We start from the raw sequence: 115,343 nt of genomic DNA on the forward strand, positions 1-115,343 counted from the left end.
CTCGCGGCACTCGTCGGCACGACGATGAACACCATTCGGCACTACCGTCTCGGTCTGCTCGAAGAGCCGGAGCGCCGGTACAACGGATACAAGCAGTACGGGGCGGGGGATCTCGTACGCCTTCGGTGCATCGGACGGCTCGCCGATCCGGGGGTGCCGCTCTTCCGGATCGGCGAGGTGGGCGGGAACATCGCCGCGGACGCGTTGAGCCAGGTCGACACCGATCCCGTCGGCCACGACATCGACGTCGTGCAACCCGACGCGGACGAGGCGACTCGGCGGGGGAACCTCGCCGAGAGGCTCGCGCCGATCCTGGCGCGGCATCTCGTCGACCACCCCAGGCTCAGCGACCCGGCAGCTGACCTGTCCAAGAGTGGTGCCGAGAAACCGGCCGTGCGTCCGGGTGCGAACCGACCGAGCCGGATCGTGTGCGGCGCCATGCGCGGCTACGCGCTGATGTAGTCGTCGAGCTGCCTGGTCATGGAGGAGCCTCGGCGGCCTTCTGTACCGAATTCGCGACGGGAAGTTCCTGCACATGTCGGCCCTCCACGACGCCGAGGCCCTGCAGAAGCAGCTCGCAGGCTGACCCAGCCAGGCTCGACGCCCGACGCGAGCGGGTGCCCCCGGCCAGGATGGCCCGGGGCACCCCCGCTCTGTTGGCGTGCCTCGCAACTACGTTGCCAGCGTGGACGGTTCGGACGGCTGGGCCCAGGCTTCACCTAGCCAACCCACATAGGAAACCCTCAACTAGCACACCACCCAGTCGCGTCGCCGCCAGGCGGGGGCGTGATGCACGCCAGTCAGGGGTGGCGCGAGGGGTCGGCCGTCCCCTCACCGCGAGCCACGCCCTTGCAGCAAAGGGCGGAACGTACGGCGTCCAACTCCCGGTGGATGCCTGTCTCGCCGAGCTCTCGCAGTCTCAAACGGGCCTCGACAGGGTCAGTAAGGAGATCCTGCGGCTCGCCGTCGATCAGGCGGGTGCTGTAGGGCATGAACAGGTTTTGGAGGTTAGAAATGCGAGTGTTTCACCGGCACGTCACCGTCGAGGGGAAGCGGCTCTTCTACCGCGAGGCAGGGGAACCCGACACCCCTGCCGTGGTACTGCTGCACGGCTACCCCACAAGTTCGTTCATGTTCCGTGACCTGATCCCGAGGCTGGCCGACCGGTATCACGTGATCGCACCCGATCACCTCGGCTTCGGCCAGTCGGACAGCCCCACGGTCGACGAGTTCGACTACAGCTTCGACTCGCTCGCCCGACTCACCGCCGGACTGCTCGGGCAACTCGGCCTGAAGCGGTACGCCATCTACGTCCAGGACTACGGCGCGCCGATCGGGTGGCGGCTCGCCCTCCAGCCGGGCGCCCCGGTCACCGCCGTCATCACCCAGAACGGCAACGGCTACGAGGCTGGCTTCGTCCCTGACTTCTGGGAACCGGTCTGGGCGTACGGCGAGAACCCGAACGCCCAGACCGAGGCGGCCATGCGTACCGCCCTGGATCGCGACGCGATCGTCTGGCAGTACACCCACGGCGTACCGGATCCCAGCGTGGTCAGCCCCGACACCTGGACCCTGGACCACGCACTGCTCCAACGGCCGGGCAACGCCGAGGTGCAACTGGGCCTGTTCCGCGACTACTCGACGAACCGCGCGCTCTACCCCCGGCTCCAGGAGCACCTGCGGGCCAGTCGAGTTCCCGTGCTGGCGGTCTGGGGCCGCAACGACCAGATCTTCTCGCCGGAAGGCGCGAAGGCCTTTGGCGAAGACCTGCCGGACGCCGAAGTCCACCTTCTGGACGGTGGGCACTTTCTGTTGGAGAGCGACCTCGAAGGAGTCACCGAGCTCACCCGAGACTTCCTCGGCCGATTTCTCGGGACTACCTGACCACATGCGGCCGACGCCAACGTCGGTGAGAGGCGGGAAGCCTGGTCGTCGCCGGGCGGGCGTTCCATGTCGCCGCCGAGTTGCCAACCAGTCGACACGGAGGCATCCGGTTTCGCCGCGCCGAAGCGGCCTGAACAAACGCCGACACGAAAGGCACCATCAGATGCTTCAGCACATCACGATCCCGCGCGGACCGATCGATCTCGCGGCCCACCTCTACCTGCCCGACAGCATCGACGATGCGGCGCCGCTGCGCGCCGTGGTGCTCTCCACGCCCGGCAGCAGCGTGAAGGAGCAGATCGGCGCGAACTACGCATCCCGTCTCGCCGCCCGCGGCGTCCCGGCACTCAGTTTCGACCCCGCCCATCAAGGTCAGAGCGGCGGAGAGCCCCGCGACCTCGAAGACCCCTACCGCCGCGGTGAGGACATCTCCTACGCGATCGACGCGCTCAGCACGATCCCCGGCATCGACCCGGAGCGCATCGGCGTCCTCGGTATCTGCGCCGGCGGAGGCTACGCAGTGCACACCGCCCGCACGGACCATCGCATCAAGGCGGTCGGCGCGGTCGTCCCAGGCAACATGGGCACGTCGTTCCGCAGCTTCCAGCCAGATGGCGCGGCGGCCGCACTCGACACCATGGCCGACGCGCGCATCAAAGAGACCCGCTCCGGCGAGCTGACCCGCGTGAACTGGCTGCCCGACACCTTGGAGGAAGCCACAGCAGTCGGGCTGACCGATATTGACACGACCCAGGCAATCACCTATTACCGCACCGAGCGGGGCAGGAACGAACACTCCACGAACCGCCGCCTCTCGCTCGGCGACTCGCTGCTGCTGGGCTACGACGCATATCACCTGGTCGACCAGCTCATGACCCAGCCGCTGCAGGTCATCCTCGCCGGACGCATCGGCAACACCGGCTCCTACGAGTCCGGCATGCAGTTGTGGAAGCTGGCACCCAACCCGGTCGACCTCATGGTGATCGACGGCGCCGGACACTACGAGATGTACGACGAGCCCGAGTACGTCGACACCGCAGTCGATCGGCTCGTCAACTTTTACTTGAACAACCTGTAGATCATCCAATCCGGTGAACCTATGCGGCCACAGCACTAGTAGTGCTTTGTCAGGGTCTGTGGATCTAACGGTGTTTCCGGCCTGACCTACCGGGCGTTGTGCCTGGTGAGGAGGGTGCCGTGATGACCGCGACGCGGAACGATGTGAACGCGAGGAAGATCAAGGCCGAACCGTCGGCGGAGGCGAAGGCCGCCGCCGAGTTGGTGCGGCTGGCCAAGGAACAGGGGCTGTCGCTGACCGGCCCGGACGGGTTACTCAAACAGCTGACGAAGACGGTTCTGGAGACTGCGCTCAACGAGGAGATGACCGGGCACCTCGGCTACGAGAAACACGAACCGAGCGGCGCGGGGTCGGGCAATGTCCGTAACGGCTCCCGGTCGAAGACGGTGCTGACCGATACCACCGGACCGGTCGAGATCGACGTGCCACGCGATCGGGCGGGAACGTTCGATCCGCAGATCGTGCGTAAGCGTCAGCGGCGGTTGTCCGGGGTCGACGAGGTCGTGCTGTCGTTGTATGCCAAGGGACTGACGACCGGGGAGATCTGCGCGCACTTCGCCGAGATCTACGGGGCGTCGGTGTCGAAGGAGACTATTTCCCGGATCACCGACAAGGTGATCGAGGAGATGACCGACTGGTCTCACCGGCCCTTGGACGAGGTCTACGCGGCGGTGTTCATCGACGCGATCGTGGTCAAGGTGCGGGATGGGCAGGTGAGCAACCGGCCGTTCTACGCCGCGATCGGGGTCACCCTCGACGGGGAGAAGGACATTCTCGGCCTGTGGGCCGGCACCGGTGGTGAGGGCGCGAAGTTCTGGATGAGCGTGCTGACCGACCTGCGCAACCGGGGGGTCAAGGACGTGTTCTTCCTGGTCTGCGATGGGTTGAAGGGCCTACCGGAGGTGGTCACGAACGTCTGGCCCCGCGCCATCGTGCAGACATGCATCATCCACTTGATCCGCAACACGTTCCGGTTGACGTCCCGCAGGTACTGGGACGAACTGAAACGAGACGTCAAACCGATCTACACCGCGGTGAACGCCACCGCGGCCCGGGCCGCGTTCGACGACCTGGCCGAGAAGTGGGGCGGCCGCTACCCAGCCGTAATCCGCCTCTGGGACAACGCCTGGTCCGAGTTCATCCCGTTCCTCGACTACGACCTCGAGATCCGGAAGGTCATCTGCTCGACGAACGCGATCGAGTCACTGAACGCCCGCTACCGGCGCGCGATCAAGGCCCGTGGCCACTTCCCGAACGAACAGGCCGCGTTGAAGTGTCTGTACCTGGTCACCCGGTCCCTGGACCCGACCGGGACCGGCCGAACCCGGTGGGCGATGCGGTGGAAACCCGCGTTGAACGCCTTCGCCATCACCTTCAACGACCGCTTCCCGACCACTGAAACCTACTAACTAAGATCGCCGGAAACACCGTTGGCGAGACAGCCCCCTTTGTCATGATCGGAGTTGGTCTCGTGGTTTTCGTGTGGCGAAGTGGGTTTTACAGGCTGGGCAGGCGCCGGCGAGGCGGATGAGTAGGTGTTGCAGTTCGCGGAGTACCGCGTACAGGGTCAGGCCGGCGCTGTCGCTTTTGGCCGGGCGAGGCGGTGCGGGGTGAGGAAGGCGTGGGCGGCGGAGACGAGGGTGACGTGATGGTGCCAGCCTTGCCAGGTGCGGCCTTCGTAGTGGTCCAGGCCGAGGCTGGTTTTCAGTTCGCGGTAGTCGTGTTCGATCCGCCAGCGTAGTTTCGCCCATCGCACGAGGGCGCGTCGTGCTGTGGCGGCGGGCAGGTTCGACGGCCAGTACTTGATGGGCTCGGCCTGCTCGGGCGGCCAGGGCGCTCTGGTGAGATGCGTTGTCCTGCAAATGAAGACCCTGTTGTCAGGACAGGGTCAAACGCCTTTCGTGACCATCCTCATGCGACGGTCGCCGCGGTGCTACCGTCGGGCGGGTGACCGAAACCGTCTCCCTCGCGTACGACATCGACGGGTCCGGGCCGCTTCTCGTGGCCATCCACGGGATGACCGAGAACCGCCACTTCTGGGACCGGGTGCCGCTCGCCGAGCACTTCCGCACCCTGCGCGTCGACCTGCGCGGCCACGGCGATTCGCCGCATGCGACGCCGTACGACCCGCTGACCATGGCCGGTGATGTGCATGCGGTTCTGATGTCATTGGGCATCGAGCAGCGTCCCCTGGTCATGGGTCACTCGTACGGCGGGATGGTGGCCACGGCCTACGCCTCCCGCTTCCCGGTGCGAGGCGTGGTCAACATCGACCAGACGCTCAACGTGACACCCCTGCCCGGCGAGGCGGCCGCAGCCGTGCGCGGCCCGGGATACCAGGACTTTCTCACGGCGGGCTTCGCCCGGATGTACGGGCAGCTGGACCCGGCGCTCACCGAGGAGCTCGGCCGGAATCGCCGGGTGCGCCAGGATGTCCTGGTCGAGGTGTGGGCTCCGCTGCTCGACCTCGGCTCAGAGGAGCTGACGGCGTACATCGCGAACTTGACGCCGACCGGGCGGCCGACGCCGTACCTGGCGTTGCACGGCTCGCCCGTCGACGACGCTTACCGGGAGTGGCTGCATGCCCGCATCCCCGGCGCGGCCGTGGAGGCCGCGCCGGCCACCACCCACTACCCCCACCTGGCCGATCCCGGCTGGTTCGTCCGGCGGCTGACCGCGTTCGCCGAGGATGCGCGCTGACGGCTCAGGACACGACTATTTAAGTACTCCTCGGTACGGAAGAATTCTGTACCGAGGAGTACACTCGTGCCATGAGTGGCTCCCGCAGCACAGTGATGGGCCGGCCTCGGGGGTTCGACACCGACGAGGCGCTGGAGCGCGCGATGCGGGTGTTCTGGCAGCAGGGGTACGAGGGTTCCAGCCTGGCCGATCTGACCGGTGCCATGGGCATCACCAGGACCAGCATGTACGCGGCCTTCGGTAACAAGGAACAGCTGTTCCGCAAGGTGCTGCAGCGGTACGCGGACGGCCCGGCCGGCTACTTCGACGATGCCCTGGAGCAGCCAACCGCACGGGCGGCCACCGAGGCCCTGTTGCGCGGTTCGGTCCGCACGTCCACCCTTCCCGAGGGCTTCGCCGGGTGCCTGACCATCCAGGGTGCGCTGCCGGTGTGTGACGAGAACCGTCCCGCGCACGACGTGCTCGTCCAGTACCGCACCGAAGCCGGTGAAAGCCTCGAGCAGCGGTTCCGCCGCGCCGTCGACGAGGGTGACCTGCCGGGTGAAGTGGACCCGGGGCGGTTGGCCCGTTACGTCGTGGCGCTGGCGTTCGGCATTCCGGTGCACGCCGCCAACGGTCTCGGTCGCGCCGAGCTCGACGAGATCGTCGACCGGGCGATGCTCTGCTGGCCGGGAGCCCGCTGACCGGCCCGCGGTCACACATTGCTCAGTCGACCTCGACGACGGCCTTGCCGTGCAGGGTTCCGTCGCGCAGTGCGGTGATCGCCTCGTCGGCCCGCCGCCACGACCCCCGCCAGGTGATCGACGGCCGCAAGGTACCGCGCCAGCCGCTTCACTCTGCCCAGCCCTCGCCGTCGCGCGCCGGAACTCCTCCACCCGGCCCGGCTCGATGGTCAGGCGTTTCCCCCCGAGCCGACACCGTGTTGCCGGAACAGAGTCAACATCCTTGGGTACGCCGAGATCCTTGGGTACGCCGAGCCGGCAGCGCCGGCCCGGCGATCTCCTTGCCGACGTCAGTACCGAACGCCGGGCAACTCCTGCCGCGCCGCGTGCACGCCGTCACCGACCGGCCACAGGCGCCACTCGGCCATCTGCAGGCCGGTGAGCCGTTGTTCGCGGTGACGGTGAGGCGGTAGAAGCGGTACGCGGCCGGGGCGGCGGTTGCCATGAACCCGCGGGTGGCTGCCCGTCCGGTGAAGGTCTCGCCGGAGCGGGTGTCGAGCGTGGCCCAGTTCACGCCGTCCACGGAGCCGGTGAGCGTCCAGTCCCGCGGGTCCCGGTCGGGTGCGTCGTTGCCCCGAGGTGAGGCTGTGGTCGACGGCGGTGGCGGTATTCGCCTCGTACTGCCCCCAGCCGGTCGGCAGACCCCGACCAGTCGCCGAGACGGTCACCCCATACCTGTTGGGCGAACCGACACCGTGGTGCTCCGGCCGCTGGGCTGAGACCTGACGGGCGACGTTATTTGACCGTGTCCCGGCCACATGGTTTCCACTGACGCGATCGGAACGGAGGAAAAATGCGGAAAATATTGTCCGGTGTTCTCGTCATCGCCGTCTCCGCGGTTACATTGGGCTCGGTCCGCGGGGTGTCGGAGGCGGGAACGTCAAGCGCGTTGCGGTGGGAGGCGTGTCCGGCGGACGTCGCCTCGCCCGACCTGGAGTGCACGACGGTCCGTGTCCCGCTGGACTACCGGAGCCCGGAGGGGCGGCAGATCGACATCGCCGTCTCCCGCCTGCCGAGCAAGGATCCGTCGCAGCGCCGCGGTGTGCTGCTGACCAATCCCGGCGGCCCCGGCGGCGGGGGCCTGAGTTACCCGGGCCTCCTCGTGAACCCCGTGTTCCCCGAGCCGCTGCCCCAGAGCGTCCGCGATCGGTACGACGTGATCGGGTTCGATCCCCGCGGCGTGGGCCACAGCGCGCCGGTGACCTGTGACTACACGCCGGAGCAGATCGCGCGGCTCAACCTGCCGTACCCGGGCAACCCGGCCGACGTGCTGAAGGACGCCGAGATCGCGGAGACGATCGCCCGGCAGTGCGCGTCGTCGGAGACGGCCGGAATGCTGCCGTACATCACCACCGCGAACACCGCCCGGGACATGGACCGGATTCGGGAGGCGCTGGGCGAGCCGAAGATTTCCTACCTCGGCGCCTCGTACGGCACCTACCTCGGCGCCGTCTACACGACGTTGTTCCCGAGCCGCAGCGACCGGATCGTGCTCGACAGCAACCTGGGTCCGGGCGGATACGACCACACGGCCTTCCAGCGGCTGGCCCTCGGCATGGAGCAACGGTTCCCGGACTTCGCGAAGTTCGCCGCGGCCAACCCGCAGTACGGGCTGGGGGTCACTCCGGAGCAGGTGCGCGCGAAGTACTTCGAACTCGCCGCTCGGCTGGAGAAGACGCCGGTGCAGGGCATCGACGGCTCGCTGTTCCGCGGGGCCACGTTCGACCTGCTCTACACCGACGTGGGCTTCACCACGCTGGCCGCGATCTGGCAGGCGCTCGACACCGGCCGGCCGGTGCCACCCGCGCCGCCGCCCGGCAACCCGGACAACTCGTTGTCCAGTCGCCTCCACGTGCTCTGCGGTGACTCGAGCTGGCCTCGGTCGGTCCGGGGCTACCAGCGTGACGTCGCGCTCTACCGGATGAAGTACCCGTTGATCGGTGCGGCCGCGGCCAACATCGGGCCGTGTGCCTTCTGGCCGGCGCCGATCGAGCGCCCGGTTCGGATCGGCGACCGGGGCCCGTCGAACGTTCTCATGGTGCAGAACCTCCGCGACCCCGGAACCCCGCTGGCCGGCGCCCGCGAGCTTCGAAAGGCGTTCGGTGACCGGGCACGGATGGTCACGGCCGACCAGGGTGGCCACGGCGCCTACGGGCTCTTCGCCCGGAACACGTGCGTGAACGACACGGTGACGACCTTCCTGACCACCGGGCAGCGCCCGCACCGCGACGTCGCCTGCGCGGCCGCGCCGGGGAAGTGATTCGTCTCAGCCGATCGGGGTGAGGCGTGGCTCAGCGGTCCGGGGCGGCCATGTTCGCTTCGTCGTGGCGATCGCCGGAGGCGGGCGTCAGGTCGTTCAGGCGGGCGATGTGGCCGGGGGGTGAGCTCGACGCCGTCGGCGGCCGTGTTCTCCTTCAGCCGGTCGATGCGGGTGGTGCCGGGGATCGGGGCCATGTCGTCGCCCTGGGCGAGCAGTCAGGCGAGGGCGACCTGGGCGGGCGTGGCCCCGATCTCGGCGGGCGATGGCGTGGACCTCGTCGACGATGTGCAGGTTGCGTTCGAGGTTGCCGCCGGTGACGCGCGGGTTGGTGCGCCGCCAGTCGTCGGCGTCGAGGCCGTCCAGGGTTCGGATGGCGCCGGTGAGGAAGCCGTGGCCGAGCGGGGACTTGGTGGCCAGCACCACCTCGTCCCGGCGTCCCTCGATGGCCCGGCCGACCAGCTCCTCGTCGGTGGGCCCGTACAGGTCGGAGGTGTCGATGTGCGTGACACCGAGATCAAGGGCGCGGTGGATCGTGCGGATCGACTGGTCGCCGAGGCGACGGCGCTGGTGTAGAAGGCGGATTCCCATGGCGCCCAGGCCGATGCGCGGGACCTCGAGGCCGCCGAGTGAAGTGGTTCTCATCGTGGATCCCTCTCGATAGGGCCGCTTCATGCTCCCCGCGGCAGAGAACTGCGGTGCATCAAGACCGATCGGTACCGAAGTGGGACCTGTGACACCGGCGTCGAGAGGCACGGACCCGGGGCGGTCAGCCCGTCAGGTCGTGGCGCTGGCGTTGGTATCCCCGTGCATGCCGCCAACGACCGGGTGGGGATCGTCCTCTGCCGCACGCGTGAGGCGCAGTTGCTGCTGGGCGAGGACGCTGGCCCGGCCGAGCACATCGAGCTGTGCGGTGTTGTAGAGGGCGACCACGGCGTCGACGAAGGTCTGCTGGGTGACGTGCTCGCTCTTGGACAGATGCCCGGCGGGGTCGCTCAGCCACGGGTAGTCGATGAGGTGCTGCGCGAGGATCGGTGCGAGTTTTTCGGCGAGGTTCTGCCGGGTGGCCTCGTCCGCGTCGGCCGGCAGGGCGTCGATGTCCGCGTTGATGGGGTCGGTGTCGGCCTCGACCATGCGCTGGAGGTCCTTCATCGCGTCGTCGTCGTACAGCCGGGTGAAGACGTGGATGAGCGAGCTGTCGGACGCGGACAGGCGTTGTGCGACGGACTCGAAGCCCGCCGGGGCGTTGGCCGGGGCGCCGTCGCGCAGGATGAGGGCGATGTCGGAGCGGGCCCGCCGCAGGCGCTGCACCTCGGCCGAGAGATCGGCGTCGACCTGGCGCAACACTTCCGGGGCGATGTCGCCGTCCGATCCGACGGCACCGATCTGGGACAGGGGCACCCCGAGCTCCACGAGCCGCCGGATACGCAGCAGGCCCACGAGATCCTGTACGCCGTACTGCTTGTACCCGTTGTACCGGCGTTCCGGCTCCTCGAGCAGGCCGAGCCGGTGGTAGTGCCGGACGGTGTTCACCGTGGTGCCGGCAAGCTCGGCGAGCTCCCGGGTGCTCCAGGCCACCTCGGCTCCTTCCAGGATCGCGGTCGGAGGTCTAGGAGACGATCTTCAATCCCGGGTCACCCGGGACTGAACACTGTGTCCCCACCACCGAGTCAAGACCATGGGAGAGTCGAAAGACTTCTGTCCTGACCGGTCTCCCCGCAGACGTTAGCACATCAGATCCAACCGGTACGGAAGTCAACTGCCGCGCTTCCGGTTGACCGTGTTCTGGGAACAGGGTTTCCCATGGTCGTGACGGCGTGATCCGGTCGGGGAGCATCAGATGTTCAAGCAGTGGCGGAGGCGCCGGGCGATCCAGCGGGTCAGGCCCGGCGACGGGCTTCCCCTGAAGCGCTTCCGCTGGTGGCAACCGTTGATCCGGTCCTTGTTCTACCTTCCGTCCGACGAGGGCGCGGGCCGGTCGGCGGTCTACGCCGTCGACGTGCATCATCTGCGTTCCGAGACCGAGAACGGCAACATCGGGGCGCACCTCTATCGCGACGGCCGCCGGCAGGCCCGAGCGGAGCTGCCCACCATCTTCACCGTCGAAGGCGGCACGATCGAGGTGATCGCCACCACCTTCGGCCTCCGGCGCTGCCACTACGTCACCGACGAGGGGGCCGAGCAGCAACTCGTTCCGGACCCCCGCTCGGGCGAGGGCCGCCGCGCCCGCCTCGACCGAGAGCATCCCGTGCTCAGCCGCTGGATCAGCGCGTTCTCGCTGATCGTGCTGCTGGGCGCGCTGCTGCTCACCCTCCCGCAGCTGGCCGAGTCGCTGTCCCGCATCCCGCCGGTGGCCGAGCGCTGGGGCACCTTCACCTCGCCTCTCGACCTGCCGTTGTGGTCCACCATCGTGCTGGCGGTCAGCGCGGGAATCGCCAGCACGGAGCGGGCAATGCGCCTGCGCTACCGCGCGTGGCTCGACGAGGGCTGACTCAGACCCCGGATCGAACGACGGGTCACCGTGCCGCAGCATCAGCATTCGAGCACCGCGGCTTGCGGGCCGGTCACCTGCTGTCTCGCGTTCGGAGTGGCGGCCGTCCAATCGTGGTACATGGCCGCCGACTGCGTCCTCGGCACCGGTCAGCATTGACTGTGTCGTGACGGCATGGCCGCCAATTGGGCGCCGTGCCGGTGGTATTTGTGCATGGTGTCCGAGATCCCGGCGATCTGGGACGGCGTGGCGCCGAGGTGTTGCAGGAGTTCTGGGCCGGTCTCGCGAACTGAGCCCCACTTCTCCAGATCAGTAATTTGACCGATTCAACAGCGGCGGGAACGGGACAGCCTCAGGGGACAGCTCATCGGACCTGGGAGAGTCATGAGACCGACGGTCGTCCTCGTGCACGGTGCGTTCGCCGATGCGGCCGGCTGGGGCGGGGTCATCCGGGGCCTGCGCGCCGACGGCTTTCCCGCCGTTGCCCTGGCCAACCCCTTGCGAGGCGTACGCTTCGACGCCGGCTACCTGCGCGCCGCGCTCGCCTCCATCGAGGGTGACGTCGTTCTGGTCGGCCACTCGTACGGCGGCATGGTGATCTCGAACGGCGCCGTCGGCAATCCGGCGGTGAAGGCGCTGGTCTATGCCGGCGCTTTCGCCCCGGAGGCGGGGGAGAGCGCCGCCCGGCTCTCCGCCCGGTTCCCCGGTAGCTCGCTGGACGAGACGCTCGTCCCGGTGCGGCTGCCCGATGGCCGCTTCGACCTCTACATCCGGCAGGCCCGCTACCACGAGCAGTTCGCCGCCGATTCCTCCGCGGACTCCGCAGCGGTGATGGCGGTGACCCAGCGGCCGATCACCGACGCCGCGCTCAATGAGGCGTCCGGCGAGCCGGCCTGGAGGTCGATACCGTCCTGGTTCCTGTTCGGCAGCGAGGACCGCACCATCCCGGTCGCCGCGCACCGGTTCATGGCCGAACGGGCCGGCTCGCGCCGTACGGTCGAGCTGAAGGGTGGCTCCCACACGGTGGCCGTCCCGGAGGCCGCCGCCCTCGTCGAGCTGATCCGTGAGGCGTCCGGCACCGGCTCGTCGCTGGTGTCCCAAGACGTCGCCCGCGCCGACCGGCCGAGCACCCGAACCGGGTGTGGCACCGCCGAGGTCGCCGTCGGCAGAGGGGCGTACGAGGTCGGCGTCCGAGGAGCCGGCGGCCGGCCCCGGCGGGTCGGCGCCGCTGTCCTCGCGTACCTTGCCGCCGAAGTCATTCGGCAGCGCCACGTGGGACGATCGGGCTGAGGCGGGATTCACACTGGCTGTTTCGTGATCGTTTGCGCAGTTAGGCCGGTTGCGCTGTTTCCGATCATGGCGGAGAGTGCGGTGGTGTACCCGGCTCGTCGGCGTCCTCGAGTGCCTGGCCGTGGTCACGGCCGAGATCGGAGACATCCCGACGCGAGGTGAGCTGCAGTGAACGCCGGCCCGGACGCCGGCTCGCCCGTTCTGGTGGGGCGGGCGGGTGAGCTGGCCGGGCTGGCGGAGTTTCTGGCCGAGGCCGCCCGAGACGGTGCCGCGCTGCTGCTCACGGGTGATCCGGGTGCCGGCAAGACGGCTCTTCTGGCGGCGACGGCCGAGCCCGCCGCCGCCCGGGGAGTGCGGGTGATCCGCGGAAGCGGCGTCGAATACGAGACGGAGATCAGCTTCGCGGGGCTGCACCAGCTGGTCGGCGCGCTCTCGGCCGAACTTGCCCGGCTGCCGGACTCTTCACGTTCCGCGCTCGAGGTCGCGCTCGGCTTCGGAACGGGGCCCGCGCCGGCCGAGATGGCTGTCCTGCACGCCGCCTATGCGCTGTTCGTCGAGGCCGCCCGCGAGAGGCCGCTGCTGCTGGTCGTCGACGACCTGCACGCGCTGGACCGGGCCAGCCGGTCCGTGATCAGCTTCGTCGCCCGGCGCACGGCCGGCCGTCGCATCGGCGTGCTGGCCGCGGTCCGGACCGGAGTCGTGGATTCGCCGGAGCCCCTCCGTCTGCCGGAGATGCCGGTCGGGCCGCTGCTCGACGCGGACGCGATCCGGCTGCTGTCGTCCCGGTTCGCGGGTCTCCCTCGGCGGCTGATCGTGGACGTCGCGCACCAGGCGCAGGGGAATCCGTTGGCCCTGCTGGAGTTCGGAGCCCTCGCCGACGGGCCCGGGACCCGCCTGCGCGGGCACACCTCGATCGGTACGGGCCCGGCCGAGGAGGTCCGTGCGCTCTATGCCGCCCGGGTCGCCCGGCTGCCGGGCGGGACCCGTGAGTTGCTGCTGCTCGCTGCCTTGGAAGGCACCGGGGACATCGGCGTCCTGGAGGCAGCCGCCGGCGACGTGGCCATCGGCGCTCTCGACGCGGCGGAGCGGGACCAGATGATCCACGTCACGCCGGACGGACGTACGGTGCGGTTCCGGCATCCCTTGACCAGATCGGCCGTGGTCGGAGAGGCAACCCTCGAACAGCGCCGGAGCGCTCACCGCCGGCTGGCCGAGGCGCTGACCGGACAGCCGGAACGCCGCGCGGACCACCTGTCGATGGCCACTGCGGCCCCCGACGAGCCGGTCGCTCAGATCGTCGAGGCAGGCGCATGGCAGAGCCTGCGCCGCGGCGACGTCCTGGGAGCCCTGACCAGACTGAGGCGGGCCGCCGAACTCAGCCCCGACCGTGAGAAGGGCCGCCGCCGGCTCGCCGACGCCGCCTACGTCGGAGCCTCGGTGGCCGGCCACCTCGACCTGTCGCATGAACTCATGCGTGAGCTGGACGATCACACGGCAACGAGCCGATCCCTGCCGGCGGTCGCCGCGGCCGGATATCTGGCCCTGATGACCGACGGCGATGCCGCAACCGCCCACCGGGTGCTGGTCGAGGCGCTCGATCAACACACCCACACGGCCGGCGTCGGCCTGGAGGATCTCACGCCGGCCCTGTTCACCCTCATGGTCACCTGTCAGTACTCCGGCCGGCCGGAACGATGGGCGCCGTTGCGGGAACTGGTCGGGAAACTGCCCACCGTCCCGGTCAGCTCGCCGATCTCCCTCATACGCATCCTGGAGGATCCTGGCGCCGTGCCCGGCGAGCTGCTTCACGACCTCGATGAGCAGCTGGCCAGACTGGACCAGGTGACCGACGCCGGCATCATCATCCGGACGGCGCTGGCGGCCTCGTACCTCGATCGCCTCTCCGGCTGCCGCCGGCAGGTGGCCCTGACCCTTCGCCACGCTCGTGACAGTGGCACGGTCAGTGGACATCCCCTGCTGATCGTGAGCGCTCTGGACGACCTGTACACCGGTCGGTGGGGCCGGGCCGATGCGGCCGCCCGCGAGATCATCGACAGCGGCCGGTACACGAGGTACCGCCTCTTCAGCCAGATCGGCCGCTACATCGCCGCACTGGTCGCCGCCCACCGTGGCGACGTGGACACTTGCATGACCCACTGCCAGGTGCTCCTCGACTGGGCGGCCGGCCGCGACCTCGGCCGACTGGCGAACTGGGCTCATCAGGCGCAGGCCCGGGCGGCCCTCGGCTCGTCGGACTTCGACACGGCCTTTCGCCACGCCTCGGCGATCACCGCGCCGGGCGAGCTGCCGCCCTTCACCATCGAGGCGCTGTGGACGGCCCTGGACCTGGTGGAGGCCGCAGTCCACTCCGGGCGCACCAGCGAGGCGCAGAAGCACGCGGCGGCGCTCCGGGCCGCCCGAGTCGGCCGTGTCTCGCCGCGTTACGCGCTGATGACCGCCACGGCGACCGCCATGACATCGGCTCCGTCGTGGATGGCGCGGCAGTTCGACGAAGCCTTGGCTCTCCCGGGCATCGAGCAGTGGCCGTTCGAGGTCGCGCGGACCCACCTGGCCTACGGTGAACAGCTTCGCCGGCGGTCGCTCAGAGCCGAGGCGCGGGTGCACCTCTTCGCGGCGCACGAGCGTTTCGAGTGGCTCGGAGCTGCCCCCTGGGTGGCGCGGGCGGCCTCCGAACTGCGTGCCACCGGGATGACCCGATCGGCGGGAGCGCTCGCCGGGGATGCCCTGACACCGCAGGAGCGCGAGGTCGCGGAACTCGCCGCCACCGGTCTCTCGACGAAGGAGGTGGCGGCCCGCCTGATGATCTCGCCCCGCACCGTCTCCGCACATCTGTACCGGGTCTTTCCCAAGCTCGGCATCAGCTCCCGGGCCGCCCTGCGTGATGCTCTCACCGATCGAGACGCCGATCCCGAGGCCTAGCACGTCATGGAGCTCGGTGCCAACGTCGCGTTCGTGCCACGGCCACGAGCGGCGGCTGTCGACTTCTGGATGGACTATCAAGGACTGGTCTACTGACCGCTCACGATGAGGCGGTTCCCCGCAGCGCGAGCGACCCGGACAGGGCCGAGCGCAGACCCGGCAGATCGCGGTCGACCCGCCCGGTCAGAGCACGCACGGCAGGTCTCCGTCCTCTCAGATCACGCCAGCGGAATACGGTGCTCACATTCCCGTCGATCGCGAGCGCGGCCAGCACGGCCTCTCCGATCGGCGTCGGCGCGGAACCGGGATCTCGCTGCACCGCATCGCGTACCCGGGCGCGCAGGGTTTCCACCGCCCCAGGGTCCGCGACGTGAATCCGCTTTGTCCCGATGGGGCCCAGGATCCGGCGATGCTCGATCGCGATGGCTCCCGCCTCGACGAGCTGGTCGCGGACGGTCTCCTCGGCCTCGAGCCATCCGCTCTCCAGCACGTCGAACCAGCGTCGGGGACGGTCCGCCGGGACGGCGCCGAGCATCTGGGCGAGGAACGGGTCGAGCGTCGCCGTCGTCGCGTTCGTCCGCTCGGCCTTGCCGTCACGGTCGCGCAGCCAGCCGGTGATGCACAGCTCGGCGACCGCGGCGGCGGACAGCAGCGACCCGCGGACGGCGGCGCTGTCGTCCTCGAGCTTGGCCTTCTCGAGCCGCAGACTCAGGAGGAAGAGCCGCTGCGGCAACGGCAGGGTCGCCATCGCCGCGCTTGACGAGGTTTCTTGGGACATCGACATACCTCAAGTAGAAACGTAGTGGTCACCACACGGTCCAGTCGTGGAGTCCTCGAGTCCGACAGGCCGCCGGCCCGGCCGTGGCAGGTCGAGCACCACCATGTCGAAACGCGGTGGGCTGCTGATGCAGCTCCTCCACCGTGGCGACGCCGACACGACCCCGCATCCGCGCGTCGTCGGCGGCCAGCTTCTCCAAGCCGGCTCGCGAGATCGGCTGATCTGAGACGATCGCAACTTGGTACACGGCTTCCTCCAGGCGGCAACCCGCAGTCGCGGGGGCTTGGCCTTGGAACGACCCGGACGAGAAACCGGTTCATGACCGGCAGGGGGAGTCGGCAAGAGGCGGGCTCGGTTTGACTGTGTCGTCGGCACACGGTTTCTACTGATCGCATGCTTAACCTGCCCGGAAGAGGTTTCCGGCAAGCACACTGTCGCGAGTGCCGCCGGCAGGTGCTCGCCGCGTCTGCCGTAGAGGGCGCGGACAAGTCCCACCCGGTCGCCGACGTGGCGAAACAGTGCCCTTGCCCCACTCCGGCGGCGGCTACCTCGTCCCTGGGAATCTACTCATGGGTGACCATCCGCACGCGACGAGTGTCCGGTAACGGGACGAGCTCATCAGCGCCACCGCGACGCCCGCATCGGGTTCGCCGACCGGCCGAAATCGCCGAGGTGGCGGCCCGCGCACTCACCGGACCCGGCGCCCCACAACACCGAGCATGTCATCACCGGCCCGAGCGGCTGAGTTACGACGACGTCTCCGACACCCGTACCGACATCGGCGGCCGGCCGGTCCGACACTGTGGTGGTCGCCCAGCTGTGACCGGACTGGTGGCCTGGGGTCCGGCGATGCCGCCCGCAGGCCGGTACCGACCGGTGCCTCGGCAACAACTTCATCGGCCGCGCGAACGGGTACCTCGGTCGAGTTCTGTACCGACCGGAATAGAAGTGGTGAGCCCGAGGTTGTGCCCTTCAGCGACGGCCACCACGGCGAGATCGGGCGTCGCACGTCATCACCATCCCAGTACAAGACACCAACCCAGGAAAGGGAGACCAACATGTCTGAGTCTGCAGTGCGCGAGGTCTTCGAGCGCTACATCGACGCACTCAACGCCCATGACTTCGACCGCATGACCGAGTTCGTTCACGACGAGCTCATCGAGAACGGCAAGCCGGTCACCCGGGACGACATCATCGCGGAACTGAAGGCGCACGGCGATGCCGTGCCGGACTTCACCTGGCGGGTCCAGGACATCGCCATCGACGGTGACCGCGTGGCAGCCCGTCTGTTCAACAAGGGCACGCACACGAAGGAGTGGCTCGGCGTGGCCCCCACCGGCGCCATCTTGGAGTTTGCCGAATACTCCTTCCACAAGGTCCGTGACGGGCGCTTCTACGAGATGAACTACCTGATCGACGCCCAGGCAGTGCAGCGACAGCTCGGCAGCTGACAGCGCCGTTCGCGTTCGACTTCCCGAGCTGCGCCGACAGCACCGGCTCGGGAAGTCGAACGCGAGGCACAGCCAGGACCACGTCAGACTCACCCGGAGATCGGCTGGACGCCACCGGCGCGCCCGGCCACTTCATCGGGTTCGGCGATTTCCGAACTCGGACACGAAGCGCCACTGGCGCTCCGCGTCGCCTCAGCGTTCACCGAGCTCGCCCGAGCGATCTGAATCTCGACCGGCCTCCGAGGTTCGACATGTCTTGCCAACTCGAGAAACCAACAGTCCCCGAGGGACCATCCCCGGATGCGCGGGGAGCGCGAGGCGATGCGGATGGCACAGCACGGGCGCCGGGGACCACCCCCGCCTGCGCGGGGAGCACACTTCGTGACCTGCGGTGCTAAAGATTAAGGGCCGGCGCTGCCAGCGTGCTGACACCAGCACTCATTCCGCCGAACAACCGGTCAGTCCCAGTTGTCGTGCCGGATGCTGAAGGCGTCTCGCTCGGAATCGGTAATTTCCAGCGAACCGTTGCGCAGCTTGAGGAGGGTTTCGAAGTACTCCTCTCGGGGCGCACCCGGCGCGAACAGCAACAGCATCGACGCTGGCTCACCGGACTCGTTGCGGAACCCGTGCATCCCGCCAGGTGGTACGTGCAGGAAGTCTCCGGCGCTGGCGTCGACCCATCGGTCGCCGGAGTACAGCCGGATGTTTCCGTCAAGGACGAAGAACGACTCGGAAAGGCCGCGATGGAAGTGCGGGCCGGGTCCGCTTGGCTCCGGGCTGAAGTCCCACCGGTAGAGGCCGAAGTCGCCGTACGTCTCCGTCCCGCGCGCGAGGTAGGTGACCTTCACCCCGTTTGGGTAGGTGATGTCCGGCAGCTGGTCCGCTCTTCTGAGATGCGTGCGGCTGTGACCGTGTTCCCCGTCGTAGCGCGAAGGTGGGTAGGTGGGTAGCGACAACGCGGTCCCTTTCCGTTGTTTAGCCAGAGTCCCGTGACGGGTCCCGTCGCCGAGGCTAGAACCTAGACGAGTCGGCAACCGGCCGGCCGGGAGGGGGCGGGCACTGAACGTTGTAGCCGGGGTGACCCGGGCGAGGCGTGGACGATAGTGGGTGCATGGCTGCGCGAGTTTGAACGAGCGGGCGAGGGGAGGGAGTACACGTCATGAGTGAGACACGCGGCTGCCGGATTGTTCACAGTTCGCAGAGGTGGCCACCCGCCAGCAGAGCTGACGGGTGGCCACGGAAGGGTGGAGGCTAGCAGGGGGTGCCCTGCGCGCTGCTAGCCAGGTAGTACTCAGGGACATAACCGTAGTGGCCGGTTGCACGGTCGTAGACATAGTCCCAGTAGGACGACGTGCCGACGTACCTGCCGACCACATAGCAGAAGTCATCCAACGGCTGCCAGGCACGTAGCCTGATCCGAGGCGTGCAGCCGGAGTCCGCGCAGTTGTACATGTCGACGTCCGCCCACGTGTAGTTGACGAAGGTGGAACTGGCCGATGACCTTGCTGGTTGGTCGGTCGCGGCGTCCGCGGTGGTCGCGCCGGTTACGAGCAGAAGTGTCGCCACCGCGAAGGCGGCTGGCAAGAGTTTCCTCATAATCTGTTCCCCTGTTCGGCAGTTGATGTTCGATGGATGGAACTGTCGTCAACCGCAGCGGTTTACCGGACCGCACCTCGTTACGCCATGCTCCAATTGGCGCCAGGTTGACGAGCGTGGATCATCAATGGGATCCGAAGGACGAGACCCGGTCGTTCCAACCGAAGATGCCCAGGTCGTCCCAGTTTCCGCCCGGCAGCCAAAGGGACGAGCCGCTGAACCAGATGTCATCCCAGATCGTCAAGCCGCCGGCGCTACCCAGGGCCGAAGACGCCTCGTCGTTCCAGGACGTGCAGAACCACAGCACGCAGCGCAAGTCGATCTGGGTTAGGTCCGGCCATCCGTAACCGGACTCGACCCAGATCCAGGCACCGAATCCCCCCGCGTCCTCCCAGAGCGAGGCACCAGAGCTGTTCGCCGCGGCCGAGCGATTGGCAGATCCCGCCGAGAACCTCCCGGCCCCGGGCTGGGCCGGGCCGATGGCCGCGGTTCGGTCCGGGGTGGACACTGGCGGCGGTGTCAGCGCGTTCGTCGGGCCGCCGTTCTGGCTCACGAAGCGCTCGAAATCGGCGCGCCGAGTGAAGGTGACGAGTCGGCCGTGTGGCCCTTCCGGAAGCACCGCCGAGTAGAGCGGTTGTCCGTTGTACCTGGTAATCGTCTCCGGGCTCACGGACTTGCCGTCGATCGTGAGCGGTACTGAGGGCACGCCGTGTTGGATCACCTCATTGAGCGACGAGGTCCGCTGCCCACCGTCGGGTGCCGCGTGAGCGCCAGGCGGAACGGCCGCGATAGCAATTCCCGTGAGGCTCGCCGCAGCCATCAGGGCTCGGGCGAAATGACCTCTCATGATTCACTCCCATCTCTGCTAATTGAGCAGTGGCGCCCAACATCGGTAGCAGGTATTAACCGTCGCCCCTTCGCCTGCTCGCGCACCTTGCGCCAACCTTGAGAACGGGACAGCATTGACCGGGATAGCTGTCAGTGGCTGATCGATTACGGGGGCGGGCCGTGGAGTTCCGGCTGTTGGGCGAGGTCGAGCTACGGGCGGCTGGTCAGGTGTTGGACGTCGGGGCGCCGCGGCTACAGGCGGTGCTGGCAGCGCTGGTCGTGGACGCGGGTCGCCCGGTTGCCATCGAGACACTCATCGATCGGGTCTGGGGCGACAGCCCGCCGGCCGAGGTCCGCAATGTGCTGTACTCGTACCTGAGCCGGACCCGTCGGCTACTGAGGCAGGCTGCCACTCTCACGCCCGGAACGGCAGCGCGAATCGAGCGCCGGCACGCCGGCTACGTGCTGAACGTCGATGCGAATCTGGTGGATCTGTACAGATTCCGACGCCTGGTCGAGCAGGGCGGCGATCGGCAACGCGGCGACGACGTGCGGGCCAATGCGCTCGCCGAGGCTCTGGATCTGTGGCGGGGGCCAGCCCTGGCCGGTCTTCCGGGCAAATGGGCCGGGCAGGTTCGGGACAGTTGGGATCGGCGACGGCTCGACACGGTGGTGCAGTGGGCACAGCTCGAGCTTCGACTCGGCCGTCCCGCCGCGGTGATCGCCGTGTTGCCTGATCTTGCCTCCGAGAATCCGCTGGTCGAGCCCCTCGAGACTCTGCTCATGCGGGCGCTGTACGACGTTGGACGAGGAGCGGAAGCCCTCGACCGCTACTCGATCATCCGGCAAAGGCTCGCCAGTGAGCTGGGCACCGACCCTGGTCCCGAGCTACGTGCCCTGCATCAGGCCGTCCTACACGGCGCCTTGCCGCCACCACGACCGGACACTGTGGTCGCCTCGGTCCGGACAGTTCAGCCGACACCCCCACAACCGCAACCCGCAACCTCGGCTGCCGAGGTGCCCCGACATGGGCCCGTTCTCGCGGCTGAGGGGGGCAGTCAGGCACCGACCCTGGCGGCCGACGAGGGCCCCGCCATCCCGGATCAGGCCACCCCGGATCGCGCTGCCCTTGATCCCGATCGCACCGACGATCCGCAGCCTTTCGAAGCGTCGTCCGTACGCATCGACGTGGTCACGACCGACCCACCACCGAGACCGAGCCGGGTGAGGCTGACCCGGTCACACGCCGCGCTGGCAGCCCTGTTCGCGGTCATCCTGCTCGTGACGATCGGGTCGATGGTCATCTTCCATCGCGACGAGGAGAGCGATCCACCATCGGTCTCGTCGTCGGTCGAACGCGCGCAAGCGCTCTTCGCCTCCGCCCAGGAGCTCGACCAGGACGGCAGAGCAACAGACGCGCAGGCAACAGTCGTTGATGCGGTACGACTCTACGACGAACTTCTCGAGCGGAACGCAGATCAGAACGCGCCGCTTCTCGCCCCCTCGATCATCCGGGCGCTGGGCAGAGCCAGCATCGACTTCAGCGTCGCCGAGGAGGCGTTGCGCACCTGGCTCGCCAACCCGGTCTTCACGCCCTACCCCGCGATTTCGCAAGTGCTTCTGCTTCAGGGCTGGCATTTCAAGTCGCCGGTCTTCCTCGATGTCATCGTCTCGAACTACGAGGAAACACCCGGCATCACATCGCCACGTAAGGTCGCCGACGTGAAACTGCATGTCCTCAAGGCGGCCGTTCTGGAAGGCTCGAACGGACGTCACGGGACAGCGGTGACAGATTTCGAGCAGCTACTGGAGCCTTAGAGGACATCTAACGTTGACTAATCCTTACGGCCGTCGTCCACGTTGGATGACGCGGTGGTCGGCACAACGATCTCTGGGTCGACTTCCCGGCGGCCTGCCGACCTGTTGGTCCCGGAGTCGACCTCCCGCCGGTCCGGGATATCCCGGACCGGCGGGAGGCGCGGTTGTTGCGGGTCAGGTGCCGATGATGCGGATCCCGTTCCAGCCGTTCCCGACCTGGACAGCGGAGTTCACCCGGCCGTTCGCGGTGCCGGTGTAAAGGTGCAGGGTGCCGTCGGTACGGGCGGCGAGGAGGTCACCTCGGCCGTCGCCGGTGTAATCGGTGGCGGTGATGAGCCGCATCGCGCCCCAGGAGACTCCGATAGAGACCCCGGCGGCGAAGCTGCCGGTTGCTGTACCCAACCGGATGTAGAGGTTCCCGTCGTTGTTGACCATGAGGAGATCGGACGCCCCGTCCCCGTTCACGTCGGTCGCCGACATCAGCCGCGTCGCGGACAGCCCCGTGGCGACGACACCGGCGCTGGCGACGGTGCCGTCGGCCTGGCCGCGGTAGAGGTAGAGGCTGTGGTTGTTGTTGAGGGCGAGCAGGTCCGTCCGGCCGTCCCGGTTGACGTCGGCGGAGGTGATCAATCGGAAGTTGCCCCAGCCGCCCGACCAGATCTTCGCCCCTACCGCGAAGCCGCCGCCGCTGCCGCGGTACCAGTAGAGGCTGCCGTCACTGCGGACGGTCAGCAGATCTCCGCTGCCGTCTCCGTTGACATCGCCGACCGTGATCATGCGGGTGCTCGACCAGCCTGCCCCCAGTCGTACGGAGGCGCCGAAGGTCCCGTTCCCGCGGCCGTCGTACCGGAGGAGGGACTGGTCCGCGACGGTGACCCCGACCAGGTCCGAGTGTCGGTCGCCGTTGAGTTCCCGCTGGGCGTTGCTGACGTTGGGCGGCCGGACGTAACCGGAGATGGAGTGCCCGCTGCCGGTGGCGGTGGCCGGGTTCAGGTTCGTCCGGCGGGTCACCTTGTTGTCGTAGTTGCCCTCGATGGTGGTGAGGTAGCCGTTGCTGGCGACCGACTCCACGATGCCGACGTGTCCGCCGGTGAAGTTGCCCGGAGGACCGTAGACGACGATGTCCCCGGGCGAGGGCCTCGTACCGGAGGACCGGTAGGTGAAGAGGCCGCGTTCGACACCCCACTGACCGACGCCGCGGGCGACCCCGGTGGTGAAGACCGGGGAGACGCCGGCGCGGCGCCAGACCCAGGCGGCGAAGTACGCGCACCAGGGCGTGGCACTGCAGTCGATGTCGTACTTGTCGCAGCCGGTCGGCTCGGCGACGCCGACCTCGGCGCGGGCGACGGCGACGATCCCGGCGCGGGTGGCAGCCGCGGCCGGCGCGGCGGGCAGGACGACGAGCGACACGGTGATCGTGGCGAGCAGCGCCAGCAGGACGGCGAACGACCGGTGGGCCGTTTGCCGGCCGGATGGGGTGGTGACGACATGGGACATCGCGGGTCTCTTCTCTCCTCGCGGTGACTGATGGCCGATCCGGTACCGGTGGGTAGTTTCTTCATCACCAGTAGTGAGGATCTGCTGTCGACGGTAGGAGTGCGGGCCGGCGGTGGTTGTCGGGTGAACACCCCACATCACCGCCCCCGCCGTCCGCCCCCGTCCCGCAGCTCAGTCAGCGAGATGACACCGTCATCGAGGGCGCGGGCCACCAGTTCGCTCTTGGTGCGCGCCGGTCGCCCGACATCGGCGTACTTGGCGCGTACCCGTTCGATGTGTGTCTCCACCGTCTTGACGGTGATGTGCAGGCGCGCCGCGACCAGGTCCTTGGAGGCACTGGCGAACCAGGCACGGAGGACCTCTGCCTCGCGTGGGCTGATCCGCGGGCGTCCCGGATCGCGGTCGGCGACGATCGCCCCGCCCAGCGAAGGCGGTGTGTAGCCGCGTCCCGACGCCACGGCGCGGATGGCGGGCACGAGGTGTTCCTCCCCCTCGTACTTGGTGAGGTAGGCGAGCGCGCCGATGTGCACGCATTTGAGGACCGTGGCCTGGTCGGCGTGCTGCGAGTAGACGACGACCCGGCGGCCGGCGTCGACCAGGCGTCGGAGGTCGCCGAAGGCTGGGTTTCCGGGCTGCAGTTCCAGGTCGAAGATGATGACGTCCGCAGTGGCCCCCGGGCCGGTCCACACGTCCGCGAGCCGGGCATGGGCGTCGATGCACCGGATGGGCGGGTCGGCCCGGGCGCACCAGGCCTGCACCCCGGCGACCGTCGCTACGTGGTCGTCGATGATGACGGCACTCAGTTCGGTGTGGGGGTCCATCTCACCTCGACCCAGGTTCGTCCGGAGCCGTGGAACAGCTCGACCGCCACCTGCGGGGTGGCCGGGGGCGGGATCTCCACGTCGGTCGAATCGGCGACGACGCTGACCGAGACGAGGTGTGGCTCACCGACGACGGTGACCCGGGCCCAGCTCTTCGCCGTGGCGAGGACCCGCAGCGGCGCCTCGGTGATGTCCCGGCGCACCGCCAGTGGCAGGACCGGCAGCCGGCCGTAGGCGTCCAGCTCGACCAGCACCCCGCGTCGGTCGGCGATCCCCGCGCAGTGCCGCAGTTCGTGCAGGAGTTGCTGGTCGACGGTGTCGCTCTCGGCGAAGAGCCGGCGCAACCGGCCGGCCGCGATCGCGCACGCCCGGCGGACACCGACCTCGTCCGGGGAGAGCCACCGGGTCCGCAGCCCTTCCAGCAGCGGGATGATGGTCTCGTCGAGGTCGGCGAAGCGCTGGCGACGTAGGTTGCGGAGTTCCGCGGCGGTGATGTCGGCGACCGCCACCCGTTCCATCTCCCGCCGGGCGGTCGCGGCCATCCGGCAGATCCGGCGGAGGGCGACCGTGGTGATCGCCAGGCAGAGCGGATAGCCCACCGTTCCCACCGAGCCGGTGGCGAAGCGGAGCATTCCGGTGTCGACCAGCGGTCCACTCAGCAGGTTGGCGGCGGCGATCGACCAGTGCACGGCGAGGAAGCTGCCCTGGACCCGGAGCGGGGTGCCGAAGAGAACCATCAGGCCCAGCCAGTTGCCGGTGCCGAAGACCCAGTCGGTCTGGGTCGCGATCCTGTGGTCCGGAAGTCCCGTCAGCGAGATCAGCTGGGCCAGCACGATCGCCGCCACGGCGGCCACCCGTGCCGGGTGTGTCCACGGGTGGCGGCGGGTCAGGAGCGCCACCTCGGCTGCGAGCACCGCGGCGAGGATGCCGAGGGCGACCAGTTGCCGGGCGGGCCGGTCGTAGGAGTGCCACCCGCTCCGCACGTACTCCCCGGCCAGCAGGAGCGAGCCGGCGGCGATGCCACAGAGACAGATTCGCAGTCGGGCCGTCATCCGTTGGTAGGTGTCGTCGTCTGTGATGGTCCGGTCGCCGGTCGACGGCGCCGTCACCGTCGGGCCCAACTCAGCCGGACGACGGTGCCGTGGCCGGGTGCGGTGACGATGGTGGCCTCTCCCTGGATGCCGACCATCCGTGCCTCGATCGACTCGCGCACCCCGCGCGCGGTCGCGGGGATCGCGGAGGGAGTGAACCCGACGCCGTCGTCCGCCACCTCAAGGACGAGCCCGCTCCGGTCCCCGATCAGTCGGACGGAGGCGGTGTCCGCCGTCGCGTGCAGGGTGATGTTGTTCAGCGCCTCCCGTACCGCGCCGACCAGCCCGTGCGCGACGCGATGCGGCAGGGTGAGCCGGGTGGGCAGGTACAGCGTCACGGGTACGTCGCACCGGGCGGCCTCCGCGTCGAGGAGGTGCACCAGGTCGACGTCCTCGGCGGGGACGCTTCCGCACGGCCGCAGGATGTCGAGATCGCGCTGGGCCCGGTCCGGGAGCCAGGTTGCGTCGGGGCGGACCTGCCCGCTGGCGACCATGAGCAGGGTCGCGGCGGCGGTGTCGTGCAGCGAGTTCACCAGCGCGCGTTCCTCCTGTCCGACGGCGACCGCGACGAGGTACGCCCGTCGGCGGGCGCCCGCCTCCGCAGCGAGCCGGTCGGCGGTCCGGGCCGCGCGGCGGACCATCTCCCAGGCGGCCCGGGAAGCCGCCGTGTACGCGACGATCACGCTCGCGGCGTTGACCGCGCTGTCCGCGAGGCCGGTGGCGAGGACCACCGCGGTCAGCGTGCCAACTGTGGCGAGGGTGGCCACGGTCCCCGTCGGCAGGTCGGTGTACCACTGGTAGGCGATGCACGAGAAGCTGGCGAAGAGTCGGATCCAGCCGGAGTTGGCCTGTTCGACGGCGCCGATAGCGGGGATCGCCAGACAGAGCCCGCAGATCACCAGGATGTCGAGAACGATGAGTCGGCGCGTGGGCGCCCGCAGGATCCGCCAGCAGTAGAGGGCGTTCCACGCGTTGGCGATCAGGACGGCCACGCAGGTCTGCGGGAGGTACTCGGCGGCCCGGACCAACGCGATGACACTCACCAGAATCAGCACTGCGGACCGGACGGCCGTCGCGTAACGGGGGCCGAACTCCCGAAGCAGCTCTTCGGGCCCCTCACCACGTTCCGCGCGCGGCGTCCCGACATCGGCCGGCGCCCCGTGGTCAAGCTGACGACCTGCGGGCGGCGGCATCCGACTCACCTCCCGTCACCGTCCTGCCAACCATTCCCCCGACCGTCCGACGCACTGTCCGCATCGGAGGAATTCCACTCTTACGTCAGCTCGGCTGGCGGCAGCCCATAGGTCGGATATATGCCACTTCTGTCCTGGCAATCGCGGCCAGGTGAAGTGATCGACGTCGACCTTGCGGGAGATTTACGGCAGGTGATCTCGACGATCGTTCAGTGCAACAGCGCCCTGCACCGGAACGCGTCGGGGACGGCCGCCTGGGCGGCCGTCCCCGAGGGGTCTTGCGGATGCGGAGGGATTGTCCCGGGGGTTCAGCGGTTCGCCACCCCGCCGCCAGAGGCTGGCTGGACCCGCTCGAACCGTACCCGGCTCAGCCATCCCGGGAGGTCACTGAGCACGTACAGCTCGCCGTGCACGTCGGTGTCGATCGCGGTCGGCTGGGTGGGGAAGTTGCCGATCGTGGCGGTCTCGTAGCCGCCCGTGGGTTTGGGACGCACGGCGAAGGCGAGGGTCGAGCAGTAGTCGCTCGCGATGTAGGTCCCCCAGGCCTCCGGAGTGGCGGACCCTCGGTACACCACGCCACCGGTCACCGAGCAGTTCTCCGTAAGGAAATGTTCGTACTCGAAGACCGGGTCGGTGTACCGCCCACCCGGCCGGCATTGCTCCGGGTCGAACACCGGGGTGCCCTCCCGGCAGGACCAGCCGAGGTTCGCCCCACGCTGCCACGGGCGGATGTGGTTGATCTCCTCGACCAGGCCCTGGCCGACGTCACCGATCCACAGCGAGCCGTCCACCGGGTCGACGGAGAACCGCCACGCGTTGCGCAGCCCGTAGAGCCAGATCTCCGGCCGCGCGCCGCTCATCCGGACGAACGGGTTGTCGGAGGGCACGCAGTAGGCCTTCGCCCCGCAGGTGCGGTTGACGTCGATCCGCACGATCTTGCCGAGCAGGGTGCCGAGGTTCTGACCGGACTTGAACGGGTCGTTCGCGTGGCCGCCGTCGCCGAGGGACCAGTAGAGGTACCCGTCGCGGCCGAACGCCACCTGTCCGCCGTTGTGGTTGCCGTACTCGGCGTGCTCCTGGGTGAGCAGCACCTGCACCCGCTCGGGAGCGCCGATGGGCACCCGCGCCAGGGTCAGCGCGCCGGCCGGCAGACTCGTGTACGCCACGTAGAGGATCCCGGTCCGCGCGAAGTTCGGCGCGGGCGTGATGCCGAGGAGGCCGCGCTCGTTGTCCGACGTGTCGATCCGGGCGGTCAGGTCGAGCACCGGCTCAGCCGCCAAGCCGGTGTCGGGGTGGTAGGCGCGGACGGTGCCGTTCTTCTCCGCGATCAGCATCCGGCCATCCGGCAGACCGGTGATCGCGATCGGACGCTGCAGACCGGAAGCCACCTGTTCGGTTACCACGGTCAGCTCCGTGAGTGGCACCGCGCGGCTGTGGGATGTGCCGGCCGCGGCGGTGCCGGCGGCGGCGGTGCTGGCCACCGACCCCGGTGGTAACAGGAGTGCAGACAGGGCCAGAACGAGCAACCCGGCCAGCGTGGTGGCCGGGCGACGACGCCGTCGCGACATGTTTGAGCTCCTCGAGCAGGTGGAGTGGGGGAGGCGATCTGGGAGCGTTCCCACAATACATCGACTCTCGGCAATGCCGCTAGGCGGCCACAGCCGGCCGCGAACACCTGGGTACACCTGGGCTGGTCTATCTCCGCTCTTCCCCGACCAGGCCGCAGCGGCGCGCGACGTCCACCGCGTCGGACAACTCGCCGTGCCGGGCCACCATCATCGCGGCGCGGCCGGCCACCCGGCGCGTACTCTCGGCGTCCGGCGCCAGATCGAGCATGGCGGCGAGCAGCGCGGGGTCGCCGATCCGCTCGGCGAAGCGCGCGATGACGACGACCTGGCGGCGGCTGTCTGCGGGCACCGCCGCCACCGCTTCCGGCAGGACCGGGCGAGCCTCGGCGTCTAGGGTCGGCAGCAGCTCCTCGGCGAACCACCAGTAACCCTCCGACAACGCGCCGGTCACCAGCCGGGTGAACAGCTCGCGGTCCCGTGCCAACAGTCCGGTGCCGCTGGCCAGCCGGGCCAGCACCAGGCTCAGCCGCGCGTCGGTTCGCCCGCCGGCAGCCTGCGTGAACACCGGATCGAGCGCGGTGGCGTCGCCCGTTCCGACAAGCGCGGCACCGAGGCCGGCATCGACCAGCAGCCCGGACCGCGTGTTCCGCAGGCGCGCCCGCAGCCGAGGCACGTGCACGTCGACGATCTCGGTGCGCAACCGCTCGTCGGCCAGGCCGTGCGCGAGCGGTACGACGTCCGCGACCACGGCGGCGAGCTCCTGGGGGATGAGCCCCGGGCCGGCCAGTACGTCCAGCACGGCGCCCAGCCGCTCCGGGGTCGCCGCCTCGCGCCGGCCGTCGAGCCAACGCAACACCTCGAGCACGAGCGGGCCCGGCCCGTACCCCGACACGCGGCAGTCCCGCATCCGGCCCAGGACGGCAAGCGCGTCGTCGACCCGGCCCAGCGCCAGGAACAGCCGGGCGAAACGGTGCTGGTAGATCATCTGGACGTCGCGTTCGCGGCCCCCCTTCGGGCACTTACGGAACGCGGCCACGAGCACCTTTGCCCGCGCCAGTGCGAGTCCGGGTGTCGCCAGCGTCAGCAGTGCGCGCTGTTGCTGACGCGGCTCGAGCCGGGTCGCCAGCGTGAGCGCGTCGTCGAACCGGTCCGCCGCGACGAACGCGGCGACGAGCCGCGCACCGTCGATCTCCCTGACGGTTCCGCAGCGCCGGTCAACCTCGGCGAGGCCGAGCGGCCCCCACAGGGCGGCTGCCGCGGCGAGACAGGGCTGGTCGTCCCCGTCCAGCAGCGCCGACCAGCGGTCGAGCTGCTCGGGCTCACCGACGTACGCCTCGGCCAGTGCCGCGAACACCGCCGAGATACGCGCGCTCCGGAAGTAGGCCCACATCCGGTCCTCGTTCGGCCGGATCACCAGCACGGCCCGGAGCAGAGCCGCCTCCGCGTCGGGGTTGCCGGCCACCAGACGGGCGAGCGTACCGGCGACCGCGTCCTCGGGGTCGGTACACCCACTCTTGAACGGACGGTACGGATGCTCGCCCCCGAGCGCGGTGACCGCGACCCGCGTGGCCTGCTCGTCGGTAAGGATCCGAGGCGCCGCCTCGGCGAACTCCCTCGGTAGCCAGCCGTCCAAACAGGCCGTCAGATCCTCGGCCGCACCGACGTGGTCGCCGCCGTCGAACCGGGCCACCGCCCACCCGATCCGATCGGCCGGGTCCACCCTGCACTCGGACGACACCGCGCCGAGGCGTGCGAGCGCGGATCGGGCCCGATCGGCGAAATCGGCGAGATCGGCGCGGTGGGCAGCGGTGCTCAGGTCGACTGACACGCGCCGACCCTATCCGGGCCCGGACACCGACGCGGGTCGGGACCACTGCCCCGGAACGAGCACCGAATGAGCGGGAGCCGCGACCGTGCTCGGCGAGTTGGAGACCGACGATGGCGGTCCGAGCAGGCCGCTGAGGAGGTACAGGAGTTCTTCCGGAACTCGCCCCTGCCGGACGTGTACTGACGTCGATGCCGCGCCGGTACTCGTCGAGCAGGATGCGCTCGTCGGCGGAATGGTCCAGACTGCTGTCCCCGGCGCCGTACGTCGCCATCGGGACAGACCACACCTCCGCGAGGGTGTTCATGTCGGACGTCGCCGTCTTCCACGGTCGGGTCGAGTCCTGACCGGATTCATGGCTACGGCACCGCGGGGACGCGGTGCCGTAGCCATGGCCGGGCCGGGTCACCGCTAGGAGCGGCGCCGGAGCCAGAAGAAGCCGAAGCCGGTCAGCAGCAGCGAGAGTCCCAGGAACATGGACAGTTCGATCCACTGGAACGTCCAGTACCGGTTGCCCGGCTGGTTCACGTACTCGAAGTGCAGGTTCTGCGCGACGGTGCAGGCGTCGCTGGCCGCCCTGTCATCCAGGACGCTGCAGGCCTTCGAATCCTCGCTGCGGTACGGCGAGCCGTCCGCCTTGTACAGCGGGGCCGAGAACGCCAGCGACCAGCTGCCGACGGCGTTGTACCCCTGGATGTCGAAGGTGTTGTCCTGCTTCAGGTGGAGACCGACGCCACTGTTCAGGACGGCGGCGTCCACGGCGACGGTGTCGGTGACCGGGGGCATCAGGTTCTGCCGTATGACCGTCGGAATCAGCAGCTGTAGGGCCGCGAAGGCGGCGAGGGTGATCGCCATGGCCGGTAGGGTGCGCCGTACGACCATGCCGACGATGGTGCCGAGGACGAAGGCGAACAGCGCGTAGCCGATCGGGACGATGTTGCGCGAGTCGAAGCTCAGGGCCGCGAAGCGCTCGCCGACCACCTCGTCGTACCGGCTCACGCTCCACGTCAGCAGCAGGCTGAACAGACCGGCCACTGCGGCGCTGAACAGACCGAGGATGGCGAGCTTGACCGCCAGCCAGCGGGTGCGGGTGACGCTCTGGTTCCACACCAGCCGGTCGGTGCGCTGCTCCAGCTCCTGGCTCACCAGCGGGGCGCCCCAGAAGACCCCGATCAGCCCGGGTACGGCGATGAGCAGCACCGTCATGAGCTGCACCGTGTCGTCGAAGCTGGCCCGGAGGTCCATGCGCGCGAGGTAGCACGCCTGGGCCGTACAGTTGGCGATCCTCTCGTCGTAGAAGGAGCGGATCTCACTGCCCAGGTAGATGAGGTAGATCGCGAGCGACGCTAGTGCCCCCGCGGTCACCAGCGTCTGGACCCGGAACTGCCGCCAGGTCAGCCAGGTCATCGGTTCGCTCCCGTCATAGCCGCGGACGGCCCGATCGGCTCCGCGGTCGTGGCCCGGGTCAGGTAGGCCAGGGTCATGTCCTCGAGGTCGACGGCCTCCGCCCCGGGAACCGGCTGGGCGGAACGCACGATCGTGGACGACCCGCCGCGGCCGTGTTCGGCGTGGATCACCTCGGCCCCGGCCGGCAGCCGGTTCCCCTCGCCCGGGCGGCCCGTGATCCGGTAGTGGACGGCGAGCAGGTCGGAGACGTCCCCGGCGATCTGCACCCGGCCGTTGGCGAGCACGATCAGGTGATCGCAGACCTGCTCCAGGTCGCCGAGCAGGTGCGAGGAGAGGACGACGCTGACCTCGAGCTCGTCGACGAAGTCGAGCAGGTCTCGCATGAACCCGCGCCGGGCCAGCGGGTCCAGCGCGGCCACCGGCTCGTCGAGGACGAGCAGGTCACCTCGCTTGGCCGCGGCCACCGTCAGCGCGAGCTGAGCGCGCTGGCCACCGGAAAGCGAGCCGGCCTTCTGCTTGAAGTCCAGCCCGCGCTGGCGGATCGGGAAGGCGTGGGATGCGGGTACTCGTGGTCGAAGATCAGCCGGACCTTGCCGATTCGGTGGCACGGGTGCTGCGGCGGGAGGGCATGGCCGTGGACGTCGCCTACGACGGTGGATCGGCGCTGGAGCGGGCCACGGTGGTCGAGTACGACGTCATCGTCCTCGACCGGGATCTGCCCGTCGTGCACGGTGACGAGGTCTGCCGCACGCTCGTGAGCAGCGGATCTACGAGCCGGGTGCTGATGCTGACCGCCTCGGGTACGGTCGCGAGCCGGGTCGAGGGGTTGGGTCTGGGCGCCGACGACTACCTTCCCAAACCCTTCGCCTACGCCGAGCTGATCGCGCGGATCAGGGCGGTGGCCCGGCGCTCGCAGCCGGCCGCGCCGCCCGTGCTCGCGCACGGTGACCTGCGCCTCGACCCGGCACAGCGGACCGCCACCCGGGCCGGAGCCTCCCGCTGAGCCCGAAGGAGTTTGCCGTGCTGGAGTATCTGATGACTTGTGGCAGCCGGGTGGTGTCGGCCGAGGAGCTGCTCGAGCGGGTCTGGGACGAGGCGACCGACCCGTTCACCACCACGGTGAAGGCCACGGTGAACCGGCTGCGGACCAAGCTCGGCGACCCGCCGATCATCGAGACGGTGCCCCGCGCCGGATACCGGATCTGACCATGTGACTCGGACAGCATCCTCTCCGGCTCCGGCTGACGCTGCCCGCCGCACGGTCAGAACCAGCGGGTCGGAGCAAGGTGATGAACAGCCCGAACTCGTCCGCACCGATTCGCCAGCCCCGGCAGGTCAGCGCCGCGTGCTACTGCCCGGGAGTGTGCCCCTGATCCAGCACTTCTGCGCCGAAGCGCAGGGGTTGCGGAAGTCCGGCAGGCGGCTGCCGAACCGTCAGATAATGCGGGGGTTGACCTGTGGTTCATCCGCCGGGAGCGGCCGGCGGGCTAATCGGATGCGGTCGGAAGGAGCAGTCGTCGGATGAGCACGATGCGCGCCGTGAGAGCTCACACCAGGGGCGGGCCTGAGCAACTTGTGTACGAGGAAGAGGCGCCGCGGCCGGAGCCGGGGCCTGGTGAGGTGTTGGTGGCCGTGAAGGCCGCCTCTATGACACCCCACGAGCTCACCTGGCCGGCAACCTGGACGCACAGCTCGGACGGGACTGGACCTGAGCGCACGCCGATCATTCCGTCGCACGAGTTCTCTGGAGTCGTCGCGGCGTCCGGGGCGGGGGTGGAAAGGCCCGCTGAGGGGGAGGCGGTCTATGGCTTGATCCCTTTCACCCGCGATGGCGCGGCGGCCGAGTACGTCGTCCTGCCCGCAGCCGTCCTGGCGGCCAAACCCGCCGTCGTTGATCACGACCACGCCGCAGCGCTCCCGTTGGCTGCGTTGAGTGCCTGGCAGGCCCTGGTGGATCACGCCGACCTGCAGGCCGGGCAGCACGTGCTGGTGCAGGGCGGTGCCGGCGGTGTGGGGATCTTCGTGGTGCAGCTCGCGGCCGGTCTCGGTGCTCGTGTGAGCGCCACGGCGGCGGCGGCCGACCTGGGGTTCGTCAAGGGGTTGGGTGCCGAGCAGGTCATCGACTACGCGCACGACCGCTTCGAGGACCACGTTCGCGACGTGGACGTGGTCGTTGATCTTGTCGGAGGGGCCACGCAGTCGCGGTCCTGGTCGGTCCTGAGGCCGGGTGGGGTCCTGGTCTCCCTCGTCACCCCACCCGACCAGCAGGAAGCAGAACGGTATGGCGTTCGTGGGGTGTACTTCGTCGTCGAGCCCAACCAGAACGCGTTGCGTTCCATCGCCGAGTTCGTCGATAACGGCCGGTTGAGGCCAGTGCTGGACCGCGTGCTGCCCCTCAGCGAGACGCGCTCAGGTTACGAGGCGCTGGAGATGGCCAAACGTCACGGTAAGATCGTCATCCACGTCGCTGACTAGTGCGCGTCATGCAACCTTGACCAAGTAATCCGGGTGACGGATCTTGGAGTTGATAGCGAATCCGGACTTGGGTCGGGCTCGGCGGCTGCGCCATCGGATGTAGTCGCCGATCGCGGTGTCCTGCTCGGCATGGCTGCGGGGGTCGGTGCCGTTGAGGGCAAAGTACCGCCCGGCGGCGAACTCGGCCTCGCTTGGCCGAGGCGGCGGGTCGGCGGCGTCCGATCCCGGCGATCGGTGCGACGGCGTGGAACCCGTCGTGGCCCAGCACTGTCAGCGCCGGCCGGGGGCAGCGCCGGGCCGTGATGAACCCGCCGCGCCGTGAAGCCACGGCCTTCGCGACGTAGGCTTCCTCGCGGGGGAAGGGCAGCTCCGCCGGGGACGTCCTCGAACGCCTCCACCGCCACGGCGCAGGCCGGCAGCAGCTTTTCGATCATGCGGGACCGCCGGGGAGCCGGGCGCGTTCATCGGAGCGGGCCGCGACTATGACCGGGCCCTGACATGCCTCGGGCAGAGACCTGAGCGACAATGGGCCAGTCTTGACTCTGCTCAACCCTGGAAGGACCATGCCTTGGCCGGTGGACTCGTAGCCCTGCTGGATGACGTGGCGGTGCTGGCTCGCGCCGCTGCCGCGTCGGTCGATGACATCGGGGCGGCCGCGGCGAAGGCCGGTGCCAAGGCCGCGGGCGTCGTCATCGACGATGCCGCCGTCACGCCGCAGTACGTGCGGAGCCTGGCGTCCGACCGCGAGTTGCCGATCATCAAGCGCATTGCCCTGGGGTCGTTACGCAACAAGTTCTTCATCATCCTGCCGGCGGTGCTGCTGCTCAGTCAGTTCGTGCCCTGGCTGCTCACTCCGATCCTGATGCTCGGCGGCGCCTACCTGTGTTACGAGGGCGCGGAGAAGGTGTGGGCCAGGATCGCCCATCACGATGCCCACGGCGCGGGCGAGGAGAAGCTGCAGGACGAGAAGACGCTGGTGTCCGGAGCCGTACGAACCGACCTGATCCTCTCGGCGGAGATCATGGTCATCACCCTCAACGAAGTGATCAACGAGGCGTTCTGGTCCCGGTTGGCGATCCTGGCTCTCGTCGCCGTCGTCATAACCGTCTTGGTGTACGGCGTCGTGGCCCTGATTGTGCGGATGGACGATGCCGGACTGCGCCTGTCGCAACTCTCCGGCGCGGCCGCCGCGTTCGGCCGCGGTCTGGTGCGGGCGATGCCGGTGGTTCTCACTGTGCTGACGGTGGTCGGCACCGCCGCGATGCTGTGGGTCGGCGGACACATCCTGCTGATCGGCACGGACGAGCTGGGCCTGCACTTCCTGTACGAGGCCGTGCACCACGTGGAGGAAGCCGCACACGATGCTGCCGGTGTTCTCGGCGGGCTCGTCGGCTGGCTCGTCAACACGGTGGCCAGCGCGATCCTCGGGCTGATCGTCGGCGCGCTGGTTGTGTTGGTCATGACACTCACGATCCACCGTCGAAAGCCCGAGGCTGAGGCTGGCACGACTGGCACTGACGGCGTCATGTCCGCGACGCCGAACCCTGCGGCTCCGCGTGGCGACGCTCCTGCGGAGGGGACGCCGCGCGGCTGACCGTTGGATCATCGGCGACTCGACCACGCGGTCAGGGGCACCGTGGCGCTTCTGGGTCGTTGGCTGGTGCCCGGTGAGGTCACCGTCTCGTTCCCGGTCCTGGTCCCCGGCCCTCGCGTGATTGCTGGTCGAAGGGCTGGCCGGACCAGATGTCCTTCGTGGACGTCCTGCTGCTCAACGCCGCCGGCGCCGGGCTGGCGTCGCGCCGCTGGTGGGGCGCTACAGCCAGCGCCTTGCCAGACCGACCTCGAACGGCCTCGTTGCCCTGATGCCGGGCCGCCAACGGTAGGCCGGGTCAGCGGCCCCGGGCGACTCCGCGCAATTCGAAGGGACGGATGCAGCGCGGACCGCACGGGATGACCCGCGGCGTCCGCCCCGCCGGCCGACGCGTCCGGGCCGGCCCGGCTCTGTCGGATATCAGTGTTGACAGCGTGATTCCGCTCTGGATCAAGGTGCCGGGTGCGCCTCCGGAACGTCGGCGTCGACCGGTCCGGGACACCGACGGCACGCCGTCCGAGCAGGATATCGGTCGGTCCGGCGGTCGGTCGGGGACGAATTCCGTCGCCACCGGACAATGCCGGCGCCGGACCGGAGACACCGGATCGATCGGCGGTACGACTGTCGAATCGTATCGACCCTCTTGTCCGGGCGGGAACGATCGGGAGATGCTGTGGCCCGTCGCCGTACGCACCCGTCCGGCCCCACTCCGTCAACGTGTGTCTGGTCGGACCTCGGTTCGGCGGCTTCGCCATGCCCGCATCCCGTCGATCCGACCTTGGGAGGTCGAATGCTCCAGGATGGCTCGCTGCCGAGTTACGACGAACTCTTCGGAGATCTGCCGTACCGCCCCGGCGACGAGGCGCGGACCGTCCACTCACCGGCCGCGTACCTTGCCGACCTGCTTCAGCTGCTGGGGAACGGCCAGGGCGGCGCACCAGCGGAGATCGTCACCCGCCGCCCGGACATCCTGAAGGTCCCGCTCGACGCGGAGCACACCCAGACCGAGCTGCCCTACCTGGACATCGTCAACGAGGTCCTGGAACGGGCGGTCCTGAAAGGGGCGGTCCGGAACGGGCAGGCTGCCGGCGAGAGCGGTGCCGGAAGCGAGGTGGCCGGCGAGAACGAGGACTGCGGCGACGACCAGGACGAAAGCGGGGCCGGGGACGGCGGTACGGACGCGTACGGGATCCTCGCCGAGCTGCGGTACCCGTTCACGATGCCGTTCTCCCTCCCCCACGAGCGGGTACGGCGGCACCTGGCGCACCTCGACGTCGACCCGGCGGAGCTGTACCGGCAGTTCGCCATCGACGTCGACCCGGACACGGTGGTCCGGGAATACCTCGGGTTGACTCCGGCCGAGGTCACGCTGCTGACCACCGAGCTGGCGGACGGGCCCGAGCTGCGCGGCTGCTGGCAGCTCGACGCCGAGGAGCCGTTCGATGTGCTGGAGGCGGTCGACCGGTTCCGTCAGACCACCGCACTGACCGACGCGGAGGTGCTGGAACTGCTGCACCAGAATCTTTCCGCGACCCCGGTCGGCGACCGGCCGGCGGAGCAGGAGGCGGCCTCGGCGTTCTTCGTGCACCAGGCCGGCCTGGTGACCCTGGACGATGAGACGCAATGCCTCCGGCACGATGCCGAGGGTCCGGTGCCGGTCGAGTGGTTCGACCGGGTCAACCGCTTCGTCAGGCTGGCCCGTCGGACCGGACTGGCTCTGTCCGAACTGGACCTCGTGCTCCGGACCTGCTGCGGCAACCGGATCAACCTCGCCGCGCTCCGGACGATCGCGGTGCTCCAGCATCTCCGGCGCGGCTTCGACCTGCCGGTGGACGTCGCCGTCAGCCTGGTCGCGCCGATCGACACCCTCGGGTTCGGGGACGGGCCGATTCCGCAGGACCTGTTCAACCGGATCTTCAACGTACCCTTCGTCGGCGCGGAGCGGTCCGTCCTGCGCGCCTCGGCGTACCTGCCGGCGAGCTACGTGGGGCTCGCTGAGCTGTCCTGCACGGGCGACATCCTGGCTCCGCGCAACGCCGACTACCGCCGCCGGGTCGCTGCCGCACTGTCCCTGACGGAGGCGGACCTGACCGCGGTCGTCAACCGGTTCCGGCGCACCGACGCGTCCGGCCCGTTCGACGGGGAGATCGGCCTGTCCGCGCTCTCCCTGCTGCACCGGGTCGGCCGGCTGGCGACCGCTCTCGGCGTACCGGTCGGCGAACTGCTCGACGTACTCGACGCCCTGGACGCCGACCCCTCGGCCCGGCGGTACCCGGCGTTCCCGGTGCTGCTCGATTCGGGCGCGTCGATCGGGCGGCTCGACGCGGTGCTGGCCGGCGGCGACGTGGCGGCCGGGCTGTGGCTGGTGCAGACGTTGCGCGGCGCCGTGAAGTGGCTGCGCGAGACCGGGCTCTCCGGCCGCGAGCTGATCGGTGTGCTGGGCGGAAGCGTCGGCGCTCCGGCCGGGCCGACCCGGGTTCCGGACGAGCTGCCCGTGCTCTTCGAGCGGCTCCGGCAGGAGTTCGAGGCGGTCGCGTTCGGTCCCGACCTGTTCCGCTCCGACCGGTTCGGGGAGCGGGGTGCCCAGGTGGTGCACGCCGCGCTGGCCGGCGAGGCAGGCGCGGTGGTCTCGGCCCGGGACAACCGGCTGCTCCGGGTCGAGCCCGACGCCGTGGCGTCGGTCGCCTACCGGGCCGTCACCGCGCTGCCGGTGATCGTCGAGGCCGACTTCGTGGGACTCGGGCTCGACGAACGCGGCGCGGCCAAGATCTTCGCCAACCTCCGCGCCTCCGGCTACCTCGAACCGGATGGCGGGCTGGTGCCGGAGCGGCTTCCGGCGACCCCGGACGAGCTGGTTCTCTCCGCCGACTTCTCGGAGTACCGGGAACCGGTGTTCGAACTGATCGCCGCCGCCACCGCCGGTGCCGGCGGCGCGGACGGGGAGCTGCCGGCGGCGCCGGCCGCGTTCTTCCCCTCCGACCTGGTCACCCTCGACGAGCTGACCACCGGGGAGCGCACCGAGCTCTACGACAACCTGGTCTTCAACGGCTATCTCGACCCGGACGGCAACGTGGCGCGGCCGGAGTTCTTCGCCGAGCCCGGCAACGTCGAGACGTTCGGCCTCAACGCCCACCTCGGCGGGGTCACGGAGGATCTCTTCGCCCTGCTGCGGGACCGGGCCGACCGGTTCGGCCGGGAGCGGCTGTCGCTCGACCCGGCGGTCTTCGCGGGGCTCCGGCTGACCGGGCCGCAGCAGGGCGCGCTGCTGCACAGCCTGCGGTTCAACGGCTACCTCGACGCCGGCGACGGCTACCTCGACCCGGTGGCGCTGCTCGACCTCGCGATCAGCGATTTCCACCTGGCCCTGGAACTCCATCCGCACCGGCGGCGCGTCCTCGCCGCCATGCAGGAGCAGGTGCGGCGGGCCCGGGCGGCGGCGTACCGGATGACCGAGGAGGACTTCCGGAACGTCGCGGACGCCGGAGTGGCCCGCCGGGTGATGGCAGAGCTGGTGGGGAACTACCTGGTCGAGAGCCGGGTACCGGTCGAGCGGCTGGCGGACTTCGCCGGCCCCGGAAACAGCCTGGACCTGGCCGGGTTCACCGGGAGCGAGAACGCCACGATCTTCGACCGGATCGCCGCGATCGTCGCCGAGCAGCAGCCGTACCACCTCGACCCCGCCGCCCTCACCGACCTCGGGTTCGGCCCCGAACAGCAGGATCAGCTCGTCGGGTACCTGGTCGGCGCCGGACACCTCACCGAGTCGCTGACGGTTCCGGAGGACCGGCTCGAGTACTTCGGCACCGTGCAGCACGGGCTCGACTTCGTCATCCCCGGGTTGGAGGACTTCAGCCGGGACATCTTCTTCCTGCTCTACGCGATCGCCACCGAGCTGACCGGCGCGACCGCCGAGATCACCGACGCGCTGTCGGCCGGTGAGACCGCGCAGCGGGCGGTGCTCGGCACGGTCGGGCAGGACGTGCTCGGCGTACCCGCGCCGACCGTCGAGGCGATCTGCGTCGCGGTGACCGGCAGCATCGCCGACGCCCTGGAGCTGCTGGTCGTACCCGCGCTCGCCGGTGCCGACCCGGCCGCGCCGGACGCCGGGCTGCACGGTGCGTTCCGCCGGATTCTGGGCTTCGCCCGGCTGGCTGGAAAGCTCGGCCTGGCCGCCGCCGAGGTGACGTGCGCGTTCCGGGACCAGAACCTGGTCGACAAGTTCCCGGAGCCGCTGGTGCTGCCGGCCGAGGTGGACCGGATCGACGCCCTGCTGGAGAGCGCCGACGGACACGTCTACCTGTTCCGGAACCGGTCCTACTGGACCTACTCGGCCGCCACGTACGTCCCGGTGGAGCCGAATCCGAAGCCGCTGGAGGCGCTCTCGTCCCGGTTCGCCGACCTGGCCGGCGTCGACGCCGCCTTCGTCGACGGCACCGGTGCGGAGTGGATCGTCGGGCGGAACGACGGCGGAACGGCGCTGGCCTTCGTCCGGGAGCGCGGCGGCACCCGCTGGGCACCCCGGGCGCAGACCTGGGGGACGGTGGGGAACAACTTCACCGACCCGGCCCGGATCGACGCGGGGTACGTCGACGACGAGGGGCGGATCTACCTGTTCTGCGGGGACCAGTACGTCCGCTACTCCGGATCCGATCACAGCCACGCGGACCAGGGTTACCCCCGCCGGATCGGGCAGTGGTGGGAGAGCGAGCAGCACCGGGTCGGGCTGCCCGCGCCGTTCCGGCGGTCGCTGGACGCGGCGTTCCAGGGTCGGGACGGCCGGACGTACCTGTTCGCCGGCGACCGGTTCGTGGCGGTCGGCGCGGGCGGGGCGAGCGACGGCGACCAGCCGATCGCCGAGAGCTGGGGCAGGGTGCGGAACAACCTGGCCGCGAGGGGCCGGGTCGACGCCGGTTACGTCGCCGGGGCGGCCCAGTACCTCGTCGCCGGCGACCAGGTCGTCCGCTACAGCGACGGTCTGGAGAACGACGGCGTACGGGTGGACCCCGGTTACCCGCTGCGGCTCGGGGCGCAGCTGCCCGGCGTACCGGCGGAGTTCGAAGGTGGCCTGGAGGCGGCCTTCGCCGACCCCACCGGCGCGCTGCACCTGTTCCGGAACGGCCGGACGGTGACGGTCCGCGACGGGTCGGCCGGCGAGGTCGTGCCGACCGCCCGGCGGTGGGGTGTGCTCGGGCCGGTGCTGTCCAGCGGCACCGTGGACGCGGCGATGGTCGGGCTGGACGGCCGGACCTACCTGTTCAGCGGGGACCAGTACCTGCGCTATTCCGGCGCGGACTACTCGGCGGTCGACCTCGGGTACCCGCGCGGCATCGCCGGGAACTGGGGCGGCCTGCGGACGGTCGGCGCCGCGTTCGTGCTGGACGGCGCGACGCACCTGTTCGGCGCGGCCGGGCTGATCTTCGAGGTCGGGCTCGCCCACGCAACCGAGTTGGACGCCGGCCGGCTGCCCCGGTCGGTACGCCAGCGGCTCGCCGAGCACGGCGTGCCGGTCGCCGACGACGCGGCGGTGAGCGGCGCGGCCCCCCAGTGGCGGCTCACCGCCGGGCACCGGATCGACCTGACGCTGCGCCGGACCGGGACCGCGATCGAGGTGCACTGCGATCCGGCGACCGGGACGCCGTTCCACCTGCGCTACTCGACCCCGAACTACGCCACCCCGGACGCCGGCTACCCCCGACCGCTGGCGGACAACTTCTGGAACCTGCCGGAGGAGCTGGTCGGCACAGAGGCGGCGTTCGCTCGGATCGACGCGGTCCTCACCGCCCGGGACAACCGCAGCTACCTCTTCTCCGGCGACCGCTTCGTGGTCTTCGACAACAAGCGGCGCTGGTGGTCCGCGCCGAAGTCGCTGCGGACGGAGTGGGACAGCCTGCCGTTCGACCGGGTCGACGCGGCGTTCGTCGGCGCGGACGGACACACGTACGTCTTCGCCGGGGACCGCTACGTCCGGTACACCGACGGCAACCTGAACCGGGTCGACGACCGGTACCCGGCCCGGATCACGCCGTACTGGGGCAACGTCGTCAACGACATCGCCCGGACCGGCCGGGTCGACGCCGCGCTGGTGGTGGACTCCGCGGCGCTCTTCCCGCCGGGCACGAAGCCCGTTCCGGAGGACGTCGGCCCGACGTACACCTATCTCTTCTCCGGTGAGCAGTTCGTCCGCTACACCGGCACCGGGTACGGGACCGTCGACGACGGGTACCCGAGGAGCCTGGCCGAGCTCTCCGACGAGCCGGTGCTGCGGAACCTCGTCGTGCCGCCGGACCGGGTGGACGCGGCCTTCGCCGACCGGCGCAACGTCTACCTGTTCAGCGGCCCGGAGCTGGCGGTCGTCTCGGCGACCGCATACCGCCGCTACGCCGAGCTGCCCGGATCCGAGCTGCCCGGATCCGAGTCGTCCCGGGCCGAGCTGGCCGGGGTGCGCTGCGCGTACCTGGAAGACGGCGCCGCCCTGGTGGAGCGGGCCGACGGCTGGCACCGGTACGGCGCCCTGGAGGGTACGGCGGTCGACACGACGCCGGTCCGGCCGCGCGGACTGCGGACGGTGCCGGCGGAGTTCCGCACCGGTCTGGACGCCGTGCTGTCCGGGGCGGACGGGAACACCTACCTGTTCAAGGGGACGTCCTGCTTCAACGTCCGGCTCGGTCGCGGCTACCCGCTCGCCCAGGAGTGGGGCCGACCCCGGAACAACATCTACCACCACAACCGGGTGGACGCCGCGTTCGTCGGCCGGGACGGGAAGACCTACCTGTTCAGCGGCGACCAGTTCGTGGCGTACCCGGGGACGGCGTACCTGGACGCGCCGGTCGAGGCCGAACCGCAGCCGGTCGCCGAACACTGGGCAGGGCTGCCCGCCGTGGCCCTCGCCTTCGTGCACGACGAGGTCACGTACCTCTTCGCGCCGCCGGAGGAGGATGGCACCGTCCACTACCTCGCCTACTCCGGCGAGACCTACGGCCAGCCCGACGACGGGTACCCGGCCGTGCTCGACGGGGACTTCTGGGGTATCCCCGAGCCGTACCGCCCGGCCGGCTTCGTGCTGCCGGACGCGGTGCTGGTCGAGGGGGACGGCATGCTGCTCCTGGCCGGGGCGGTGTGCCTGCAACGCGACGGGACCAGCGGCACCTGGTCGTACCCCCGGCCGCTGGAGCGGATCTGGCCGGGTATCGGCTCCGCCGACGGGTTGACCGCCGCGTTCACCGGTCGGGACGGGGCGACCTACTTCTTCTTCGCCGACACGTTCACCCGGTACCACGACCGGACGTTCACCACCCGGGAGCCGATCCGGGAGCGGTGGGGCCGGTCGAGGAACAACTTCCTGACCGACGGCGGCCGGGTCGACGCGGCGGTGGTCATCGACGGGGTCAGCTACCTCTTCTCCGGCGACCAGTACGCCCGTTACTCCGGCACTGACTACCGGTACGCCGACACCGGTTACCCACGCCCGATCGTCGGGAACCTGCGTACGGAGGAACCGTTCGGCAACCTGCCGTCCGGCTTCGACGACGAGCTCGCCGAGCGGGCGCTCGACGGGGCCCGCCCGCTGGTCGACGCGGTGCTCGCCAACGAGCGGAACTGCTACCTCTTCGCCGGTGGCGCGCTGCACGTGGTCTCCCGGAAGCTGGTCGCCAGCTACGAAACGGCCCGACTCGGCCAGGTCCGCAACACCGTCGCCGAGCGGCAGCGGGTCGACGCCGCCCTCGTCACCGACCTGCACACCTTCGTCTTCTCCGGCGACCAGTACGTCCGGTACTCCGGGCGTGACCATGCCGAGGTGGACGACGGGTACCCCCGGACGATCGCCGCCGGGCTTCCCGCCGAACTCGGCATCGCCGACCTGCCGGCCGAGTTCTGCGACGGCATCGACGCGGCGTTCCGGGACGCGGCGGGCCGGACGTACCTCTTCGCCGGTCGGCAGTACCTGCGCGTCGAGGGGACGGCGGCGGTGGCCGCGCCGGTCGCCGGGGCCTGGGGCGCGGTCCGCACCGGGTTCGGCGCCGCGACCCCGGTCGACGCCGCGTTCGTCGGGCCGGCGGGCGAGCTGTACGTCTTCGCCGACGACCAGTACGTCCGCTACCAGCCGGGAAAGCTCGACGCGGTGCAGGAGGGGCATCCCCGGCCGATCCGGGACAACTGGGGCGACCTGCCAGCCGCCTTCGAGCAGGGGGTGGACGGCGCGTTCGTGCTCGCCGGCCGCACCTACCTGTGCCGGGGCGAGGACTACGTCCGGTACTCCGACGACCGCTTCGAGGCGGTGGACCGTACGCTGCCGCAGCCGTTCCGGCACCGCTGGACCGGCGCCGTCGACTACCAGCTGGCCGACCTTCGGACGATCACCCGGTTCGCCGGACTGGCCCGGGCGTACCCCGGCGACGGCGGGCTCGCCACCTTCCTGCTGCCCGGTCCGGAGACCGTCGCCGATCCGTACCGCCACCTCGGCGAGGTGTTCGGCTGGGACGTCGAGGAGCTGAAGTGGTGCCGGCGGCACAGCCGGTTCCTCACCGGCGCCCCGGCCGACGAGGACCGGTTCGAGATCGAGTTCCTGGTCGGGTTGGCCGACCTGTTCGCCTTCGCCGACCGCCTCGGGACCGGGCCGTCCCGGATCCGCGCCGACGTCTGGGCCCGGCTCTACGAGGACGGGACCGACACCGCGGTGGACGGCGCCGCGACCGCGCTGTACGGCCTGCTCGCCCGCCGGCACGGCGCCGCGGAGTGGGCCGTGCTCGCCCCGCGGATCCACGACGAGCTGAACGTGCGGCGGCGGGACGCACTGGTGCCGGTGGTGATCGCGCAGAGCATCGATCGCACCCCGGACGAGGAGAGCACCGATCGCACCCCGGACGCGGAGAGCACCGATCGCACACCGGACGGGCAGAGCACGGGTCGTACCCCGGACGCGCAGAGCAGCGATCGCACCCCGGAGTTTCGCACTTCCCGGGACCTCTACGAGTATTTCCTGCTCGACGTCGAGATGGGCGGGCAGGGCCGGACCTCGCGGGTCCGGGAGGCGATCGCCGCCACCCAGCTCTACGTGCACCGCTACCTGCTGGGCCTGGAGACCGGCCGCGCGAACGACCCGGGCGCCGCGCTGACCCGGCAGCGGCTGAAGGGCTGGTGGGCCTGGATGCGCAGCTACCGGGTCTGGGAGGCGAACCGGAAGGTCTTCCTGCACCCGGAGAACTACCTCCGTCCGGAGCTGCGGGCGAGCAAGACACCGGCGTTCCGGGCGCTTGAGAACGACCTGCTCTCCGGCGAGATCACGGCCGCGTCGGTCGAGCGGGCGTACAAGCGTTACCTGGACGAGTACAGCGAGGTCTCCCGGCTCACCATCGCCGGCGGCTACGTCTACAACCAGGACCGGGATCCGGACGGACGGCGCCGGCTGGTCCTGTTCGGCCGCACCAAGACCGACCCCCGGCGCTACTACTACCGGCGGGCGGAGTTCGGCAGCCGGGAGACGCTCTCCGCGAACTGGGAGCCCTGGCAGCGGGTGGAGGTGCAGATCGACGCCGACCAGGTGCATCCGGTGCACGCGTTCGGCCGGGTCTTCGTCTTCTGGGCCAGCACCGAGAGGGTGTCGCCCGACACCGACCTGGGCAGCACCACGGTGGTGGTCACCGAGAAGGACGAGGAGCAGCGGGTCTCCGGCCAGGCGGCCACCCAACAGGTCAAGATCTACTACTCGTTCTACAACCTGACCGGGGAGTGGGTGCCGGCGCAGACCCTCGGCGCCGGGCGGCGGGAGGAGGGCGTTCTCACCGACGTCACCCTGCTGGTCCGGCCCCGGGTCAAGGAGGGGAGCGGCCGTACCTCGATCGTGGTCTCGGGCTCGTACTTCGTGGTCGATCCGGGCAAGGGCGAGGAGCCGGTCGACAGCGCGGATCCCGCCGACGGCGAGAAGCCGGCCAAGGGCCGGCGGGGCGCCCTGCTCTTCGAGCTCAACCCCGAGCTGTACGCCGACGACCTGCTCGGCACCGAGTGGTGGACCCCGGAGGCCTCCGCCGCACTCGGCGACATCGGGTCGACCTCGGCCGTCACCGTCGCCGCCCGGGTGGCGCAGATCTTCGTCGACCCGGTCGATCCGGCCGGTGTGATCCCGTTCGACTACCCCACCGGATCCGACGCGCTCTCCTGGTTCAGCGTCGACCACAAGGGCGGCAGCTTCCTCTGCCGACCGACCGTGGTCAGCGGAACCGAGGGGACCCGGGGATCGCTGGCCGACAACGAGATCCGGCTGCCGGACTGGTCCCGGGTCGACGCCGCGGTCGAGCTGCCGAACGGCACCCGGTACTTCTTCGACAACGCCGCGCAGGCCTTCGCCACCGCCACCTCGGGCAACCCGCCCGGCCCCGTCGAGTCGACCGGGGCCGGGTGGGGGCGCCTGCGGAGCGTACTGACCGAGGCCGGCGACGTGAACGCGGTGCTGTCTCGCGGCGAGCACACCTTCGTCTTCTCCGGCGAGCGGTACCTCCGGTTCACCGGCACCCCGTTCGTGCTGGCCGACACCGGCTACCCGCGCGGCATCGCCGACAACGACGAGGGATTTCCGCGCTGGTCCTCGGTGGACGCCACGTTCACCGACCGGGACGGGGTCGAGTACTTCTTCTCGCACGACCGCAACGAGTACGTCAGTTCGGACGCGCTGGACGAGCCCCACCCGACGGCGCACTTCTGGACCAGCCGGGGCGGCACGGATCTCGGCAAGCCCGGCGCGTTCCTGGTCACCGAGAACGCCGTCTTCGTGATCTTCGGCGACCGCTACGCCCGGCACACGTTCCCGCCCGCACCCGCGCGCCGGGCCACCCGGGCGAGCCGGTCCCGCAAACCCCCGGTACGGCCGCAGCCGGAGCCAGCGACCGGCCCCTGGCAGGACTCCGGGTACCCGCGACCGCTCTATCTCAATCCGGACGAACTGCCGAGCGGCCTGGTGATCGATGCGGCGCTGCGGCACGGGGGTGTCAACTACTGGTTCGAGAACCGCTACGGGATATACCACGAGCAGGTCGGCGACCAGTGGCTGAACCGTTCGACCTACGCGGCACCCAGCGCGGTGAGCGCCGACGGCCAGGTGGACGCGGCCTGGGTGACGGACGGGCGGCTCTTCCTCACCCGTGGCACGGAGTACCTCCGGTACACCCTCGACGGGAACGGCTCGGCCGCCGAGCTGGCGGACGACTCGTACCCGAGGACGATGCCCCGGCCGATCGAGGCCGCCTTCACCCGCGACGACGACGTCTACCTGTTCAGCGGCGACCAGTACGTGCGGATCGGGGCGGGCCATGAGCCCGGCGCGGCGACCAGGTGGCGGCCGATCGCCGGGAACTGGGGTGAACTGCCCCGGGCCGCGTCCCCGCCGTTCGACGCCGCCCTGGACAGCGGCTCCGGGCTGTACCTCTTCATTGACGGGCACTACGTGGTGCACTCGAAGACGGTGAAGGTGCCGCGCCCGTACGAGCAGGCGGAACTGCCGTTCGAGCTGATCCGGCTCACCACCGGCACCGCCTCGGACCTGAACCGCAAGCTGCTCTCCGGCGGGGTGCCGGCACTGCTCGACCTCAGCACCCAGGAGACCGACGAACTGGCCCTGAGCGTCGATCTGGAGGCGGTCGGAGCGGTCCGGGTACACCGTGACCACGTCGACACCGACCGGCTGCCCACCGGTTCGCACCTGGACTTCGGCAGCGCGAACGGCCTCTACTACGCCGAGATCTTCTTCCACGCACCGTTGCTGATCGCGCAGACGCTCAACGGCGCCCAGCGATTCGCCGATGCCCGCCAGTGGTACGAGTACATCTTCGACCCCACCAACCCGGACTCGTACTGGCGTTTCCTGCCCTTCCTCGCCGCCGACCTGGCGGTGCTCGCCGACAGCATCGCCGGCGACCTGGCCGAGCTACGCGCGCTGCGCCTGGACCCGGCCGACCTGGCGAAGGTCCTGAGCCCGGTGCTGGCCGCGCTGCACACGCTGGCCCCGTCGGTGACGGAGAACCGCAAACCCGCCAGCGAGCAGGAGGAGAAGGCCCTGTTGAGGATCACCTCGACCGTGGACGCCGTCGCCACCGCCCTGCGCGATCTGCCCGGCGGGGATCTGCCCGGCAGGGAACTGACCGACGCGCAGCAGGCTGTGCTGGCGAGCCTGGGCGAGCGGGTCGCCGTCCTCGCCGGGCTGAAGAAGCAGTTCGACGTGCTCGGCGACCGGGAGGGGCTGCTGAAGGCGTACCGGGACAACCCGTTCGACCCGCACGCCATCGCCGACCTGCGCCCGGTCGCGCACCGCCGGGCGGTCGTGCTCGGCTACATCGACAACCTGCTCGACTGGGGCGACCTGCTGTTCGGGCAGTACACCCCGGAGAGCGTCGACGAGGCGCGGATGCTCTACGTGCTCGCGTACGACCTGCTGGGCGAGCCATCCGTACGGCTCGGCACCCGGTTGCCGTCGGAGACGCAGAGCTTCGGCGAGCTGGACGCCGATTGCGGAGCGCTCGACCTGATCGGCTATCTGACCAGCGATGGCGCGTTGCTGGAGGGCAGCGGGGCCATGCACGCCAGCGTGACGAGCGGGTACTTCCACATCCCGGCCAACACCGTTTTCGCCGAGTACCGGACCCGGGTCCAGGACCGGCTGCGGAAGATCCGGGACTCGCTGAACATGCTCGGCATCGCCCAGCCGCTTCCGCTGTTCGCCCCGCCGATCGACCCGATGGCACTGGTCCGCAGCGTCGCCTCCGGCGCCGGCCTGGACACCGTGGCGGCCGGCGCGTCGGTGGCACCGCCGCCGTACCGGTTCGCCGTGATGTTCCGCAGGGCGCAGGACCTGGTGGACAGACTCCGGCAGTTCGGCGGCGAGCTGCTGGCCGCCCTGGACCGGCGGGACACCGAGGAACTCGGCATGCTGCGCGCCCGGCAGGAGGGAGCCATCCTCGAACTGACCCGGGACGTCAGGGAGGCACAGATCCGGATCGCCGGCGAGCAGCTCGCCGAGCTGACCTCCGGGCAGGTCGCCGCGCAGGAACGCGCCGGCCACTACCAGAAGCTGATCGAGGAGGGGATGTCCGCGCTGGAGCGGACCCAGCTCGACCTGATGACCTCGGCCGCCGCCGCGCACTTCGCGTCCAGCGTGCTCAAGGTCGCGGCCGGCATCGTGTACGCCGTACCGCAGGTCAAGGCCGGTCCGTTCATCATCGGCGTGGAATCCGGCGGGCGGCAGCTCGGCGACTCCATCGACAAGGCGTCCGAGGTCAGCGAGTCGCTCGGCGAAGGACTCAGTGTGGTCGGCGAGGCGCTGGGCATGCGGGCCCAGCACGAGCGGACCGCGAGCGACTGGGACCTGCAACTGCGGACCGCGCAGAGCGACCTGGTGCAGATCGGCCACCAGCTGACCACCGCCAACCACCAGCTCGCGATCGCCCGGCGCGAGGCCGAACTGCTCGCCCGGGAGATCGCGCACGGCGAGGAGGTCGACGCGTTCCTGCGGGACAGGTTCGGCACCGCCGAGCTGCACGGCTGGATGGCGGGACAACTCGGGGCGCTGTACTTCCAGGCGTACCACCTGGCGCACGAGGTGGCGCGCTCGGCCGAGCGGGCGTACCAGTTCGAGCGCGGGGTACCGGAGGCGACGGTCAGCCACATCCGGTCGACGTACTGGGAGAGCCGGCGGGCCGGACTGCTCGCCGGGGAGAGCCTGGCGTTGGACCTGGAGCGGTTGGGCAAGGCGTACGCCGACACCGACAACCGGGGGCTGGAGATCACCAAGCAGGTCTCCCTGCTGGCCCTGGACCCGCTGGCACTGCTGCGGCTGCGGGAGACCGGCAGTTGTGAGTTCGCCCTGACCGAGGCGGAGTTCGACCAGGACTTCCCCGGCCACTACCGGCGGCAGCTCCGTACCCTGACGGTCAGCTTCGTCGACGCCGACGGACAGACGTTGTGGATCAACGCGATGCTGACCCAGGTGAGTCACAAGACGGTGCTGGAGCCGGACCCGAAGGCGGTCAAGTACCTGCTCGACCCGGTGGGCCCGGTCCCGGCGACGATCCGGGCCGACTGGCGGCCGAGTCAGCAGATCGCGCTGTCCGAGGTCAACGGCGACAACAACGGCCTGTTCGAGCTGCGCTACGACGACGACCGGTACCTGCCGTTCGAGCGGACCGGGGCGGTCTCGACCTGGCGGTTGGAACGCTCCGGACGGATGGTGACGCCCCCGTACGACGTCGTGCTCACCGTCCGGTACCAGGCGGAGAACGGCGGGCAGGTCTTCGCGAACGCGGTACGCGGCATGCTGAAGCCGCACCCGGCGGCCCGGTTCTTCGACCTGGCCCGCGAGTTCCCCACCGAGTGGGCGGCGTTCCTCGAGGGCGACAGCGGGGAACTCGTGCTGCCACTGACCCCGGAGTTCTTCCCCGACATGGGCAGCCGGCAGATCGGTTCGGTGCACGCCAGCTACGACGTGGCCGGCGGCGTCGCCTTCGCCCTGCTGCTCGCCGGGCAACAGAACCTGGAGCTGCCGCCCGGACGGCTGCTGCCGACCCCGGGACTGACCATCGGCACCGATCCGGGGTCGCCGCTGGTCCTCACCGCGCGGGGCGACCGGCAGGCCGTCCGCAACGTCGGACTGGTCCTGACCTACCAGGCGCAGGTGTGATGGACCACCTACCAGGCGCGGCTGTGCGGGACCACGTACCAGGCGCGGTTGTGCGGGACCGCCGAGCGGCCGCTGATTCCCGGCTGAACACCAGATCCGATGCGGAGGAAGCAACCTGATGTCAGGACCGAAACGGAGCGGGTCACCCCCGAAGCCCAACCGGCAGGGCGGGCCGCCCACCCCCGGCAGGCCAGCCCCCCAGCGCAATGTGGACCCGCCACCGGGCAATGCGCCGCCGCGCCCGCCCCGCCCGGACCTCGGTCAGCCGCTGGCACGACCGGGCAACCCACAGCCCCAACCACTCCGCCCGGGCATCAATCCGCCACCGCCCCTGCAGCGGAGGACGGACCGGCCACCGAGCAACGCGTCGACCACACCACCCCGGCTGGACATCAATCCACAACTGGCACCACAGAAGAAGCCACCACCGCGACCACCCCGCCCGGACCTCGACCCAGAAGTGGTGCCACCGGGCAGGCCAGCTCCGCCATCGGTGGCACGGCTCCCGAGCGGCGCGGTTCGGGTCCTTCCCACCGGGCCGTTCCCGGCGCTCACCAGGACACCACCACAGGCCCCGACGGACCGGACCGGTACGTCCGTCCCGCTGCAACCGCTGACCAGGCGTACCCAGGGGTCGGTCGGGGGTGTCCCCCCGGTCGTACAGCCCGGACCGCAGCCCACCGGCGGCGGCTTCCGAACCACTCCGCGCCGGGTACTGCGTCGCGAGGACCGGACCGCGCTGGAGACGTTCCTGGCGCAGCATCCCGAGGGCTCGGCGTCGATAACCGTCGCCCTACGGGCGGCGTTGGAGGATGTCCTGGCCAGGGATGCCGATGCCGAGCTGAGCGAGCGGGAGCTGGCCGCTGTCCAGGCGGTCCTGGCGCGCAGGGACGTCCAACGGTTGACCGGCGGCGTCAGGACCGGCGCAAACCTGGGGCAACAGCCGGTGACCGCGCCCGGTCCCGTGCCGACCGAGAAGCCGGTGGACCCCTTCGCCGAGCAGGTCGCCGCCATTGCGCAGGAAGTAAGTGACAACGCGGGTCCCTTCACGGCGTTCATCCTCAGACACCTGGCCAGGATCGGGAGTACTGAGCTGTCCACTCCCCGACTGATCGAGGTCGTCGAGGAGGTTGGCACCCGACTGTATGCCCTCGCGATGGGGGAGGATCTCACCGACGACTCCCCGTACGCCCGGCTCGCTCGGGAGATCGCCGGCGCCGTCGAGCAACCCGGGCAACTTCAGCAGACACTCGGCATGCATGCCCCACCGGCCATTCCCCGCGCCCAGATCGAAAGATTGAACCGGTTCCTGAGCGACCACCCGCAGCTGGTCGCCGCCTTCCGGCGCAACGGGCTGAGTTTCAAGTTCAACGCTGATCTGGCGAGGAAGATTGGTGGGCTGTACACGCATGGTGACAAGACCATTCACATGGAAGAGCTGCCCGGACTCGCACCCGAGGTGTTCCTCCGGCTCTTCCTGCACGAGGCCGGGCACGCCACCTTTCAACGAGCCCTGCTGCGCGGGCAGGAGCTGCCGGCGATCCTCGACAAGGCGGATGGTCTGAACCTGCTGATCCGGCTGGAGAACGTCGGACGGACGATGGCGGATCCGTCCGGACCGGCCCAGTCCCTGCTGGGGCGGCCCCAACTCGAGCACCTGCAGGAGGAACTGACGACGATCCAGGAGACCCTCGAGGACCAGGCCCCGGTGGCGGCGTTCGAGCAGCTCTCCGCCGACGCCCAGCGGATGTACCGCGCGTGGCTGGTGCTGCGCGAATCCGGCGGAGCCGGTCTGCTGGCGATCGCGCTGGTCGGCTTCGCCTCGGAGGGGGAGCGCCGGATTTATCAGGCGGACACGTTCATTGAGTTCCTGGCGGAGGTCTTCATGCAGACAGCCATGGGCGACATAGCGGTCCACCTGCGGAGGGTGCTGGACGAGGAAGGCGACTCCCCGATCGGGCAGGCCTGGGCCGCCGTGCGGGACATTCTCGTCAAGTACGCCGTCCCGATACTGCGGGCACCGACGAGGTCTTGACGAGGGGCGGCCTGGCGCCCCGCCGGCCCGCCCCGGTCACCGGGATCGTGTGGAAGATCCCTCACCTCCGCCTGGTGCTCGGCCAGTGTGATCGCTAACAGCTTTCGTCCACTCTCTCTGAGGGGCATGGACGTGCGCTCCACCTCGATGTGTTGCTTCGGGTCAGAAGCCTTGAACTAGAACTAAGTGAGCGCTAACATCGATACTCATATAAATATCATGGCTTTGTGTGACGACGTTTCCGCTGCTGTGCTCACCGCACATGTCGAGCCGCGCAGCCGGAGCGACCGTGCCCCTTCCCGGCGTCCGGAACACGAGGCCCACGCCCTTACGGAGGGACCATGTCCAGACCTCGGGTGAGCGGACTCGGCTGGCGCACCATGTCGGCGGGTGCCCTGGCCGTCGCACTGCTGGCCGCCAACATCACCACGCTGAGCGCGCAGGCCGGTACGACCTCGTCGAGCCCCGCGGCCGGCGTGCCGCGGCCGATGCCTGCGGCGACGCCGACCACGCCGCCGTCCTCGTATCCCATTCCGGGTGCGGTGTCGGGTGCCACGGGCACGCACGACCCGACGATGGTCAAGACGCCGAGTGGCGGATACATCGTGGCCCAGACCGGCAACAACATTCCACTGACGACGTCCACGGACCGGACGGCGTTCCGCGGCGCCGGCGCCGTCTTCCCCAACGGCGCCTCGTGGACGACGCCGTACACGGGGGGCGGGCGAAGCCTGTGGGCCCCCGATATCTCGTACCACAACGGCCAGTACTACCTGTACTACTCGGCATCGACGTTCGGGTCCAACTATTCCGCGATTTTCCTGGCCACCAGCGGCACCGGCGCCTCGGGCAGCTGGACCAACCAGGGCCTGGTCATCCAGTCGAACACCTCGGACAACTTCAACGCGATCGACCCGAACCTGATCGTGGACGACTCCGGACGGTGGTGGCTGAGCTTCGGCTCGTTCTGGTCCGGGATCAAGCTGGTCGCGCTGAACCCCTCCACCGGCAAGCGGTCCGACACGACGGTACGCAGCATCGCCGGCCGCAACGGCGGAGCGATCGAGGCGCCGTACATGTTCAAGCACGGCTCCTACTACTACCTGTGGGTGTCGTTCGACCGCTGCTGCCAGGGCGCGTCGAGCACGTACCGGATCATGGTCGGCCGGTCGGCGAGCCCGACGGGTCCGTTCGTGGATCGCAACGGCACCGCCATGACGGCCGGTGGCGGCACTCAGATGCTGGCCAGCCACGGCAGCATCCATGGGCCCGGCCACCAGGCGGTGTTCGCCGACACCGACAGTGAGGTGCTCGCCTACCACTACTACGCCAACAATGGCGCCTCATTCCTCGGGATCAACCTGATCGGCTACGACTCCGCCGGCTGGCCGTTCGTCTACTAGGCCGACCACTCCGGGACGCTCGCGCCGGCCGACGGGCGTCCCGGACCGGTCGGCGACCCGGTTCTTCGCCTGACGCGCCCGTCGGGGCACTCTTTTCGACAAACTGTTTACATTCTTGAACTTCGATGCCGCCGCCGGTCTGCCCCGGTGCGTGTCGGCTAATATGCATCGGTGAATGCCGCTCCTCCTTCCATTCTGGTCCTGTGTCGTCGTCATGTTTCCCGTTGAGCTGCCAACTGTCTGGGCCGGACGGGAGAAGGAGCTGGCCGTGCTGCACGCGGCCGTCGAGGCCACCAGCCAGGGCCGGGGTTCGGTGCTCTGGGTGGAGGGCGAGGCCGGCATCGGCAAGTCTTCCCTGATCGCCACCGGACTGGGCAGCGGGACCGGGACGCCTGAGGTGTTGTGGGGCACCGCCGATCAGTTGTCCCACCGCTTTCCGCTGCGGGTGATGCTGGACTGCCTCCAGATACGGCCGCGCTCCTCGGATCCCCGCCGGGCCCGGATCGCCGAGTTCCTGCGGGACCGGCGGCCAGGGCTGTTCGCCGCGGACGATGTCGCCTACACCGCCACGGAGATGCTCGTGTCGCTGGTCGACGAGTTGTGCACCGACACCCCCACCGTGCTGGTCCTCGACGACCTCCAGTGGGCCGACGAGGCGTCGCTGATGCTGTGGCACCGGCTCGCCCTGGCCGCCGAGGAGCTTCCGCTGCTGCTGGTCAGCGCCACTCGCCCGGTACCGTCCCGCCAGGACGTACAGACGTTGCGAGCGGCCACACTCCGCCGCGGCGGCACCCTGCTTCCACTTGGCGCGCTCAGTGCGGACGACGTCCGTACCGTGGTCACCGGAATGCTCGGCGTGCCGCCGGGGCCCGCGCTCAACCGAATGCTGGGGCGGGCCATGGGCAACCCGCTGTATCTGCGTGAACTGCTCGACGCCATGGCCCGGGAGCAGACGGCCGGCGCCGCGCTGACCGACGGCGAGCTCACCGACGACGCCTTCGAACGGGTCCCGGCCTCCTTCGCGGCCGCGCTGAGTGACCGGCTCAGCGTGGTGTCGGCGGCCACCGCCCAGATGTTGCGCACCGCGTCACTGCTCGGCGGCGAATTCGCCGTCACCGACCTCGCCGCGCTGCTGCGTCGGACGGCCTCGGACCTCGCCGACGGCCTGCAGGACGCGGTAGCCGCCGGCATCGTCGTCGGCGTCGGCGACCAGCTCACCTTCCGGCACCCGCTGATCCGCCAGGCCCTCTACGACAGTGTGCCGGTCGCGCTGCGCGCGGCGCTGCACTGCGAGGCGGCGAGAGCGCTGGCGGCGGCCGGCGCCGAACCGCTGCGGGTGGCCCAGCAGCTCCTGGCGGCCGGCCGTCCGGGTGACGAGTGGACCCGCACCTGGGTTGTCGAGGCGGCACCGGCACTGGCCGCCCGAGCCCCGGACATCGCGACGGAACTCCTGCAACGGGAGCTGGAGGCGAGCCAACTCGACCGGGCCGACCAGGCCGCCCTGACCGTCGAACTCGCCCGGGTACTGCTCGACGCGAGGCGTCATCCGGAGGCCGCCGACCGGGCCCGGCAGGCGCTCACCGTGGTGGCCCGGGCGGATCACCGGGCCGAGATGTCCTCGGTACTGGCCCGGACGCTGTTCAGCCAGGGCCGCAACGAGGAAGCGGTGGACGTCGTACGCGGTGCACTCGGCCGTCCGGATGTGACCGCGACGTGGCGGGCCCGCCTGCTGGCCTCGCTGTCGATGTTCGAGCGTGCCAGCACCGGCGACCTGGACACCGCCGACGGCACGGCACGCCAGGCGCTGCGGGTCGGGGAGGAGGCCGGGGACGCCTTCGCCACCGCCTATGCGTTGACCGACCTGTGGCTGACCCACTCGGTCCGCCGCAGCCACGACGCCGCCCTCGGCTACGTCGACCGGGCACTGACGGTTCTGGGTGACGCACCCGAGCACACCGACCTGAGGACCCTCGCCTTCGACAGCCGGATCTTCACCCTGCAGAACCTCGATCGGTGGCCGGAGGCGGAGGCGACCCTGCGCCGGGCGCGCGACCTGGGCCAACGGGTCGGTGGGTCCGGCCAGGGCATCTCGGCGGTCACCGCGGCCGTGCTGCTGTACTGGCTCGGCCGCTGGGACGACGCCCTGGCCGAACTCGACGCCGTCGACGGGGACGGCACCGGAATCACGTACTCCGGGCTCCGTGAGCGGGGGCCGGCGTTGCTCTGGCACGGTGTCGCCGCGTTGATCGCCGTACACCGCTGTGACAGCGGCGGCGCGGCCGAGCACCTCCGGGCCGGACTCGCGCTTCCCGTCCGGACCGTCGCCGACCGGGAGAACCGCGACTTCCTGCTCGCCGCCGGGGCGCTCGCCGCCGAGCAGGAGGGGGAGCCGGCGCGGGCGCTGTCGCTGCTGTCGGCGGTCCTGGAACGTGGACCCGGCGAAATGACCCTGCTCCACCAGTGGGTGCCCGAACTGGTTCGACTCGCGGTGACAGTCGACGACCGGCCGGCGGCGCGGGTGGCTCTGCGCGCCTGCCGGGCCGAGGCCGCGGCGGAGTCCCGGCCAGGTCGGGCCGCCGCGGCGGTGCGCCGGTGTCAGGGCCTGTTCGACGACGATCCGGCGCCGCTGCACGAGGCGGTCGCGTACTACCGGTCGGTCGGCTCGCCGGTGGAGCTGACCGGCACGCTGGAGGATCTGGCCGCGGTGCTCGCCCTGCGCGGCCAGCAGGCGGAGGCGCGGACGCTGCTGGGCGAGGCCGTCGACCGGTACGACGCCCTCGGCGCGGTCTGGGACATCCGCCGGGCCGAGGGGCGGCTCCGGCGCCACGGCGTCCGTCGGGGCGTCCGTGGCCCCCGGCCGGCCCGGGCACAGGTCGGCTGGGAGGCGCTGACCCCGACCGAGACCCGGGTGGCCGCCCTGGTGGCCGAGGGACGGTCCACGCCGGACATCGCCAGGGAGCTGTACCTCTCCCGGCGTACCGTGCAGACCCACATCTCGCACGTCCTCGGCAAACTCGGCGTACGAAGCCGGGTGGAGATCGCCCGGGAGGCGTTGCGCCGCGAGACGGTGTCCGGCGCGGGATCCTGACCCGCGGACACCGCCGGCCCGACCGGCTTCTACCTCCGGAGACATCCGTCATCTGACGTTGCGGAGTCGGCGGCGGAGTCGGAACGGGCGGTCCGGCCGGTGCCCCGGGAGTGGCCCACCCGGCGGTTCTGGCCCGGGCGTGCGCCGTGGCCGCCCGGCGTCCCGGCCCGCAGCCGTCCGGCGGCACCGGTCGGGGTCGCCGGATCCGACCACCGGCCGGTGCCCGGATCGGTTCGCGTCAACTGGCCGATGTCCGCACGGCGCCGCTGGCCCAGCATGTATCTGGACGCCGACCGATGGGGGACGGAGGAGTTCCGGAGATGGGATATTCGAGGCACCAGCCGATTCGGGGACGGACGGCTGGTGAGGTGGGACCGGAGGCCGGGCCACTGCCGGCGCACGCCGGCCCGCCGCTCGTGTTGCGCTGTTTCGGCGGGTTCCACCTGGAGATCCCGGGACGGCAGTTGGATTGGGCGACGGTACGGCCGCGGGTCCGCGCCCTGCTGCGCTTCCTGGCCGCCCACGGTGGCCGGCCGGTGCACCGCGAGATCATCCTGACCGCGCTCTGGCCGGAACTGCCGGTCCGGACCGGGATCCGTAACCTGCACGTCGGCGTCTCCACGCTTCGGGCGTTCCTCGAACCCGGCGTGCGGCGCGGTGGATCCCGGTTCGTGCGGCGCGACGCCGAGTCGTACCTGCTGGCCCTGCCGTCCACCGCGCGCTGCGACGTGCGTTCGTTCGAGGTGGCGGTCGCGGGCTGGCGCCGGGCCGTCGGCACCGGAGCGCGGGGCGCCGCGGCGTCCGTCCTGCGGGAAGCCCTCGCCCAGTACGGCGGCGATCTGCTGCCCGAGGAGGGCCCGGCCGAATGGGTCGTGGCCGAACGCGACCGCTACCGCACCCTGGCGGCGGAGTCGGCGGCGACACTCGCCGCGCTCGAGCTGGAGGCGGGGCATTTCGCGGCGGCGGTCGCGGCGGCGCGGCGCGGACTTGAGATCGACGGGTTCCGTGACGACGCCTGGCGGGTGCTGGCCGAGGCACATCAGCGCTCCGGCGACCCGGCCGCCGCCGCGCGGGCGCGCAGTGGGTACGACCGGGTGCTGCGGACGCTCGGGGTGTCCGGGCCGGCCTGGGCGGCGTGAGCGCGGTCAGGGGCGGCGGAAGAACTCCACCTCGCCGATCGCCGTACGGCGGCCGGCCGCGCTGCCGTAGCTCTCCCGGACGGTCAACCGCACCCGCACCACGTCGCCGACGACCCGGCGGAAGGTCTGTGGCCCGGCCCGGTCGGCGAGCCGCAGCGTCCTGGTCTCCGACCCGCGCTGGCTGGTCCAGACGGTCAGTTCCAGCTCCGCCGGCCGGGCCTGCCGCAGGAACAGGTCCCGCTGCGCCGCCACGCCGGGATGGACGATCAGGTCGAGCAGCCGGAACGGGGTGGCGAAGGTGAGTTCGACGTACTCCCCGTGCCCGGCGCCGACCGGGGCCGGAGCCCAGTAGCTGTTGCTGAGCCCGTCCACGATCGCGCCCGCCGGGTGGTTCCCCGCCTGACTCGACGCGCGTACCGAGACCGGGCTCACCGGCTCCGGATCGGCGATCCTGTCCCGTACGGCGTCACTGGCCCGGGAACCGAGCCGGACCACGCCGTAGCCGAGACCGGCGAGCAGCGCGGCGACGAGCAGCAGGGTGCCGACCCGGTGCACCAGACCCCAGCCGCCCGAGCGGGGCCGGACCAGCCAGCGCGCCCCACGGAACAGGGCCCGGCCGAGTCGGCGCCACCACGGGTACCGGATCACCGGTCCGGCCTGGGCCCCGAGGGCGGTGCCGCACCGACGGCAGAACTTCCGCTCCGGGGGGTTGCCGGTCGCACAGGCCGGGCAGACGACATCGTCGGAACCCTCCTCCGTCCGGAGCGGGCGTTGCCGTACGACGGGTCGGCGGGCCCGCGGTCGAGCCGGCTGGACCGCCTCCACCGACCCCGCCGGCCGGTCCGTCGCCGTTTCCGTGCCCGCCGGACGGGCGGCGTCGGTGGCGGCCGTCAGCACGTCCTGCGGGCGGGCCGTTGTCGCGTCGGTCGGGTCGCCGGTTCCGGGCGAGGCCGTTGACGCCGGATGGGCCGCCCCGGGCGCCCGTACGCCCACCGGAGGGTCCGCTTCCGTGGCCGAGGGCTGGACGGAACGGCTCGGAGTCGACGGTCGGGCCGGCGGTGGAACGTCCTCGGCCTGTTCCCAGCCGAGGAACGATCCGCAGACCGCACAGAAGACGCCGCCGGGTTCGGCCGGGACACACCGCTCACAGCGTTCCATCGTGGTCGCCTCCCGTCTCCTCGGCACCGGAGACGAGGACCCGGACCGTGTACGGCACGTGCGCCGGCCGGTTCGCCTCCACCAGGGCCCGCAGCCGGGCCAGCGGAACCAGTTCGGGCTCGGGCACCCGTACCGTCACCGTCAGGGTGGGGGCCGCCGTGCCCGGAAGCGGCCCGCCCGTGCTCGACGACCAGGCCGTACCGCCGTTCTCGGTGATCTCCGGCCATACGCCGAAGACCGTCCGTACCTGCTCCGCCAGCCCCCGTGCGGTGCCCCGGACCCGGTGCAGCGCCACCGCGCTGGCGACCGCCTCACGGCGCTGCCGCAGCGTCCATCCCGGTGCCGTCTCGGCCGCCACCCAGCCGGCGAGCCAGTCGACGAAGTCGACCGGGGCCAGCCGGGGATCCAGATAGGCGGCGAGGTTGTCCAGTGTCGAGTGCACCGGAGCCAGCACCTCGTCGAAGGCGGCGAGCAGCCGTCCGGCCAACTCGTCGGTGCCGTAGATCGCCGGCAGCCGCCGGCCGAACGAATGCGGTGTGCCGAGGCCCGGCACTGCGCCACGCATGGGAGCCTTCCCTTCCCGGCCGTGCCGGTCTCAACGTTCTTCCACCCGGACCTGGTGCTCGTGGGAGAAGACCAGCGCATGCCGGTCGAGTTCGACCCGGGCCGTCGCCGCACCGCGCCGGCCGGTGATCGGGTCGGCGGGGAAGAGCAGCACCTCCTCCACCAGCGCGACGCCGGTCAGTCGCTGGAGCACCCCGAAGAGTTCGCCGGACTGCACCGGCCGGCCGAACGGCCAGCCCGACCCGTCCGGCCCGCCACGCAGCGGGTTGAGGTAGCCGTACAACGCGTCGAGTGCGGCGGTCCGGAGCCGCTCGGCGGCCGAGTCGGGCCGGGCGGTCAGCCGGGCCGCCACGGTGACACCCCGGTAGAACGGCGGTTCCACGACCAGGCGTACCCCGATGGGTCGGCGGGCGTCCAGGTGCCCGGCGATGGTCGCCAGCATGTCGTCGGGCGGGATCAGCTGCTCGAAGCGCAGTCGTTCGTCCGCGTCCGCGACCGCCTCGGGTACGACGAGGACGCGTACACCGCCGGGGTCGGCACCGTCCCCGGCGGCCAGGCAGCGGATCCGGGCCGCCGCCGGCACCGCCTGCCCGGCGATCAGCTCGTAGTCGCGCGCGGTGACGGCCCGGTCCTGTGCCCGGAGCTGCACCGGGCCGCGCTGCCGGGCGCTCTGCACCGACTCGCCGTCCACCCCGCCGGCGGCGGCCTCCCGGTTCTCCACCCGGCTCACGTACGGCACCGAGCTGCGGAGCATCGAGATCGCGCCCCGGGCCACGTTTCCGCGTCGTCCACCTCCGGTGCGGTATCGGCGGACCCGCAACCGGGCGCCGTTCGGCGGGACCGCGCCGTACCGGCGCAGTGATCCGTCGGGCTCGCGGACCGCCGGACCGAACGCCACCTCGCCGATGGTCCGGTCCAGCGTCACGCACCGGTCGTCCGGGCCGGTGGCGCCGAACGCGTCCACTTCGGGCCACTCCTGCCAGCCGGTGCCGTCGGAGACCTCGACGACAAACGGTTGGTCGTCGGGGATCACCGGCGGGCGGGCCACCCGGAACCGCTGCCCCGGCACCCCCTCGGACTCGCCGAGGAACTCACCGACGACCGTCTCGGCGTGCACCGCGTCGACCGTGCCGCCGATGGTGAACGCCGACGCGGCCCGGATCGTCGGCGACGCCGCGTAGAAGGGCTGGCCGGGCTCGGCGGCCACCAGCCGGCACCGCAGCCAGCCGGCCCGCTGGTCCGCGACGGCGGAGGCGGTGTGTCCGGCCGGCACGTGCAGCACCACGTCGCCGGGGCGGTTGAGTCCGCCGGTGGAGTCGCTGTCCACCTCGCACGCCACCCAGCCGGCGCCGTCCCACGCCTCCCAGAGCAGTGGTGGCTGGCGGGGATCAACCCCGATTCCCTCCACCCGGCTGTCCAGCCGGAGTACCACGGCGCAGGACGGGACCGCCGAGGTCAGGCCGAGGAGCAGGGCGTCACCCACGGTCGGGGTGGCGGCGAAGCAGGCCACGTCCCGGCCGTCCAGTACCCGGTCGGTACGGTCGGCCGCCGGCCCGTCGGCGGGATGGGTCCGTAGGTGGGTCAGTTCGCAGGAGACGATCGTCAGGTCGGCGGAGGTGGCGAAGACGATCGCCTCCTCGGTCTCGGTACGGATCGTGCCTGCCTCGGTGCCGGCCCGCAGCAGCACCGGCTCGGCCTGCGGCGCGGCGAGCCAGAACGTGAGGTCGGTCCGGGCCGGTGTCGGTGGGAAGAGCCGGACGCCGATCAGGTCGAGGAAGGCGAGGTAGTTCTTCTCCGGGACCCGGTTCAGCCGGTACAGCAGCTCGTCGGTCATCTGGGCGAACGCCTCGATCAGGGTGACACCGGGATCGGAGACATTGTGGTCCGTCCACTCAGGACAGCGTTGCTGGATGAAGCGTTTCGCGTCGTCGACGAGCTGCTGGAAACGCCGGTCGTCGAGGTTGGGCGTGGGCAGGGCCATCAGTCCTCCACCTCGGCGTCGGGCCCGTCGTGGGACGGGATGACGTAGAACGGGAAGACCAGGTTCCGCGGGTCGTTGGTACCGCGGATCAGGTACCGGATGTCGATGTAGAGCGTTCCGGCCGCCATCTCGTCGAAGCCCACGAGTACGTCGGTGACCTCGATCCGCGGCTCCCAGCGGTCGAGCGCCGCCCGGACCTCGAAGGCGATCTGCCCGGCGGTGTTCTCGTCCGCCGGCGCGAAGACGTAGTCGTGCACCCCACAGCCGAACTCGGGACGCATCGGCCGCTCGCCGGGGGCCGTACCCAGGATCAGCCGTACCGCCTCGACGATCTCCCGCTCCCGGGTGACCAGTGCGATGCCGCCGCTGGCGTTGACCCGCAGCGGGAACGCCCAGCCGGCGCCGATGAACTGTTCCGCCACGGCCGCTCAGCCTCCGATGATCACGTTCAGGGCGCCGGTCATGATCACGGCCGAGCAGCTGGTCCGGTCGCCGACCCGGGCGGCCGGAAAGCCGCCGATCAGCACCTGCCCACGGGGCGGCGGGGGACCGGGCAGCACCACGTTGCCCGGACCGAGCGCCTGGTGCGGTGGCGGGACCGGGCAGCCGCAGACCGTGCCGACCACCGCGGCCGGCAGACCACCGATCAGGACCCTGCCCACGCCACCCGCCGGACCCGGCCCGGCCGCGGCGACGCCGGGTAGGCCGACGGTACCGGTCGGCGCGCCGTGGCCGACCCTGTCCCCGATCCGGGCTGCTGGTGGCATCGCGCATCTCCTCCCTCTCGCCGGGTACGCCCACTGCGCATCCGGCGCACGACTCCGCCGGCATGCCGGCGGCACCGCACTCAGTTGATCCGTACGACCCGGCCGGACACCGACACGTTGGCGCCGGAGAGGGTCAGGTCGCCGAGCCCGGCATCCAACGACACTCCTCGCCCGGTGACCGCGACCGGTCCGCGCGACTCGACCGAGACGCTTCCGGTCCCGCTGATGGTGACCTCGGTACTGGCCTCGATCACCACGCTGCCGTCGCTGCGTACCACCACCGAGGTGCCGGCCCGGTCCAGGTGCAGCAGCAGGTTGTCGGTGCCGTTCTCGGTGCGCAGCCGGATTCCCTGGGCGGCGGCGACGGTCGGCCCGTCGAGCAGCTCCACCCAGTTCCCGGTACGCCGACGGCCGGCCGCCCGGCCCTGACGGGTGGCCAGCGAGAGCCGGTTCACCGAACCGCTCGCCGGGTCGACGAGCGGTCCGTCGTGCGGGGACGGCCGGTCGACACCGTTGTAGAGCCCGCCGAGCACGTACGGCCGGTCCAGCAGCCCCTGCTCGAACCCGACCAGCACCTCGTCGCCGACCTCGGGGCAGACGACCCCACCACCGCCGACCCCGCCCAGTTGCACCGTACGGACCCAGTCGGTCTCGTACTGGTCGTCGAGCCAGGGGAACCTGAGCTTGACCCAGCCCTGGTCGCGCCGCTCCGGATGCTGCCGATCCATTCCGGCGTTGACGTTGGTGACCACACCGATGGCCAGGCCCGGCATCCGGACCGACCGGGCCGGGGCGAGGGCGCCGGAGGTCAGCCCGACCAGTGAACGGTCCTGGCCGCCGCTGACGGTCAGCCAGGTCTCGTAGAACCGGGCCGGACCGAAGACGTGCCGGCTGGCGGTGACGGTGTACTTCCCCTCGAACGGCCGCCCCACGCCGTTGAGCGCGAGCGGTACCCCGGCCCGCAGTTCCGGGTTGCCCCGGATGCCCACCTCGAGTTCGGCGAAGCCGGCCGCCACCTGGGCGGCCAGGGCCCGGGCCACCGTGCCCACCTCGGCCGGCGTCTCGTACGGCACGTCGGCGACCAGCATCTCGGAGGTGCCGAACTCCGCCGACAGCTCTCCGGCAGTCACCGAGAGCCGCACCTCGTCGCTGCCGGTCACCTTGGCCCGGCCGATCACCGGCTCCCGGGTACGGCGGTTCCAACCCCGCACCTCCACGTCGGTGTACTGACCGACCGAGGTGACCGTGGAGCGCAGGGCGAGCAGGTTGCCGTCCATCTCCACCACGAAGTCGCTGCGCTCGGCGGTCGCCGCCGGGCCGGGCGCGGAGGCGGCTCGGACCGGTCGGCGGAACACGAACCGGCCGTCGACCACCGCCACCTCGGCGTCGTTGTCGGCGGCGAGCATCTTGAGGAACTCCCAGTCGCTGACGTTGGGCTGGGACACCATGTCGTAGACCACCGAGGTCGGGTCGATCCGGCCGAGCGGCAGGCCGGCGAACCGGGCCAGCTCCCGGGCGATGTCGGAAGCCGTCCGGTTCTGGTAACTGGCGACCCGCCGGCCCCGCATCAGTCGGTGCGAGAGGTCCAGGCCCCGGATGCTGGTGTAGGTGCCGGTGCCGTCGAAATCCGTCTCGACGGTCACCACCTCGCCGGTGAACAGCGGCACCTCCCGGTTGCTGTCGCCGGCACGTACCGCCACGGTCAGTTTCCGGCCGATCGTGATGCGGGACTCCTGCAGCAGCCGGGACCCCTGGTCGTGGTAGCGCAGGGTGGCCGACGCGGGCAGGTTGCTGCTGTCCTCGACGCAGCCGTACACCAGCCGCTCGGGCCACTCGCCGGGCAACGTGTTCGGAGCGCCGACCACCAGCAGATTGGTGAGATTTCCCTCGGGCACGCTGTGCACCTACCTTCGCCACGGAAGGGCCGTGGCCCCGGCGGTCGGTTCGTGGCCCCTCGCCGGCTCGGCCGGAAACTCGTCCGGGGCGGGCAGCAGCAGTTCGGTGCCGGGAGCCAGCCGGGTCGGGTCGTCGATGTCGTTCGCCTCGGCGATCACCCGCCACACCGTGGGGTCGCCGTACTCCCGGTGCGCCAGCAACGGCAGCGAGTCGCCGTCCACCACCCGGTGCACCCGGCGGGCGGAGCGCCCACCCGAGGTGGGGTTCTGGCCGGGCTTGCTGCCGCTGATCTCGGTCAGGTTCAGCTCGCAGGTCGCCCGCAACGGGGTTCCCGAGCTGTCGAACAGGGTGTACGTCGCGGTCACCTGGCTGACGTACGAGTAGAACGAGACGGTCTGGAACTGACCCCAGGTGAACTTCACCCACGGTGGTGACGGGGCCTTGGCCGCGATGCTGGCCCTGGTCGGCGTGCAGCAGGTCAGCAGGGTCTCGACCCGCTGCTGCACCGTACGGTCGTGGCTGTCGGTCACGTCGAGGAACACCGTCAGGGCCAGGGTGCGCGGCTCCGAGCCGCTGAACTCCGGGATGCCGACCTGTTCCGCCCCGCGTACCACGTGCGGAATCCAGGAGGCCGACTTGGTCAGGGTCAGCTGGTTGGGGTTGAACATGAAGGTCACCGGTCCGCCGAGCGGGCCACCGGGCCGGTTGCCGCCGCCGAGCGGCGGGTTGTAGCGCTGGATGAACGCGGAGACCTTGCCGGTCGGCTTCTTCATGACGCCGCTCCGCCGGTGGAAAGCGTTCGCTGGCGGTCCCGCATCTAACCCACCTCCAGGAAGCCGTGGTAGGCGAGTTCGATGCTCTCGGTCGCCACCTCGGAGCGGGTGGGGTCGAAGGACGGGCCGGTCCACCGGACCAGTACGACGTCGTTCAGGCCCCACTGCACCAGCAGCGCCCGGTCGGGCCGCAGCGCGGCGATCTGGGCGGTGCCCCGGGTGACCCCCTGCGGAAGCGTGGTGAGCAGTTGGGCCACCTTGGCCGTGTCCGGCATGAGCGGCCGGCTGAGGGTGACGTTGGTGTAGCGCACCCGGGACGGCAGTTGCCAGACGAAGCCGTTGTTGCCGCCCTCCTGATGCTGTTCGACCTCGATCTCGCAGCCGAGTCCGTCGCACGAGTTCCAGTCCCCGAGGTCCATGCCGTCGATGCGGAGCCGGAAGTGGACGCTGGTGCCCGGGTCGGTGCTGGTCAACGTCCACCGTCCAGCCACCGGCCGGCACGTTCGCGGCCCAGTCGTAGTTCGGCCCGCAGCAGCCGGCTGATCGGCTCGACGAGCCGGTGCGCCAGTTCGTCCAGGGCGCGGCGGTCTAGGTGGTGGAAGCGCTCGGCGGCGGCCCGGTCCTCCCGAGCCGACCCGAGTCGATCGGCGCCGGCGCTTCCTCCGCCGGCGGTCGAGCCGGCTCCGGCGCCGTCCCGGCCGGATTCTCTGCGGCTGGCCGAGCCGGCGGTCCGGTGCAGGGTCGGCGCGGAGTTGACCGCCGCCGTCGGGCGGGCCGGCGTGGGGCGTTCGGACGGGTCCGCCGCCGGGCCGGTGGTGGAGCCGACCGCGTCGCGTTGTACCGGCATCGCCGGCCCGCCCGGCCGGGCGACGGGCGGGCGTCGCCCGCCGGCCGTGACGCCCGCCCGTCGCCCGGCCGGGGGTTGCGTCCGGGGCACCGGGCGGGGGATCGCCACCGGCGCGGCGCCGGCGGGTGTCCGCTGGATCGGGACCGGCCGGGCCGGGGTGCCGGCCAACCGGACGTACGGCGGACCGCCGGACCCTGGCCGAAGGGGTGCGGGCGGCGAGGTCAGGGTCCGGGTGGCGGCGCCACCCGAGCCGCCGCGCGGTCGTGTCGGATCCGCCATGGTCGGTGCCTCCTGGTCTGTTGCCGGCACGCGGGGTGTCGTCGTGGTCGCCGGTGCGCCGGCCGGGGTGTTGCCGGCTGGTCGGGACCAGCGGATCGGTACCACCGGGCCGGCCGGGGTACGGCGGCGGACCGACCCGGTCGTCTCGGAGCCCGCGCCGTACCCGGGGTACGGACCGGGTACGGCGCGGCGTTGCAGGGTCGGGCTCGCGGGCCGTCCGCCGAGCAGTGGGACGGCCTGCCGCCCCGTCCGCCGCCCGGCCGGCTGCGTGACCGGGAGCCCGGACCGGTCGGCGGGGCTGTGTGGCTTCCCGGAGGTCGACCGGGAATCCGCTGCCGGGCCGGTGGCGGTCGCGCCACGGGCGCCGGTGGCTGCCGGAGGGGTACCGGCGGCCTTCGGCACCGGGGAGTGTGGCTGGGGCGTCGGCCCCGGGAGGTGTGGTTCGGCGGAGCGCTGCACGACGTGGGGCACCCCGCCAGGCGGTCCGGCCGGCGACGGGGGCCGAGCCGCGACCCGGGGCAGGGCGCTCGGGGCGAGTGGAGACCCGAGACCGACCGACGGGACGGCCGGAGGGCCGGACCGGTGCGCTGGAGGACCGCCCGGGGCTGCGGGGACGCCGGGTGGTGTGCGGCCGGGCCCGGCCGATCCGGGTACGCCCGACGTCGGAGCCGAGGCCGGCGCGGCACCCGTCGGCGGTCGGCTGGATCGGCCTCCTCGGTCGGCCGGACCCGTTCGCTGGACGGAGTGATCGGCTGCCCGGTCGGAGCGGCCGACCGCGGCCGTCGACGCCGGATGCTCGGCCGTGACCGGTCGGGCCCGGATGGTGGTGGCCGGGGCGATCGGAGCGATGGGGGCGGCCGGGGTGACGGGGGCGGTGTGGGTGTCGGTGATCGGGGCGGTCGAGGTGGTCCGGCCGGCGACCGGCGGACCGGAGGTCTGCGGCGGGAGATTCCCGGCGGGTGGAGGCGAACCCGTGCCGTCCGGCGGACCGGAGGTCTGCGACGGCTGATTTCCGGCGGGTGGTGGCGACTTCGTGCCGTCCGGCGCCGACCGGACGGCCGGAACCGCCGTGCTGGACCGCTGCACCGGTGCCGGCACACCGCTGGTCCGACCGCTGACGATCGGACCGGTGCCGGTGCCGGTGCCGGTGCCGGTGCCGGTGGTCGGAGCGGTCGGTCGACCGGCGGCCGGTGGGCGCCGGGAGAGCACCGCCGCCGGAGCGGCCGGGTCCGGGGGCGGCAGCTGGATCGGCTCGCCGAGGCCGAGCCGCGGCGTCGGATGGTTCGTCCGGCGGGCCGATGGCCGCACTGCCGGCGGGGGCTGCGGACCGGTGGGTGGGACAGGTGCGCCGGATGCCGGGCCGTGCCCGGTCGGCGGCTCCGGTGCGGCGACGACCGGGGCGGATATCCCGACGACCGGCCCGGATACCGCAGCCGAGGCCCGGTCGACCGGGCGGCCGGTCCGGGAACCCTCGGAGACCGGCTTCACCACGACCGGACCTGCGGAGTCTGGCGCTGCGGAAGGCCGGCCGGCCGGAGCGGGGAGGGACGCGATGGCGGGAAGTCGGCGCGGCGACGCGGCGACCCGGGCCACCGTGAGCGGTCCGCCGGGGCGCCGGGCGGGGGAGGGCCGGACCGGGCGGGGCGGTGCCACGCTGGACCGGTCCGCCGGAAGCGGTTTCCCGCTCCGGGGCGTCGGCGCGGTGGTCGGTCCGGCCTTGGCCGGGGCCGCCGGGACACCGGCCGGTGCGCTCGGGTCGGCACCCGTCGTCGGGTGGGCACCAGTCGTCGGGTCAGCACCGGTCGTCAGGTGGGCACCGGTCACCGGGTCGGCACCGACCGGAAGTGGCGTCGGTAGGGTCCGCCGCTGCACCGGGCGGGCCCGCCGCGTCGACTCGGCTGGCGCAGGAGGCACCGGCCGGAGCAGGCCGTGTCCCAGCCCGCCTGGCGCGTCCGGGCTGACCAGATGTTCGAGCGGCCGGTGGAACGCGGGATCCCGCCAGGTGGCAAGCCGCCGCCGGAAGCCCTGCGGATCACTGAGCGGCGCCTCGGCACGGGTGGCCAGACCGGTCATCGGCGGTACCGAGCGCCAACCGGGATCCGTGGCGGCCGGCGCCGGACCGGGGTCCGCCGGAAGACCGACCTCGTCGGCCGGTCGGCGCCACCGCCGGAGCAGATCGCGTACGCCCATCGCCGATCACCGGCCTTCGTTGACGCGGGTGTTGATGGCGGCTATCTCCGCGACGAAGCGCCGTCGTTCGTCGTGGCGCAGGTCGAGGATCTCGTCCCGGGACCAGTGGAAGTGGTAGGCGACGTACGCGACCTCCTCGTAGAGCCGGTCGGCCGCGTACGTCACGATTCCCCCGGGCGACCACCGGCGAGGTCCACCTCGAAGCCCGACTCGCAGTGCGGGCAGGTCACCGCGGCGCGACTGTGCCCCTCGGCGTTGACCTGCCGGTAGAAGTCCTGCAGGAAGGCGAGATCCGAGGCGAAGAACCGCTCCACGTGCTCGGCCCGTACGTCGGTGACGGTGCCCAGCCGGGTGATGACCATGCTGAGCAGCACCACCGACAGGTAGGCCGGGTTGTCCTTGACCCGCAGGTCGACCAGTGGGGCGAGTTCGTCCCGGGCGGTGGCCAGCCGCATGGTGCCGTACCGGTGGACGGTGCCGGCCGTGTCGACGTACCCCCGGGGGAGTTCGAAGGAGAACTCGGTCTGCAGCCTCGGCGGGCCGGCCGGTCCCGCCGGATCGGCGCCCGGTACGGGCTCCGCGCCGTCCGGCGGCTCGTCCAGGGCGGTGTGCGAAACGGTGCGGCGTCTCATAAAAGTCGCGGCGTGTCCGGCCGGTCAGGGCCGGACGACGACACCGCTACCTCCCCTCGGGAAATCGGTTGGGGTTCTCGCCCGCGGCGACGGCCGCCGGGAGGTCAGGAACTGGTGATGTCCTCGAAGACGATGGTGACCTTCTCGGTGGCCGGGCTCGCGTCGCCGGCCTTCAGGGTGGGCCCCTCCCACCGGCTCACCCAGGCGTTGGTCAGGTCGAACCGGCGCTGCGCCTCGTTCTTCGCGTCGACGATGATGACGCTGATGTTCTGCCGGGCGGTGTCGATCGCGCCCTTCTCGAAGGTGTCCTTGATCCATTCGGTGAACGCGCTGCTCTTGTCCAGCCCACGGGTGATGGTCACCTCGCCGCCCTTGGGCGCCCCGGGCAGCTTGCGGATGATGTACTCCCCGGTCGGGGTGACCTGGGTGACCTCGATCGCGTCCAGTTCCACGACGAGGCCGCTCACCTCCTGGATCGACTCGACCCGGGCCTTGCCCAGTTCCACCTGGAACCGGTGGGTCGCGAAGGTGTCGCCGTTCTCCGCCATCGCTGGTTACCGTCCTCTTCCTGTCGGCATGTCAACGTCCACTCTGGATTCGCTCCGGGTCATTCCGAGACGAGACTGGTGCTGTCGGAGTACTGGGACAGCCGGAAGATCACGAACTCGGCCGGCTTCACCGGGCAGACCCCGACCTCGCAGACCACCCGGCCGCGGTCGACGGACTCCGGCGGGTTGGTCTCCCGGTCGCACTTGACGTAGAAGGCCTCGGCGGCGGTGCTGCCGAACAGCGCCCCGCCGCGCCACTCCTCGGTGAGGAACGCGGCGATGTTGCGCCGGATCGTGCCCCAGAGCCGTTCGTCGTTCGGCTCGAAGACCGACCACTGGGTGCCGAGCAGGATCGACTCCTCGATGTAGTTGAACAGCCGGCGGACGTTGATGTAACGCCACGAGGGGTCCGATGAGAGGGTCCTGGCCCCCCACACCCGGATCCCCCGGCCAGGGAAGGTGCGGATGCAGTTCACCCCGACCGGGTTGAGTAGGTCCTGCTCGCCCTTTGTCACGCTGTTCTGCACCTCGATCACGCCCCGGAGTACGTCGTTCGCCGGTGCCTTGTGGACACCGCGTTCGGTGTCGGTACGCGACCACAGCCCGGCGACGTGTCCGCTGGGCGGCATGAACCGGTGCTGCCCGCTCGCCGGGTCGAAGACCCTGATCCAGGGGTAGTAGAGGGCGGCGAACCGGGAGTCGTACCCCGTCGCGTCCTGCCGCCAGCTCAGTACCTGCCGGGCGGTCAGCTCCGGCGGCGGGTCGAGGATCGCCATCCGGTCCGCCATCTGCTCGCAGTGCGAGATGACCGCCAGTTGGACCGCCTTGACGTCGTCGAGGCCGAGCCGCCCCTGCTGGTACGCGCTCATCAGATCGGGCACCGCGACCATGGTGATCTCGTCGATCGCCTCCAGGCCGCCGAAGCCGGTCCGGGCGTCCGCGTCCCCGACGTAGTCGTCGGCGGAGATCCGGGCGGGCAGGCCGGCGGGGTCGGCCGGCACCGGCGGTACGCTCACCGACTGCTTCGGCGGACGGGCCAGCGCGTTCGCCGACGCCGCCTCCTCGACCGAGATCAGCTTCGACCGCTCGCGCACCTGGTTGACCACGTACGCCTTGGTGTTCCGCTTCGCGGAGACCTCGAACGTCTCCCGTTCCACGCCGTCCTGCCGGACCACCAGCCGGAACCGGTCCTCCGGTACGGCCTCGCCCGGCACGTCGGCCACCTCCACGGTGATCTCACCGGCGTCGCCGGAGCCGGGCAGCGCCATGACGGTGTAGGTGCCGAGCGGTACCGGTGGCCCGGTGACGGCCCGATCCGCCGTGTTCCCGCCGGCCGGCGCCGCCGGGGCACCGACCCGGACGACGTAGCAGACGCCGCCGCCGTTGGCGAAGTAGCCGTACACCGCCTGGGCCAGGTAGGCGTCCTCGACCATCTCCCCGAACGTCTGGACGAACTGGCTCCAGTTGGTCACCAGGCTCGGGGTGTTGAACGGTCCCCTTGCGGCGAAGCCCACGAAGGCGGCGACGGCGGTGCCCACCCCCTCGATCGGGCGTGAGCCGCTCGGCACCTCCTCGACATACACGCCGGGTGACAGGTACGACGGCATAACAGACTCCCTCGGGCGCAACGGCGATCCGTGGGGAGAAGTCTGGGCCGAAGCCGGGCCGGCAGACATGACCCGACGGGCGGGCACCGGGGAAGCGGCCGGTACCCGATGGGGCAGTTCCGCTCAGGTGCCGTCAAATGGCGGATGTCTGCCGGGCCGGGTGCCGGCAGGCTCCGCGTACCCGAGGGACACCTCAACCGTCTCCGCCGCGCTCGCGGCCCGGATTCCCGGAGTGGTCGGATGCCCATGCCCAGGCAGCAGAATTCGGCAGCCCGCCGGCGTACCCTTCTCGGGCTCGTCGTCGGTGGCTGTCTTCTCGACGTGGAGTTGCTCCGGGCGGCGCCGGCGCCGCCCGCCTGCGGGTCGCGGCGGTGAGCGCGACGAGCGGGGCCATCGGGATCGTGCTGGAACCCGCCGCCCGACGGTTCGCCGAGGCGAGCGCGGACCCGCCCTATCTGCACCAGCTCGGGCCGGAGCGGGGTCGGCGTGTCCTCGACGAACTCCAGTCCGGGAACATCGCCAGGCCCGACGTCGACCTCGACGATCGGATGGTGCCCGGTGGGCCGGTCGGTGCGATTCGGGTCCGGGTGGTCCGGCCGGCGGGTGCCATCGGCCGGCTGCCGGTGATCCTCTACCTGCACGGCGCCGGCTGGGTCTTCGGAAACTGCCAGACCCACGACCGGCTGATCCGGGAGTTGGCCGTCGGCACCGGCAGCGCGGTGGTCTTCCCGCACTACAGTCTCTCGCCCGAGGCGCGCTATCCGGTGGCGGTCGAGGAGTGCTACGTGGTGCTGCGCTGGCTCGCCGGACAGGGTGCGGTCGACCTGGACGGGGAGCGGATCGCGGTGGCCGGCGATTCGGTGGGCGGCAACCTGGCCACGGCGGTGGCGCTGCTGGCGAAGCGGCGTTCCGGGCCGGGACCGGTCGGGCAGGTGCTCTTCTATCCGGTGACCGACGCCCGGTTCGACACCGCGTCGTACCGGTTGTTCGCCGAGGGCTTCCATCTCCGCCGCGACGCGATGCGGTGGTTCTGGGACCAGTACGCGCCGGACGAGGCGGTGCGGGCCGAGGTGACCGCCTCGCCACTGCGGGCGAGCGTCGAACAGCTCGCCGGGCTGCCGCCGGCACTGGTCGTCACGGCCGAGGCCGACGTGCTGCGGGACGAGGGCGAGGCGTACGCGGCCCGGCTGCGGGCGGCCGGGGTCCCGGTGTCGGCGACCCGCTACCAGGGGACCATTCACGACTTCGTGATGCTCGACGCGCTGCGCGGCACCGAGGCGGCGGAGGCGGCCATCAACCAGGCCGTCGTCTTCCTCAAGCGGGCGCTACGGGTCGCCTGATCCGCGTCGTGGCCGGCCGAGCTGTCGTGGCCGGCCGGGCCGAGCTGTCGTGGCCGGCCGGCCGGGCGGGACTCGGGTGCCGGTGTCGCCGCCCCGGATATGTGCCGGCCCACCCCGGTCGCTGTCCCGCCCGGGGGACAGCGACCGGGGTAGCCGTGGGGAGAGGGGTCAGATGGGGCGGAGCATCTTGTTGTCGTTGAGGCTGTCTTCGAGGCGTACGGCGGGGACGTCGAGCAACTCGTTGATGCCCGGGAACTGGTTGGGCAGGGGTACTCCACCCGCGACGGCCGGGTTCGGCTCGGTGTTGGTGTGCGTGCTGGCGTGCGCCGTACCGACCTGCATCAGGTACTTGCCAGGGTCCGCACCCTGGCCGACCGACTGCGCCCGGTCCCGCCGGACCACCTGCTCGCCGTAGGTGTTCAGCATGACCGCGCGGCTGTGGAGGTTTTCTCCGAAGAGGCGTGCCGGCCGCCCGCCGGTACCCTTGACCCGCATACCCGTGCCGCGGGCCGCCGCCAGGAACGCGGCGAGGTCCACCGACTTTTTCCGCCGGTAGGTGTTGCAGAAGTTGGTCAGCTCCGGGCTCATCTCGCCGCTGCTCAGGTACGCATCGACCAGGCGCTGGTGCCCGTCCTCCCGGATCACCTCCAGGTAGAGGGTCCGCACCCCGTTCTTGTACAACTGCGCCATGTGGGTGGTGGCCCAGGCGAAGAACGGTTCCTCGTCGTGCGACCCGCCGATGACCAGACCGTCGCCGGCCAGCAGGAGCATGTCCGTGGCGTCGATCGCGGGCATCGGAATTCCGCGCAGCCTGCCGGCCGTCGCCTCCTTCAGGGCCTGCGCATTCTCGGCACCGGACTCATGCTGGTACCGCCCGGCCCGGGCCACCGCGTCGTTGGCGAGCTGCTGGTCCCGCGCGGCCTGGGCCTGCCAGTACGGGCGGGACACCGGATCCAGGCGGCCGAGTTGCTCCATCATCTCGGCGGGGCCGCGGCGGTGGCTGCCGACCCACCGCGGGATATTCGCCTCCTGCTCCGCCACGGTGCTCAGGGCGAAGCCGAGGTTGCGCCCAGTCTCGTCCGGACTCAACTCGATCAGCGAGGTGAGGTCGGTGTCGAGGCTGATCCGTTCCTTCCCGTCCGGCCTCTGTCCGGTGGCCTGCTGATGACTCTCGCTCAACGCCCGCCAGTTCAGCTGGTCCTCCACCTGGGTTATGCGTCGGCCGGAGAGCGACCGGCGTGGGCCGCGGAGCCGGAGCGACGGGCCAGGCGGCTCCCTGTGCAGGTCGTCCTCGGTCACCCGCTGGACCGCAGGGGTGCCCGACGGCGGCCCGGCCGGTACGGGTGCGGTGTGGGCCTGCGTGGGCCGCTCACTGAGGGCGCGGTGCGCGTTCGCCTCCGCCGCCCGTTCGAACGCGTCGCCCGGGTCGGAGATCCGCAGACCGTGGCCGTCGTCGGCGTCGGCGACCGGGCCGGAGCGCTGCTGGATGACGTGGGTGAGTTCGTGGGCCAGGGTGTGCCGGTCGGCCCCGCTCTGGCCGATGACGACGTGGGATCCCGAGGTGTAGGCGCGGGCGCCCACCTCCGCCGCCGAACGTTGGGCGAGGGCGTCGGTGTGGAGTCGTACGTCGGAGAAGTCGGCACCCAGCCGGGCCTCCATGTCGGTCCGGGTCGGCTCATCGAGCGGTCGCCCGGCGGCGCGCAGTACCTCGTGCACCGCCGATCGTTGCACCGGTTCCGGCCCGGACCGCTGCCCGTCGCCGTGTTCGTGGGTCTGCCGCTGGTCGGTGTCGTGTTCGGAGCACAGCCGCTGGATCGCCCGGGTCACCGCGGCGTTGCCGGCCCGGCGTTGCAGGGCCAGGATCGCGGCCACCGAGCCGGTCGGCGGTGCGGAGCCGACCCCCGGCCGGGTCGGCTGGGTAGAGCGGGTCGGGACGTCGCGGTCCGGCGGATCGTGCGCGCGCATGGCTGTCCTCCTGCCGTCAGTGGACCCGCGCGGGCTCCCCGCGCGGTCGGTGCTCGCCGAACTCGCTCTCCAGGAGCAGTCGGCCGAGCTTGCGGTACTCCCGTTGCACCGCGCCGACCAGGTCGGACATCCGTACCGGCCGGCCGGCCCCCGCCGCCAGGTACGCGGCGGTGACCACGCAGGCCCGGATACTGCCGCCGGTCAGCTCGAAGCTGCGGGCGCAGAAGTCGAGGTCCAGGTCCTCGTCCCGGGGCAGTTCGGTGCCGAGGCAGCGGTCCCAGAGCGCGCGCCGCTGCGCCACGTCCGGCATCGCGAAGTCGACGATCAGGTCGAGCCGCCGGGTGAACGCCTCGTCCAGGTTGGCCCGCAGGTTCGTGGTGAGCACCGCGACCCCGTCGAAGGACTCCATCCGTTGCAGCAGGTAGGCGCTCTCCAGGTTGGCGTAGCGGTCGTGGGCGTCCTTCACCTCCGACCGTTTGCCGAAGATCGCGTCCGCCTCGTCGAAGAGCAGCAGGCCGTTGACGTCGGCCGCCTCGGTGAAGATCCGTTCCAGGTTCTTCTCCGTCTGGCCGACGTACTTGTCCACCACGGTGGAGAGGTCCACGACGTACAGGTCCAGGCCGAGGTCGGTGGCGATCACCTCCGCCGACATGGTCTTGCCGGTACCCGAGTCGCCGGCGAAGAGCGCCAGCACGCCCCGGCCCCGGCCGCCACCGGGACGCATCCGCCACCGGCCCAGCACCCGGTCCCGGTACCGCACCCGCAGGGCCAGTTCCCGCAACTGGTCGAGGATCGGGTCGACGAGCACCAGGTCGGCCCAGCCGACGGCGGGTTCGATCCGTCGGGCCAGCCGGGCGAGGCCGGCGGCGTTCTGCCCGCGTACCCCGGCGCGCAGATGGTCGGCGTCGACCCGGTCCGCGCCAGCGAAGAGCGCCAGCTGGTCGGCGGCCTGCGCGGCCCGCCGTACCTGGTCCGGGCCGAGCAGGTACGGCGCCAGCTCGCGCGCCGAGTCCACCCCGTCGGTCCAGCCGGCCGGCCGGTCCGCGGTCCGTGCCCCGCCGGCCGTACGCCACAGCCGGGCCCGGCCCTGTTCGTCCAGTGGCGCGGCGGTGACCAGCAGCGGCGCCTGCCGGCTCCAGTGTGGATCCCACTCGACCGTCCCGGTCAGCAGCACCGGCACCGGCTGGTCGGCGACCCGGCGCAGCAGCCGGGCGTGTGTCGGCTGCGCGGCCGGGTCGAGTGCCTGGACCGGGCCGGCGACCAGCCCGGCACCGCGCAGCCGCGCCTCCCGGACCGTCGCGGCGAGCAGGTCGCCGGGGGCCGGGTCGGCGGCCAGTGTGTCCAGGTCGAGCCGGAGCACCGACCGGCCGGCCCGGACCAGCGCCGCGACGGCCAGGTCGGCGGCGGCGGCGCCGGGGCGCTCCCGCAGGTAGCCCAGGCGTACCCCGGCGCGCAGCGCGGAGCCGAGCCGGCCCGCCAGCTCGTCCCGCGCCGACGCGTCGCCCTGTACGGCCGCGCCGTCCTCCGCCGGCCAGGCCACCTCGGCCAGCCGGGCGTCGACCGTGTCGTCGCCGAGCAGGTGCGCGGCCACCCGATCGGGCACCCGCAACGACCGGGACAGGTACGGCTGGTCCGGCTGCTCGACCAGCAGCAGACCGCCGCCGACCAGGGGCCCGGAGCCGGCGAACCGGGACCGTCCGGTGATTGCCGAGGCGGGGATCCCGCACAGCTCCAGGGCCAACCCGATGGTCGCCCGGCGCCGGCTGACGTCGTCGTTGAGATAGCCGTAGAGCCGCTCGTACCGGGCCTCGACGTCGGGCAGCAGCGCGACGAGCAGGAACTCCAGGTCCAGCCCGGTCAGCCCGAAGTCGTGCGCCAGCCGGCGCAGCCGCAGGTCGGCCCCGTCCGTGGCGGCCCGGTCCGCAGCCGCCTCCAGCACGGCCAGCGCCTGGGCGTCGGCCAGATCCGGTTCGGCTGTTCCGGCTGTTCCGGCTGTTCCGGCTGGCCCTGCTGTTCCGGCTGTTCCGGCTGGTGGGGCTGCCAGGCGTTCGGCATCGGCCGCCGACACGTACAGCCCCCGGAAGGCGTCGTCCGGATCGGGATCGTCCCGGCGGCGGTCGGCGACCAGCCGACGTACCCGCGCGGCGACCAGACCGAGTCGGCCCAGCAGGTGGACGGCTGCTGGCTGGCCGCTCATCGGGGCTGGTCCGGCGTGGCCGACCGCCGCTCCCGGTCGTCCGGTCCGGGTCGCCGGTCGGATCCGGCCCGCGCCGCCCCGTCCGGCGCGCCGTCCCGGCGGTTCCCTCTTCCGGTCCGGGTCCGGTGGCTCGCCAGGACCCCGGCGGTGTCGCTGACCCGGACGGTCCGCTCCAGCACCGGGGGAGCGGCCACCGTCCGGCGCGTCGCGACCGGCGCGACGACCACCAGGTCCAACGACGGCTTGAGCTCCCCGCCGAGCGCGGTCCACACGTCGGCGAGGGCCCGTCCCTCGCCGGGCGGTGCGGCGACCGCCATCGGCACCGCCAGGCGCAGCGCGGCCAGCGAGCCGGTCATCCGTTCGGTCGGCAGCTCGTCGTACCGGACCAGCTCGGCGAGCAGGGCGGAGAGCAGTCGATGCTCGTCGGTGGGCCGATTGGTCCACGCGGTGACCAGATAGGACAGTGCGAAGAAGTGCGGCGCGTCGTGCCAGGCCACCGTCCGGCCCGCCGCGTCGAGTTCGGCGATCCGGCCCTGGAAGTGCCGGGACCGGTCCTCCCGGATGTCGTAGAGGAACAGGTTCACCGTCGGCGCGTTGCGGCGGGCCGCCCAGTCCCGGGTGGGCGCCTCGAACGACACGTCCACTCCGGTACCCGCCAGCGCCTCCTCCGCGACCAGCCCGCGCAGTCCCTCGTCGACCTCGTGTATCACGCGTCCGCCCTCATCCCTCGTCACCAGCCCCGGTGCAGGAGCCCGGGTGGTTGCTGGGCCGGCAGCACCACCAGGAACGGTGTGCTCACCGCACTGAACCCGGTACCGCTGGCCACCGCCGACCGGCCGCCCAGCCGGTCCTTCGGCAGCACCAGCAGTTGGGCGGTGAAGCTGCCGTCGGCCGCCGGTCGCACCGGCAGGGCGGCCGCGGTGATGCCGACGTCCCAGGAGAGCCGTACCGGCCGGCCGGGTGGGAAGTCCACCCCCCGGATCGCGGCGACGAACCCGGGCGGCCCGATCGGCGGTACCGCCACGATCCGGGGTGCGACCACCCGGAGCGGAGTGCTCGCGGTGTCGTTGTCGGGGTCGGCGTTGCCGCCGGTGGTGCCGACGGTGCCCCGGACGGTCGTGCTGAGCGCCGCGCCCGGGGAGAGCGTGCCGGCGACGGTGGCGGCGGCGCCCGGGGCGAGATCCGGCACCGGGCAGCCGTCGGCCGGGCAGCCCGCGACAGCCCCGCCGGCCGGTACGCCGCCGGGCAGGTTGGGCCGGAGCCGCAGGCCGGTCGCGGTCGTACCGCCGGCGTTGCGGACCGTGTAGGTGACGGTGACGGTGCCGCCGACGTACCCCGGTTGCGGGTCGGCCGAGACGGTCAGCGCCGGATCGGCCGGGCTGCCCGGTGGTGCGGGGGCGACCCGCACCATGGTCACGGCGCGGTTGTCCGACGGGTCCGCGTCGGTCGGGCTGGCCTCGACCGACCAGTCGAGTTCGAAGCTGCCCCGGGCGGTGCCCACCAGGTCGACCCTGATCTCGACGGTACGTCCCACCCCGAGGCGGCCCAGCGTGCAGCGGAGGGTGGCGAGCACGCAGTCGCCGACCGGCGTGTCGAGACCGGTCACCGACAGCCCGGCCGGGACGCGGAGGCTGCCCCGGACGTCGTCGGCGGCGGTCGGCCCCTGGTCGGTGACGGCGAGCCGGACCGAGGTCCGGCCGCCCACGGTGGTGCCGGGCGACCGGGCCGACACGGCGGTGGCGATGTCGACGCGGCGTTGCCAGGTCGGCTCCTTCTGCCGCCCCGGCAGGTGTCCGGTGAGCGGCCGGACCTCGCCGCCCGCGAGGTCGTAGCTCCACAGCGCCTCGGGCGAGTTGTTGCCCGCCGCCCGCCTGGCCGAGAAGGCGAGCCGCCCGCCGTCCGGCGACCAGGCCACGTCGCGCGGCTGGTGCGGGCCGTCGTCGCGGTCCGGCACCGGCCGGGCGCAGGATCCGCCGCCGGCGGGCAGCAGCAGCCGGCACCGGTTGTCGTCCAGGTCGACCAGGACCAGGCCGTCAGCCTCGCGGTTGAAGACCAGCCGGGTGCCGTCCGGCGAGTACGCCGCGCTGTCGTCGACGACCGGACATTCGTTGCCGCAGATCGTCGCGGTCAGGTCGGTCTGGTCGAGCCCGTCGCCGGCGTTGGCGGTCCAGATGTGGGTCGACACGTCGCCCCGGTAGGTGCCCCGGGTGAAGGCGAGTCGGGCGCCGTCGGGCGACCAGGCCGGCTGGGTGTCGTCGAGCCCGGACAGGGCGTCCGGGACCGGCAGGTCCAGCAGGTGGCGTCCGGTGACGGCGTCGACGACCTCGATCCGGGACCGGGTACGCGGCGCCCCGGATCCGTTTCCCGGCGAGTCGCGGACCAGGGCGAGCCGGGTACCGTCCGGCGACCAGGCGGGATCCGTCTCCCGGTCGCCGCGACCCCGTCCGGCGATCGGCAGCAGCCGTGGCCGGCCTCCGCTGGCGTCCACGATCCAGATCCGTTCGGTCCGGACGCCGTCGACCGTCTCGTACCGGCTGACCGCGATCCGCTGCCCGTCCGGCGAGTACGCCTGCCGTTCGAACCACGGATCGCCGTCGACCGGCTCCCAGAGCAGCCGTGAGTCGGCGGTCGCCCCGGGGTCCTCGCGCAGGACCGACAGGCGCAGGTCGCGGGGATCCACCCCGTCGGGCCGGATGTCCTGCAAGGTGGCGGTGGTCCGATCAACGGCGCTGGTCCGGGCGACCAGGAGGGAACCGGTGGTGGTGCCGGAGCCGGCGTACCAGGTGGGATGGCTGACGTCGCGGTTCTCGGCGAGCCGTGGCACCACCACGCACTCGCACAGGTCCTCCTGGACCAGTACCGAGTAGACCCGGTCGACGTTCCCGGTCGCCTCGCCGTCCGGCAGGGTACGGCTGACGAACGCCACGGTCGCCCCATCGGCCGTCCAGGCCGGCTGCCGGGCCTGCCAGCCGGGCGGCAGCATCCGGACCCGGCCGGTGCCGTCCGGGGCGGTCAGCCACACTTCGGGACGCGGGCCGGCCGGCCCGATCGTGTAGGCGATGCGCCGGTGCGTCGGGTTCGGGTCCCAGGCCGGCTCGGCGGCCCCGGTGGGCTCGGCGGTGACCCGGGTGACCGGGCCGCCAGCGGCGGGCAGCCGGTAGATCTGGGCGACGCTGTCGCCGCCGCGTCGACCGGCGAAGGCCAGCGTGCTGCCGTCCGGCGACCAGGTCGGCCATCTGCTGTCGCCGGTTCCGTCGGTCACCCGGCGGGTACCGCCCCCGTCGGCGTCGATCACGAAGACGTCGTGCCCGCCGTCGTCGCGGCCGGCGGCGGAGCTGTACGCGATCCGGCTGCCGCCGGGGGAGAGCACCGGCCGGGACTCGTCGGTCGAGTTCCGGGTGACCCGGAGCACCGGACCGGCGCCCCGGCGCAGGTACACCTCGGTGCTGCGCTCGTCGCGTCGGCTCACCCAGGTCGCCGCCGACCCACGGGCCGAGACCTCGTCGTCGAAGTGGTCGGGTCCGGCGTCGAAGAACGGTGCCGCGGTCGCCGTGGACCCCTCGCCGCGGATCACGCCGAGGCTGCGGTGCCCGGTGCCGGCGTACGCGATCCGCTGGCTCAGGTCGGAATTCGGGGCCGGTACGGGCGCCGCCGTCGGGGCCGGCGCGTTCGCTGCGGCCCGGCTCTGGTCGACGAGGCCGGCGGTGGGCAGCGGCGCGGCGACGAGCAGCACAGCCAGCACGGCCAGTACGGCGGAAAACTTGATCCTGCGTCGCAAGTGGACCTCGGCGGAGTCGCGGTGGACGTGGACGGCGGTCGGTGGGTCACCGCCATCCTCCGGCGGTCGTCGGCCGGCCGCTCCGGACCGGAGGGCACCGGCGGGGGCAGCGGTGCCGGCACGTTCAGGCAATCCGCGTACGGTGGCCGTCGCCCCGGTTGTTCAGATCAACCCGTTGCGGAGGGCGTACGCCACGGCGTGCGCCCGGTTCCGCAGCTGGAGCCGGCTGGTGACGTCGTGCAGGACGTTCTTCACGGTTCGCTCCGAGTAGGAGAGCTTGCTGGCGATCTCCCGGGTGTCGAACCCGTCCGCGACCAGCCGTAGCACGTCCACCTCCCGGGTGCTCAGTCCGAGCAGGGTGAGGCCGCGCGGTTCGAGTACCTGCCGCTGGAGCCGGCCCATCTGGGCCATCAGCCGACCCAACAGGTCGGCGGGGAGCGCCCCTTCACCACGGGCGACGGCCAGCACGATGTGGCTGAGCCGTTCCGCGCTCGCCTCGGTGCGGCGGACCAGCCCGACCACGCCGTGCTCCACCGCCAGGGCCAGTCCGGCATCGTCGATCCTCGCCGGCACCAGCACCAGTCTGGTCAGGCCAGCCCGGTGCAGCCGACGCAACAGCCGGGTCGCCGACTCGTCGAGGGCGTCGACGACCACCAGGGGGACACTTCCGGACGTCTCCTGGCCCGGCTCGACCACCCACAGGTCCGGCCGGGAGCGGAGCTGGCTCTCCACCCCCAGCCGCGAGATCGGGTCCTCCGCGTGGACGCTCACCGTGACACGGTTCATCTCCAGCCTCCCCACAGGTCGACGCCCCGTCGTGGGCGTGGTGCCACCGCGTGTACGGCAGGTGCCGGTGCGCGCAGCAGTACGGCAAAGGGTGCCGGACGGGACTTCGCGTGCACCTAACGTGGACCTAACGGGCAACGGCTCTGCCCGTGCCGGTACCCCGGTGGTCGGTCCGCAGGCGGTGCCACCGTCCCTACCGTCGGGGACATGAGCATCTCGTTGGGTCTGGTGGACACGCCTGCGGTGGTCGTGCCGGGAGAGAGCGTCGACATACCGGTGACGGTCCGGAACCCGGGTGACGTCGTCGAGGCGTACGACCTCGACATCGTCGGCATACCCGGCACGTGGGCGACGTTCGACCCGCCGAGGGTCTCCCTCTATCCCGGCGCCAGCCAGACCGTCGCGCTCACCGTCCGGCCGCCCCGGTCCTCGGAGGTCCGGGCCGGGGAGCTGCCGTACGGCGTCCGGGTGGTTCCGTCCGAGGCACCGGAGACCGCGACGGTCGAGGAGGGCGTACTGACCATCGCGCCCTTCAACGAGGTGACCGCGGAGCTGCGGCCGCAGGTGCGCCGGGCCCGGCTCGGTGCTCGCTACCGCCTCGCCGGGGTCAACGGCGGCAACGTCGGGGAGACGCTGACCGTCACCACGGTCGACGGCAACGAACAGCTGCGCTTCGCACCCCGGCCCAGCACGACGAACCTGGCGGCAGGCGAGCAGTACGCGGCAGTCCTCGGCGTACGGGCCCGGCGGCTGCTCTGGCGCGGCTCCCCGCGACACCTGCCGTTCCGGGCATTGCTGACCGATGCGGCGGGCCGGGCCGTCACCCTGGACGGGACGCTGGTGCAGCAACCCGTTCTCTCCGCCTGGCTGTTCAAACTGTTGGCGTTGCTGTTGGCGCTGCTGCTGCTCCTGCTCGCCATCTGGTTCGGCCTGCTGCGCCCGGCGGTGCGGTCGGCGGCCCGGGAGGCCGTCGACGGGAAGGTGGCGCAGGTCGCGACCGAGGCGGAGGAGGCGGCGAACGAGGCCGCCGACGAGGCGGCGCGGGACGCCGTCGAGCAGGAGCGCGCCGCGCCCCCCGCCGGCCCGACGCCGTCGCCGGCGCCCGCCGGTGGCAGCGGCGGCATCGGCCAGGGCGGGCAGTTCGCCACCGCGTTGGTGTTGCGGACCAATCCCAGGGGTACGGCGTCGCGCAGCTACACCGTGCCCCGCAACCGGGTGCTCCTGATCACCGATTTTCTGGTCGACAACCCGCAGGGGGACACCGGAACCCTGACCGTCACTGCCGACGACGTACGGGTGGTCACCTACGGTCTGGAGAACTTCCGCAACCAGGACTACCACTCGGTGACGCCGATCCGGGTGCCCGCCGGGGCCAGGGTGACCCTCACCGTCGCCTGCCGCCGACCCGGTGCCCCGGTCGGCGCTCCCGCGCCGCAGAGCTGCCAGGAGGGGCTCTACCTCAACGGGACCCTGACGCGGGCCGCCGGCTCCTGAGCCCGCGCTGCGTCCCAGCGGGGTCAAGTTCAGGTGTCCAGGACGACGGGACAGCCGGCGCCATCGACGTCAAGGAATTGTCAAGACGGATGCCCAGTCCGGCGTACGACCATTGTCGATGTCGCGGGGGCACCGGGCTTTCGCACGACACGGGAGCGCACATGTCGTTTTCTTGGAGCAGGATCGCGCGCATCCATGCCAGGACGCTCAGCGTCGGCCTCGGCCTGCTGCTGGTCGCAGGCGCCGGAACACCCGGCCACGCCCGTACGGTTGATCTCAGGATGTCTTCCAAGGGAACCGTGGCGTTCCAGGCGACGAATTCACGTCTGTGGGTCACCGGAATCACCGGGAACGGCAAGGAACTGAACTTTTCCGTGATGCCGGGAACCAGCCCGGCCATCTCGGCGGGGACCGGCCAGACCACCGTACTGACCGGCACGGTGGTGTTCCAGGGCAGCAACGGCAACCTGTGGGCCGCCGCGGCCGGCAGCACCTCGGGCGGGGACCACGGCCTGCCCATGGCCCCGGGCACTGGCCCGACCATCTCGACCGACGGCACTCGGGTCGCCTTCCAGGGCAGCAACGGCCGCCTGTGGACCACCGACGGTAGGCGCCCCGCGGACACCGGCCTGGGGATGGCGCCTGGAACCAGTCCGAGCATCGCCGCGAACAACCAGGTCGCGTTCCAGGGAGCCGATGGCTACCTCTGGACCACCCTGGGCGGCCGTACCAATCTCGCCATGATGCCTGGCACCAGCCCGGCCTCCTCGCGGGACGGTGTGATCGCCTTCCAGGGTGCCAACGGCAACCTGTGGATCATCCGGGTCGGCGGCGGGACCGACGACACCGGATACGCCATGGCGCCGGGCACGAGTCCGACCATGTCGACGATGTCGACCAACTGGGATCTCACCCGGATCGCCTTCCAGGGAGCCAACGGCAACCTCTGGACGACCAGGGCCTCCGTGGACCGCTTGGGCAAGGACTGGGGTTACCAGATGATGCCCGGCACCAACCCGGGCGTCTCCTCCGACGCCGCTGAGGTCGCCTTCCACGGGAGCAACGGCCGCCTCTACACGATCAGCGAGAACGACAGCGTCCGGGAACTGGGTTTCATCCTGGCCGCCGGGACCAGCCCGGCCTGACGATCGACTACTGCAATTGCTTCAGCCTGATGCGCACATCCTCCGCGTCCGAATGACCGAGGTCGAGGAGGATGTCCAGGGCGGCCCGCAGCGACTCGCGGGCCGCCCGGACGTCCTCGGCGGCCTCCTGGGTGTCCGCGAGCCGGGTGAGGGTGTCGGCCTCGAAACAGCGATCACCCAGCGCTCGTACCAGGGCGAGCGCCCGCTGATAGCAGTGGACGGCCTCCGCGTGGCTGCCGAGGTGATGGTGGGTGTACCCCAGGCTGTCCCAGGTGGTGGCCTCGCCCCACCTGTCCCCGGTCTGCTGGTGCAGCTCCAGGGCCTGCCGGCAGCACCGCAGTGCCTGGACGTAGTCACCGAGCAGACAACGGTCCCACCCGATGGAGTTGAGCGCGTCGGCCTGGCCCTGCGGATGGCCGACGGCCGCGAACAGCGCCAGGGCGTGCTCGTCATGGTGCAGTGCCTGTCGCGGCTGGCCCTGCCGCTCGCACAGGGAGGCCAATGCCCGGTGGGTGTGCGCCTGCCCCGTCCGGTCGCCGGCCCGGCCGAACAGCTCGAGTGCGCGACTCAGATGCTCGCCGCTGTCCGCGTAACGGCGCAGGCGATTGTTGGCCCGAGCCAGATCTCGGTACGCGTGAGCGGCGGCGACCGGGGCGGCGAGGCGCTCGGCGGAGACTACCGCCAGCTGCCACATCCGGGACCGGTCGTGCCAGAAGCCGCGCCAGTGCAGGAACATGTCCAGGACCCAGGCCAGTTGCCAGGCCCGAAGGTCGTGGCCGGTGTCGGCGGCGAGCCGCGCCACGCCGAGCAGCACCTGATGCTCGGCCGTCAGCCAGGCCCGCGCTTCCTGGTCGTCGACCGGTCGGCGGACAGCGCTGCCCGGCGTCGCCTCGGCCAGCGGCAGGGGTATCGGGTCTCGGGCCGGATTCAGCAGCAGGTCGGCCGCGTACGCGGTGTGCAGGTAATGGTCGATGAGCCGGCCGGTGGCGGCGGCACGATCGGCCTCCGTCTCTACCTCCCGGCACTGGTCAGCGGCGTAGGCGGTGAGGAGGTCGTGGCAGGCGTACCTGCCGGGGGAGTGTTCACCGACCAGGTTCGCGCCGGTCAGTTCGGCCAGCAACGCCGTCGCGCCGGGCTCGGGGACCCCGGCGAGGCCGCTGGCGGCGGCCACGCCGATGTCCGGCCCCGGATGCAGTCCGAGCAGGCGGAACAGCCGCGCCGCAGCCGGGGTCAACGTCCGGTAGGACCAGGAGAACACCGCTCGTACCCGGGAACCGGGATCGCCTGCGTCGAGTGCGCCCAGTCGTCCGCGTACGTCGGTCAGGTCCTGGGCCAGCGCGCCGAGCGGGAAACCCGATTGGCGGATCCGGGCTGCGGTGATGCTCAGCGCCAACGGCAGCCGGGCGCAGCAGGCAACGATCTGCTCGGCGGCAGCCGGCTCCACATCGACTCGATCGGCACCGAGCCGCGACACCAGCAGTTCGCGCGCCTCCGCAGCGGACAGCAGGTCAAGGGAGAGCGGGTGGGCTCCCTCGACCGCAACGAGCGGGGTCAGCTGGTTGCGGCTCGTGACCAGGCAGAACGCGGGAGCACCACCGGGCAGCAGCGACCGTACCTGCGTGCAGTCGCGGGCATTGTCCAGCAGTACCAGCATCCGCCTGCCCGCCAGGAGGCTCCGGTAGAGCGCCGCCTGTGCCTCCGGGTCCTCCGGCACCCGCTCGGCGGGCACCCCGAGGGCCAGCAGAAACCGGCGCACCACCGCAGCCGGCCGCACAGCCCGGGTGGAGCCGTCGAAACCGCGCAGGTTCGCATAGAGCTGCCCGTCCGGGAACCGCTCGGCCACCCGGCGCGCCCAGTGCACGGCGAGGGCGGTCTTGCCCACCCCGGCGGTCCCCGAGACCGTCGCGATGTACTGCCCGCCCCGCCCCTCGAGCAGCGAGTCGAGCTCCGCGAGAGCATTGCGCCGGCCGGTGAATCCTGGAACCGCCGCGGGTAGCTGCGCGGGCTGCGGACAGCCTGGCCGCGCCGGCCGCGCAGGGGCGGCGGCCGATGGCCGGGGCTGCCCACCACGCAGGATCGCCTGATGTACGGCCTGCAGCTCGGCCGCCGGCTCTGCGCCCAACTCGTCGGCCAGCCGGGCGCGTAGCGCGACGAAGCACTCCAGCGCCTCGGCGGACCGGCCGTCCTGGGCCAGCGCCCGCATGAGCACTCCGGCGAGCTGTTCGGCCAGCGGATGCTCCGTGAGCAGGTCGCGCAATTCGACGACGACCTGCTCCGCGTCACCGAGGCGGAGTTCGGCGTCCGCCCACGCCACGGCGGCCTCCAGCCGATGCTGATACCACCCGGTGCGGCTGCGATCGGCCCACGGCCCGGGTACGCCCGCCAGGGGTGTGCCTCGCCACAGCGTAAGCGCCGATCGTAGGAGTTCCACCCGCTCCGGATCCGTCCGCTGGGCCACGGAGGCCGCGCCGACGAGCCGCCGGAATCGATGCAGGTCGACCAGATCAGGGTCGAGATCAAGCAGATAGCCGGCCGGCCGACGCAGCAACACTGCCGGCTCGCCACCCGCCTCTACGGCCGTCAGGGAATGCCGGATCCTGGTGACGTGTGAGTACAGCACCTCCCGCCAGGTCTTCGGCGGCGCTCCGCTCCACACCCGATCGGCCAGCGTCTCGGCAGCCACCGGCCGACCCACGTCGACCGCGAGGGCGGCGAACACGGTCCGCAGCTGAACCCGGCCCATCGCGATCAGCTGACCAGCCGCGACGACCTCCACCGGTCCCAGCACACGAATCTCGACATTCCTCGCTAACTGCAACACATCCCGCATAACATTTACGATATCCAATGCCGGTCCCTCGGCGTGACGTTAAAAATTCGGCAGTTGCCGCTGAGGGCTGTGGAGCCTCGGGGTGTGCGACCGGCCCGTCGTCCGTCATTCCTGCGCCAATACCGCGAGCTGCAGTTCCGGTACCCAGTTTGCGAGAACGCACTCAGGAGATGTCAGACGAAGGGCTCTGGCCCACGTCCGGTGGTAGCACGGAACATCGGCCTTTTCGCGAGGCCATTTCCCGGCGCGGGGAGGAACTGGTTACGATGGCGTAGCGTGCCGGCTGTGATATTGGACGTTCGGCGGAACATGGCCACACCTGCGCGAGGACCCGGCGATGGGCCACTACGCGGAGCGGATCAACGGCATGCCGAAGTACGTCGCCTCGCGGACCCTCGCCGGGCCACTGGAGTGGAACGCCACCCTCATCGAGGGCAAGGTCGTCCAGGCCGTCCCCGCACTCAAGGAGAAGCACGCCGGCACCCTGATCGTCTCCGGATGCGGGGAGCTGGCGCACACCCTCGCCCAGCAGGGTCTGGTCGACGAGTTCTGGTGCTGGGTGAATCCGCACCTCTGGCCGGCCGGGCCGAGGATCCTCGATGGTGTCGGCCCGATCCGCCTGCAGCTGGTCGTGGCCACGCCCTATCGATCCGGAGTCGTCTGGCTGCGCTACCGGCCGGCCCGGGCCTGAGGAAAAGGACCAGGGGAAATACGATCATGTACGCCGTCGAATCGGCCGACCGCCCGGGGTCCGGTTCCATGACGAATTTTCAGCAAGTATCGACGGAGCACCTGGAGGTGCAGCGATGGACACGTCCGCGTATTTGAGCGCCGTTGTCGAACAGACGAACACGTTCGCCGATTGGGTGCACGGCAGGGATGCGGCGGCCCGGGTGCCAACGTGTCCGAAGTGGACGCTGGCTGATCTTGTCGACCATGTCGCCGCGACACAGCGCATGGTGGCAATGCTCGTGGGTGAGCGGATGACCGAGCCGAGCAGGGCGTTCGCCGGCTACGTTCCGGCCCCGACCGACTCGGACCAGTGGCGCGCCTGGCTGACCGAGGGCGCGGCCGAGGCGAAACAGGCGTTCGAATCGGTCGCCGATGACACGCCGGTGTGGGATCCGTCCGGCGCGGCTGCGGGCGTGCCGTTCTGGTCACGTCGGCTGTTCGGCGAGGTTTGCGTCCATCGCGCGGACGCGGCCGCGGCGCTCGGGATGCGGTATGAGCTGGCACCGGAGCCTGCCGTTGCGGCCATCGAGGACTGGCTGGACACGATGACTTCCCGCGGCTACTGGGAGAACAAGCCAGACTTCGCCGATGCGATGCGCGGGACCGGCCAGACGCTGCATTTCCACGCGACCGACGCGCCCGGGGAGTGGCTGGCACGCCGGGAACCGGACATGGTCGTCCTGGAACGCACGCACACCAAGGCGGACGTCGCGGTCCGTGGCCCAGCCGCCGAACTGCTGCTCGTGCTCAGCCGCCGTCGCCCGCTGGAGGCGGCTTCTACCCTGGAACTGCACGGGGATCGGGCACTGCTCGACCACTGGGTCGGCCACATGGACTGGGTCACCGACCCCTGACCCGCGCCTGGATGCGACCTCGCGCCCCAGCGCTGCCGGCGCCGCTGACGAGCAGCCAACGAGTAGGAGCAGGTCGCGTAGCCGACGCTGAGCTTCGAACGCCAAAGGGTCCGGCTGGGCGAAGCCGATCTGAAGCCGGGCTCTGGTGTGATGCCTCGCGATGTGTTTCTCGGCCCCGTGAATCGGAGGAAGCGATGCACCATCGGCGACGATTGGGCTCGTCCCTGGCATTGGTCCTGGCACTCACCGCGGCTCTGCTGGCGTGAGCACCCGAGTCCGTGCCAGCGGCGGTGACACGGGTACCGGCCTGGCGGGGGAGGGCGGTGAGCGGGTCATCACCGCGACCGTGGCCGCAGGGCCGCACTACGAGCTCCGTGCCCTGGCGAGCGAGTCGGTCTGCAAGGCGCACAACATCTGCGTCTGGACCGACAACTACTATCGCGGTCTCGCTCTCGTCATGAGCGGTATGGCACCCGAGGCCAGCGCCAGCCGTGCCGATGTCCACCCAGCCCCGCCCGTCGTCTCACCGACCCGATCACCCGCTGCTGGGGTCAACCCCACTGCGGCTTTGGCAGGAGCAGACGACGGACGAGGCACCGACCCGAAGTTTGACTCAAGCGTCATACGCTGATGAGCGGGCACCCGATCAACGGGCTGGCCGGGATACGGGAGAGGTCGACGGGTGCTACTTCGCGGCCGTTCCGGGTTTCCCGCTGATGGATTCCTGATAGATGTCCGCGTAGGTGCGCGAGTCCTTCACCAGGTCGTCGCAGAAGGCCGCGACGTCGTTGCCGATGAGCTCCAGGACTCCCTTGCCGTCCGCAACGCCCTCCTCGAAGAAATCGACGATCCCCGAGAGCAGAGTCCCGTCAGCCAGCCCGACCGGCCCGACCTTGAAGAAGTACCTCTGAATCTCCTTGTAGACGATCTGGTAGTCCCGTGGCAGCGCCTTGACCCGGGCCACGTGCGCCCGCCACTGCTTCTTGCCCTCGATGATGTCCTGAATACCCACGTCAACCTCCTGGCTGGCCCAATTTCCTAGCGACGTTCCTGTTCAACTGCTCGCGCCACCGGTCGCGATAGCCTCGGGCCCCCTCGCCGCCGGCCAGCGCCGCACAGAAGCCCCCGATGTCGTCACCCAGCACCTCGTGGACGCTCTGCCCCTCGGCCGCCGTCTCTTCGAGCAGCCCCAGAGCACCGTCGAGAATCGGCATCAGGTTGCGGCCAGTGAAGTCCGAGTAGGGCCAGGTGTGAGCCTTGATCTTTTCCCACGCCGCCCGGTAGTCGGGGGGCAATGCCGCGGCCCGGGCTTCGAACGTCTTCCACTCCCTGGTGAGATCGCTGCCTGTGATGGTCTCCCAGAAGTTCATTCCCCACCCTCCTTGAGCTTGTCGATGCGTGATGAGACGTACGCCCATTTCGCCCAGAACGTCGCGAGTTCGTCGCGTCCCGCGTCATTGAGCGCATAGAACCTTCGCGGCGGGCCCAGCCCGGACGGTCGTTTCGTGACCTGGACGAGCCTGTTCTTCTCCAGACGCAGCAGGATCGTGTACACCGTTCCCTCGACGACGTCGACGAAGCCGAGTTCGTTCAGTCGACGCGTGATGGCGTACCCGTAGGTCTCCTCGTTGCCGATGATCTGAAGCACACAGCCCTCGAGAGTGCCCTTCAGCATCTCCGTCAGGTCATCCATCGCGGCCCTCCTGGCTACCTTAGTACTCTGCGGCACCGAGTACCAGTACACAGTATCACGGGGTAGTGAAGTCGATGTCGACCGATCGCAAGGTGCAGGCGCGGGCCTGTGGCTGACCGCCGAATCAGGCTGGGGCGGCCGAGGAGCCGTACTTCTACTATGCTGCCCATGCATTTGTCCGTACCCGTGCCCGACTAGGTCCAACGGAGCGTATATGTCCGACTCGCCCCCAGTCGACCAAGAGCCGGTGAACTCCAGGCTCGACACCACGGTGCCGCACACGGCACGGATCTGGAATTACTGGCTCGGCGGCAAGGACAACTTTGCCGTGGATCGGCAGGTCGGGGAGCGGGTCAAGGGCATCTTTCCCGTCGTCATCGAGCTGGCGCGCGCCGACCGGCTGTTCCTGGGGCGGGCCGTCCACTACCTGGTCGCCGAGGCGGGGATCCGCCAGTTCCTCGACATCGGCACCGGGCTGCCCACTCAGGACAACACCCATGAGGTCGCGCAGCGGGTGGCCCCCGAAGCACGGATCGTCTACGTCGACAACGATCCGCTGGTACTGGTGCACGCGCGTGCCCTGCTGACCAGTTCCGCACGAGGCGCCACTGACTACATCGACGCCGACCTGCACGACCCGGACACGATCCTGCGGACGGCGGCCAACACGCTGACCCTCTCCGAGCCGGTGGCGATCATGCTGCTCGGTGTCATGCACTTCATCAACGACGACGACGAGTTGCAGCAGATCATCGACCGGCTGCTGGCCGCAGTGCCGTCCGGAAGCTATGTGGCCGTGGCCAACACCACCACGGCGGTCAACGGCGAGGCCACCGCCGAAGCGGTCCGCGTGTGGAACATCGATGCCCAGCCAAAGCTGAAACTGCGGACCCCTGAGCGGATCGCCGAGTTCTTCACCGGCCTTGAGGTCGTCGAGCCGGGCTGGGTCTCGTGCTCACGGTGGCGCCCCGAGGTGCAGGACGACGGCAGCCTGCCGGTCGAGGTGGACCAGTGGTGCGGGATCGTCCGCAAACCGTAGGTCGTCGGATACCCGCCTTCACCTTCAACCTGATCCGCGTCCACGGTGACCTCGCCATGACCATGAAGCCAGGCCACAGTGGACGTCGGCAGTCTGCTGGGCATCACCGGCACTCCTGGCCTGCACCAGGTGGCCGCCTGCCCTGGCCGGGCTAGCCTCGGCGGTACTTCTCCCACCAGGTGAACGCCGTCCGGTACGCCGTCGGGGTGTCGTCGGCGGCGTGATTGGCCAGGCCGTTTCGGCCGAAGTAGTGGTCGTGGACCTGGTTGGCGGCGGCTGTGGCAAGGTCGGGGTCGGAGATCGCGACGGCGTGAATGTGGTAGGGCCACGATCCCTGGGACGGATTGCGCAACCAGGCGGCGAAGCCGACCGTGCGCAGCGCCAGCACCGTCTGCCAGCGCTGGGTGGTGGTCAGATTCGTCACCGAAATGTCGACCACTCCACCGCCGTCATGCGTGCCGGCGGAGCTGGGGTTCGTCGAGGTGTACGAGCCCTGGCTGAGGACCAGGCTCCACGACAGCATGGCATCGGCGGCCGTGAGCATGTCGCGGGTGCGGGTGTTGACCCGCGCGCCACCGTACGTGCTGCTCCGCGAGCCGCTGGAGACGGCCCTGGTAACCGTAAATCTGTTGGCCCCGAGGCTGGTCAACGAGGTGGGTCCCGGAAAGCCGTTCGCGTCGAGACCCGAGTATCCGAGAGACCGCTGCCAGGCAGCGTAGGCGGCGACGGTCGAGGTTCCGTAGTGTCCATCGACGACGCCCGAAGCCAACAGACCCTTGGCCTGCAGGGCCCGCTCCACCTCCAGGGCGTGCGGCGCCGCCCCGGCAGTGAGCCCGGTGCCGCTCTTGGGTGGGTCGACCTGGGCGGCGAGGAGGACCATCTCCATGTCGACGACCGGGAGCGCGAGCGCCGAGGCGTCCATGGCGAACACCGTGTCCGCGCCGACCGCCGCCGCCGCGACGGCCGCACCGCGCGACAGCAACCATCGCCTCGACCGGCCGGTTTGCGTGACGGGCAGGTTCATGACGAGCTCCGTTCTTCGTATTGATCTCCAAGGGTGGTAAGAACCTACAGGATCGTCGCCAGACGTGGAAGAAAGTTACCAACACCTTTGTCGATGGGCGGCCGTGACCTGCGCGCTTGGGTCCGGCGGCGAGGGATCGGGGTCGGGATCGCCCGCAATAGCAGAAAGGGCCGGCCCTCGCCGGGGCCGGCCCTTCGTCGTACCCGGATCGGGTCAGTTCGGATACACCTCCAGTTCGAAGATCCGGGCCGCCCGGTCGCTGTCGCTCGTCGGGTTCAGCACGTTCAGCCGGACGTACCGGCCGGTTCTCGGGGTCACCGAGTGCGTGGTGACGTCGGCGGTGTTGCCCCGGGCCGAGGCGACGGTGGTCCAGACCGTGCCGTCGGTACTGACCTGAAGGTCGAAGTCCCGGGTGTTCCAGCTCGGCTTCTCACCACCCGCCCCGGAATGCCGGACCACGAGCCGCCCGACCTGCCGGTCGGCCTGGAGGTCGACCCGCAGCCACTTGTTGGCGCCGAGCGAGCACCACTTGTCGGTGGTGCCGCCGGACCAGCTGCCGTTGACCGCCTTGGCCGGCGCCTCGGCCGCCGCGCACTGGCTGTCGGCGGTGGTGGGACGGTTCAACGCCAGGTTGCCGCCCGTCGGTGGCTGCGCCGGTTCGTACAGCCGGATGTCGGTCAGGCTGGCGCTGCCCTCGTACACGTTGGTGTAGAGGTCACCGATCACGAACCAGTCCGGGTACGCCGAGCCGGCCGGCCACTGGTTCGGCCAGGTGGTGCTGCCGTTGTAGTCGTTCTGCACCAGGTTGCCGTTGAACCGGCCGTCGTACTCGGCCGGCTGGGTGTTGTAGTGCCAGATCGGCGCGTTGCCGACCACGAACGGGCGGTGGAATCGGATCGTCTTCTGGCCGACCCGGGCGAAGTTGCCGCTCGCCTCCAGCACGTAGCCGGTGGCGTCCCGCTCGATCGCGAAGGTGTAGAACTCGTTCGGCATCAGTTCGGGCTGGAGTTCGGCCGCCGACGAGAGCTGTTGCTCGGCCACCCCGCCGGAGCAGTTGGACATGAACCACTGCGAGTTGCCGGCCAGCCCGCCCCGGCCGGGGTTCCAGTTCGGCATTCCGCTGATCCACATGTTCACCGTGTTGAAGCTGCTGTCCCGGTAGTTGTAGTACGTGTTCGTGTTCGAGTTGCAGACCCGGCCGCCGGTGCCCGAGCCGACCCGGTCCGGGTGCTGGGAGAACGAGTCCATCAGAACCTTGCGGCGGTAGTGCCAGAAGTGGTTGTTCCGGGGCGCCGGGTTGGCGAAGTCGACGATCGACAGGAAGTGGAACCCGTTGTAGCCGTACGCCCCACGGCGGACGTCCTGCCACTCGCAGTACGGTACTGAGGCGTCACCGGACCAGCCCGGACTGTCCGAACCCTCACCCCACGGGTGCTGGGTCTTGCAGCCGGAGGTGCTGTAGCCGTTCTCCCGGCCGTCGTACGAGATGCTGCCGTTGCGCTTGCCGCCGAAATCGAGGGTCTTCAGCTTGTACTCGATCCGGTACTGGTTCGGCAGTTGCCGGCTGGGCCGGAAGATCGCCCCGCCGGTGTGGTCCGGCACGTTGAGCCGGGCCACGTGCTCGGCGCCGAGCGCCTGGGTGCTGATCGACGGCGGTGCCTCGATCACACCGTCGTTGTTCCAGTCCCGGGCCGAGAGGGAGGCCGTCAGCCAGCCGTCCTGACCGACCGGGAACTCCTTGCGGTACGTCGAGAACGAGTTGAACGCCGTGTTCCAGGCCGGCCCGTAGTCGTTGCGGTACCACTGCCCGGCGTCATCCATGATCGTGTCGAACGGCTGGGCGTAGGTTTCCCGTACCCAGGGCGTGTTGGCCCCGCCCAGCGGGGCGCTGAAGTTCTCCTCGTACCGTAGGGTCCAACCCGCCCGGGTCGGATCGTCCGCGCTGCCGGCGATGGCGTTGGTGCCCGTCGCCGTCGTGGTTCTGGTGGTGGGGGACCCGGCCGCGCCCGGTGTCGCCATGGCGAGCGCGACCAGGGTCGCGGTGGCCACGGTCCACAGTGACCGGCGGGTCCTGCTGTTGAGCTGTCCGTGCATGGTTGGCACCCTTCACTCGACGGGGTAAAGAGTTGAGCGTCGCCGACCTCGGTCCGTACGCGGACCGGCAGACAGATGCACCTCCGATTCCCGTGCCCTCGATTCCGGGTGGCGCCGCCGATTCGCCACCTGGACCGGCCCGGACCCGCCGGACACCGGGCCGGGGTGACCGGCCCGGGGTCGCGGGGTTCCGTTGTCCTTGCGGACGGTCAGAACTTGCCGTCCTTCAGGAACTGCGCTGCGTTCTCCTTGGTGACCCGGGGCGAGTCGACCACGGTGTCCTTCTGCACCGTGGCGCCGCCCAGGATCTCGACCGCCCGGTCCAGGCCCATGCTGCCGATGATGTCGGCGTCGTTCAGGCCGGTGACCAGGTAGTTGGTGCCGTCCATGATCGCTTTCAGGGCCTCGGCCTGCCCGTCGACACCGGCGATGACGATCTGGGACGCCTTACCGGCGTCGGCCACCGCGCGCTGCGCGCCCAGGCACATCGCGTCGTTCTCGCAGAACACCGCCGTCAGATCGGCGTTGGTGGCGAGCAGGCTCTCCATCACGGTCAGCCCGCCGTCGGAACTCCAGTTGCCGAAGTCCGGCGCCTCGACCAGCGCGATCCCGGGCTTGCCCTGCAAGGCAGCCTTCACCCCGTTGGTACGGGCGAGCCCGATGCTGTTGTCCGCCGGGCCGCCCTTGATGATGCCGACCTTGCCGCCGCCGGCCAGCCGCTGGGCCAGGAACTCGCCGTTCTGTCGGCCGATCGCCTCGTTGTCCGGGCCGATCCAACTCGTGTACTCGCCGGTGGCGAACTTCCGGTCCACCAGCACCACCGGCTTGCCGGCCGCCTTGATCGCGTTCAGCACCGCCGGCGCGGACTCCAGCGGACCGCCCGAGATGATGACCGCGTCCACGTTCTTGCTGAGCAGGTCCTCGACGTTGGACGCCAGCTTCGCCGCGTCGCCGTTGGCGTCGGTGCTGAGGATCTCGACGTTTCCCTTCTTCTCGGCCTGGGCCGCGATGGCCTTGTCCATGCCGCTGAAGTAGGGGCCGCCGAGGGTGAAGTTGGCGACACCGATCGTGTACGAGTTGTCGCCGCCGGACCCGCCGTCGCCGTCCGAGCAGGCCGCCAGGCCGGCGGCGAGCACGCCGACGAGTAACAGACCTCTGAGCCGCTTCGCGTTCATCTGCCGGTTCTCCATCCTGTGGTGGGGTGTGGAACCGACCAGGCCGGATCAGGCGCCGGTCGGTGGGACGGTCCCGGCGCCGGACCGTTCAGGCCCGGGGCCGGCTCGCACGTTGCACTCCGATGACCACGACGATGACGATGCCCTTGAGCACCTGCTGCCAGAAGCTCTGCACGTCGTAGAGGTTGAGCAGGTTGTTGATCAGGACCAGTACCAGCACGCCGCCGAGAGTGGCCCGGGCCGATCCCCGGCCACCGGCCAGGCTCGCCCCACCGATCACACAGGCGGCGATGGCGTCGAGTTCGAACGCCACCCCGACACTCGGCTGGGCGATGCCGACCCGGCTGGCCAGGATCACCCCGGCCAGGCCGGCGCACGCTCCGCTGATCGCGTACGCCCCGATCACGTGCCGGCGTACGTTGATGCCGGCCAGGCGTACGGTCTCGGCGTTGCCGCCGATCGCGATGATCGCCCGGCCGGCCGGCGTACGGCTCAGGAACACCCCGCCGGCCAGGAACACCGCCGCCATGATCACGGTGGTGAGTGGGATCGGGCCGAGCATCGCCGAGCCGAGCCAGAAGAAGTCCGGATTCTCCGGTGCGATGGGCACCTCGGAGTAGACGAAGGCCAGCCCCCGGATGGTGGTCAGCGCCGCCAGGGTGACCACGAAGGGCGCCAACTCGAACCGGGCGACCAGGATGCCGTTGACCAGTCCGAACGCGATACCACTGGCGATCCCGACCGCCATCGCCAACGGCAGTGGCAGGCCCGAGACGAGGCCCGCGGAGACGATGCCCGCGAAGGCGACGACCGAGCCGACCGACAGGTCGATGCCGCCGGTCAGGATCACCACCAGCATGCCGAAGGCCAGCAGCCCGGTGGTGACCATCTGCTTGAGCAGGTTGGTGAGATTGGTCTGGGTCAGGAAGGCGTCCGAGGTCAGCGCCGCCACCGCCAGAACCACCACGACCAGCGCGATGAACGCGGTCTCGACCGTCACCGGCCGGCCCGCGATGGTCAGCCGGGACCGTCGGATGGGCTCGGTCGCCGGGTCCGGCGTCGTTCTGGTGAGCTGTCCGGTCATCCGGCCCGTCCAATCGAGGTCATCCGGCTCGTCGCAGTCGACGTCATCCGGCTCGTCGCAGTCGACGTCATCCGGCACGTCGCAGTCGACGTCATCTGGCTCGTCGCAGTCGACGTCATCCGGTCCGTCCAATCGCGTATCCGAGGATCTCGTCCTCGGTGGTCCGGTCGGCGTCCAGTTCGGCGGTGATCCGACCCTCGCGCATCACCAGCACCCGGTCGGTCGCCCCGAGCACCTCGGTCAGGTCGGAGGAGATCAGCAGCACCGCGAGTCCGTCCCGGGCGAGGTCGTCGACCATCCGGTAGATGCTCATCCGGGTCGCCATGTCCACACCCCGGGTCGGCTCGTCCAGGATCAGCACCCGGGGGCCGGCCAGCAGCCACTTCGCCAGTACGGCCTTCTGCTGGTTGCCGCCACTGAGCCGTACCACCGGCATCGAGCCGCAGTGCGCCGGCCGGATGTCCAACCGGTCGATCAGGTCGTCGACCGCCCGGCGTTGCCGAGCCGCGTCGACCAGGCCGGCCCGGGTCATCGAGTACAGCGTGGTCAACGCGATGTTGGCCCGTACCGTCAGCTCGGGAACCAGACCGGTGCGCTTGCGGTCCTCGGTGACCAGCGCGAGCCCGGCGGCGATGGCCTCGGCCGGGGTCCGGAAGGTGGCCGCACCGGACCGGTGGCGCTGCGCCGGTCCGGCCCCGGCCGCCGCCTCCGGTGCCGGGCCGCCGTCCGGTCCGTCGGTACCGGCGGACCGCTCGTCCGCCGCCGCTGCGTCCGCGCTTCCTGGCTCGGCGACCCGCACCTCGCCCGCCGAGGACGGCTCGGCGCCGAACACGCACCGGGCCAGCTCGCTGCGCCCCGACCCGACCAGGCCGAACATCCCGACGATCTCCCCGGCATGGATCGTGAACGAGACGTCGGTGAACTCACCCGGCCGGGAAAGCCCGGCAACCCGCAGCCGTGGCTCGCCGAACCCGGTCCGCCGGTCCGGATAGATCTGTTCCAACCGCCGGCCCGCCATCAGCCGGATCAGCTCGTCCTCGCTGGTCCGCCCGGGTTCGGTCGTCTCGATCACCCGGCCGTCCTTCATCACCACGATCGAGGTGGCCAGGTCCAGCACCTCGGCCAACCGGTGCGAGACGTAGATGACCAGCACGCCACGCTCCCGCAGCCGCCGGATCAGGCCGAACAGAGAGTCCAGGTCACTGCCGGCGAGCACGGCCGACGGCTCGTCAAGCACCAGTACCCGGGGTTCGCTGACCAGCGCCTTCGCGATCTCGACCATCTGCTGCCGGGCCACCGACAGTCGGCCGGCGATCGACCGGGGGTCGACCGCGCCGAAGCCGATCTCCGCCAGCAGCTTTCCGGCCCGGGCGTGTGCGGCCGGCCAGTCGATCAGGCCGGTACGGCGGCGGGGGAAGTTGCCCAGCAACAGGTTCTCGGTCACCGACAGCTCGCCGATCAGCGTCAGCTCCTGATAGACGGTACGGATGCCCAGGTCGTGCGCGTCGTGTGGCGAGCGCGGTTCCACCGGTACGCCGTCCAGCCGCAGCTCGCCGCCGCTCATCGGCAGCGCCCCGGCCAGAATCTTGATCAGTGTGGACTTGCCCGCCCCGTTGGCGCCGACGATGGCGAGCACCTCACCCGGCCGCCCGGTGATGTCCACCCCGTGCAGCACCCGTACGCCGCCGAAGTCCTTGCGTACGCCGCGCAGCTCCAGCGTCACTAGAACGCCTCCATCACCACGATGGTCTTCTGCCGGGTGAGGTCGAGCAGCGTTTCGTGCAGCCCCTCGCGATTGCCGCCGGTGTCCTTGGTACCGCCGAACGGCAGGTTCTCGGCACGCAGCGCGGTCGAGCCGTTGATCACCACTGTGCCGACGTCGAGTTGGCGGGCGATCCGGAACGCCCGGGAGATGTCCCGGGTGAAGACCGCGGCCTGGAGCCCGTACGGCGACTCGTTGGCCATCCGGACCGCTTCGGCGGGGTCGGCGAACCTGGCGACCGGGGCGACCGGTCCGAAGATCTCCTCGGCGAACGCCCCGCTCCGGGCCGGTACGTCCACCAGCACCACCGGGTCGACGAAGGCGCCCCGGCGTTCGCCACCGGCCACCAGCCGGGCACCGTCGGCGACCAGCCGGCCGACGGCCGCCTCGACCCGCTCGGCCGCGGACTCGGCGATCAGCGGCCCGACGTCGGTCGACTCCAGCAACTGGTCTCCGACGGAGAGCTTCCCGGTCTGGGCGAGCAGCGCGGAGACGAAGTCGTCGTACACGGGGTCCTGTACGTAGACCCGCTTGACCGCGCAGCAGATCTGTCCGTTACCCCGGGCCAGCCGGCCCAGCACGACCGCCCGGGCCGCCGCCTCGATGTCGGCGTCGGCGCAGACGATCAGCGCGTCGTTGCCGCCGAGTTCGAGCAGGACCTTCTTCAACGTCCGGGCGCCTCGGCGGGCGATCTCCCGGCCCGCCTCCGTGCTGCCGGTCAGGCTGACGGCGGCGATACCGGGCAGCTCCGCCAGTGCCTGCGAGACCTGCACGCCGCCGGGCACCAACTGGTGGGCGTACGGGGGTGCGCCGGCCAGCTCCACCAGCTCGGCGATCCGGACCAGTGCCAGCGGGCAGCGCGCCGGTGGCTGGACCAGTACGGCGTTGCCGGCCGCGAGCGCGGCGGCGGCCTTGTGCGCGTACAACTCGACCGGATAGTTGAACGGCACGAGCGCCGCGACGACGCCGAGCGGTTCGCGTACGGTCACCGCGAGGTGCCGCTCCAGTCCCGGTACGGCGTCCAGCGGGGTCTGCCGGCCGAAGATCCTGGTCGCCTCGGCGGCGAAGCCCCGGAAGATCCGGATCGCCGCTGCTACCTCGGCCCGGGTCTGGAGCAGTGGCTTGCCGTTCTCGGCCGCGAGCAGCCGGGCCAGTTCCGACTGCTCTCCCTCGATCAGCTCGGCGATCCGCTGCAGCAGGCCGGCCCGCTCGTGGGCCGGCATCGCCGCCATGGCCGCCTGGCCGAGTTGGGCCGCCCCGACCGCATCGAGGAGCCCTTCCGGGCTGGTGGCGGCGATCTCACCGATCGGCTCGCCGGTGCCGGGATTGTGGACGGTGATGACCAGGTCCGATGCGGACATCCGCTCGCTCCAAACGAATCGTCGCAGCATGCAAGAGCTTTCTGCCAGCCGCCGAGGACTTTCCGTCAGCCGTCACAAAGTTTCGGATCGTTGGTCGAATGTTCACAGGCCCTCGCGAGGTTCGTCAATACGTTGGATGAATTCCGTCCCACGTTGCGGACAGCCGGCGCCGCACCGACGGACGCGAGGATCGGCCGGACCGGCGGAACGGCGAGGGTCGGCCGCGCACGCCGGCAGGGCCGGTCGGGCAGCCCGGATATCGGGCCCGACCAGCAGCTGAGCGGTTCACACCGGGATCGGGGCCATCCGGACGGTGGATTCCAGTGCGGAGACACAGCTCCACCTCAGGCTGGCCAGGCGGCACGCGGCGGATCTACCAGCGGAGCGGTGTCGCCGTACAGCCACGGGTCGTGTTCGCCGACGGCGATGAAGTCTGCCGGATAGCCGGCCGTGAAGTCGGTGGCTGCGGTGAGCCGGGTGACCGCCTCCTCGGGTAGCCGTACCTCGGTCGAGCCGAGGCTTTCGGCGAGCTGGTCCGCGCTCGTTGCGGCGATGATGGGGTGGATGGCCCGCGAACGGGCCAGGATCCAGGCGATCGCTACCTGTGCCGGGGTGGCGTTCAGTTCGACGGCGACGGCCTGCACCGTGCTGACGACGGTCTGCTCGCGGGGGCTGAGCGGGCGGGTCGCCAGGCCGGCCAGGGCGCCTTGGGCGATCGGGCGCCAGGCCGCGACGGAGAGGCCGAGGGCGTGTGCCATGGGCAGTAGCTCCCGCTCGATGTCGCGGTCCAAGAGGTTGTAGGGCACCTGAATGCCGGCGAACGGGGTCCAGCCGCGCCATTCGCTGAGCGTGTTGGCCCGGGCGACGAGCCAGGCTGGGGCGTTGGAGAACCCGGTGTAGAGGATCTTGCCGGCGCGCACGGCGTCGTCGAGGGCCCGCATGGTCTCCTCGACGGGCGTGTGACGGTCCCAGACCTGCACCCAGTACAGGTCGATGTGGTCGGTGCGCAGCCGTCGTAGGCTCGTTTCGAGAGACAGCCGCAGGTTCTTGCGGTGGTTGCCGGCCGCGTTCGGGTCGGCGGGGTCACGTGCGGCCGTGTACTTGGTGGACAGGACGAAGCGGTCGCGTTGACCTGTCAGCAGGGCGCCCACCACCTCTTCGCTCTCCTCGTAGGCCAGCGCGGTGTCGATGACGTTGCCGCCGACGTCGGCGTAGGTGCCGAGCATGCGCTGGTACTCGTCGGGATCGCCCGGTCCCCAGCGGGCGGTGAAGGACGTGGCGCCCAGGAACAGCTCTGACACTCGGAGTCCGGTGGGGCCCAGCGTTCGGTACCGCATGAAGTGCTCCTTCTCGTTCCAGGCGTGTGGGGTTCAGACAGTGGCGATGGCGAGGCAGGGAGCGGCGGCGCCGATGAGTGCCAGCACGGCCGGGCCGAGCGCGCCCTTGGCATCCCGCACGCGCAGGTGGGCCAGGACGGCGCCGGTGAAGAAGAGCACGACGCCGATTCCGGCCGCGAGGCCGAGCGGGCGGTAGACGATGCCGGCGAGCAGACCAACCGCTCCGGCGATCTTGGGTAGGGCCAGGGCCGGGATCAGCGCCGGCGTGACTCCGACACGGGTCAGGACGGCGACCACGTCCGGATCGCGGACCAGGATATTGCGGGCGGAGAAGGCGAGGACAACTGCCGTGATGATCGCGGCGACGACGTACGCGGTGGACATGGTTCCTCCTTGGAAGCCGAGGGGCGGATCTCCCCGGCACTCATGTAAAGTACAACGTGCATTGTAAAAAGTACAACGCACATTGCACTTTCACTGGAGGTACCGATGACCAGCAGAGGTTCCGGCAGGGAGCAGTCGCCCGGCAGGGGCAGCGGCAAGCGTCAGGCGATCCTCGCCGGCGCGCTCAGCGTCTTCGCCCGCGACGGGTACGCGGGCGCGAGCATCGACGCGATCTCCGCCAGGGCGGGGGTCTCCACCCGCACCATCTACAACCACTTCACCGACAAGGCGGACCTCTTCCAGCAGGTGCTGGAGCACAGCTCGACGAACGCCGCCGAGGCGCAGATCGCGATCATCGACCGGTACCTGCGCAAGGTCACCGATCTCGAGGCCGACCTGGTCGACTTCGGCCGCGCCTGGGTCACCCCGATGCCCACGCACGCCGACCACTTCACGCTGGTCCAGCGGCTGGGGGCCGAGTCCGGGCCCGCGGTGGAGAGCGCGACCAGCGCCTGGCGGCGAGCCGGACCGGTACGCGTCCGCGGCGAACTGGCCGGCCGCCTCGGCGAGCTGACCGACCAGGGAATCCTGACCGTCGATGATCCCGATCGCGCGGCTCTGCACCTCATGCTGCTGGTGTCGGCCGGGTTACCCACCCAGCCCGGCGCGGCGCCCACTCAGCAGGAGATCACCGAGGCGGTCACCGCGGGCGTCCGCACCTTCCTGTACGGCTACCGCAAGCAGCAGCCCTGACCGGCGGGAACGCTGGCCAGGGCTGCCGGGTGGAGGACGGCGGGCAACCAGGGGATCGGGGCGAGGTGGCGGTCCCCGGTCGGGGCGTACATCCAGACGTTCAGCCCACCCTGGTCAGAGGGGTTGGCGCAGGCGTACCGGCCGGGGTATCGGGTGCCGGCACGGGAAGGCGTAACAGGCGGGCGGCCCAGTTGGGCAGCCACCAGTTCCAGCGGCCGAACAGCGACACCGTGGCAGGTACCAGCAGGCAACGCACCACCGTCGCGTCGAGCAGGATGCCCGCGCCCAGACCGGTCGCCAGAATCTTGATCTCGGTACTCGGCGCCGTGGAGAGCGAGAGGAAGGCGAGGAACAGGATCAGTCCGGCGCTGGTGACCAGTCTTCCGGTGCGGCCGATGCCCTCGACGATCGCGGTACGGGTCTGCCCGGTGCGGTCGTACTCCTCACGCATCCGGGCGAGGATGAAGACCTCGTAGTCCATGGAGAGCCCGTAGAGGAACGCGAAGCACATCAGCGGTACCCAGAAGGTCACCGTACCGGTCGCCGGTATGCCCCAGACCAGCTCTGATCCGTAACCGTGCTGCCAGACGAGGACCAGCACGCCGTAACTGGCGGCCAGGGAGAGCAGGTTGAGCAGCACCGCCTTGAGCGCCAGCAGCAACGAGCGGAAGGCCCGGGCCAGCAGGATGAACGTGATCAGTCCGATCACGGCCAGGAGGAACGGGAGCGGTCCGTAGAGGGCCTGTTGGGCGTCCTTTTCGAGCACCCCGAACCCGCCCACCTGAGCCCCGCCGATGGCGTCCACGCTGTCGCGTACCCGGGTGATGGTGGCCTTGCCGCCGTCGCTGCTCGCCTCGTCGTGGGGCAGCACGACCAGCAGCCGCGTCCCGTCCCGTTGCCAGGCGGCGCCGGGAGGTGCGACGGCCGCGTAGCTGCCGGGCAGCCTGTCCAGCTCGGCGGGTCCCGCCGCGCCGTCGGGGATGAGCACCTCGATAGGTGTCAGCACGCCGCTGGGGACACCGGCCCGGGTCAGGTCCGCCAGACCAGCAGCCGCGGCCGGCCTGGCCGAGCGGGCCAGTGCCGCGGAATCGGCGTCGCCGAGCTTGAGGCCGGTCGCCGAGACCGCGAGGCCGCCGAGGATCAGTACGCCGACGGCGGCGGCGAGCCAGCGGAACCGAACCACACCGCTGGCCCAGCGGCACCAGAAGCGGCTCGCGTTGTCCTCCCGGCGCAGCCGGGGCCAGTCCACCCGACGCCCGACGGTGGCCAGCAGCACCGGCAGCAGGGTCAGGGTCACCAGTACGCTGACCAGCGGTACGAGCATGCCGGCGTACCCGACGCTGCGCATGAACGGTACGGGTAGCACGACCAGCGCGATCAGCCCGATGGCCACGGTGACACCGCTGAACAGCACGGACTGTCCCGCGCTCGCCATCGCCCGGTGCACCGCGTCGTCGCCGGAGTGGCCGTGGGCCCGTTCCTCCCGCCACCGGGTGACCAGCAGCAGCGAGTAGTCGATCGCCACGCCGAGCCCGATCAGCGCGACGAGGAACTGCACGATGAAGCTGACCTCGGAGAAGGCGGTCAGCCCGAGCACGATGAGGAAGGTGGTGAGGATCGACACGGCCGCCACCAGCAGTGGCACCAGGGCCAGCAGCGAACTGAAGACGAACGCCAGCACGACGAGGGCGCCGAGCGCGCCGATCAGGGTCTCGGTCAGCACGCTACTGCCCGAGCCGGTGTCGTCCACCGTGGAAAGTTCGTCGAGCCCGGTGACGTGTACCGTCGCGCCGGCCGGCAGCACCCGCGACATCGCCTGGGTGATCTCCGACCCGCGGTCGGATGCCGGCGCCGGGCCGGCCGGCGGCAGGAAGACAAGCCCGAAGACGGTACGCCCGTCGGTGCCGATGAAGCGACGGTCCCCTGTGGAGGAATACGACACCACCCGCAGTCGCGGGGCGACCGCCGCCGCCTCGAACGCCTGCCCGACCACGGGAGCGTCGACGCTGGTTCCCTCGGGCAGCACGACCACCGGAACCAGCGGATAGGTCCGGGCGCCGTTGCCGTAGGTGGTCAGGATCGCCTCGTTCGCCTCGTCGGCCGCTGTGCTCGGGAACGAGAAGTCACGGGTCAACTGGTCCGACAACTGGCCGGCGGCCACACCTCCGGCGAGGAAGAGGACGAGCCAGGACAGGGTCACCGCGAGCCTGTGCCGCAGGACGAAGTGCGAGAAGCGGATCATGCCGCCACCGGGAGAGTGGCCCGTACCGTCGGCGCCAACGAGGGGGCGTACGTCCCGCCGTGGTGGCGGTGTTGACGGCCGCTCCGGTCCGGGCCCCGGTAGCCGTTCCAGGCCACGGTCTGGTCGATATCCGCAGGTGTCTGCATCGCGTCTCCTGGGTCTCCGATGGCTGACCGGACGTGCCGGGCCGCACCTGTCCGCTCACAGCTCGCGAGCGTGGCGCAGGTGCCGGCCGTGTGCAGCCACGATGCCGCCCGAGGCGGGCGATCGTCGTCGGGCGGAGGAAGACACTTGCCGCTGCCGCCGGTGACGTAGACCGTCGGAAACTACCTCCGGGGAAGTACTGGCGGCCCCGGTCGCCGATCGGAACGGGCCCCGAGCCTAGGCGGGGACCACCATCGGTGTGCCGGCGACGGGATCGGGTACGACGAGGCAGCTGAGCCCGAAGACCTTCTCGACCAGTTCGGCGCTGACCACGTCGGTCGGGGCGCCCTCGGCGACGATCGCGCCGTCCGACATCGCGATGACGTGGTCGCAGAACCGGCAGGCGAGGTTGAGATCGTGCAGGACGACGACGATGGTCTTGCCGGACTCGGCGTTCAACTTGCGGAGCAGTCGCAGCAGTTCGACCTGGTGGTTGATGTCCAGGTAGGTGGTGGGCTCGTCGAGCAGCAGCAGGTCGGTCTCCTGGGCCAGGGCCATGGCGACCCAGACACGCTGCCGTTGGCCGCCGGACAGGTCCCGGATCGGACGGTCGATCAGGTCTGCGGTGCCGGTGGCGTCGAGTGCCCGGGTGACCGCGTCGTGGTCGCGGTCGGTCCAGCGCCGGAACCAGCCCTGGTGCGGATAACGGCCGCGGGAGACGAGGTCGGCGACGGTGATGCCGTCGGGGGCGACCGGGGTCTGCGGAAGCAGCCCGAGCACCTTCGCCACGTCGAGGGTACGCAGGTCGGCGACGGCCCGGTCGTCGAGGTAGACGGCGCCGCCGCGCGCCGGCAGCAGTCGGGCCAGCCCGCGCAGCAGGGTGGACTTGCCACAGGCGTTGGCACCGACGATGGCGGTGATCCTGCCGTCGAGCACGGAGACGTCGAGGTTGGCGACGACGGTCCGGTCGTCGTATCCGAGGGTCAGGCCCTCGGCGCGCAGTCGGGTCATCCACCCGCTCCTTGCCGGTTCGTGGTGGCCAGCAGCCACAGCAGATAGGGAGCACCGACCGCGCCGGTCACCACGCCGGTGGGCAGCGGTGTGGGCAGCAGGTGCACGGCGACGAGATCGGCGACGAGCAGCAGCGCCGCGCCGACCAGCGCGGCGGGCAGGATCCCCCCGGTGGCCGGGCCGAGCAGTCGGTTGGCGATCGGCCCGGCCACGAGGGCCACGAAGACGATGGGGCCGGCCACGGCGACCGCGAGGGCGACCAGCACGATGCCGGTCGCGAGGAGGCCGGCGCGGCTGAGGTCGGGTCGGGTGCCCAGGGTACGGGCGGCGTCGTCGCCGAGTTCGAGGGCCCGCAGCGGCCGTTGGAGCAGCACCGCGACGGGTAGCAGGACGAGCAGGGCGCCGACGAGCAGGCGCAGTTCCTCGGGGCTCGCCTGCCCGACGGAGCCGGTCAGCCAGTGCATCGCCTGGCGGGCCTCGAAGAGCCGGGCCCGGCTGAGCACGTAGCCGATGAGACCGTCGAAGAAGATCGCCACGCCGATTCCGATGAGGATGAACCGGTAGCCGGTGACACCGTCGCGCCAGGCCAACAGGTACATCGCCAGGCCGGCGAGGATGGCCCCGCCGAGGGCGAACCCGCTGATGACGAGCCCGCCGGCCTCGAGCAGCACGATTCCGGTGACGGCGGCGAGCCCGGCCCCGGAGGTGATGCCGACGAAGTCCGGGGAGGCGAGAGGATTGCGCAGCAGCTGCTGGAAGATCGTCCCGGAGGCGCCCAGGGCGAGACCGACCGTCAGCGCGGAGGCGGCGGTCGGCAGCCGCAGGCCGCGCACGACGAAGTCGACGCTGGGGTTGTCGCGTAGGTGCAGCACCGAGGCGACGACCTCTCCGGCGCCGATCCGGAAGCTCCCCACCATCATGGTGAAGACGAAGAGCGCGGCCACGGCCACGACCAGGGCACAGGTCACCAGGACGGAACGGGCCCGCCGACGCCGTCGGTTGTCCCGCAGCGCCGACGCCGCCGTGCCGGTCGGGGCGATGGTCGGGTGGGTCACTGCCGTCATCCGCTCATACCTCCGAGAGCCGGCCGTAGCGCACGATCGCCACGAACGCGGGCGCGCCCATCACCCCGAGCACCACACCGACCTGGAGTTCGTCGGGGGCGGCCACGACCCGACCGAGTACGTCGGCCAGGAGCAGCACGATCGGCGCCAGCACCATCGAGTACGGCAGGATCCACCGGTAGTCGGGACCGCAGAGCAGCCGGGCCACGTGCGGTACGACGAGTCCGATGAAGACGATCGGCCCACAGGCGGCGGTGGCCGCCCCGGCGAGCACCGCGACCACCGCGAAGGCCGCCGTGCGGGTCCGGGTGACGTTCTGGCCGAGCCCACGGGCCGTGTCCTCGCCGAGCGCGAGACCATTGAGGACACGCCCGAATCCGAGCGAGGCGGCCAACCCGATCAGCAGGAACGGCGCGACTCCGGTCAGGATCGGGGTGTAGCGGCCGGCGAGGGAGCCGACCTGCCAGAAGCGCAGTTCGTTGAGCGCGTCCACGTTCGTCATCACGATCCCGGTGGTCACCGAGACGAGACCGGCGGTGACCGCGGCTCCGGCCAGGGCCAGCTTGACCGGCGTGGCGCCCTCCCGGCCCAGCGACGCGATCGCGTAGACCAGCACGAGCGCCCCGATCGCTCCGGCGAAGGCGAACCAGATGTAGACGCCGACGCCCTGTACGCCGAGCACCGTGACGGCGAAGACGACGAGGACGGCGGCACCGGAGTTGATGCCCATCATCCCGGCGTCGGCGAGCGGGTTGCGGGTGACGCCCTGCAGGATCGCCCCGGCGACGCCGAGCGCGGCGCCGACCAGGATGCCGAGCAGGGTACGGGGTACCCGCAGCTCCAGCGTGACCGTACTGGTGATCGACCCGTCGCTGTCCAGGTTGCCGAGGGCGCGCAGCACCTCGGACAGCCCGATGGAACGGGAACCCATTGTCACGCTCAGGAACGCGACGACGGCGAGGACCACGCAGAGCGCGGCGAGCCCGGGGCCCAGAGCGGTGGCCCGCCGCCCGCCGCGGCCCGAGGTGCGCGTCGCGTACCGGCTAGTTGCCGACATTCGGATCCGCGGCCTTGACCGCCTCGGTCAGCTTGGTCAGCTCGGTGGCGAAGTCGCCGTACGTGTGCAGCCAGAACGCCGGCCAGGCGACCACCGCTCCGGCCTTGGCCGCCTTGACCTTGAACCAGGTCGGCTGCTTCTTGCTCCACTCGGTGTTGACCGTGGGGGTGAAGGTACGGCCGTCCCACAGGATCAGGTCCGGCTGGTACTTGTCCGCGTTCTCCCAGCTGAGGTTCTCCCAGTACGGGAAGCCGGGGTCCGGGCTGGCCGGGTTCATCACCTTCAGGCCCCAGCTCTGCAGGTCCAGCAGTTCGGGCGCGTACTCGGGGTTGGCCACGTACACCTTGTCGTCGGCGGGCGCCATCGCCGCGACGGTCAGGCTGGGCTTGGTCGCGGTCGCCGCCTTGAAGGCGGTGACCGCCTCCTCGAAGCGCTTCTTGTTCGCCGCGATCTCCGGCTTGTTCACGTCGGCGCCGAGGCTCTCGGCGAGATCCTCGTACCCCTCGGCCAGCGCGACGATCGACTTACCCTGGGTGACTCCGGTGACGGGGGCCAACTCGGCGAGCTTCTTGCTCTTCTCGTCGACGCCTTCCTCCATGCCGCTGTGCGCCTTCTCGGCCGGCCACCAGTCGCCGACGATGAGGTCCGGTCGCAGGGCGGCGGCCTTCTCGACGTCGATCTTCCCCCACTCCTCGCCGAGGATCTCGATCCCGGACAGGTCGAGGTTCTTCAGGTTGAGGTCGGTCTTGACCGACTCGTCCGCGAAGATGCCGACCGGCTTGATACCGAAGGACATCAGCGCGGCCGCCTCGCCCGCGTGCGCGATGATCCGGGTGGGGGTCTTGTCCGCCTTCACGACCTGGCCGGAGCCACCGGTGAACTCCCAGGGACCGTCGGCGGCGGGAGTGTCGTCGGTACTGGAACCGCTGCTGCCGCAGCCGGCGAGCACGACGCTCAACGCGGCCACGGCCAGGACCGGACGCCATGCGCGCATGGTGGTGGTTCCGTTCTCTCGGGGTCGACTGAGCCTTCCTGGCTCGACGGTTAGGTTAGGCTAAGCACACGCCTGGCTCTTGGCTAGTCGACATGATCCGGCTCACCCAAAGGTGCCGGTCCCGGCGAGCTGCTCGGATGAGCAACCGCAGCGCTTCGGCCAGGGAGCGGCCGGGTCGGGCAGACCGGTACTCAGCGGATCGGTCTGCGGCGCTGTCGGCGTACCAGGGCAACCCCGGCCGCGACCAGCGCGGTGCCGACGACGACGGCGCCGGCCCACCACAGTGGGGTAACGGAGCCGGCCTTCCCGGTGGTGCCCGTCGCTGCGGCGGCCGGGGATGCCGGTGGGGTGGTCGCGGTCGCCGACGGGGTGGGCTCCTGGCCCGGCGCGAGCGCGACGGTGAACCGGAACTGGCCCTCGATCGGATGCCCGTCGGCGGAGACCACCCGGTACGCCACCCGGTAGCCGCCGGACCGCAGCGGGGAGATGGGCAGGTGAACCCGCTTGTCCACCGCCCGAGGTTGGCCGGCTCCGTGTCGCCTCCCGTCCGGACCGGTGAGCACCACGGTGCTGTAGTCGCCCCGGACCAGGTCGTTGAAGAGAAGAGTGATCTCGGTGAGCGGCGCGCCGACGGTGGAGTCCGCCTTCGGGTCGCTGCCGAGCAGTTGGGCGTGCGCCGACGCCGGGGCGGCGGTCAGCAGACCGACCACCATGGTGGCCAAGCCGAGTACGGCCAGCGCGACCACCCTGCACCGCATCCTCCGACCGGACACCGGCCCAACTCCCTCGCGTCGTTCGTCACCATCGGTGGAGCTGGTCGTCCGGCCGGCCGGCATCGTTCCCGTCCGCTCGTCCTCGGGGCCGACGTCGCCCCGGTTCGCGCCGGTACGGCTGGTACGGGTCATCCGAGCAGCCGCTCGCCGATCCAGCCGCCGGCCTCGCAGCCGGGCGGAACGGCGAAGACCGCGGAGCCGATCGGGGTGATCCAGTCGTTGAGCAGGTCCCGTTCGGCGAGGCGGCGCTGGATCGGCAGGTACTGCCGGTCGATGTCGGCCTGGTACGCGGCGAAGATCAGCCCGCTGTCCGCCCGCCCGTCGGCATCCGGAACCCCGTCGTAGTTGTACGGCCGGCGCAGAATCTTCAGCCGGTCGTCGGTGACCCGGGCCCGGGTCATGTGCGCGAAGTCCGGGATGACGGGCAGCCCGCCCTCGTTCAGGGCCGAGAAGTCGGGCTCGTCGTGCTCGTGCTGCCCGCTCAGCGGCGCCCCGGTGTCGAGTCGCCGCCCGACCGCGAGTTCCTTGTCGGCCCGGCCGAGCTTGTCCCAGGTCTCCAACTCGGCCCGGATCCGCCGTACCACCAGGGTGGTGCCGTCGCGCAGCCAGTCGGGCCCGTCGGCGGTCCAGACGGCCTGCTCGAACGCGGGCGTACCCGGCCGGGGGTTGGCGGTGCCGTCGAGTTGGCCGAGGACGTTGCGTTGGGTGTGCGCCGGAGACTGCGTCCCCCGGCTGCGGCGGAACCCCGACTGGACCCAGCGGACGGCCGCGAACGGTCGGGCATCCTTGACCAGCATTCGCTGGGCGTGGGTGACGGTGAGCGGGTCGTCGGCGCAGATCTGCAGCAGCAGGTCACCCCCGGACCAGGCCGGTTGCAGCCGGTCGATGGCGAAGGCGGGCAGTTCGGCGACCGAGGGCGGCCGCCGGTCGTCGCGCCCGGCCGCCGCGTACAGGCCGGGGCCGAATCCGAAGGTGACGGTGAGCCGGGCCGGAAGCACGGCGAGTTCGGGTTCGGTGTCGGCGAGCGCCGGACGGCCCTGGGTCAGCCGGGCGGCGTCGTCGGTGAGCAGCCGCATCAGCCGGCCCAGGGCCGCCCGGTCCGCACCCCGGTGCAGGGTGAAGGCGACGAAGGCGGCATGCGCCTGCGGTTCGGTGGCGACACCGGCCTGCCGGGGACCGTGGAACGCCTCGATCGTGGTACCGGTTCCGGCGGCCGTGCCCGTACCGGTTCCGGCGGCGGTCGCGGCGACCGGTGCCGGCTCTCCGGACTGGTCGCCGGAGCCGGTCGCCGCGATCACGGCGGCGGCCCCGGCGACCGCCCCGCCGACGGTGAGGGCGCCGCCGGTGAGCAGGCGTCGTCGGCTCACCGGCCGGGTCTTCGACTGGCCGGTCATGCGGCCGGGCTCATGCTCATCCCCGGGGTGGGAGCCATCGGCATGCCCGAACCGGGGTCGTAGCTCTCCTCGGCGCCGGTGAACGGCTTGGCGACCGCGCTGAACTGGGCGGTCTTCCCGTCGCTGAAGCTGAGCGTGAAGGTGAGTTCGTCACCGGCCCGGACCGGCCCGCCCAGGTCCAACATCATCAGATGGTCGCCGCCCGGCTCCAGCACGTGGCTGCTCTTTGCCCTGATCGTGAGCCCGCCGGCCTTGGGCTGCATGACCATCATGCCGTCCTTCATGGCCATCTCGTGTATCTCCATCGGCGACACCGGCGTACTCACGCCGACGATCGTGAGGTCGGTGTCACCGTCATTGACCAGGGTGCCGAAGGCGGCGGTCATGCCCTTGTCCGCGGCCTTCACCCACGGGTCCCGGACGGTGAACGGACTCGTGGCGGCGCTCGCCGACGGGATCGGGCTCGGGGTGGCCTCCGGCGTCGCCCCCGCTCCGCCACAGCCGACGGTGGCGGCCGTCGCCGTGATGGCCACCGCCAGGGCCACGGCCAGGACCGCCGGACGTCGTCGTACGCCGGTCGATGCCGAGATGTTCATCTGGTTCCTCCGCTTGGTTGTGCTCGGCCCATTGGTCGTCCCGATCCGCTGGCTGGTTCCGGTCGACCCTGATTCCGCTCCCGATCGCGCTCCCGCTGCCGGCGATGGCGATGGCGATGGCGGGTGCGGTGGCGACGCGGCGAGGAGAGGCCGGACGGCGACGGGTGACGCGGGTAGGGGAGGGCGGGTGGTGGGGTCACCGGCGTGGCCAACACGGTGGGGCGGGGCCGGTCGATCTGACGGCGAGGGCACGAAGTTTCGTACGGCTGGCACCGTAATTGCCGTCAACGTGTACTGAACTTTTGCCATTTGCACAAAAAGTTAGCCGGCTCTTGATCAAAGCGTTCCAGTCGTGAGGATGTTCCGATGGGTCAACTCCCCGGGATCCCGCGCCGGACATCCGCCGGTCTGCGTACGCTCGCCTCCGCCGCGACGATCGCCGTCCTCGCCACCGCGGTCGCCGTACTCGCCGCCGCCCCGCCCGCCGTGGCACACGGAACGCTGGCGATGTCCACACCGGCCGAGGGGGCAACGGTCAACGGGCCGCTGACCGCCGTGGAACTCCACTTCACGGAGAAGGTGGCGTCGAACGCGTACTTCACCATCACCGCGCCGGGCGGCGGGCGGGTCGACAACGGCTGGACGTACGGGGCACCGACGACCCTGGCCAAGCCGGTGCGGGAGTACTTCCTGGTGGAGGGGAAGTTCGAGCCACGGGAGTACACGACGGGCTTTCCCGCGCTGGTGACGGTGGCGCACCTGCCGGCCGCCGGCCAGTACTCGGTCAGCTACCTCTCGGTGGCCTCCGACGGGGATCCGGTCCGGGGCACCCTGACGTTCCGGTACAGCGGCCGCCCGACACCGGCGCCGAAGGACTGGCGCCCGCCGACCAACCAGCCGGACCCGGCGCTGCTGGCCGCCGCCGAGCGGCACGGTACCTCCGGCCAGGGCACAGCCTCGTCCACCGCTTCCGCCGCACCTGCCGGGGCGTCCGCCCTGCCCACCGCCACAGCTGCCGGAGCGTCGGTTCCGCCCGCCGCCGCCCCGCCCGCGACGCAGGCCGACGAGGGCGGTCCGGGCTGGCTGGGCTGGACCGGCTGGGCGGTGGCGATCGCCGTCGTCGTCGCCGGTCTCGGGCTGTGGCGCTCCGGGCGGATCCCCGGGAGCCGGTCGACCCGCTCCGGGCGGTCACGCCCGGTCCCGGTCCGGGGCGCCAGGCTGCCGGAGCCCCGACGCGGAGGGGCCGGTCGCGCCGGTAGCGGCTCGAGGCGCGCCACGGTCACCGGAGATGCGAAGTCGGCCGGCCCGGCCGTCGCAAGCGGAGCCGGCCCGAGAGCCAAGGGTGCCGCCGCAGGCCGGAAACGGGCCGTGGTCCCGGCCGTGGGCAAGGGCGGCGCGGTCCTCACGGCTCGGGCACCGGCAGATCCGGTGGACGACCCGACGCCGCCCGCGCCGGCCGAATCCGACGTCGACGCACCCGGGTTGCCACGGGTCGGGCCCGGGCTGAGCAACACCCGGCTGGCGCTGCTGGCCGGCGGGTTGGTGGTGGCTCTGCTGGCTGGCTTCGGGCTGGGCCGGCTGGGCGCCGGTGACGGAAGGACGGCGGGCACGCCGGCGAGCGCGCCCGCCGGTGCGGCCTCCGCGCAGGGCGACGGCCCGCTCTCGGCGACGGACGGGCACCAGCACGCGCCCGGCACCGGGCCGCACAGCCATCGGGGCGACACCGGGGCGACGCTGGCCACCGGTACGGCGGTCAGCGCGGGCGGGTACACGCTCCAGCCGGCCCGGCGTTCCCAGCCGGCCGGGGCGAGCGCCGACTACTCGTTCCGGATCGTCGGGACCGATCGCAGGCCGGCGACCCGGTTCGCGGTGATGCACGATAAGCCGCTGCACATGATCGTCGTCGGTCGTGACCTCGCCGGGTACCAGCATCTGCACCCCACGATGGCGCCCGACGGCACCTGGACCGTTCCGCTCCGGCTGGCCCGGGCGGGCGGCTACCGCGTGTACGCCGACTTCACCGTCACCGGAGGCGATGGCACCCAGGTGCCGCTGGTCCTGGGCGTGGACCACGTCGTTCCGGGCGCGCACACCCCGGTCGCGGTGCCGGCGGCGCAGCCGCAGACAACGGCGGGGCCGTTCACGGTGGCGATGGCGGGCACACCCACGGTGGGCGTGACCGCGCCGATGACCTTCCGGGTGAACCGCACCGACGGCACCGCGCCGGCACAGCTGGAGCGCTACCTGGGTGCGTACGGCCACCTGGTCGTGGTGCGCGAGGGCGACCTGGGGTACGTGCACGTGCATCCGGAACTCGAACTGGTCGACGGGGCGGTGAAGTTCTGGCTGACCACGCCGAGCGCGGGGCGCTACCGGGCCTTCTTCGACTTCCAGGTGGCGGGGCAGGTGCATACCGCCGAGTACACGATGGACGTCGGCTGACGGTGAGCACGGCGGGTCAGGACTGTGCCGCGTGTCGGGGCGTGACCGGCCGGAACGTGGTCGGCGCGCCGGGCGTACCGCCGCGCCGCGAGGCGTACCCGGGAACTCCCACGCAGGTGAAGAGCAGCGTCGCGAGATCGTCCGGCGCGTCGAGGAGCGCCGGCACCTCCCGGTCGACGAAGGTCATGCCGGAGGCGCTCGCGCCGAGGGCGTACGCGGCGAGGTGCAGCCGTCCCTCCACCAGGCCGGCGGTGAGCTGCGCGTCGCGGTAGCCACGGTCGTCGAGGCCGGCGAGCGGCGCCGCCGCGACGACGACGTACGCCGCGTCGCCGGCGAGGCTCTGGTCGAGGCAGACCCGCAGCAGTTCGTCGCGGTGGTCGCCGGCGCGCACCGGCCGCTGGATGTCCGGCCACCGGTAGACGCCTGGCGGGACGTCGTCGACGCCGTGCACCACCACCCAGTGCGGCACGTCGACGCCGCGCAGCGCCGCCCGCAGCGGCCACTCAAGGAGGCGACGCGGAAGGGTCCGGCTCCGGTCCATCCGACGCTGCGAGCCACGGCGTAGGACGACCTCGTCCACGGGCTCCGCCGCAGGGACGTCCGGCAGCGCGGGCCCGTCCGACCAGGCGGGCCCGAGTTCGTCGCGCTCGCCCGCGCGTTGTGCGGCGGTGCACAACGGGAACTCGACCGGCGGCAGCTCACCCGTCGCGGCCGGCCCACCGGGCGCTACCGCCGGCTCGCCGTCGCCGAGGGACAGCAGCGCCAGCGGGTACTCGTGGACGCCGTCGGCGCCGACCAGCGTCCGTAGCTGCCCGTCCGGGAACAGGGTGCGCAGCCGTGGCCGCAGCCCGGCGCTCGTGGCTGCCGCGCAGAGCTGGGAGAGCAGCGTACCGGCGTCCCAGTAGAGGTGCCGCCAGCCGCGCTCGGCGTAGCGCCACCCAGTGCGCCACGGCACGCCGGTCACGACCAGCGTCGTCGCGTTGCCGCCGGCGGCGGGCCCGACCTGCACCAGGGCGTGCTCCTGGGCGTCGTACCAGTGGACACCGTCCGGAACTCCGGTGACGCCGCGCACACTGGCGTAGACCTCGAGCGGGAAGCGCGCACCGGCGGAGCCGGACGCGCGGAAGGGCACCGTCTGCCCGTCGCGCTCGGCAACGCGGACGACCCCGGCTCCCAGGAAGAGCACGCGTCCCAGTTGCGCGGCGTCCAGCGGCCGGGGCGTGCCGGCACGCCCGGCGAGCGTCTCGGTCGCGGAGACCCCCGGGTCCGGCAGCCGGCGCGGCAGCGGCACGACGGGCAGACCGTGGTACGCCTTCATGGCCGGGGGCCGAGTGACGGGGTCGTTCGGGGCCAGATCGTGGCGTACCCGGGGATCGTCGAGGGGTACGTCCCAGGACCGGTCCAGCGTGTACGACGTCAGCCGGTGCAGCAGCCCGGCTCCCGATTCCAGATCCACCCGCCCATCCTCGCAAAAGCGTCAACACGGCGCGGCGGACACCATCGGTGCCACGCGGGGCCCTGCGCGACGTCGTCAGGGTGCGCCGTTCCGGCCGATGGGATTCGAACAGGTGAGCCAGCGCACGTCTGTGCGGGGGGCCGATCGGACGACCGGTGGGACCTGTGATTCTGGAGCCGGAAACTGGCGACCGGGGGACACCAGGGTCATCGGATTCCGTACGGCCTACGTAGCCTGGCACGCCGCTGCGTTGACATCGCCGCAACCGGACAGCTGGACCTGGAGAGTCATGTGACCAATCAAGCCGCTGGGGCGCCCGACAAACTCGACGGCGCCGTCCTCAAGATAGCCGGAGTGGTCGTGCTCGGCGCGATCATGTCGATCCTTGACATCACCGTCGTCAGCGTCGCGCTGCCGACCTTCCAGAGCGAGTTCGACGCCACGTACGCCGAGGTTGCCTGGACCATGACGGGCTA

The 115,343-nt window shown here is 71.0% G+C and carries 82 protein-coding genes and 3 pseudogenes (2 of these 85 cut by a window edge); 30 read left to right on the forward strand and 55 right to left on the reverse strand.

Going from position 1 to position 115,343, the window contains the following annotated elements; all coding sequences use genetic code 11:
* From H4W31_RS24270 to H4W31_RS24285, 4 genes are all read left to right on the forward strand, one after another.
* Positions 1-462: the 3' portion of a MerR family transcriptional regulator gene (locus tag H4W31_RS24270; RefSeq protein WP_192768748.1), read on the forward strand. Its footprint begins 21 nt before the window's first position; the window shows 462 of its 483 coding nt (coding positions 22-483); its start codon lies off the left edge, out of view; it ends in the stop codon at positions 460-462.
* A 552-nt stretch (positions 463-1,014) separates the two neighbouring features.
* Positions 1,015-1,884 (forward strand): alpha/beta fold hydrolase, encoded by an 870-nt coding sequence (locus H4W31_RS24275; RefSeq protein ID WP_192768749.1) that lies wholly within the window; start codon positions 1,015-1,017, stop codon positions 1,882-1,884.
* A gap of 163 nt (positions 1,885-2,047) precedes the next feature.
* Positions 2,048-2,962, forward strand: a complete 915-nt coding sequence (locus H4W31_RS24280; protein WP_192768750.1) for an alpha/beta hydrolase — start codon at positions 2,048-2,050, stop codon at positions 2,960-2,962.
* Between the two features lie 122 nt (positions 2,963-3,084).
* On the forward strand, positions 3,085-4,371 hold the full coding sequence (locus H4W31_RS24285) for an IS256 family transposase (RefSeq protein ID WP_192768751.1): 1,287 nt from the start codon (positions 3,085-3,087) through the stop codon (positions 4,369-4,371).
* Positions 4,372-4,529: 158 nt separating this feature from the next.
* Here the strand turns inward: H4W31_RS24285 and H4W31_RS24290 are convergent.
* Positions 4,530-4,772: pseudogene (locus H4W31_RS24290) on the reverse strand (transposase); the annotation flags it as partial.
* Positions 4,773-4,909: 137 nt separating this feature from the next.
* On the opposite strand from H4W31_RS24290, the gene H4W31_RS24295 reads away from it, so the two are divergent.
* From H4W31_RS24295 to H4W31_RS24305, 3 genes are all read left to right on the forward strand, one after another.
* The gene (locus H4W31_RS24295; RefSeq protein WP_192768752.1) at positions 4,910-5,662 is read left to right on the forward strand and encodes an alpha/beta fold hydrolase; all 753 of its coding nucleotides are present in this window, start codon (positions 4,910-4,912) and stop codon (positions 5,660-5,662) included.
* A gap of 71 nt (positions 5,663-5,733) precedes the next feature.
* The gene (locus tag H4W31_RS24300) at positions 5,734-6,345 is read left to right on the forward strand and encodes a TetR/AcrR family transcriptional regulator (RefSeq protein ID WP_192768753.1); all 612 of its coding nucleotides are present in this window, start codon (positions 5,734-5,736) and stop codon (positions 6,343-6,345) included.
* An 832-nt stretch (positions 6,346-7,177) separates the two neighbouring features.
* Positions 7,178-8,644 (forward strand): alpha/beta hydrolase, encoded by a 1,467-nt coding sequence (locus H4W31_RS24305; RefSeq protein WP_192768754.1) that lies wholly within the window; start codon positions 7,178-7,180, stop codon positions 8,642-8,644.
* Between the two features lie 96 nt (positions 8,645-8,740).
* Here the strand turns inward: H4W31_RS24305 and H4W31_RS24310 are convergent, their stop codons facing one another.
* Both H4W31_RS24310 and H4W31_RS24315 read right to left on the reverse strand, forming a co-directional pair.
* On the reverse strand, positions 8,741-9,316 hold the full coding sequence (locus H4W31_RS24310) for an aldo/keto reductase (RefSeq protein ID WP_318783748.1): 576 nt from the start codon (positions 9,314-9,316) through the stop codon (positions 8,741-8,743).
* A gap of 102 nt (positions 9,317-9,418) precedes the next feature.
* Positions 9,419-10,219, reverse strand: a complete 801-nt coding sequence (locus H4W31_RS24315) for a helix-turn-helix domain-containing protein (protein WP_192768755.1) — start codon at positions 10,217-10,219, stop codon at positions 9,419-9,421.
* A 262-nt stretch (positions 10,220-10,481) separates the two neighbouring features.
* Here H4W31_RS24315 and H4W31_RS24320 point away from each other — a divergent pair, with 262 nt between their 5' ends.
* The 3 genes from H4W31_RS24320 (at position 10,482) to H4W31_RS24330 (ending at position 15,362) form a co-directional block, all read left to right on the forward strand.
* Positions 10,482-11,132: a hypothetical protein gene (locus H4W31_RS24320; protein WP_192768756.1), complete on the forward strand. Its 651-nt coding sequence runs from the start codon at positions 10,482-10,484 to the stop codon at positions 11,130-11,132.
* 384 nt (positions 11,133-11,516) lie between these two features.
* Positions 11,517-12,422: an alpha/beta fold hydrolase gene (locus tag H4W31_RS24325; RefSeq protein WP_192768757.1), complete on the forward strand. Its 906-nt coding sequence runs from the start codon at positions 11,517-11,519 to the stop codon at positions 12,420-12,422.
* Positions 12,423-12,590: 168 nt separating this feature from the next.
* A complete protein-coding gene (locus H4W31_RS24330; RefSeq protein ID WP_192768758.1) occupies positions 12,591-15,362 on the forward strand; it encodes a helix-turn-helix transcriptional regulator in 2,772 nt (923 codons plus the stop codon).
* A gap of 100 nt (positions 15,363-15,462) precedes the next feature.
* Here the strand turns inward: H4W31_RS24330 and H4W31_RS24335 are convergent, their stop codons facing one another.
* Positions 15,463-16,146: a GOLPH3/VPS74 family protein gene (locus H4W31_RS24335; protein ID WP_192768759.1), complete on the reverse strand. Its 684-nt coding sequence runs from the start codon at positions 16,144-16,146 to the stop codon at positions 15,463-15,465.
* Positions 16,147-17,198: 1,052 nt separating this feature from the next.
* On the opposite strand from H4W31_RS24335, the gene H4W31_RS24340 reads away from it, so the two are divergent.
* Positions 17,199-17,591, forward strand: a complete 393-nt coding sequence (locus H4W31_RS24340; protein WP_192768760.1) for an ester cyclase — start codon at positions 17,199-17,201, stop codon at positions 17,589-17,591.
* Positions 17,592-18,049: 458 nt separating this feature from the next.
* Here H4W31_RS24340 and H4W31_RS24345 read toward each other — a convergent pair whose 3' ends face one another.
* From H4W31_RS24345 to H4W31_RS24355, 3 genes are all read right to left on the reverse strand, one after another.
* Complete coding sequence (locus H4W31_RS24345; protein WP_318783379.1) at positions 18,050-18,439, reverse strand: cupin domain-containing protein; 390 nt, start codon at positions 18,437-18,439, stop codon at positions 18,050-18,052.
* A gap of 403 nt (positions 18,440-18,842) precedes the next feature.
* A complete protein-coding gene (locus tag H4W31_RS24350) occupies positions 18,843-19,187 on the reverse strand; it encodes a hypothetical protein (RefSeq protein ID WP_192768762.1) in 345 nt (114 codons plus the stop codon).
* 124 nt (positions 19,188-19,311) lie between these two features.
* Positions 19,312-20,034, reverse strand: a complete 723-nt coding sequence (locus tag H4W31_RS24355; protein WP_192768763.1) for a hypothetical protein — start codon at positions 20,032-20,034, stop codon at positions 19,312-19,314.
* 161 nt (positions 20,035-20,195) lie between these two features.
* On the opposite strand from H4W31_RS24355, the gene H4W31_RS24360 reads away from it, so the two are divergent.
* A complete protein-coding gene (locus H4W31_RS24360) occupies positions 20,196-21,833 on the forward strand; it encodes an AfsR/SARP family transcriptional regulator (RefSeq protein WP_192768764.1) in 1,638 nt (545 codons plus the stop codon).
* Between the two features lie 174 nt (positions 21,834-22,007).
* Here the strand turns inward: H4W31_RS24360 and H4W31_RS24365 are convergent, their stop codons facing one another.
* The 6 genes from H4W31_RS24365 to H4W31_RS24390 all read right to left on the reverse strand — a co-directional run bounded on the left by H4W31_RS24365 (position 22,008) and on the right by H4W31_RS24390 (position 29,831).
* The gene (locus H4W31_RS24365; RefSeq protein ID WP_192768765.1) at positions 22,008-23,330 is read right to left on the reverse strand and encodes an FG-GAP-like repeat-containing protein; all 1,323 of its coding nucleotides are present in this window, start codon (positions 23,328-23,330) and stop codon (positions 22,008-22,010) included.
* 137 nt (positions 23,331-23,467) lie between these two features.
* The gene (locus H4W31_RS24370; protein WP_192768766.1) at positions 23,468-24,151 is read right to left on the reverse strand and encodes a response regulator transcription factor; all 684 of its coding nucleotides are present in this window, start codon (positions 24,149-24,151) and stop codon (positions 23,468-23,470) included.
* Complete coding sequence (locus H4W31_RS24375; RefSeq protein WP_192768767.1) at positions 24,130-25,260, reverse strand: hypothetical protein; 1,131 nt, start codon at positions 25,258-25,260, stop codon at positions 24,130-24,132. The genes H4W31_RS24370 and H4W31_RS24375 overlap by 22 nt, the downstream gene beginning before the upstream one ends.
* Positions 25,257-26,435: a sensor histidine kinase gene (locus tag H4W31_RS24380; protein ID WP_192768768.1), complete on the reverse strand. Its 1,179-nt coding sequence runs from the start codon at positions 26,433-26,435 to the stop codon at positions 25,257-25,259. Before H4W31_RS24380 ends, H4W31_RS24375 begins: the two co-directional genes overlap by 4 nt.
* Positions 26,436-26,743: 308 nt before the next feature.
* Entirely contained in the window at positions 26,744-28,003 is a 1,260-nt protein-coding gene (locus tag H4W31_RS24385; protein ID WP_192768769.1) for a PQQ-dependent sugar dehydrogenase, read from the reverse strand.
* 127 nt (positions 28,004-28,130) lie between these two features.
* A complete protein-coding gene (locus H4W31_RS24390) occupies positions 28,131-29,831 on the reverse strand; it encodes a hypothetical protein (RefSeq protein ID WP_192768770.1) in 1,701 nt (566 codons plus the stop codon).
* Between the two features lie 188 nt (positions 29,832-30,019).
* Here H4W31_RS24390 and H4W31_RS24395 point away from each other — a divergent pair, with 188 nt between their 5' ends.
* Positions 30,020-30,175: a hypothetical protein gene (locus H4W31_RS24395; protein ID WP_192768771.1), complete on the forward strand. Its 156-nt coding sequence runs from the start codon at positions 30,020-30,022 to the stop codon at positions 30,173-30,175.
* Positions 30,176-30,239: 64 nt separating this feature from the next.
* Here the strand turns inward: H4W31_RS24395 and H4W31_RS24400 are convergent, their stop codons facing one another.
* Both H4W31_RS24400 and H4W31_RS24405 read right to left on the reverse strand, forming a co-directional pair.
* A complete protein-coding gene (locus H4W31_RS24400; protein ID WP_192768772.1) occupies positions 30,240-31,235 on the reverse strand; it encodes a hypothetical protein in 996 nt (331 codons plus the stop codon).
* Positions 31,232-31,699: an ATP-binding cassette domain-containing protein gene (locus H4W31_RS24405; protein WP_192768773.1), complete on the reverse strand. Its 468-nt coding sequence runs from the start codon at positions 31,697-31,699 to the stop codon at positions 31,232-31,234. Before H4W31_RS24405 ends, H4W31_RS24400 begins: the two co-directional genes overlap by 4 nt.
* A 92-nt stretch (positions 31,700-31,791) precedes the next feature.
* On the opposite strand from H4W31_RS24405, the pseudogene H4W31_RS24410 reads away from it, so the two are divergent.
* From H4W31_RS24410 to H4W31_RS24445, 8 genes and pseudogenes are all read left to right on the forward strand, one after another.
* Positions 31,792-32,441, forward strand: a pseudogene (locus H4W31_RS24410) (response regulator transcription factor).
* Between the two features lie 315 nt (positions 32,442-32,756).
* Positions 32,757-33,710: an NADP-dependent oxidoreductase gene (locus H4W31_RS24415; RefSeq protein ID WP_225945656.1), complete on the forward strand. Its 954-nt coding sequence runs from the start codon at positions 32,757-32,759 to the stop codon at positions 33,708-33,710.
* 568 nt (positions 33,711-34,278) lie between these two features.
* On the forward strand, positions 34,279-35,304 hold the full coding sequence (locus tag H4W31_RS24420; RefSeq protein ID WP_192768774.1) for a DUF808 domain-containing protein: 1,026 nt from the start codon (positions 34,279-34,281) through the stop codon (positions 35,302-35,304).
* A 787-nt stretch (positions 35,305-36,091) separates the two neighbouring features.
* Positions 36,092-49,960 (forward strand): hemopexin repeat-containing protein, encoded by a 13,869-nt coding sequence (locus H4W31_RS24425; RefSeq protein ID WP_192768775.1) that lies wholly within the window; start codon positions 36,092-36,094, stop codon positions 49,958-49,960.
* Between the two features lie 493 nt (positions 49,961-50,453).
* Positions 50,454-51,995: a hypothetical protein gene (locus H4W31_RS24430; protein WP_192768776.1), complete on the forward strand. Its 1,542-nt coding sequence runs from the start codon at positions 50,454-50,456 to the stop codon at positions 51,993-51,995.
* A 341-nt stretch (positions 51,996-52,336) separates the two neighbouring features.
* A complete protein-coding gene (locus H4W31_RS24435) occupies positions 52,337-53,398 on the forward strand; it encodes an arabinan endo-1,5-alpha-L-arabinosidase (protein WP_225945657.1) in 1,062 nt (353 codons plus the stop codon).
* 214 nt (positions 53,399-53,612) lie between these two features.
* Complete coding sequence (locus H4W31_RS24440) at positions 53,613-56,486, forward strand: helix-turn-helix transcriptional regulator (protein ID WP_192768777.1); 2,874 nt, start codon at positions 53,613-53,615, stop codon at positions 56,484-56,486.
* 320 nt (positions 56,487-56,806) lie between these two features.
* Entirely contained in the window at positions 56,807-57,625 is an 819-nt protein-coding gene (locus H4W31_RS24445; protein ID WP_192768778.1) for an AfsR/SARP family transcriptional regulator, read from the forward strand.
* Positions 57,626-57,631: 6 nt separating this feature from the next.
* Here the strand turns inward: H4W31_RS24445 and H4W31_RS24450 are convergent, their stop codons facing one another.
* The 13 genes from H4W31_RS24450 to H4W31_RS24510 all read right to left on the reverse strand — a co-directional run bounded on the left by H4W31_RS24450 (position 57,632) and on the right by H4W31_RS24510 (position 70,867).
* Positions 57,632-58,783 (reverse strand): NADase-type glycan-binding domain-containing protein, encoded by a 1,152-nt coding sequence (locus tag H4W31_RS24450; RefSeq protein ID WP_192768779.1) that lies wholly within the window; start codon positions 58,781-58,783, stop codon positions 57,632-57,634.
* On the reverse strand, positions 58,770-59,348 hold the full coding sequence (locus H4W31_RS24455; protein ID WP_192768780.1) for a phage tail protein: 579 nt from the start codon (positions 59,346-59,348) through the stop codon (positions 58,770-58,772). Before H4W31_RS24455 ends, H4W31_RS24450 begins: the two co-directional genes overlap by 14 nt.
* A gap of 30 nt (positions 59,349-59,378) precedes the next feature.
* Complete coding sequence (locus tag H4W31_RS24460; protein WP_192768781.1) at positions 59,379-61,328, reverse strand: putative baseplate assembly protein; 1,950 nt, start codon at positions 61,326-61,328, stop codon at positions 59,379-59,381.
* Positions 61,328-61,750, reverse strand: coding sequence for a GPW/gp25 family protein (locus tag H4W31_RS24465; RefSeq protein ID WP_192768782.1), 423 nt, complete (start codon positions 61,748-61,750; stop codon positions 61,328-61,330). The genes H4W31_RS24460 and H4W31_RS24465 overlap by 1 nt, the downstream gene beginning before the upstream one ends.
* 6 nt (positions 61,751-61,756) lie before the next feature.
* Positions 61,757-62,095 (reverse strand): PAAR domain-containing protein, encoded by a 339-nt coding sequence (locus H4W31_RS24470; protein ID WP_192768783.1) that lies wholly within the window; start codon positions 62,093-62,095, stop codon positions 61,757-61,759.
* 80 nt (positions 62,096-62,175) lie between these two features.
* Positions 62,176-63,990, reverse strand: a complete 1,815-nt coding sequence (locus tag H4W31_RS24475) for a VgrG-related protein (protein WP_192768784.1) — start codon at positions 63,988-63,990, stop codon at positions 62,176-62,178.
* 9 nt (positions 63,991-63,999) lie between these two features.
* Entirely contained in the window at positions 64,000-64,764 is a 765-nt protein-coding gene (locus tag H4W31_RS24480; RefSeq protein WP_192768785.1) for a CIS tube protein, read from the reverse strand.
* Between the two features lie 44 nt (positions 64,765-64,808).
* Positions 64,809-65,255, reverse strand: a complete 447-nt coding sequence (locus H4W31_RS24485) for a phage tail protein (RefSeq protein ID WP_318783380.1) — start codon at positions 65,253-65,255, stop codon at positions 64,809-64,811.
* Positions 65,234-68,080, reverse strand: a complete 2,847-nt coding sequence (locus tag H4W31_RS24490) for a hypothetical protein (RefSeq protein WP_192768786.1) — start codon at positions 68,078-68,080, stop codon at positions 65,234-65,236. Before H4W31_RS24490 ends, H4W31_RS24485 begins: the two co-directional genes overlap by 22 nt.
* Positions 68,081-68,086: 6 nt before the next feature.
* Complete coding sequence (locus H4W31_RS24495; RefSeq protein WP_192768787.1) at positions 68,087-68,245, reverse strand: DUF6760 family protein; 159 nt, start codon at positions 68,243-68,245, stop codon at positions 68,087-68,089.
* Positions 68,242-68,712, reverse strand: coding sequence for a zinc-ribbon domain-containing protein (locus tag H4W31_RS24500; RefSeq protein WP_192768788.1), 471 nt, complete (start codon positions 68,710-68,712; stop codon positions 68,242-68,244). The genes H4W31_RS24495 and H4W31_RS24500 overlap by 4 nt, the downstream gene beginning before the upstream one ends.
* Before the next feature lie 104 nt (positions 68,713-68,816).
* A complete protein-coding gene (locus tag H4W31_RS24505) occupies positions 68,817-69,260 on the reverse strand; it encodes a phage tail protein (protein ID WP_192768789.1) in 444 nt (147 codons plus the stop codon).
* Positions 69,261-69,319: 59 nt separating this feature from the next.
* Entirely contained in the window at positions 69,320-70,867 is a 1,548-nt protein-coding gene (locus H4W31_RS24510) for a phage tail sheath family protein (RefSeq protein WP_192768790.1), read from the reverse strand.
* A 371-nt stretch (positions 70,868-71,238) separates the two neighbouring features.
* Here H4W31_RS24510 and H4W31_RS24515 point away from each other — a divergent pair, with 371 nt between their 5' ends.
* Positions 71,239-72,207 (forward strand): alpha/beta hydrolase, encoded by a 969-nt coding sequence (locus tag H4W31_RS24515; protein WP_318783381.1) that lies wholly within the window; start codon positions 71,239-71,241, stop codon positions 72,205-72,207.
* Between the two features lie 168 nt (positions 72,208-72,375).
* Here H4W31_RS24515 and H4W31_RS43060 read toward each other — a convergent pair whose 3' ends face one another.
* From H4W31_RS43060 to H4W31_RS24540, 5 genes are all read right to left on the reverse strand, one after another.
* On the reverse strand, positions 72,376-74,172 hold the full coding sequence (locus H4W31_RS43060) for an eCIS core domain-containing protein (protein ID WP_225945658.1): 1,797 nt from the start codon (positions 74,170-74,172) through the stop codon (positions 72,376-72,378).
* A gap of 16 nt (positions 74,173-74,188) precedes the next feature.
* Complete coding sequence (locus H4W31_RS24525; protein ID WP_192768792.1) at positions 74,189-76,369, reverse strand: ATP-binding protein; 2,181 nt, start codon at positions 76,367-76,369, stop codon at positions 74,189-74,191.
* Positions 76,366-77,079 carry a DUF4255 domain-containing protein gene (locus H4W31_RS24530; protein WP_192768793.1) on the reverse strand — a complete coding sequence of 238 codons (714 nt, stop codon included), beginning with the start codon at positions 77,077-77,079 and terminating at the stop codon, positions 76,366-76,368. The genes H4W31_RS24525 and H4W31_RS24530 overlap by 4 nt, the downstream gene beginning before the upstream one ends.
* A 20-nt stretch (positions 77,080-77,099) precedes the next feature.
* Positions 77,100-80,147, reverse strand: coding sequence for a DUF11 domain-containing protein (locus H4W31_RS24535; RefSeq protein WP_192768794.1), 3,048 nt, complete (start codon positions 80,145-80,147; stop codon positions 77,100-77,102).
* Positions 80,148-80,309: 162 nt separating this feature from the next.
* Positions 80,310-80,933, reverse strand: a complete 624-nt coding sequence (locus H4W31_RS24540) for a helix-turn-helix transcriptional regulator (protein ID WP_192768795.1) — start codon at positions 80,931-80,933, stop codon at positions 80,310-80,312.
* 207 nt (positions 80,934-81,140) lie between these two features.
* On the opposite strand from H4W31_RS24540, the gene H4W31_RS24545 reads away from it, so the two are divergent.
* Both H4W31_RS24545 and H4W31_RS24550 read left to right on the forward strand, forming a co-directional pair.
* Positions 81,141-82,427: a COG1470 family protein gene (locus H4W31_RS24545; protein WP_192768796.1), complete on the forward strand. Its 1,287-nt coding sequence runs from the start codon at positions 81,141-81,143 to the stop codon at positions 82,425-82,427.
* Positions 82,428-82,708: 281 nt separating this feature from the next.
* Positions 82,709-83,572 carry a hypothetical protein gene (locus tag H4W31_RS24550; RefSeq protein ID WP_192768797.1) on the forward strand — a complete coding sequence of 288 codons (864 nt, stop codon included), beginning with the start codon at positions 82,709-82,711 and terminating at the stop codon, positions 83,570-83,572.
* Positions 83,573-83,579: 7 nt separating this feature from the next.
* On the opposite strand, the gene H4W31_RS24555 is transcribed toward H4W31_RS24550, so the two are convergent.
* Positions 83,580-86,402: an AfsR/SARP family transcriptional regulator gene (locus tag H4W31_RS24555; RefSeq protein WP_192768798.1), complete on the reverse strand. Its 2,823-nt coding sequence runs from the start codon at positions 86,400-86,402 to the stop codon at positions 83,580-83,582.
* A gap of 313 nt (positions 86,403-86,715) precedes the next feature.
* On the opposite strand from H4W31_RS24555, the pseudogene H4W31_RS24560 reads away from it, so the two are divergent.
* Positions 86,716-87,093, forward strand: a pseudogene (locus H4W31_RS24560) (dihydrofolate reductase family protein); the annotation flags it as partial.
* 115 nt (positions 87,094-87,208) lie between these two features.
* Positions 87,209-87,988 carry a maleylpyruvate isomerase family mycothiol-dependent enzyme gene (locus tag H4W31_RS24565; protein WP_192768800.1) on the forward strand — a complete coding sequence of 260 codons (780 nt, stop codon included), beginning with the start codon at positions 87,209-87,211 and terminating at the stop codon, positions 87,986-87,988.
* 685 nt (positions 87,989-88,673) lie between these two features.
* Here the strand turns inward: H4W31_RS24565 and H4W31_RS24570 are convergent.
* Genes H4W31_RS24570 through H4W31_RS24580 form a run of 3 tightly spaced genes read right to left on the reverse strand, consistent with a single transcriptional unit; the run spans position 88,674 to position 89,681 of the window.
* The gene (locus H4W31_RS24570) at positions 88,674-89,000 is read right to left on the reverse strand and encodes a DUF1048 domain-containing protein (RefSeq protein WP_192768801.1); all 327 of its coding nucleotides are present in this window, start codon (positions 88,998-89,000) and stop codon (positions 88,674-88,676) included.
* Between the two features lies 1 nt (position 89,001).
* Positions 89,002-89,358, reverse strand: a complete 357-nt coding sequence (locus tag H4W31_RS24575; RefSeq protein ID WP_192768802.1) for a DUF1048 domain-containing protein — start codon at positions 89,356-89,358, stop codon at positions 89,002-89,004.
* Complete coding sequence (locus tag H4W31_RS24580) at positions 89,355-89,681, reverse strand: PadR family transcriptional regulator (protein WP_192768803.1); 327 nt, start codon at positions 89,679-89,681, stop codon at positions 89,355-89,357. Before H4W31_RS24580 ends, H4W31_RS24575 begins: the two co-directional genes overlap by 4 nt.
* A 214-nt stretch (positions 89,682-89,895) precedes the next feature.
* Between H4W31_RS24580 and H4W31_RS24585 the strand changes: the two genes are divergently transcribed.
* Entirely contained in the window at positions 89,896-90,720 is an 825-nt protein-coding gene (locus H4W31_RS24585) for an SAM-dependent methyltransferase (RefSeq protein WP_192768804.1), read from the forward strand.
* A gap of 151 nt (positions 90,721-90,871) precedes the next feature.
* Here the strand turns inward: H4W31_RS24585 and H4W31_RS24590 are convergent, their stop codons facing one another.
* From H4W31_RS24590 to H4W31_RS24625, 8 genes are all read right to left on the reverse strand, one after another.
* The gene (locus H4W31_RS24590) at positions 90,872-91,744 is read right to left on the reverse strand and encodes a peptidoglycan-binding protein (RefSeq protein ID WP_192768805.1); all 873 of its coding nucleotides are present in this window, start codon (positions 91,742-91,744) and stop codon (positions 90,872-90,874) included.
* Between the two features lie 213 nt (positions 91,745-91,957).
* Positions 91,958-93,838: a discoidin domain-containing protein gene (locus tag H4W31_RS24595; protein WP_225945659.1), complete on the reverse strand. Its 1,881-nt coding sequence runs from the start codon at positions 93,836-93,838 to the stop codon at positions 91,958-91,960.
* A 209-nt stretch (positions 93,839-94,047) separates the two neighbouring features.
* Positions 94,048-95,013 carry a substrate-binding domain-containing protein gene (locus H4W31_RS24600; protein ID WP_192768806.1) on the reverse strand — a complete coding sequence of 322 codons (966 nt, stop codon included), beginning with the start codon at positions 95,011-95,013 and terminating at the stop codon, positions 94,048-94,050.
* Positions 95,014-95,101: 88 nt separating this feature from the next.
* Positions 95,102-96,229: an ABC transporter permease gene (locus H4W31_RS24605; RefSeq protein WP_225945660.1), complete on the reverse strand. Its 1,128-nt coding sequence runs from the start codon at positions 96,227-96,229 to the stop codon at positions 95,102-95,104.
* A complete protein-coding gene (locus H4W31_RS24610; protein ID WP_192768807.1) occupies positions 96,213-97,820 on the reverse strand; it encodes a sugar ABC transporter ATP-binding protein in 1,608 nt (535 codons plus the stop codon). Before H4W31_RS24610 ends, H4W31_RS24605 begins: the two co-directional genes overlap by 17 nt.
* Entirely contained in the window at positions 97,820-99,220 is a 1,401-nt protein-coding gene (locus tag H4W31_RS24615) for an aldehyde dehydrogenase family protein (RefSeq protein ID WP_192768808.1), read from the reverse strand. Before H4W31_RS24615 ends, H4W31_RS24610 begins: the two co-directional genes overlap by 1 nt.
* Before the next feature lie 344 nt (positions 99,221-99,564).
* Positions 99,565-100,557, reverse strand: coding sequence for an aldo/keto reductase (locus tag H4W31_RS24620; RefSeq protein ID WP_192768809.1), 993 nt, complete (start codon positions 100,555-100,557; stop codon positions 99,565-99,567).
* A gap of 33 nt (positions 100,558-100,590) precedes the next feature.
* On the reverse strand, positions 100,591-100,941 hold the full coding sequence (locus H4W31_RS24625) for a DoxX family protein (RefSeq protein WP_192768810.1): 351 nt from the start codon (positions 100,939-100,941) through the stop codon (positions 100,591-100,593).
* A gap of 105 nt (positions 100,942-101,046) precedes the next feature.
* Between H4W31_RS24625 and H4W31_RS24630 the strand changes: the two genes are divergently transcribed.
* Positions 101,047-101,694 carry a TetR/AcrR family transcriptional regulator gene (locus H4W31_RS24630; protein WP_192768811.1) on the forward strand — a complete coding sequence of 216 codons (648 nt, stop codon included), beginning with the start codon at positions 101,047-101,049 and terminating at the stop codon, positions 101,692-101,694.
* Positions 101,695-101,794: 100 nt separating this feature from the next.
* On the opposite strand, the gene H4W31_RS24635 is transcribed toward H4W31_RS24630, so the two are convergent.
* The 9 genes from H4W31_RS24635 to H4W31_RS24675 form a co-directional block, all read right to left on the reverse strand.
* Positions 101,795-103,936 (reverse strand): MMPL family transporter, encoded by a 2,142-nt coding sequence (locus H4W31_RS24635; RefSeq protein ID WP_192768812.1) that lies wholly within the window; start codon positions 103,934-103,936, stop codon positions 101,795-101,797.
* Positions 103,933-104,082 carry a hypothetical protein gene (locus tag H4W31_RS24640; protein WP_192768813.1) on the reverse strand — a complete coding sequence of 50 codons (150 nt, stop codon included), beginning with the start codon at positions 104,080-104,082 and terminating at the stop codon, positions 103,933-103,935. The genes H4W31_RS24635 and H4W31_RS24640 overlap by 4 nt, the downstream gene beginning before the upstream one ends.
* A 235-nt stretch (positions 104,083-104,317) precedes the next feature.
* Positions 104,318-105,091 (reverse strand): ABC transporter ATP-binding protein, encoded by a 774-nt coding sequence (locus H4W31_RS24645; RefSeq protein ID WP_192768814.1) that lies wholly within the window; start codon positions 105,089-105,091, stop codon positions 104,318-104,320.
* Positions 105,088-106,155, reverse strand: coding sequence for a FecCD family ABC transporter permease (locus H4W31_RS24650; RefSeq protein WP_192768815.1), 1,068 nt, complete (start codon positions 106,153-106,155; stop codon positions 105,088-105,090). The genes H4W31_RS24645 and H4W31_RS24650 overlap by 4 nt, the downstream gene beginning before the upstream one ends.
* A 4-nt stretch (positions 106,156-106,159) precedes the next feature.
* Positions 106,160-107,212, reverse strand: coding sequence for a FecCD family ABC transporter permease (locus H4W31_RS24655; RefSeq protein ID WP_192768816.1), 1,053 nt, complete (start codon positions 107,210-107,212; stop codon positions 106,160-106,162).
* The gene (locus H4W31_RS24660) at positions 107,199-108,206 is read right to left on the reverse strand and encodes an ABC transporter substrate-binding protein (RefSeq protein ID WP_192768817.1); all 1,008 of its coding nucleotides are present in this window, start codon (positions 108,204-108,206) and stop codon (positions 107,199-107,201) included. The genes H4W31_RS24655 and H4W31_RS24660 overlap by 14 nt, the downstream gene beginning before the upstream one ends.
* 191 nt (positions 108,207-108,397) lie before the next feature.
* Positions 108,398-109,111 carry a copper resistance CopC family protein gene (locus tag H4W31_RS24665; RefSeq protein WP_192768818.1) on the reverse strand — a complete coding sequence of 238 codons (714 nt, stop codon included), beginning with the start codon at positions 109,109-109,111 and terminating at the stop codon, positions 108,398-108,400.
* Positions 109,108-110,373, reverse strand: a complete 1,266-nt coding sequence (locus tag H4W31_RS24670) for a Dyp-type peroxidase (RefSeq protein WP_192768819.1) — start codon at positions 110,371-110,373, stop codon at positions 109,108-109,110. Before H4W31_RS24670 ends, H4W31_RS24665 begins: the two co-directional genes overlap by 4 nt.
* Positions 110,370-110,969, reverse strand: a complete 600-nt coding sequence (locus H4W31_RS24675; protein ID WP_192768820.1) for a copper chaperone PCu(A)C — start codon at positions 110,967-110,969, stop codon at positions 110,370-110,372. The genes H4W31_RS24670 and H4W31_RS24675 overlap by 4 nt, the downstream gene beginning before the upstream one ends.
* A 366-nt stretch (positions 110,970-111,335) precedes the next feature.
* Here H4W31_RS24675 and H4W31_RS24680 point away from each other — a divergent pair, with 366 nt between their 5' ends.
* On the forward strand, positions 111,336-113,411 hold the full coding sequence (locus tag H4W31_RS24680; RefSeq protein ID WP_192768821.1) for a copper resistance CopC family protein: 2,076 nt from the start codon (positions 111,336-111,338) through the stop codon (positions 113,409-113,411).
* A gap of 16 nt (positions 113,412-113,427) precedes the next feature.
* On the opposite strand, the gene H4W31_RS24685 is transcribed toward H4W31_RS24680, so the two are convergent.
* A complete protein-coding gene (locus H4W31_RS24685; RefSeq protein WP_318783382.1) occupies positions 113,428-114,867 on the reverse strand; it encodes a hypothetical protein in 1,440 nt (479 codons plus the stop codon).
* Positions 114,868-115,158: 291 nt separating this feature from the next.
* On the opposite strand from H4W31_RS24685, the gene H4W31_RS24690 reads away from it, so the two are divergent.
* On the forward strand, positions 115,159-115,343 hold the 5' portion of the coding sequence (locus H4W31_RS24690) for a DHA2 family efflux MFS transporter permease subunit (protein ID WP_192768822.1). Its footprint extends 1,402 nt past the window's final position; the window shows 185 of its 1,587 coding nt (coding positions 1-185); it begins with the start codon at positions 115,159-115,161; its stop codon lies beyond the right edge, outside the window.

Origin of the sequence: Plantactinospora soyae, from assembly GCF_014874095.1 — a bacterium.
Taxonomy (GTDB): Bacteria; Actinomycetota; Actinomycetes; order Mycobacteriales; family Micromonosporaceae; genus Plantactinospora; species Plantactinospora soyae.

What these genes read in the sequence shown, in the direction of transcription:
- H4W31_RS24275 (WP_192768749.1), top strand. Translation starts at nt 1,015, where the DNA reads ATGCGAGTGTTTCACCGGCACGTCACCGTCGAGGGGAAGCGGCTCTTC.
- H4W31_RS24320 (WP_192768756.1), top strand. Translation starts at nt 10,482, where the DNA reads ATGTTCAAGCAGTGGCGGAGGCGCCGGGCGATCCAGCGGGTCAGGCCC.
- H4W31_RS24500 (WP_192768788.1), bottom strand. Translation starts at nt 68,712, where the DNA reads ATGAGACGCCGCACCGTTTCGCACACCGCCCTGGACGAGCCGCCGGAC.
- H4W31_RS24525 (WP_192768792.1), bottom strand. Translation starts at nt 76,369, where the DNA reads ATGAGCGGCCAGCCAGCAGCCGTCCACCTGCTGGGCCGACTCGGTCTG.
- H4W31_RS24440 (WP_192768777.1), top strand. Translation starts at nt 53,613, where the DNA reads ATGTTTCCCGTTGAGCTGCCAACTGTCTGGGCCGGACGGGAGAAGGAG.
- H4W31_RS43060 (WP_225945658.1), bottom strand. Translation starts at nt 74,172, where the DNA reads ATGCGCGCGCACGATCCGCCGGACCGCGACGTCCCGACCCGCTCTACC.
- H4W31_RS24480 (WP_192768785.1), bottom strand. Translation starts at nt 64,764, where the DNA reads ATGAAGAAGCCGACCGGCAAGGTCTCCGCGTTCATCCAGCGCTACAAC.
- H4W31_RS24640 (WP_192768813.1), bottom strand. Translation starts at nt 104,082, where the DNA reads ATGCAGACACCTGCGGATATCGACCAGACCGTGGCCTGGAACGGCTAC.
- H4W31_RS24350 (WP_192768762.1), bottom strand. Translation starts at nt 19,187, where the DNA reads ATGAGGAAACTCTTGCCAGCCGCCTTCGCGGTGGCGACACTTCTGCTC.
- H4W31_RS24585 (WP_192768804.1), top strand. Translation starts at nt 89,896, where the DNA reads ATGTCCGACTCGCCCCCAGTCGACCAAGAGCCGGTGAACTCCAGGCTC.
- H4W31_RS24655 (WP_192768816.1), bottom strand. Translation starts at nt 107,212, where the DNA reads ATGTCGGCAACTAGCCGGTACGCGACGCGCACCTCGGGCCGCGGCGGG.
- H4W31_RS24665 (WP_192768818.1), bottom strand. Translation starts at nt 109,111, where the DNA reads ATGACCCGTACCAGCCGTACCGGCGCGAACCGGGGCGACGTCGGCCCC.
- H4W31_RS24595 (WP_225945659.1), bottom strand. Translation starts at nt 93,838, where the DNA reads ATGCACGGACAGCTCAACAGCAGGACCCGCCGGTCACTGTGGACCGTG.
- H4W31_RS24620 (WP_192768809.1), bottom strand. Translation starts at nt 100,557, where the DNA reads ATGCGGTACCGAACGCTGGGCCCCACCGGACTCCGAGTGTCAGAGCTG.
- H4W31_RS24645 (WP_192768814.1), bottom strand. Translation starts at nt 105,091, where the DNA reads ATGACCCGACTGCGCGCCGAGGGCCTGACCCTCGGATACGACGACCGG.
- H4W31_RS24630 (WP_192768811.1), top strand. Translation starts at nt 101,047, where the DNA reads ATGACCAGCAGAGGTTCCGGCAGGGAGCAGTCGCCCGGCAGGGGCAGC.
- H4W31_RS24425 (WP_192768775.1), top strand. Translation starts at nt 36,092, where the DNA reads ATGCTCCAGGATGGCTCGCTGCCGAGTTACGACGAACTCTTCGGAGAT.
- H4W31_RS24400 (WP_192768772.1), bottom strand. Translation starts at nt 31,235, where the DNA reads ATGACCTGGCTGACCTGGCGGCAGTTCCGGGTCCAGACGCTGGTGACC.
- H4W31_RS24575 (WP_192768802.1), bottom strand. Translation starts at nt 89,358, where the DNA reads ATGAACTTCTGGGAGACCATCACAGGCAGCGATCTCACCAGGGAGTGG.
- H4W31_RS24680 (WP_192768821.1), top strand. Translation starts at nt 111,336, where the DNA reads ATGGGTCAACTCCCCGGGATCCCGCGCCGGACATCCGCCGGTCTGCGT.
- H4W31_RS24540 (WP_192768795.1), bottom strand. Translation starts at nt 80,933, where the DNA reads ATGAACCGTGTCACGGTGAGCGTCCACGCGGAGGACCCGATCTCGCGG.
- H4W31_RS24355 (WP_192768763.1), bottom strand. Translation starts at nt 20,034, where the DNA reads ATGAGAGGTCATTTCGCCCGAGCCCTGATGGCTGCGGCGAGCCTCACG.
- H4W31_RS24545 (WP_192768796.1), top strand. Translation starts at nt 81,141, where the DNA reads ATGAGCATCTCGTTGGGTCTGGTGGACACGCCTGCGGTGGTCGTGCCG.
- H4W31_RS24325 (WP_192768757.1), top strand. Translation starts at nt 11,517, where the DNA reads ATGAGACCGACGGTCGTCCTCGTGCACGGTGCGTTCGCCGATGCGGCC.
- H4W31_RS24340 (WP_192768760.1), top strand. Translation starts at nt 17,199, where the DNA reads ATGTCTGAGTCTGCAGTGCGCGAGGTCTTCGAGCGCTACATCGACGCA.
- H4W31_RS24395 (WP_192768771.1), top strand. Translation starts at nt 30,020, where the DNA reads ATGCCGCGCCGGTACTCGTCGAGCAGGATGCGCTCGTCGGCGGAATGG.
- H4W31_RS24305 (WP_192768754.1), top strand. Translation starts at nt 7,178, where the DNA reads ATGCGGAAAATATTGTCCGGTGTTCTCGTCATCGCCGTCTCCGCGGTT.
- H4W31_RS24670 (WP_192768819.1), bottom strand. Translation starts at nt 110,373, where the DNA reads ATGACCGGCCAGTCGAAGACCCGGCCGGTGAGCCGACGACGCCTGCTC.
- H4W31_RS24280 (WP_192768750.1), top strand. Translation starts at nt 2,048, where the DNA reads ATGCTTCAGCACATCACGATCCCGCGCGGACCGATCGATCTCGCGGCC.
- H4W31_RS24450 (WP_192768779.1), bottom strand. Translation starts at nt 58,783, where the DNA reads ATGGAACGCTGTGAGCGGTGTGTCCCGGCCGAACCCGGCGGCGTCTTC.
- H4W31_RS24460 (WP_192768781.1), bottom strand. Translation starts at nt 61,328, where the DNA reads ATGGCCCTGCCCACGCCCAACCTCGACGACCGGCGTTTCCAGCAGCTC.
- H4W31_RS24365 (WP_192768765.1), bottom strand. Translation starts at nt 23,330, where the DNA reads ATGTCCCATGTCGTCACCACCCCATCCGGCCGGCAAACGGCCCACCGG.
- H4W31_RS24635 (WP_192768812.1), bottom strand. Translation starts at nt 103,936, where the DNA reads ATGATCCGCTTCTCGCACTTCGTCCTGCGGCACAGGCTCGCGGTGACC.
- H4W31_RS24565 (WP_192768800.1), top strand. Translation starts at nt 87,209, where the DNA reads ATGGACACGTCCGCGTATTTGAGCGCCGTTGTCGAACAGACGAACACG.
- H4W31_RS24590 (WP_192768805.1), bottom strand. Translation starts at nt 91,744, where the DNA reads ATGAACCTGCCCGTCACGCAAACCGGCCGGTCGAGGCGATGGTTGCTG.
- H4W31_RS24370 (WP_192768766.1), bottom strand. Translation starts at nt 24,151, where the DNA reads ATGGACCCCCACACCGAACTGAGTGCCGTCATCATCGACGACCACGTA.
- H4W31_RS24445 (WP_192768778.1), top strand. Translation starts at nt 56,807, where the DNA reads ATGGGATATTCGAGGCACCAGCCGATTCGGGGACGGACGGCTGGTGAG.
- H4W31_RS24505 (WP_192768789.1), bottom strand. Translation starts at nt 69,260, where the DNA reads ATGGCGGAGAACGGCGACACCTTCGCGACCCACCGGTTCCAGGTGGAA.
- H4W31_RS24615 (WP_192768808.1), bottom strand. Translation starts at nt 99,220, where the DNA reads ATGTCCGCATCGGACCTGGTCATCACCGTCCACAATCCCGGCACCGGC.
- H4W31_RS24650 (WP_192768815.1), bottom strand. Translation starts at nt 106,155, where the DNA reads ATGACGGCAGTGACCCACCCGACCATCGCCCCGACCGGCACGGCGGCG.
- H4W31_RS24675 (WP_192768820.1), bottom strand. Translation starts at nt 110,969, where the DNA reads ATGAACATCTCGGCATCGACCGGCGTACGACGACGTCCGGCGGTCCTG.
- H4W31_RS24490 (WP_192768786.1), bottom strand. Translation starts at nt 68,080, where the DNA reads ATGGGCGTACGCGATCTGCTCCGGCGGTGGCGCCGACCGGCCGACGAG.
- H4W31_RS24555 (WP_192768798.1), bottom strand. Translation starts at nt 86,402, where the DNA reads ATGCGGGATGTGTTGCAGTTAGCGAGGAATGTCGAGATTCGTGTGCTG.
- H4W31_RS24385 (WP_192768769.1), bottom strand. Translation starts at nt 28,003, where the DNA reads ATGTCGCGACGGCGTCGTCGCCCGGCCACCACGCTGGCCGGGTTGCTC.
- H4W31_RS24285 (WP_192768751.1), top strand. Translation starts at nt 3,085, where the DNA reads ATGACCGCGACGCGGAACGATGTGAACGCGAGGAAGATCAAGGCCGAA.
- H4W31_RS24580 (WP_192768803.1), bottom strand. Translation starts at nt 89,681, where the DNA reads ATGGATGACCTGACGGAGATGCTGAAGGGCACTCTCGAGGGCTGTGTG.
- H4W31_RS24435 (WP_225945657.1), top strand. Translation starts at nt 52,337, where the DNA reads ATGTCCAGACCTCGGGTGAGCGGACTCGGCTGGCGCACCATGTCGGCG.
- H4W31_RS24660 (WP_192768817.1), bottom strand. Translation starts at nt 108,206, where the DNA reads ATGCGCGCATGGCGTCCGGTCCTGGCCGTGGCCGCGTTGAGCGTCGTG.
- H4W31_RS24510 (WP_192768790.1), bottom strand. Translation starts at nt 70,867, where the DNA reads ATGCCGTCGTACCTGTCACCCGGCGTGTATGTCGAGGAGGTGCCGAGC.
- H4W31_RS24455 (WP_192768780.1), bottom strand. Translation starts at nt 59,348, where the DNA reads ATGCGTGGCGCAGTGCCGGGCCTCGGCACACCGCATTCGTTCGGCCGG.
- H4W31_RS24625 (WP_192768810.1), bottom strand. Translation starts at nt 100,941, where the DNA reads ATGTCCACCGCGTACGTCGTCGCCGCGATCATCACGGCAGTTGTCCTC.
- H4W31_RS24380 (WP_192768768.1), bottom strand. Translation starts at nt 26,435, where the DNA reads ATGCCGCCGCCCGCAGGTCGTCAGCTTGACCACGGGGCGCCGGCCGAT.
- H4W31_RS24415 (WP_225945656.1), top strand. Translation starts at nt 32,757, where the DNA reads ATGAGCACGATGCGCGCCGTGAGAGCTCACACCAGGGGCGGGCCTGAG.
- H4W31_RS24335 (WP_192768759.1), bottom strand. Translation starts at nt 16,146, where the DNA reads ATGTCGATGTCCCAAGAAACCTCGTCAAGCGCGGCGATGGCGACCCTG.
- H4W31_RS24310 (WP_318783748.1), bottom strand. Translation starts at nt 9,316, where the DNA reads ATGAAGCGGCCCTATCGAGAGGGATCCACGATGAGAACCACTTCACTC.
- H4W31_RS24470 (WP_192768783.1), bottom strand. Translation starts at nt 62,095, where the DNA reads ATGCCACCAGCAGCCCGGATCGGGGACAGGGTCGGCCACGGCGCGCCG.
- H4W31_RS24550 (WP_192768797.1), top strand. Translation starts at nt 82,709, where the DNA reads ATGTCTTCCAAGGGAACCGTGGCGTTCCAGGCGACGAATTCACGTCTG.
- H4W31_RS24300 (WP_192768753.1), top strand. Translation starts at nt 5,734, where the DNA reads ATGAGTGGCTCCCGCAGCACAGTGATGGGCCGGCCTCGGGGGTTCGAC.
- H4W31_RS24600 (WP_192768806.1), bottom strand. Translation starts at nt 95,013, where the DNA reads ATGAACGCGAAGCGGCTCAGAGGTCTGTTACTCGTCGGCGTGCTCGCC.